Below are 115,343 nucleotides of genomic sequence, written 5' to 3'. Positions count from 1 at the left end.
GGAGATTGTCCATTTGTGGAAATCGCAATTTTAAGATGACCTTTATTCACAATCGAACCTAAATAAAAATCGCACAAATCGGGCTGATCAGCTGCATTAACCAAAATTCCTTTTGCATTTGCTTTTTGCTTCACTTCTCTCGAAGTTTCATTATTATCGGTTGCGACAATCACTAAATCTACATCTTCCAAATCACTCGATTCGAACGCATGAGTTTCATGTTGAATTGATGGATATTGCAAAAAAACATCTTTCAATTCTTGTTTAAATTCCTTTGCTACAACTTTCAAATTGACTGAAGGATTTTGTTTGATTAGCGTCGAAACCTTTTCTAATCCTACATTTCCTCCTCCAACAATCAGGAAGCGCAAATGTTCTGTTTTTAAAAATATCGGGAATAAATTATTTTTCATTGTTCTTAAAGCGATTTAACTAATTAACCGAAAAATATTTTCGATAGGTAAAATCTCCGAATGTTTCATTGTCTATTTTTTCTTTTGTATAACTTTCGAAAACTTGGTCTAACTCATTCAAAATCTCAGTCTCATTGACTTTTTCTTTGTAAATTTTGTTCAAACGAACACCATATCGATCGCCTCCCAACATCAAATTATAATGTCCAGCAGAAGTTCCGACAAAACCAATCTCCGAAACATACGAACGACCACAACCATTTGGACAGCCCGTCATACGAATCGAGATATCATCATTTTGAAGTTGATGTTTTTCTAGCAAAGGCTCTATTTTAGTCACTAATTCTGGTAAATAACGCTGTGCTTCCGCCAAAGCCAATGGACAAGTTGGTAAAGCTACGCATGCCATCGAATTTTTTCGAAGCTCACTAATATCTTTGTGGATAGAATATTTTTCTAAAAGCTGTTCAACTTTAGCTTTATTTTTAGTTGAAATTTCACCTAACAATAAATTTTGATTCGCTGTACAAATGAAATTATTGATATTTAATAAAGCCAATTCATGTAAAAATGCTTTCTGATTTGGCTGAACAACTCCATTCTCCACAAACAAAGTGTAATACCACATTCCGTTATTCACTTGTCGCCAATCATAAATATCAGAACGCTCCGTAAATTGATAGGACTGAGAAGGCTCTAATTTAAAACCAACACGTTTTTCTAATTCAGACTTGAAACCATCAACCGTTAATTTATCAACTGTATATTTTAATCGCGCTAATTTTCGATCTCCACGATTCCCAAAATCACGCTGAATTGTCAACACTTCATAAGCCAGTTTCAACACTTTTTCTTCAGAATCAACAAAACCAATTTCGGTTGCTAAACGCGAATATGTATTTGGATTTCCGTGAGTTGTAGACAAACCTCCACCAACAGCGATATTGAAACCTTTCAATTCATTATTTTCGATAATCGCAATCAGTCCCAAATCATTTGCAAAAACATCTACATCATTAGTTGGCGGAATAGCAATTGCAATTTTAAATTTTCGGGGTAAATAGCGGTCTTCGTACAAATCATCTTTCTCTGTTTCGCGTTCGTAAATCTTTTCATTATCCACAAAAATCTCATAATAAGCTTGTGTTTTAGGCAACAAATGTTTTGATAATTTATCTGCATATGCATGAATTTGAGCATGAATAGACGAAACCAACGGATGAGAACTCGCAATTACATTTCGGTTCACATCACCACAAGCCGCGATAGAATCTAACTTTGCTTGGTCAAACGATTGTAAAGTTGGACGCAATTGATGTTTCAAAATTCCGTGCAATTGAATGGTTTGACGCGTTGTAATTTTCAAAACGCCTGTTCCATATTGTTCAGAAGTTTCGTGAATTGCCAACCATTTATCAGCGTCAATAATTCCACCCGGAATACGTAAACGAATCATAAAAGAATACAATTTGTCTAACTTTTTTTCTGCGCGTTCTTCTCGTCTATCGCGATCATCTTGCACATACATTCCGTGAAATTTCACCAAAGCTTCGTCATCTGCACGCACATTTCCGGTGTGATTATCCAGCTCTATACTCTCTTTTAACGTACCGCGAAGTCCGTCACTTTTTATTTTAATTCCTTCAATAGGAGATTGTTTTTCTATACTCATTTTGTTAGTTATTGGTTGATTAGTAGACATCTTTTTGGTAACGACCTTCTTCTTGTAATTGTTCCAGAAAATTTTTCGCTGAAACCTCATCTTGATTTGATTCTTTTGCAATTAATTCGATCAAAGCACTTTCTACATCTGTACTCATTCCATCTTTTTGTCCACAGACATACAAATAAGCACCTTCATTTAACCAATTGTAAAGCTCTTTTCCTTGTTCTTTCACTCGATCTTGTACATAAATTTTATGTTTTTGATCTCTAGAAAAAGCTGTATCTAATTTGCTCAAAACTCCTGTCGAAAGCCATTCCTGAATTTCAGTTTGATAATAGAAATCCGAAACAAAATGTTGTTCACCAAAAAACAACCAGTTTTTACCTTCTGCGCCAATTGCATCACGATGTGTCAAAAAACTACGAAAAGGTGCAATTCCTGTTCCTGGACCAATCATAATTACCGATTGATTTTCATCTGGAAGTTTGAAGTTTTTATTTTTATGAATGTAAAATTCTATGGATTTACCTTGCTCAAAATCTGCTAAAAACTGAGAACATAATCCAGTTTTTTGTTGATCTGAAACTGAAAAAGTATTCAGACTAACCGTTAAATGAATTTCATTATCATGTGCTTCATTCGATGATGAAATCGAATATAAACGTGGTGCAATTGGATGCAAAAGATTTAAAATATCATCAAATTTTATTGTAGATTCTGACGAAAAATATTTTGTCAACAAATCAATTAAATCAATTTTAGTTTCGAGAATTTCTACATTCAAAATCGTTGCAAATTGATCGATTGATTTTTTAGAAAGTGCTCTAATATTTTTTTCTTCAAGTTCTTTCGCGCGATTTTCTTCATTAAAAAGCTTTGCTATTGCTAAAATTTCGGTTTGATTATTTTTTGGATAAACACCCAAAGCATCACCAGGTTCGTAATCGACTTGCTCATCAACTGCTATTTCGACATGATAGGTTTCTTTGTTTGAACCTCTGTCGTTCAAAACGATTTTATGCTTTACAATTCCTTCATACGATTTTTTCTGCGTTGAAGAACTTTGCAATTTTTGAGGTTGTACAACCGTTGAACTTCCTTCTGATTGAATAGTTTTTAAAATATCCGCAAACCAATTTTCGGCAATTTCTTGATAATCTAAATCTACTTTTACCAAATCGAAAACGCGTTGTGCGCCTAGTTTTCCAAATAATTCATCAATTTCTTCTCCTGATTTACAGAAAAACGGATAAGACGTATCGCCCAAACCAAAAACAGCAAACTTAGTTTGATTTAATTTTAGATCAGAGTTACTCAAATTATCATAGAATTTTTGAGCATTTTGAGGTAAATCTCCATCTCCCTGCGTACTAAAAATTAAAATTAAAAATTCTTCTTTTTCAATTTTTTCGAGTGGATATTGAAACGCATCAATCGCTTTAGCTTGAATTTTATTCTTCTTAAAAATTCCAAGCAATTGATTGGCTAATTTCTTCACATTTCCTGTTTCAGTTCCATAGATTATTGTAGGTTTGATTGAGGTTAAAACCCTTTGTTCTTTCGGCTCATCTTGTGTCTGATTTGCAACTAATCCAGCCAAATAACCATTTGTCCAAATAATTTCGTCACGTGATAATTCTTTGACTAAACTTTTTACTAAGTTCAATTTTTCGTTAGCTAGCATAAGAAATTGTTGTTTTATGGTTATCAAAATAAGAGTTGGAAGTTGGCTGTTCATCGAACCAAGCGAATGATTGATGCAAATTGACAACATGACCAACGATAATTAAAGTTGGTACAAAATCGAAGGTTGGTAAATGATTTTCTACAATATTTTCAAAAGTAAAAACTTGTGTTTTCTGATCTGGAGTTGTCGCTTGTTGAATAACTGCTAAACCTTTTTCGGTATCAATTCCATTCAAAATTAACTGATTGGCCAAAGTTTGTAAACGTTGTCCACTCATATAAAAAACCAATGTATCAGACGTTTTTGCCCAATCTTTCCATTGTTTATCTTCAATAGATTTCAAATCGCACAACGTCAACATGCGAACTCCTTTCGAATGATTGCGTGCTGTCAACGGAATTCCTGTGTAAGCAGCAGCACCAAAAGCAGCCGAAATTCCTGGAATTATTTCGTACGGAACATGATTTTTTTTCAAGGTTACTAATTCGTCCAAAATATTAGAAAAAAGTGAAGCGTCACCTCCTTTCAATCGAACCACTAATTTTCCTTGCATTGCAAACTCAATCATCAAATCGTTGATATCTTTTTGAGGCGTATGAATGCCTTTCGAACATTGTTTTCCGACATAAATAACTAACGCATCTTTCGACGCATATTCGTCTATTAACACTGGAGAAACCAAGCGATCTGTCAAAATAACATCTGCTTTTTTGATATAATTTAATGTTTTGAGCGTCACCAATTCTGGATCTCCAGGACCAGCGCCAGCCAAAATTACTTTTCCTATTGTTGTTTGCATGTTTGTAATAAATTAGTTGATTGATAAGATTTAATTGATGTTTTAATCAATAAACATCAAAGCTGCGACTGTATTTTTCGTTGTTTCGTCAATCAAAATGGCATTTCCTGTATGAATATTTTCTTTGAAAGAATCAAAAAATAAAGGTTGATTCGTTTTTAAAACCACTTGTCCAATATCATTTAACTTGATTTCTTCAGATGGAATAAATTCCCAATTATTAATATCCCAATGTTGATCGATTGTTTTGATTTTTGCACGAACCGAATGAAAACGGTGTTGTAAAACATACGTTTTTCCTTGTTGCAATGCATTATTGTCTAACCAACAAATCCAAGCCTTTGGTTCGTTTGTCGTTTGCGGTTCTTCGGAAGTTTTTACAATTGTGTCTCCTCTACTGATATCTATATTATTTTCGAGATGAATCACAACATTTTCTCCTGCTTCAGCATGTTGTACTTCTTCCAAATGACGTTCTATTTTAACAATTTTTGATTCGATATTTGATGGATAAACTTTAATAGAATCCCCAACTTTGTAAACTCCACTCAAAATTTGTCCCGCATAACCTCTATAATCGTGATGTTCTTCATCTTTTGGGCGAATTACCCATTGAACCTGAAAACGCGCTGCTAAATTTTTATCTGTTTCAATCGAAACTGTTTCCAACTGATGCAATAATGTTTCACCATTATACCAAGGCGTTTTCGCAGATTTTTCGACAATATTATCGCCAACCAAAGCAGAAACTGGAATAAAAGTTACTTCATCATAATTCAATTGATCTTGAATTTGTTGAAAATCATTTTTTATCGTTTCGAAAATATCTTGCGAATAATCAACCAAATCAATTTTGTTAATCGCAATAATTGCTTTTTTAATTCCCATCAACGAACCAATACTTGCATGACGTTTTGTTTGAGAAGTAATTCCTTTTCGTGCATCAACCAGAATAATAATCAACTCTGAATTTGAAGCACCTGTAATCATATTTCGAGTATATTGCTCATGTCCAGGCGCATCTGCAATAATAAATTTTCGTTTTGCAGTCGAAAAATATTTATATGCAACGTCTATTGTAATTCCTTGTTCGCGCTCGGCACGTAAACCATCTGTGATCAAAGACAAATCAATTTCGTCGTCTTCATTTGATTTACGTTTTTCTAAAACACCCAATTGATCGGTGTGAATACTATTCGAATCGTAAAGTAAACGCCCTATTAAAGTACTTTTACCATCGTCTACGTTTCCTGCTGTTATAAATTTTAATGTATTCATTTTACTTAATTCCTATAGATATTATAGAGTTTTGTTTAAAAAAATTTTGACTTAGAAATAACCTTGTTTTTTACGGTCTTCCATCGCAGATTCTGACAATTGATCATCCAAACGAGTTTGTCCTCTTTCGCTAATTCTTGTATTAATAATATCAGTAATGATATCGTCAATCGTAGAAGAATCCGAAGGTACAGCCGCTGTACACGTCATATCACCAACCGTTCTGTAACGTACTTTTTCTACGACAACCTCATCGTCTGCATTTGGCTGAATAAAATCTGAAGTCGCAATTAATTTATCATTGTAAACAATACATTCGCGCTCGTGGGCAAAGTATAAATTTGGTAATTCGATGTTATTTTGTTTTATGTAATTCCAAACATCTAATTCTGTCCAATTGCTAATCGGAAAAACACGTACATTATGTCCTTTTTCAATTCTTCCATTCAAAATATTCCACAATTCTGGACGCTGAAGTTTAGGATCCCATTGACCAAAATCATCACGAACCGAGAAAATACGTTCTTTTGCACGTGCTTTTTCTTCATCACGACGTGCTCCTCCAATACATGCATCAAATTCATTTTCTTCGATTACATCTAACAACGCATACGTTTGCAAGGCATTACGAGAAGGAAAACGGCCAGCAGTTTCTTTCAGATTATACTTTTTTATAGCATCTTCTACAGAAGCAACAATCAATTTTTCGCCAATTTTATTGACCAAATAATCTCTAAATTTTATCGCTTCAGGAAAATTGTGTCCTGTATCTACGTGTACCAAAGGAAAAGGAAATTTCCCTGGACGAAAGGCTTTCAAAGCTAAATGAATCAAAACAATAGAATCTTTTCCTCCTGAAAATAACAATGCTGGACGCTCAAATTGAGCAGCTGTTTCTCTCAAAATGTAGATTGCTTCGTCTTCTAGTTGATTTAAATAATTTTTTTCTTGACTTGACATTCTTTCTAACTTTCTAACTTATTTTTTGACAATAAAAAACTCCTCAAAATTTTGGAGGAGTTCATGAATTATTATTTTCGTAATTAATACGTCACAATATATTCCTCCTCTTTTAACGAGTGGCACATATACATTGACATATTAAATACTAAATTTTTCATTTTTTCTTGTTTTATTTCTGATTTCAAAATTATATTATTTTTCTAAACAAATATAATTAAGAGAATAATTTAAATAACAAACCTATTTTTTAAACTATTTTATGAAAATTATTCTAAATAAATTTATCAAACAAAATAATAACCTATAAAACCGATAGATTTTATATTGTAAAAATAAAAATATTATTTAAAATACAAAGATTGATTCCAAAAAAAGATAAAAAATTGAATATTTCGACGACTTCCTTACCTTTGCAAAATGTCAAGAAAAGCGAAACAAAAAATCATATTAAATAATATAGAAGTTTTACGTGCTGGTGCAAAAGGTGTATCAGTTGGTAAAACAGAGGAAGGAAAAACGGTTCTGATAAAAGGTGCGATTCCAGGAGACGTTGTAGATGTACACATTTTGAAGAAAAAAAGCAGCTATTTAGAGGGACAAGCAATCGAAATTCACACAAAATCTCCTTATCGTGTTCAGCCAGAATGTGAGCATTTTGGTGTTTGCGGTGGTTGTAAATGGCAAGATATGAGCTATGATGCTCAACTTAAATTTAAACACGACGAAGTGGTTAACAATTTGGTTCGTATCGGAGGTTTCAAAGATCTAGATGCTGAAATTGTTCCAATTTTAGGTTCTAAAGAACAATATTTTTACCGTAATAAATTAGAATTTACTTTTTCTAATGCACGTTGGTTAACGTTAGAAGAAATTCAGTCTGGGAAAGAATTTGACGACCGTGACGTAGTTGGATTCCATATTCCTGGTGCTTGGTCTAAAGTTTTGGATGTTACAAAATGTCACTTACAACGTGATCCTTCGAATGCGATTCGTGTTGAAGCAAAACGTTTTGCATTAGAACATAACTTAGATTTCTTCGATTTAAAAAATCAAGAAGGTTTATTAAGAACATTAATGATTCGTACTTCTCAGAATGGACAAGTAATGGTTTTGGTTCAATTTTTCCGTGAAGAAAAAGAAAATCGTGAGGCTTTCTTACAAAACTTGAAAGATAAATTCCCAGAAATCACTTCATTATTGTATGCAATCAATCCAAAACAAAACGATTCTGTTTATGATTTAGATATCGAAATTTTTGCTGGAGATGATCATATTATGGAAAAGATGGAAGATTTGAACTTTAAAATTGGTCCAAAATCTTTCTATCAAACCAATCCAGAACAAGCGTACGAATTATATAAATTAACACGTGATTTTGCAGGTTTAACTGGAAATGAATTAGTGTACGATTTATATACAGGAACTGGAACAATTGCGCAATTCGTTTCGAAAAAAGCGAAAAAAGTAGTTGGTGTAGAATCTGTTCAAGAAGCTATTGATGCGGCAAAAGCGGCAGCAAAATTCAATGGAATTGATAATTGTGATTTCTATTGTGGTGATATGAAAGATGTATTGAATCAAGATTTTATCAACGAACACGGAATTCCAGATGTAATTATTACTGATCCTCCACGTGATGGAATGCATAAAAAAGTAGTTGAAAATATTTTGTTCATGAATCCTAAACGTGTTGTTTACGTTTCGTGTAACTCTGCTACACAAGCGCGCGATTTAGAATTGATGAAAGATCACTATAAAATTGTTAAAGTTCAGCCAGTTGATATGTTTCCACAAACGCATCATGTCGAAAATATTGTACTTTTAGAGCGAATTTAAAATTCAATCAAAAAAAAATGAAAAATATTCAACGTTTTCTGGCTTATTCAATTTTCGCTTCTATAATTTCTTTAGCATTTTATAGTTGCGAAGACGATGATATTTGTACCGACGAAGGTGATGTTCCTCGCATGGTTGCTGATATGTATTATGATGGAACAAATGTTCCTTTAGAAGATTCGATTTATTATTGGGCGTATGTATATAATGATTCGATTACGAAAGGAATTAGAGAAGCTACAGGAACGAGTAAAGATACTGTCTTAATCGAAAAAAATTCTGCTTTAGGAAAAACGAGTTTCGGAATTGCTTTGCGTAATAATTCAAAAAAAGAAATTTATTATACTATAGCGCAAGGTCCAGATATAGATGTAAAAGATTCTATAACGGGTAAAGTCATCAGAACAATCCTTGCAAAACGTGATCGATTGATTTTAAAATACGATACACTTGGAAATGGCTATACTTCTAAAGCTTGTGGTTTTGGATTAACTTTTAAAGGAGTTGATGTAAAATTGGTGACGAAAACTGCAAATGGAGCTGGAAATTGGATAAAGAAAATAGAAACTGTAAATACTGAAATTAAAGATGGTTCGACAACTGTTATTAAGCTTTTTGCTAACGAGCGCAATTAGTTTTGCATTTGGTCAAGAAAATAAAACTGATTCGACAAAAGTTTCCGTTACAGATTCTATTCCAAAGAAAAAACACCATGATATTTTTATCGGTGTAGATGTTTTCAATCCGATTGTTTCTGCTTTCAACGATAAAAAAGGTGTTAGTGCTTATGCTTCTTATCAAATCAATAATAAGTGGCATGCTGTTGTAGAAGCTGGTTTCGAGAAAAATAAGTTCGATGAAATCAATTGGAATGTTGATGTTGACGGCGTTTTTGCAAAACTTGGTGCAAACTGGTTTATAACGCAAGATGTAGAAAATCAATCGAACGGAATTTACATTGGTGGACGAATTGCGTATTCTAAATATTCGCAAACCATTAATAGTTATCCGATTAGAGATTTACAATCTAATGAGATTACAGGAACAGGAAGTTTGCCAAAAGCGAATGTAAGCAGTTATTGGATAGAAGCTGTGGTTGGTGGACGTGTAGAGATTTTCAAGAATTTTTATGGTGAATTAGCCTTGCATCCTGCAGCTTATATTGGTGGTAAAAAAGATCAAGGAATTGATCCTTTAGTCATTCCTGGTTACGGAAAATACAGCGGTCCTTTTAATATGCCCGTTTTTTGGGGAATTTCTTATAAGATAAAGTAAGATTAAAACTTTGTTATGAATCAAATTAGAATAACAAAAGATAACATTTCTCTTTTTCCAAAATATGAAAAGTTACTTCATGATAACAAAATAAAATTCGATTCTTTAGGCCGATTAAGATATTTACATGGAGCACCTATTGGAGATTTGATTCAAATCAAAATAGATCAAAATAGAAAACCAATTTTTCAAGAAATAAGTGATAAATGGTTTGATCCTGAAAGTGAAAAGGCTAAAAAATTTGTTTGGTTATAGATTTATATACAAACTAAAAAAGGAACTCTAATTGAGTTCCTTTTTGGCTAATACAATCCAAACTTATCCCATTCTTCTTGAGATAAATTCGTTTTAATTATATTATTTTTCAGATCAATTAACATTCTCTCTCCTTTTTTTATAACAGCTATAGTAATTGGTTTATTCTCATAATTAAAATAAAAATCACTCCAATTAAATTTCAATTCATCATATTCAAATGGAATTAACTGATTATTCAACTTATCTACAGCTCCGAATTTCCCTCTTTGGCTCACAAAAAAGTAGCCGTTTGCATAACTAAAATCTTTGTAAATACAAGGTATTGAAATCTGACCTTCTCGCGTTATCAAACCAGATAAACCATTTTTAGTAACAATATGTTCTTTAGGTCCATATTCTACCCAATTAGAAATAGAAGAATATTCTATTGGAACAATTATTTTTTGATTAATATCTATAATTCCAAATTTCTTATTTTTTTTAACGATAAAATTATTTTGTCTATTATAGACAGCTTCTATTGCTCCATAAATTGGTGGAATTTTAGTAATTCCCAAAGTATCAACAACTCCAAATAATTTATTCTTTTTTAAAATAATAAATCCCTCATCAGTTGAATGATAGTAATTTGTAAACTCAGTATTTGAAAGTGTTTTTTGAATAATATTGAACAAATAAATCTTTTTATTCTTTTTTATTACAGCAATTTTATTTTCATTTACTAAAAAAACGTCTTCGTTTTCTATTTTCACCAATTCTCGTCCATCAGAAGTTAATATTCCTTTTTTCTTATTAAAGTCTTCGACTTCAAACAATAAAATATATTGATCATTTTCTACAACAGCTTCTCGAAAATTTATACTTTTCAACCATTTGTCACCAGAAATTGAAATTAAATCTTCGGAAAGTAATTTTAATTTACCATCCTTTTTGATAACAAAAGTTTCTAATTTATTTCCATAAAGTCCATCATTTGAAATTGAATCATAAATAATATCTAAAGCAATTTGTCCTTTAGAATTTATAATTCCATATTTAGATTTATCTTCAACTATTGCTAAACCTTTTTGATTGAAAATTAAAACATTATCATATTTTCCAAACTCTAATACTTCTTTTAAATTCTTATCTAAAAACCCAATTTTACCATTCTTCGATAATTTCATAGAACCATCTATAAAATATGTAGTTCCATTTCCAAAACTATTCTTAGGTTTCACAATAACCTCCTCTGCATGATTATCAAATATATAATCAGTTAATTGTTTTCCTTCATTATTAAAAATTGCCCATTCTTCCTTATTCTTTACAAATAAAATACTATCATTCATAGATTGATCAACAGAATTATAAATAGGAGAAACAACTTCTTTTCCTGTTTTGTCTACAAATCCATATTTTCCATTTTTAACAATTTTCGATAAACCTGATTTGTAAAAATAATTTAATCGATCATAAATAAATGGAATTAAAACCTCTCCTTTTCTATTTATTGCACCAAACTTATCTTTAATTTGAGCAATTGCTAAACCATTATCAGAAAAAACACTTAGATCATTGTAAATAAAAGGTATTAAAATATTATCATTAATATCAATATAACCTTCTTTATCATCTTTCTTAGCAAGAATCATATTTTCTTGATCTAGAGGATTCATAAATTTATATTTACCAAGTGGAATTTTTATTTCTTTTGTTCTGTTATCAACATAACCCCAATAATCATTTTCAGAAATTCTTGAATAAATCTCCGTTTTATTTTGTACTTGAGACAAACAAAGTTCAGATAAGAATATTAAGATAAATAATAAAGCTACACGCATATTCGAAGTATTAATTCTTTGATTAATATACAATAAAAAAAGGAACTCTAATTGAGTTCCTTTTTTTTGTTTTGAGAAGATTTCAGATTAATCCAAAACCTTTGCTCCTTTTACTTTTTGATTTGTTAAAGCGATTTCCAAAACTTCTTTCATTTCTTTTACAAAATGGAAAGTCATTCCTTTTACATATTCTGCTTTAATTTCTTCGATATCTTTTCGGTTATCTTCGCACAAAATAATCTCTTTGATATTTGCACGTTTTGCTGCCAAAATTTTCTCTTTAATTCCACCAACTGGCAATACTTTTCCACGAAGTGTGATTTCACCTGTCATCGCCAATTTTGCTTTCACTTTACGTTGTGTAAAAGACGAAACCAAGGATGTCAACATTGTAATTCCGGCAGATGGTCCATCTTTTGGTGTTGCACCTTCTGGCACGTGAATATGAACTTTATAATTCTCGAAAACTTCTGGTTTGATACCTAATTCGTCCGCATGCGCTTTGATATATTCTAACGCAATTGTCGCAGATTCTTTCATCACAGTTCCAAGGTTTCCTGTAATCGAAAGTCCACCATTTTTCGCTTTTGATAAAATAGATTCGATAAATAAAATATCTCCTCCAACACTTGTCCAAGCTAAACCAACCACAACACCCGGAACTTCGTTGTTCTCATATTGATCTGGTGTAATAGAAGGTCCTAAGATTTTCGAAATATCTTCGATTGAATATTTAGTATTAAATTCTTCTTCCAACGCAATATGTTTTGCAGCCGAACGAACTAATTTCGCAACTTTCTGATTCAATTTACGAACACCAGATTCGCGTGTATAACCCGTAATTAAATATTCTATTTCTTTTTTACCTAACACAACATCTTTCTCTTTCAAGCCATGTTCTGTTAATTGTTTTGGTAAAAGGTGACGTTTTACGATTTCAGATTTTTCCTCGATTGTATAACCTGCAATATTAATCATCTCCATACGATCGCGCAACGGACTTGGAATATCTCCTATATTATTGGCTGTCGCAATGAAAAATACTTTCGACAAATCATAACCAATTTCTAAGAAATTGTCATAAAAAGTTGAATTTTGCTCAGGATCTAAAACCTCTAACATTGCTGATGAAGGATCTCCATGCGCACTCGCTGTCATTTTATCAATCTCATCTAAAACAAAAACTGGATTCGAAGATTCTGATTTTTTGATTGATTGTAAAATACGTCCTGGCATCGCTCCTATATAGGTTTTACGGTGACCGCGAATTTCTGATTCATCATGTAAACCACCCAACGACATACGCACATATTTGCGTCCAATCGCTTCTGAAATAGATTTCCCTAACGATGTTTTACCAACACCCGGAGGTCCATATAAACAAAGAATTGGCGAACGCATATCTCCTTTCAATTTCAAGACTGCAAGATGCTCCAAAATACGTTCTTTCACATCTTCTAAACCATAATGATCATGATCTAAAATTTTCTTTGCATTCTTGATATCAAAGTTATCTTTCGTTAAGGTATTCCAAGGTAAATCCAACATAAATTCAAGGTAATTGCGCTGAATATTATGTTCTGGCATTTGCGGATTTAGACGAGAAAGACGGTTGATTTCTTTATCAAAATGATTCGCTACTTCTTCGCTCCAACTTTTCGTTAAAGCACGTTTGCGCATTTCATTGATTTCTTCTTCAGTCGAATTTCCTCCTAACTCTTCTTGAATCGATTTGATTTGTTGATTTAAGAAATATTCTTTTTGTTGTTGATCTAATTCTTTGCGAACTTTATTCTGAATCGTATTTTTCAACTCCAATTTCTGAAGTTCAACATTCATAAAACGCATCACTTCCATTGCGCGAAGTTTCATATCAGAAATCTCTAACAATAACTGTTTTTCATCTAAACTCAACGTCAAATTAGACGCGACAAAGTTGATTAAAAACGTATTACTTTCAATACTTTTTATAGCTCCTGCAGCTTCCGAAGGCAACATTGGATTTTCTTCTACAATCTGAAAAGCTAAATCACGAATTGATTCAATAATAATTGGATATTCTTTGTTGCGTGATGTCGGAACTTTTTCTGTCAAAATTTCTACTTCTGCCTTGAAATAAGGATCATTTGAAACAAATTCTTTGACTTTGAAGCGTTTCATACCTTGTAAAATCACCGTAATGTTTCCATCTGGCAACTTTATCATTCGCATGATTTTCGCAACTGTACCAACTGTATACAAATCGTCTTGTGTAGGATCTTCCACAGCAATTTCTTTTTGTGAAAGCACACCAATAATGCGATCTTCTTTGTAAGCTTGTGTTAAAAGTTGTATAGATTTATCTCTACCCGCGGTAATTGGCGCAACCACACCCGGAAATAAGACAGTATTTCTTAACGATAAAATAGGCAATACCGAAGAAATATCTTGCTTATTTAGCTTACTTTCTTCGTCTTTACTCATCAAAGGAATTAATTCGATTTCTTCTTCCATTACTTGTGCTAATGACAAATTGTCTATGTTCATAATTTTTTTGTACGTTCAAAGTGTCAGTAAAACTATTTTTAACTGACGAAAGCTTTTCATAATTTCAAAAAAAACTACGATATAGTTCTTGTTTGAAGCGTTTAGAAAAGCGAGTATTAATAAGACAAACGTTGTGCCAATAAAATATATTGTCAGTTTTTCAATAAAGGTTTATAATGAGGATAAATAATTATTTTGCTTCTAAATCTTTTATCAAGATAGTTTGATCTTTAATTATAAAACAATTTGCAAGAAATTCGTTCATTGATTTTGCATGAAAATTCATCATTCCAAAATCTTCAGAAATTAAAATTTCGGTCAATTCTTCAAGCGATAATTGGTTCAAATCTTTGTAATCTGTTTCTTCTTCAACTTTTTCTAGAAATGAATTTAACGTTTCATGCGTGATATATAAATCGTGATCGATGCAACCAATCCAACCTTTTTTATCGCCTTGTAAAACCTCAACAAATTCGTTTCCTCCAGGATCTGTTCCAATTTTGAAAAATATAGATTCGAAAATAGTATAGGCTTGCGCTTCTATCAAATCATAATAATCTGAATTAGAATTCAAGCCATATAAGCCTCCAAACATTTGCCAAGGTTCTTCGCCAGTATAATTCGCGGTAAAATTGTTATAATCGGCATCAAAAAAGAGTAAATCATTAAATCCATTTTGTTCTAATAAAAAAGTCGCATATTCATCAGAAAAATTATACTTCTTTTGCAATGATTGAATTTCTTCTTTTGTAGGTTTTGAAAATCCAAATGGATTAGGAAAAGTGACTTTTGACAACATAGATTGAGTTGGTTTAAAACTTAAAAATATAAAAAAAATCGGGATTTACCCGATTTTAGATTTTGCGATGACTTTGCGATAAAGTTCTTCGTATTGTGGAAGAATATTCGTTTTATCAAATCGTATCGCTTGTTCTTTTGCTTGATGACTAAACTCTGCCAAACGCTTATCGTCTTCTAAGATATAGATTGCCTTTTCTGCCATCATTTCGATATCTCCTACAGGACAAACAAAACCAGTAAGTCCATCAACATTTACTTCTGGAATTCCGCCTGCATTCGACGAAATAACCGGAACACTTGCTGCCATAGCTTCAAGCGCTGCCAAACCAAAACTTTCTTGTTCGGATGGTAAAAGAAATAAATCTGCGGCTTTCAAAACATCATTCAAATCACTTACCATTCCAAGACTTTTCACTTTATCTTGAATTCCAAATTCTTGAATCATTTGATCTGCCATATCCCACTCAGGTCCTTCTCCAGCAATAATCAATTTAGATGGTATTTGTTTCTGAATCAAATTAAACGTTCCAATTACATCTTCAATGCGTTTTACCTTTCTCAAGTTTGAAGTGTGTAAAATCACTTTCTCTTTTGGTTGCGCAAAATTATCACGACAACACACACATTTCTCTGGTAAATATTGATCGTTATCAATAAAGTTTGGGACAACTTCTATCTCATTTGTAATGTCAAATGCACATAAAGTATCTTGTTTCAAACTTTCGGAAACCGATGTTACGGCATCCGATTCGTTGATCGAAAATTCAACAGCCGTTTTATACACAGGATGTTTCCCTACCAACGTAATATCCGTTCCGTGCAATGTTGTTACAATTGGTAATTTATACCCTTTTCGCGCCAACATTTGCTTCGTAAAATACGCTGCATACGCATGCGGAATCGCATAATGTACATGCACCAAATCTAATTCGTAATGCAAAACTTTATCATACAAAATTGTGCTCAATGCCAAATCGTATGGCTGATATTGGAACAATGGATACGTTTCGACATGAATTCGATGAAAGTATATATTTGGTAATTTGATGTTTAATCTCGCAGGAACATTTGTGCTAAAAAAATGTACTTCATGACCTTTTTCTGCTAAATCCATTCCCAGTTCTGTTGCCACAATTCCACTTCCTCCGTAAGTTGGGTAGCATACAATTCCTATTTTCATTCGCGATTTTTATTTAGACAAATTTAAGGTAAAATTGCTTCATAAATTACTTGTCGAATATTTTCTCGCACTTTTTTAATGGAAAGATAATTTGGCTCGACTGTTTCATTCACACGATTCGAAAGAAAAATATACACTATATTATATTTAGGATCAGCCCAAACCATTGTTCCTGTAAAACCTGTATGACCAAAACTTTCGACTGATGGACCTATTTTAGACGTTGTTTGCATTTTATCAAAACCAGCTCCACGATGATTGCCTTTGAATTGTTGTTTGGTAAATTCCGCCACCGTTTCTGGCTTCAAATAAACCTCATCACCATATTCGCCTCCATTCAAATACATTTGCATCAATTTTGCTAAATCAATCGAATTGGAAAATAAACCAGCATGACCAGCAATTCCGCCCATCATCGCAGCGCCTTGATCGTGTACAAAACCATGTATCAATTGATTTCTATATGTTTTGTCGTATTCGGTTGGAATAATATCTTCTAAACTAAATTTTTCTTTTGGATTGAACGTTGTGCGATACATTCCCAATGATTGATAAAATTTCTCTTGTGTCAGTTGATTCAGATCTTTCCCAAAATCTTTTTCTAATTTCTTTTTGAAAATATAATAACCCAAATCTGAATATTCATATGATTTACGACTTAAAGAAGATTTATAAATATCTTCATAAATCGTATCTTTTATCGAATTGATGATGTAAATATTATCCGTTACTTTTATTTGATGTTCCTCATCTTGTTTACGTGAATAGAAATCCAAATAAAGACGCGCGTTTTTCACATTAACCGTTTCGTTGTAAAAGCCAATCCAAGGTTTAAGACCAGCTTGATGTGCTAAAATTTCACGAACTTTTAAAGAAGATTTGTTCGTATTCTTAGCATCGGTATCAATTTCACCAATTGTTTGATCGAGGTTTAACTTTCCTTCGCCGACCCCCAACATCAACAAAGGCAACGTTGCCGTCACCTTTGTTACAGAAGCAACATCATACAAATCTGTCCACTTCACTTTTTTTGAAGAATTTTTATCTTGTGTTCCAAAGCTTTTGTCGTACACGATTTTTCCATCTTTCGCAACTAAAATTTGCATTCCAGGCGTGTAACGATTTGCTATTGCTTCTTCGGCAAGTCTATCTATTTCTGAGAGTTTTTTTTTCCTAAACTTACATTTTCAGGCGCTGTAAACCCTAAACGATTGATATGTTTTGTTACAATTCCTTGACCTTCTTTCAAATTTTGATTGATATCTACAGGAAAAGTACCTTCAGCATCAATTGCTCCAAAAATAATTTGTGCTGCTGCTGCTTGCGCATCTTTCGTATTTTGATAATGAACCGTAACGGCATCTAAATTTGATAAATCAAGATCTTTCAATCCATAAGGACTTGTAAACAATGAAAAGATTTTCTTTTTGTCTTTTGGCAATGCATTCAATATAGCTTTCGAATTTGCAGACAATTTATAAGGTTTGTAAACTGTTTCGTTTGACAAAAATGCCCCAGCAATAACAACATCATAATCATTTAGTAAATTGATTTGATTTGGATTTGAAATTTTTACTAACTCAACATTTGTATATTTTTGTAAATGTGTCAAAAATTGATCATAATCAGTTTGTTCCAATGAGACAAACGCTATTTTTTGATTTATTTTTTTGATTGGTAAAACATTGTGTTGATTTTTAACCACAGTTGAAGCTTTCTCAAAAATTTTAGTTGTTAATGCTAAATTTTCGGCAGAATTTAAATCTTCTAACACATTTGTAGGATTTAACGTTTTAATTTCATTTAATCCTGTGATATATTTCGCCATCAAAATTTTCTTCACACTTTCTTCTAAACGTGCTTCAGAAATCTGACCTTTATTTATTGCATCAATAATTTTTTGTTTCCCAACGTGTACATTTTGAGAAAACAACAAAATATCATTTCCAGCCACAAACGCTCTGTAATCTACATCACCAGCAGGAAACATTTTTGCTACACCATCCATATTCAAGGCATCTGTAATCACAATTCCTTTGAATTGTAACTCGCCTTTCAAATAATCTGTAATGATATTTTTTGACAACGTCGAAGGCATTTTTGGATCTGGTTCTAAAGCTGGAACATTTAGATGCGCCACCATAATTGACTGCACACCTGCCTCAATCATTTTCTTAAAAGGTGCAATGTGATATTTCTCTAAATCTGCTTTGTTATCTGGAATCAAAGGCAAAACCTTGTGCGAATCTTGATCCGTATTTCCATGTCCAGGAAAATGTTTTGCAGACGATAACACATTTTGCTCACGCATTCCATCCATATAAGCAATTCCTTTTTCTGCAACGCGATTAGGATTTGAACCAAAAGAACGATTCCCAATGATTGGATTATTTGGATTAACATTGACATCAACCGAAGGCGAAAAATTAAATTGAACGCCCATTCTGTTCGCTTGTACACCAATTTGTTTCCCAACTTGATACACCAATTTATTATCACGCAAAGCACCAAGCGTCATATTCCAAGGAAAACGCTCCACTCCTTTCAATCTCATTGCCAACCCCCATTCTGCATCCATACCAATTAACAATGGAATTTTAGAAATCGATTGAAATTTATTTGACAACTCAATTTGATGAGCCGCTTGATCTTGCATAAAAATTAATCCTCCGATATGTTCTTCTTCAATTAATTTTTGAATATCATTCTCATGCACCGCATCTCTGTTTGTATAGGCTGCAACGATAAATAACTGACCTACTTTCTCTTCCAACGACATAGAATTGTACTTTTCATCCACCCATTTCATCTGAATAGAATCTTTGTACAATGGCGAAACGTGTTGCGCTTTCGAAGCTATAGGTAAAATAATTGTTAAGAATACGTATGCGATTACTCTTTTCATTCCGGAATAAATTAATTTTGCTTGTTTTTTCTTTTTTAGAAACATTTTTTAAAGGCCAATCGAGTTAGGATTGGTAAATTTATAGTAAATTGTCAAATTAAATAAATTTATATGAGTATTTTCAGTGTTGTACAGGATAGCATGTTGAATCATCCTGGACTAATAACTGTTTTTGGGGTTGCAGTAATTATTATGTTGCTGCTTGATTTGGGTGTTTTTAATAAAAATGCGCACGCAGTTTCGAACAAAGAAGCGCTTACTTGGACTGTCGTTTGGATTTCCTTGGCGATGATTTTTAGTGGTGTAATTTATTTCGTTTTTAAAGAAGCAGATGGACATGCATTTGCCATCAATAAATTTTCGCAATTTCAGGCAGCATATTGGATAGAAAAAGCCTTATCCGTGGATAATTTATTCGTCTTCATCCTCGTTTTTGGATTCTTTAAAATTCCAAAAGAATATCAACATAAAGTCCTTTTTTGGGGAATTTTAGGTGCTCTTCTTTTTAGAGCAATCTTTATTTTTGCAGGAGTTGAATTAATTAAAATGACTTATTTACCAGCTTTTTCAATTGGAGATTGGCACTTTAATCTTGGTGATGAAGCGACTCATGCAAATTTTGCAGCAAAACAATTCTTCCGTCCAAATGTCGTTTTAACACTGTTCGGATTCTTCTTAATCGTTGCTGGAATCAAATCTTGGAAATCAAGTGACGATGATGAAAATCAAGATTTATCGCAGAATTTTGGTGTTAAATTAGTACACAAATTCTTTAAGGTTACACCAAATTTTGATGGAGATAAATTCTTTTCTGTACAAAACGGAATTAAAATGGCAACACCTCTTTTTGTAGCTTTAATGGTAATTGAAGTAACTGATTTAGTTTTCGCTGTAGATAGTATTCCTGCTATTTTTGCCGTTGCTCCAGACGATCCATTTATTCTATATTCATCTAATATTTTTGCCATTTTAGGACTACGTTCATTGTATTTCTTGTTGGCAAATTCAATGGATAAATTCAATAAACTACATTACGGTTTAGCGATTATTTTAAGTTTTATCGGAATTAAAATGATTATTATGCCATTCTATCATTTCGAATCGACAGTTTCATTATCAATCATTGGTGGAGTTCTATTAACAACAATTATTTGGTCGCTAATTTCGAATAAATCGGAGGTTAAAGAGTAGATTATTACTTCGAAATAAATTTAAAAAAGCCATTCTTACGAATGGCTTTTTTAAATTTTATACATCTCACTTTTTATCTTCTATTGGTAAATTAATAACTTTTTCTAGATCTCCATTTTCATTGTAATTATAAATAAATCCATATTCAAAATTTTGATGAAGATATTTTTCAATTTTGACTAATCTATTATCTCTATAATATCCAATATAATAAGCATTTTTAACATTAGTTGAATCTTTCATTTCAAACTCATCATATAAATCTAATGGATGAGAATACTTTCCAAAACCACGATAATATTTTTTTACGATTAAGTCTTTAGAACCGGATTTTGTAACCGAGTTATTTTGAATATTTCTTTCTGTTTTATTACAACTAAATATCGATAAAGCAACAAGAATGCATAAAAATTTAATCATACCAATAATGTTAACAAGCTTAAATTTATAAAAAAAGCTCCAAAAATGGAGCTTATATTTCTATTCTTTATTTTTTCTCAACTTTCGCTGAACCAGATGCTGGAGCTAATTTTTCTTTTGCAACATCTTTCACGTTTTTCAACTCAACGTTTACAGGCTCAATCAATGATTTTGTAGGACTTTCGTTACCTCTGTGGCACATTACACATGTTACAACATTGATCATTTCTGGATTTTTTGAGTTTTCCCAGTTGAAATTTTTTGCGTTTATATCACGTGTCATCACAATCATATGACGTGCAAATTCCTTTTCTTTTTTTGCATCACTTGCAAAATCCATCTTTTTCGTATCTGGATTTTCGGCGTGGCAAAAATTACATTTCACACCTAAAGCAGCATTATATCCGCGCATCAAACCTTTCAAACTATCTTCTGAAATGTTTTGTGGTAACACTTTTAGGTTTTTCCATTCTGAACTTGAAATTGCTTTTCCTGTGTCAATTTGGCGAGAATTTGTAAACGAAAAGATACTAAACATCAACGCTAAAACTCCCAAAGAAGCCATTATTCTATTTGTTTTCATTTGTAATAATTTTGTTTATACAAGGTAAAACAAATCTTAAACCGAATAAACCCTTCAGAAAAATTTGGAATAATTTTAAATAAAACCTTTAATGAATTAAAAATAAATCAATTAAAATCTCCAAACTAATAAACGCGAAATTTTATTCCCTTGTTGCATATTTACAATTCGGTAATCTCTTACTTTTTCACGTTTTAAAATTCCTTCTAAAATTCGAACATTTTCTTTCTTAGAAACCAATGTTGTAAACCATTTTACTTGATGTTTATAGTCTGCACTTTCTTTTATCATTTTCGTGATAAACAGACGCTCTCCTCCTCTACACCATAGCTCAGAATTATTTCCTCCAAAGTTTTGAATTGGTTTTTGATCAGATTTTTGACCCAAGTTTTTCAGTTTGCGCATTGTTTGCTCCATCACTTCTTGATTTGATCTAAAAAATGGAGGATTGCAAATTGTAATATCAAATTTTTCGCCTTGTTTGATGATATTTTTGAAAATATTGTTTGGATTAAATTGCATTCTAATCTCAACTTTGTTACGTAATCGAGCATTTTTCTTGACAATTTCTTCCGCATTTTTGAAAGAAGCATAATCCAACTCTGCACCAACAAAGTTCCAATCGTATTCGTAATTTCCAATAATCGGATAAATACAATTCGCACCAACACCAACGTCCAAGACTTTTACATCTTTTCCACGCGGAATTACTCCATCAAAACTTTCGCCCAAAATATCGGCAACGTAATGAATATAATCGGCGCGACCAGGAATCGGCGGACACAAATTATCTTTTGGCAATTCCCAATAATCGATGTCATAATATGTTTTCAACAACGCTTTGTTCAACGCTTTTACAGCTTCTCTATCCGAGAAATTAATCGTTGGTTCGTTCTCTTTATTGGGTTTGATATATTTGGAAAGTGGCGAATAAATCGCACACAATTTTTCGAAATTATAAGGCGCTAAATGACGATTGCGCGAATGTAATTTTTTTAATTTACTCTTCTTTTCGGGAGTATCCATACAAAAATATTTATGCAAAAATAAGACAACCTTTGCAGTTTTCTGCAAAGGTTGTTTTTGAATTCGTTTATTTTAATTGTTTTTGTAGCGTTTCGATTTGTTTCAAAAGATGATGAATCACTTCTAAACCTTCTAAATTAACGCCCAAATTATAATGAAATTCAATAAATCGTTCGATTAATTTCAAATCATTTTCTTCGATAAAATATTCTTGGTTACGTTCATGCAAAACAACCAAATCATTTTTGTACAAATCAATCACAAATTGAGGTTCAATCTGATGATATTTACTAAACTGAATAACAGATATCGTTACATTTTTCATGGTTTTAAGCTTTTTTAAGTGAACGTAATTTCTCGAATAATTCTTTCTCTTCTGCTGATAAATGAGTTGGAGTTTTTACTGAAAATGTAACATACAAATCTCCAAATTGATCATCTTTCTTATAAATTGGTAAACCTTTTCCTTTCAATTTTACCTTTTTATTATTCTCTGTTCCTTCTTTTATCGGAACTTTTACTTTTCCAGAAAGTGTGTCAACCATTGCTTCTCCACCCAAAATTGCATCGTATAAATCAACCTCAACAATTGTAGATAAATCTGCTCCATTCAGCTCAAACGACGTATTATTTTCTATATGAAATGTGATATACAAATCTCCATTTGGCCCATTGTTATAACCTTTTCCACCGTGACCTTTTATCTTAATCGTTTGTCCATCTTCTACTCCTGCAGGAATTGTAATTCGAATATTTTTACCATTCACCGCAAAAGTTTGTTTATGCGAAGTCAATGTATCTGTCAAATTTAGTGTCAAACTGGCATTTACGTCTTGCCCTTTATAACCTGTTGATCTACTTCTACCTTCGCGTCCAAACATCGAACTAAAAAAATCTGAATAGCCATCAAAATCACCAAAACCTTCAGCTCCATCAAAATCGCTATTACTATATTGATATTGTTGCTGTTGTTGCTGACGAGCTTTCTCATATTCTTCACCATGTTGCCAATTTTCTCCGTATTTATCGTATTTTTTACGTTTTTCTGGATCGCTCAACACTTCGTTTGCTTCATTTAACTCTTTAAATTTCTGTGCAGCTTCATCGTTATTTGGATTAAGATCGGGATGATACTTACGCGCCAATTTCCGATAAGCTTTTTTTATCTCATCTTGTGATGCGGTCTTTTGCAGACCTAATGTTGTATAATAATCTATAAAAGCCATAGTAATTAATAAGTTTGTGCCTTAATTCAATCAAAATCAGTTCCAATTTAATCAAAACTGACAATACGACTTATACTTTTTTCTTTATTGTAGACTTTTTAATATTTTATCTGAAATGAATAAATTTATTATGATTAATTTATAAATTTTCAAAAATAATTTGGATATATTCAAAAAAAACAATTATTTTTCATTTATAAAAGAAGGTTATGAATAGAAGAAATTTTTCGAAAAATATATTAATTGGATCGGCAGTTGGTGACGCATTAGGAGTTCCTGTTGAGTTTAAAAGCAGGCAATATTTACAACAAAATCCCGTGACAGATATGATGGGTTATGGAACATACAATATGCCTCCAGGCACTTTTTCAGACGATAGTTCGATGATGTTTTGCCTTGCAGAATCGTTATGTAATGGTTATAATGTGAATGATATTGCAGAAAAATTTCAGATGTGGATGCATGAAGGTTATTGGACGGCTGACGGAGAAGTCTTTGATGTAGGAATTTCTACACGAAAAGCAATAAATCGTTTACGAGTTGTAAAAAATCCAACCGAAGCTGGTTCTACAGCCGAATCTGATAATGGAAATGGATCGTTAATGCGTATTCTTCCTTTAGCAATTTTCACGAAAGATTTATCAATTGATGAACGTTGTGAAATCGTCAAAGAAGTTTCTTCTATCACGCATGCGCACAATCGTTCTGTTTTGGCGTGTATTTATTATATTGAATTTGCGTTGAATGTTTTGGATTCCGAAAATTTAGAAGAAGCTTATCTGAATACAAATTTTTGGTTAAAATTATTCTTAGAAGAAAATGAAATTTATAAAAATGAATTTCAATATTTCGAGCGAATTTTACGCGGAAAACTAATTGATTTAAAAGAAGATGAAATTAAATCAACTGGTTATGTTATGGATAGTTTAGAAGCTTCTATTTGGTGTTTATTGCATACAGATTCGTATAAAAATTGTGTTTTGAAAGCTGTGAATTTAGGGCATGATACGGACACAATTGCATGTATTGCAGGCGGAATTGCAGGAATTTATTATGATGTAGAAACAATTCCGACCAATTGGATTGAACAATTGGCGCGAGTGGATGATATTTTGCATTTAGCAGAACAATTGGAAGAAAAATATGAATAAAAGAATTGAGCAATCAATTCTTTTTACCTTTACAATAAATCTTAATCATTGTAAAATGAAGCAAATTTATCTTTTGTTTATACTTTTAATCTCTTCATTGACTTTTGGGCAATATAATTCTATAAATCAAACAGCTGATGCTATTCCTTATTGGAGTAAAGGCGACATTTTTGAATACGAAGTGATCGAGTCAACTTTCGAATACAATAGATTTGACACTATTACTAAAAAGGAAAATAAATACGATTTAAAATTAACTATTATTGACTCAACTTCAAATTCTTATACCTTAAAATGGGAAACGAAATTTCCAATACCAGATGATAATCCTGAGATTAAAAAATATATTGAAAAAAACTTAAAAGAATTTAATAATTATACCATTCTTTATAAAACTGATGAGTTTGGGGCTGTTGAAAACATTATCAATTTAAAAGAAGTCAAAAAATTCTACAAAAAACTTTTTGATTTAGCTATTTCAAAAGATAATTTTCAAAAAACAGAAAAAAATATGATTTACCAATTTATTGATAATGATGAACTTTTTCAGAATTATTTGATGCAAGATTTAAATCAATATCATCATTTTTATGGCAGTCAATTTTCTAAAAACCCATTGGTTACCGAAGTAGAATTAACAAATCCTTTTACCAATACACCTTTGCAATACAAACAAATTTATACTTTGATTGATATTAACGAAGAAAATGAAACGTATACATTAAAGATGGATCAATTAGTCGATGAAGAGAAATTAATCAACGAAATCGAAAATAAATTTGGATCGAAAAAATCAGAAAATTTAGATATTTCTTTTCTATTCAATATGAAACAAATTACGCATAATTCTGGTGTTATTCTGTATTCAGTTTTTTCAAAAGTGGTAGAAAATAGTGGAAAATCTAAAAGTAACCTAAAAGAGTTTATTTTAAAATAGTAAGCCAACATTTTTCGTAAATTTGCAAAATGGAAAGTCAAAAAAATAATCCATTACACGGAAAACGTTTAGACGATATTATCGAAGAATTAGTAATTTATTACGGCGGTTGGGAAGGTTTGGGAAATCAAATTAACATCAGATGTTTTAATGATAATCCAAGTTTGAAATCATCGTTGAAATTTCTTCGAAAAACAGATTGGGCACGTGCAAAAGTGGAAGAATTGTACATCAAAAAAATTGCAAAATAATGAGTGCAACTATTCTTGAAGAAAAGATTTTTATTGATTCTGAGCTTTTAACCAATATCGAAGAAGAAAGTCAGGTTATTATACATTGTTGTATGACGGCAGATGAATATGCAAATGCTGCACGTATTTGGCCTTCTACTTTTATTATTGATAATCAATCAGGAAAACGTTGTCAATTGGTTTTTGCAGACGGAATTACGATGTATCCAAATTGGACGTATATCGAAGAAGGTTCGTCTCTTCATTTTACTTTAATTTTTAATGGTTTGCCAAAAAGTTGTCAATCATTTGATTTGGTCGAAATTATTCCGCAAGCTGGAGGATTTGAATACCGAAAAATAAATCGAAATAAAAGCGATGTTTATCACGTCGAATTTTCAGAATAAATAAAAAAAATGCGTTTCAAATGAAACGCATTTTTTAATAATATAAACTGTATTTTTTATTGAATTACTCCTATATCATTTCGATAATATTCGTAATCAAAATGTACTTTCTTGATGTTTTCGTAAGCGGTTTCACGCGCTTCTTCTAACGTATTTCCTAAACCAACCACGTTGATTACACGTCCACCAGAAGTAACAATTTGTTCACCTGATAATTTTGCACCAGCAATAAAATTAGGACAAGTTACCTTTTCTAAACCACGAATCTCAAAACCTTTGTCGTAATTTCCTGGATATCCTCCCGAAACCATCACCACACAACACGCATGTTGATTTTTGAAAGTCAAGTCAAAATCTTCTCCTTTGATTGCTTTATTTACAACCTCAGCCAAATCATTTTCTAACAAAGGTAAAGTTGTTTGCGTTTCTGGATCGCCCATTCTTAGGTTATATTCCAACAAATAAACTCCTTTTGTCGTTATCATCAATCCAAAGAAAATAACACCTGCAAACTCTAATCCTTCCTTAATTAAACCACATTTTGTTGGCTCCATGATCTCTTCTTCGAACATTTTGAAATGCTCGTCTGTAAACAATGGATTTGGAGCGATAACGCCCATTCCACCAGTATTCAAACCAGTTTCACCTTCACCAATTTTCTTGTGATCTTTTGCCGAAACAAATGGAACGATTTTTTTCCCGTTAAAAAAAGACAAAATAGAAGCTTCAAAACCTTCTAAATATTCTTCAATAACCACTTCGTTTCCTGCATCACCAAAGGTTTTATCTTCCATTATATCCAAAACAGCTTGTTTCGCTTCTTCGAAATCTTGACAGATAATTACTCCTTTTCCAGCCGCTAAACCAGAGGCTTTCACAACAATTGGATACTCTTGTGTTTTCAAATAATCAATCGCCAACATCGGTCCTTGAAAATTCTTATATTTTGCTGTTTTCACACCGTATTTATCCATAAAATCCTTCGCAAAAGCTTTAGAAGCTTCCAATTGTGCAGCAGCTTTATGAGGTCCGAAAACGTTTAAATTCTCTTTCTGAAAAATATCAACGATACCTTCTGATAACTCAGCTTCTGGTCCAACAAAAGTTAAATCGATTTGATTTTCTTTCGCGAAATTTTTCATTTCTTCAATCGAAGAAACCGAAACATTAGTTCCGATTTGCGCTGTTCCTGCATTTCCTGGAATAAAGAATAATTCTGCTTCTTGACCTTTTTGTTTAAAATCTTCAGCAAATTTCCATCCGATTGCGTGTTCACGACCACCTGAACCGATTACTAAAATGCGAGTTGCGCTATTATTTTGTTCCATTGTTTTTCTTTATTAAATAGTTTTGAAAAATTTTGATTCATTCTACAATAATGATCAATTAATTCTAAAGCTTCATTTGATTCTGCCTCTGTTATATAATTCAACTCAAAAGCTATTATTAATTGAGCTTCAACTTCAAAAGCAGAACCTTTTGAAATAGATAGAAAATTAATCATTTGCTGATTTGAATTTCTTCCAGAACTTTCTGCGATATTTGAAAGAATTGAAACAACGGCTCTTTTTATTTGAACAGTTAATCCATATTTTTCTGATTCTGGATATTTATTCGAAAAATCGTAAACCAATCTCAAAATCTCCAAACTTTTTTGCCATATGTCTAAATTTCTATAACTTCTCATTTACACTAAGTTAATCTTAAATTCCAACATCGCAAAACGAATATCGCACATCGAGTTTTAGTGCATAAAATGTCTCATTCCTGTGAAAACCATCGGAATTTTACGTTCGTTACAAGCATCAATAGATTCTTGATCTTTAATTGAACCACCTGGTTGAATAATTGCTTTAATTCCATTTTCAGCAGCAAAATCTGCTACATCACGGAAAGGGAAAAATGCATCAGAAGCTAAAACTAAATCTTCTTCCACTTTTTCTTTTGCACGTGCAATCGCTTGTTGAGCTGCCCAAATACGGTTTGTTTGACCACCTCCAATTCCGTAAGCTTGACCATTCGTTGCTACAACAATCGCATTAGATTTTACCCATTTTACAATTTTTTGAGCAAAAACTAAATCAGTCATTTGACGATCAGTTGGTTGAGCTTCTGTTACAACTTTAAGATCTGTTGAAAACTGATTATCTGTAGACTGAACAATTAATCCTCCATCAACTTTTACATAAGTAACTTTATCTGAAACAGGATTTTTCACTTTGATGATTCGTAAATTTTTCTTTTGTTTAAAAATTTCTAACGCTTCTTCTGTAAATGAAGGCGCGATGACAATTTCTAAGAAAATTTTATTTAATTCAACCGCAGTTTTTCCATCAACTTCTCTATTGAAAGCGATGATTCCACCAAAAATTGACATTGGATCACATTCGTATGCTTTTTCGTAAGCAATTAATGTAGAATCACCAATCGCAACTCCACAAGGCGTCGAATGTTTCACTGCGCAACAAGTTGTTTCTTCGAATTCTGAAACTACTTTATAAGCCAAATCCATATCACGAATATTATTGAAAGAAAGTTCTTTTCCTTGTAAATATTCGAAATCTTTCATCGCGCCATTTTTCGTTTTATCAACGTAATAAGCCGCTTTTTGATGTGGATTTTCTCCGTAACGTAAATCCATCACTTTCTCGTAAGAAGACTCTAAAAATTGAGGAAAATCTTCTCCTAAAATGTAAGTAGAAATCGCCGCATCGTAAGCAGAAGTTAAGTTGAACACTTTACCAGCACATAATTTACGCGTTTCGATAGAAGTTGAACCATTCTCACGAATTTCATTCATCACCACTTCATAATCATTCACATCCGTCACAACTGTTACATCATAAAAATTCTTTGCTGAAGAACGTAACATTGATGGACCTCCGATGTCAATAAACTCAATCATCTCCGCTTCAGAAAGACCTGTGTTCATCTTTTCGAAAAATGGATAAAGATTTACAATAACGATATCGATTGGGTTAATTCCATGTTCTGCAATAGTCGCCATATGGTTTTCATCTGAACGACGAGCCATAATACCACCATGAATTGCTGGGTGTAAAGATTTTACGCGACCATCTAAAATTTCTGGAAAACCAGTAACATCTTTTACTTCTGTTACTTCGATTCCATTATCTTGTAAGTGTTTGTAAGTTCCTCCAGTTGATAAGATTTTATAATCTTGCTCAATTAAGAATTTTGCAAATTCTAACAAATTTGATTTGTCCGAAACACTGATTAGCGCTTGTTTTTGCATTTTGTATTTAGTTTTTAAAGTTTTTGTTTGTTTACTATTTATCGGAAATGAAAAACCTCAATGTACAAAACATTGAGGCATTCTATATTTTATGCTTCACTAATTTGCTTTATTGCCTGAATAAAAATCTTACTTTCTACTTCGGCTACCTTTCGCTGCAAATCTGCTACTTCATCACCTTCTTCTATTTCAAAAGTTCCCTGACAAATAATTTGACCTTCATCTACACCTGCAGTTACGTAATGAACAGTTGCTCCTGATGTTTTTTCACCAGCTTCTAAAACCGCTTTGTGAACCTTTGCTCCATACATTCCTTTTCCACCAAATTTTGGTAATAATGCAGGATGAATATTAATCATTTTCGAGCCCCATTTCGAGGTAAATTCTGGAGATAATATGGTTAAAAAACCTGCCAAAACAATTAAGTCGATTTCTTCTCCTTCTAAATTATGTTCAGCATCTTCCGAAAAAGTTTTTCGGTCTAAGACATACGTTCGGATATCTTTATCCAACGATCGTTCTATTGCATAACAGTCGCGGTCTGCCATTACCATCGAAATCTCGACATTTGGTAACGTTCCGTCTTCAACTGCATCAATAATATTTTGAAGATTTGTTCCGCCACCGGAAACAAATACAGCTATTTTCATGTTTGTTTGTAAGTAATCTTGTTTGTTTTACAAAGATAAGATTTTAGTTGAAGCAAGCCGAAAAATATAACTTGGATTTAATCTATTTATTAATGATTTATTCACAATTAAAAACAAAAAAGCTATCTCTTATCGAAATAGCCTTTTGAAAATATTTTTTAGTGACCTTGAGTTCCGTCAACTCCATGTGCGTGTCCGTGAGATAATTCTTCCTCAGTTGCTGGACGAACATTTAAAATTTCAACTTCAAATTCTAATGTTTTACCTGCCATTGGAGGATTCAAATCTGCAATTACAGCCTCTTCTGTTACCTCTACAACTGAAGCACGGAATTGATTTCCTGCATCATCAGTTAAAGGTAAAATTGCTCCAACTGGTGGTAATCCAGATTCTTTGAACATATCTAAAGGTAATTGAGCAACAGCTTCTTCTACTCTTTCACCGTATCCTTCTGCTGGAGTAATTACGAATGATTTTTTATCACCAACTGCTAATTCTTTTAATTCTTCTTCAAATTTTGGAATCATCATTCCTGCTCCGAATAAAAAAGTTAATGGCTCTTCTGCATTTGATTGTTCTTCAAATACTTTTTCACCATTCGCTTCGATGGTATGTAATGTGTAGTTTACTGAAACTACATTGTTGTTTTCTATTGACATAAATTGTAAGTTATGGATGCTTTAAGAAAGCGTTCATTTTTAATACTTATCTTTTAACAACAATTATTCCTTTCGAATAATTTGACCAATTTTGTCAGTTATTTAGATTTTTGAACTGACAATTTTTATTTAATCAATAAAAAGTAATGCTTTTTTGATGTCTTCATAACCAATTTCACCATTGAAATAATCGTAAATTGGTTTTAAAACTTTATTCTCTTCAAATTCGATTTCACTATAAGCCAATCGAACTTTATCAATAATTTTATCAGAAGGTTTAAATTTTGAGTAATCCAAATCAGGCTCACTTTCTTTGATTTTACCAATATGATCTACAATTGCTGAAGTAGTTAAACCTCTTTTCTCTGAAATTTGGTCCAAAGTCAAGCCTTCTTTCACATATTCTAATGTGATTTCGTAAGTCGATTTCTTTTGACCTTTTTCTTTGGTTTTATTCTTTTCGATGTTTTTCGCAATCTGCTTTTTATCCAATGTTCCTCCAGAATATCGAATAAAAGCTGCCCAAGAATTTTGCAATTCTTTTTCATCTAAAAACTGATCCATTTCATTCGATAAAACCTGAAAACGTCTGTCAGCCTTCATTGCAAGCGAATCAATTTCTAAAGCCGTTTGATTAAGACCGTGTAACATCAACGAGTTTAGATCTCGCAAACGTGAAAGCGCAACATACCCTTGTCCTTTTTCGAACGCTTTTGACAAATCTATAAACGCAGAATCTAACGTCATTCCTTGCGATTTATGAATCGTAATCGCCCAAGCCAAACGTAACGGAACTTGCGTAAATGAAGCCAACGCTTTTCCGCTTTCGTCCTCTATTGCCCAAGTTTCTGGTTTTGCAACATAAAATTCTCCATCTAACGTTTTGATAATTGGCTCATCTTTTTCAGTATAACCTGAAACATTTCCAAGCGTTCCGTTTACAAAACCAACTTCGAAATTATTACGAACAAACATCACTTTTGCTCCAATCTTCAATTCTAAAACTTCTTCTGCTAAAACAGATTTTTTCAGAACCTCAACCAAAGCTGGATTTCCGGCAACTTTAGCTTCAAATGTTTTGGAAGAAGAATCAATATTAATCAATTGACCTTTATTAATTCGATCAACATCCATATTATGTGTATACAAACGCGTTTGTGAATCTATTTCATCTGGAAAATATTCAATTCGAGATTCTAATAAATCAACCGTTTTTTGCGAAATATTTCCCGAACGAATTTCATTCAAAATATCATTCAACGCATTATTTGTCTGACGATATTGTTCTGTCAAATAGCAAATATGCACTTTCGATTGCACCCAAGCATCCGACATAAAACAGAATTTATATTTTGACTCTTCCCACTCTTCACCAATCGGAGGTAACTGGAAAAAATCTCCCGAAAAAATCACTTGAACACCTCCAAAAGGTTCATCATTTTGCTTGAAAAATTTCAAAACATAATCCACAGCATCCAACTGATTTCGGTGCAACATCGAGATTTCATCAATAATCAAGACTTTTACTTTGTCCATCTTATCACGAAAATATTTTTTGTCACGAAGCGAAGCTAAATATCGATCTGAAACATAATCTTTTATCCCAATTCCAGCCCAAGAATGTATCGTTTGACCATTCATGTGCGTCGCAGCAATTCCTGTAGAAGCCGTTATAGCAACAGGAACGCCATGCTGTTTAAGATATTGAATGTATTGGTTTAACACATAAGTTTTTCCGGCACCCGCAGAACCTGTTAAAAATACATTTCGACCAGATTTTAGAATTGCCAAAGCCTTAGATTGTTGCATAACTTATGAGTGAATTTGGAGTTTTTGAATGAAATGCAAAGATACAAAGATTGAATGAAGTGAGGAAATGATAAATATTTTAAATAATCCTCACCCATATTTAGCTAAAATTAGTGAGTTTTTTTGAGTGACGATTTTACAACTTTGTAATACAACAACTCAAAAAAACTACTACCATGAATTTATCATCAAGCGGACCTTTTATTGATTGCATATTTTGATGATAAAATCAAAAATATTGAAAATGATTTTGAGCCTTATGCAGAAGCTTTTTTAACGGATGCTATAAATCAACAAGAGTTATATGACAGAGCTGAAAACAATAAAATGGCTTTGTATGATCGTATTAATGATCAGTTAGAAAAGTTTGTGCAAAAATATGAAGACAAAAATTCGGATATTGGAATTGAACAAATGTATCAACAACATGATGCAAAAGTGCTTGAAGATTCGAAAGACAATCCTTTGTTAGAGCCGATTCATGGAATTTCTTTGTACGATTATGCTGCAGGAGTTGTGAAAATTGGTTCTAATGTTCCGGAAGCTGATGTTTTAAAAGCTTTGGGAGTTGATAAACCGCAATGGGACGAAGCAAGTTTGATTTGGAATCAACGAATGGAACAAGATACAGAAATGACTGTAATGACATTATATAGCCAATATTTCACAAAAATTGATGAACATCCAACATTAGGAAATAACGGAAATCTTACTGCTGATACAGCTTCAAATCCAAACTTAGAACGCTTGAAAACGGACGAACATTTCTTCTATGATTTAGCTGCCGAAAGAGATGCTGCAATAGAAGTTGGAAAAGATGGCGCACAATATATTTTGGATAAATACGGAATTGGAATTATAGATTTTCAGGCGCAAGCTGTGGTTTGGACACGTTCTGGAAATTATTCTTCGATGATTACTTATCAAATGGAAAAGAAAGAAGACTATTTGAAACAATTTCAAAATGAAATGGGCGGAACTATCGCTGACGATATCGAGTTTTAGTGCTCAACCTAAATTAACACATAAAAAAACCGGATAAGAAATCTTATCCGGCTTTTTTAAACTATTTAATCTACTATTTCAATATAATTTTGTCAGCACCTTCTTGAATTTCTCCAATCAACGCACTTCCATCAATAATATTCAATACTTTTTCAGCATCAGTTTGGTCAACGATGACAACCATTCCGACACCCATATTAAATGTTCCAAACATTTCATTTTCTGCAATTCCTCCGCGTTTCGCTAATTCTTGCATTACTGTTGGTACATTTATTTTTGTTTTTTCTATTACAGCCGTCAAACCGTCATTTATAATACGAGGAACATTCTCGATTAATCCACCTCCTGTAATATGAGCAATTCCAGACATTTCGATTCCAGCATCTTTGATTTTGAAAATATCATTTTGATATAATTTTGTTGGAACTAATAATGTCTCGAACAATGGTTTACCTTCAAATTCTTCGTTAAAATCTGGGAAAACTTTACGAACCAAAGAGAATCCATTAGAATGGAAACCACTTGATGGTAACGCAATAATTACTTGTCCAGCTTTTATTTTAGAACCATCGATAATTTCGTCGCGCTCTACTACTCCAACACAAAATCCTGCAACATCATAATCACCAACTTGGTACATTCCTGGCATTTCTGCTGTTTCTCCACCAATTAATGCTGTTCCAGTTTCTTTACACGCTTGCGCAATTCCACCTACAATTTCTGCTGCGATATCAGAATCTAATTTTCCACAAGCTAAATAATCTAAGAAAAATAATGGTTTTGCACCATGACACAAAATATCATTTGCACACATTGCGAAACAATCAATCCCAACTGTATCGTAAACTTTAGAATCTAAAGCCACACGTAGTTTAGTTCCTACACCATCGGTTCCTGATACCAAAACAGGATTTTTGTAACCTCCTAATTGGTAAAATGCACCAAAACTTCCAATTCCATTCAACACGTTTGAATTGTGTGTTGCTGCAACTGCATCTTTAATTTTCGATACCGTTTGATAACCTTCTTCCTTATCTACTCCGGCTTGTTTATATGTATTGCTCATTTTTAATTATGATTTAGTTTTTCGAAATACGAGATTCGAAATTCGTATAACTTATTAATCTATATGCAAAGGTTTTACCTCTTTACATTCTTCATTAGAATAATTTACAGGATATTTTTCTGTAAAACATCCAAAACAATGTTCTTTACTTCCTAATAAATCAATCAGATTATCAACTGTTAAGAAATCTAACGAATCGACATTCAAATAATCTTCAACCTCTTTAATTGACTTGTTTCCTGAAATTAAATCTGCTTTAGAAGGCATATCAATTCCTAAATAACAAGGCGCAATAATTGGAGGCGAAGCAGAACGGAAATGAATTTCTTTTGCTCCTGCTTCTTTTAAGATTTTAATTAATAATTTCGAAGTTGTTCCACGTACAATCGAATCATCTAAAACAACCAAACGTTTTCCTTTGATTTTATTTTTGATGGGATTCAATTTTAAGTTTACCACACGCTCACGCATTTCTTGCGATGGCACGATAAACGAACGCGACATATAACGATTTTTAATCAAAATTGGTTCGTAAGGAATACCCGAAGCTTCTGAATAACCAATTGCAGACGGAATTCCAGAATCTGGAACACCAATTACAATATCGGCATCAACAGGAGATTGTTCGTATAATTTTCGACCAGATTCTACACGTAAATCGTAGATTTCATTTCCTTCTATACTCGAGTCAGGACGTGCAAAATAAATGTACTCAAATGCACATATATTACGTTGAGTTGGTTGATTTAACGAATAAGATTTCAAACCTTGTTCATTTACAATAATCAATTCACCTGGCTCTACATCACGAATAAACTCAGCTCCGACAGCGTCTAATGCACATGTTTCTGAACAGAAAACATACGCATCATCTAATTTACCTAAACATAAAGGACGAATACCATTTGGATCGCGAAAAGCTGCCATTTGATTATTCGCTAATAACAAAACCGAATAAGCGCCTTTTACCTTTTCTATACCTTTCTGAATAGCTTCTACAATATCTAAATGCGAATATTTTTGAATAGAACGTAATAAAACCTCCGTATCTGAAGTTGCTAAAAATGGTAAACCTTCTGCTTCTAATTCAGCTCTCAATGCTTCAACTTCAATCAAATTTCCGTTATGTGCAATAGAGAAATGAGGTTTTCCGTAAATATTATACGTGTAAAGTGGCTGAATGTTACGACGACTTCCTCCTCCAGCAGTTGTGTAGCGTGTATGTCCAATCGCAGCATTTCCTTGGTATTCTTCAATTTCGGCTTCCATTGTTTTGAAAACGTCTAATACCAAACCTGTTTTTTTCACCGTTTTGATGTTTCCATCTTTCAAGAAAGAAACACCACACGCTTCCTGTCCACGGTGTTGAAGCGCAAATAAACCAAACTGCGCAATAGAATAAGTGTTGATGTTATTTGGCGAATAAACCCCAAAAACACCACATTCTTCGTTTACACTATCCACAGTATCAGCTGCATATTTTTTCAATAAATTTCTTTCGTAGAAATTCGTTAAATATTCAGCTTTTAATTGGCTTTTATGTAATTTTTTATCAATCATTATAGAATGAAAAAAATGTTTATTTTAAAACTTCTGTCAAACGATTATATACTTCGTGATAAGCTTCTGAAACATCACCTAAATCACGACGGAAACGGTCTTTATCTAATTTTTTACCTGTTTCAACATCCCATAAACGACATGTATCTGGAGAAATTTCGTCAGCTAAAATGATATTACCATCAACATCTTTACCAAACTCAATTTTGAAATCAGCTAAAATTAATCCAGCTTTTAAGAACAATTCTTTCAACGCTTCGTTAATTACTTCTGTTTGTGTGTACATTTCATCCAACTCATCATATGTTGCAGCACCTAATAAAACTGCATGATGATCGTTGATTAATGGATCTCCTAATTCATCTTTTTTGTAACAGATATCAAAGATTGTAACTGGAGATTTCGCTCCTTCTTCTAATCCTAAACGTTGAGCCATAGACCCAGCAACATAATTGCGCACAACCATTTCAATTGGAATAATTGATACTTTTTTTACCAATTGCTCACGATCATTCAACTGCTCGATGAAGTGAGTTTTCACTCCTTTTTCAATCAAATAGTTGAAAATTAAAGTCGAAATTTTGTTGTTCATTTCTCCTTTATCCTCAACAGTTCCACGCTTTTGTGCATTAAATGCAGTCGCGTCATCTTTGTAATACACAATTACTTTGTCTGCTTCCTCTGTTGAGTAAACTTGTTTTGCTTTCCCTTCGTAAATGAAGTCTTTTTTTGTTAAGCTCATCGTTGTTTGTTTTTTCATTAGAAAATCGAGATTCGAAATACGAAATTAGTTTTATTTTTTTCTAATTTCGAAATTCTAAAAACGAACTTCTAAAGTTTGTTTTTTTGTTTTGTTTGAAATGAAAAAGTCCACTTCGTGTTTGTTGTTTGTTTTGAAAATTAACTTGTTCAAGGTTAACTTTCGAGATTAATTTCGATTGGTTCAGGATCGAAATTGGTATTAGTTTGTTGTTTGTTTTTTTTAGAAATTCGAAATGCGAGATTCGAAATTCGTTATTTGGTTTCTTTGAGTTTTGATTGAAATTTATAATTCATTTTTTGAATATCTTCAATCAATTCTAAACATTTTTTCAAATCAACATCAGAAATAAAATTTTGATTTTTAGCAATCAATAACTGAGTTTCTAATTCTAATAATGATCCATTTGAAATAGATGAAAATTGAATAAACTATTGATTTGAATTGCGACCAGCACCTTCTGCTATATTTGAAGGAACTGAAACCGCTGCTCTTTTTATTTGATTCGTTAATCCAAAAATTTCATCCTTAGGAAAGCTTTTAGTCACTTCATAAATAAAATTGACTAATTCCATTGCTTTTATCCAAATATGTAAATTCTTGTAATAACTCATAAATTACATTTTTACTAACTTCGAATTTCTAGCTTCGAAAAACTATTTACCCTCTAAAATACTCCACCGCATTTTTGAAGATATTCATATATCCATTTCCTGGAATGTTCTTGAATAATCCTTCTTCGTAACGCTCTGGATGTCCCATTCGTCCATAAACTTTTCCACAAGGCGATACAATTCCTTCTACCGCAAACGTAGATCCATTTGGATTATAAGGCATTTTCCCAGCTAATTTCCCATCCAAATCAACAAACTGAGTGGCAATTTGTCCTTTATCAATTAACTTTTCTAATTCAACCTCATTTGCTACGAAACGACCTTCTCCATGTGAAAATGGAATCCAAAATTCTTGTCCTTCCATTCCTTTTAACCAAGGTGAATGCGATTTATTCACTCTCACTTTCGCTAATTGTGTAATGTGACGACCAATTTCGTTGAACGTTAATGTTGGTGTATCTTCTTCTAAATCTTGAATACGTCCATAAGGCAATAATCCAGATTTAATCAAGGCTTGGAAACCATTACAGATTCCTAAAACTAGTCCATCACGCTCCAATAAATTGTGAATTGCATTTTTGATTTTCTCATTACGTAAAACCGTTGCAATAAATTTACCTGATCCATCTGGCTCATCAGCAGCTGAAAAACCGCCTGGTACAAAGAAAATATTGGCTTGATTGATTTCATTTACAAAAGCATCTACCGATTCTTCAACATCTTGTTGTGTTAAATTACGGAAAGGCAAAGTCGAAACGATTGCTCCTTCTCTACGGAACGCTTTTGCTGAATCATATTCTGAATTTGTTCCTGGAAAAATTGGAATGAAAACTTTCGGATTCTCCACTTTATGATCTGCGAATGCAAAACAAATTTGTTCAGCTTTCAAATCTTTTTCCTCTACAACTGTTTCAGAAGTTGATTTATATGGAAACAATGAATTGAATGTTTTTTTCCATTGTTGTTTCAATTCAATCAAATTGATTTCTTCTCCATTAAAGTTGAATGAAGTTGAATCATTCGTCTGACCTAAAACATGGTAATTTTGAGCAATTTCAGCAGGAATATTTAATTCTTCTGAATGTTCAATCACAATCGAAGCTGGATAATATTTTGCTAAATCTAAATCAGTGTTGATTTCAAATCCGATTTCATTACCAAAAGCCATATTTGCTACAGTTTCTGCAATTCCACCAAATTTAACCGTCATCATCGATTTTACATCAGAATTAATTGTTCCAATAAAATCAAAAATAGATTTTGCATTTGCTTCGTCAATTAAATAGTCTTCAGTCAATGGTGGAATAAAAACTGAAAGTTTAGAATTCTTTTCAACTAAAGTTCCTTGTACAATTTTTTCAGCCTTAGAAGGCGCAACTGCAAAAGAAATTAACGTTGGCGGAACATCAATATCTTGGTAAGAACCCGACATCGAATCTTTTCCTCCAATAGCAGGAATTCCAAATTGTTTTTGTGCTTCAATCGTTCCTAATAAAGCCGCAAATGGTTTTCCCCAACGCGTAGCTTCATCACGTAATTTTTCAAAATACTCTTGAAATGTTAAACGAATGTCAGCGTAATTTCCACCAGCAGCAACAATTTTTGTCATTGAATCAATTACCGCGAAATAAGCTCCGTGATAATTTGACCAACGAGAAATTGTAGGATTATAACCAAATGAAGCGATTGAAACCGCATTTGTAAATCCGTCTGTTGGGAATTTTTGTACTGAAACATCTTCTGGCGTATCCATTGTTTGTCCACCAAAAGCATTCAAAATAGTAGAACGTCCAACGTTGTTGTCAAACATTTCTACCATACCTTTTTGTGACGCATGATTTAACTCTTGCATCATTGTAATAAACGCTTCTTTATTGAAAGCTTTATTCTCAAAAGGGTTTGTATATTCTTCGTCCGTAACTTCGATTTTAGCTTGTTTACGAACGCCGTTTGTATCTAAAAATTTACGGTCTAATTCAACAATCTTTTTTCCTTTCCAAACCAAAGTCATTGTATCATCTCCCGTTACCTCAGCAACACAAGTCGCATCAAGATTTTCTTCTTTTGCTAATGCGATAAATGTATCCACATCTTTTGCCTCAACCGCAACAGCCATACGTTCCTGAGATTCAGAAATAGCTAATTCTGTTCCGTTTAATCCAGCATATTTCAATGGAACTAAATCTAAATCAACATTAATTCCGCGTGCAATTTCACCAATTGCAACAGAAACACCTCCCGCACCAAAGTCGTTACATTTTTTGATTAATGCTAAAACGTCTGGATTACGGAATAAACGTTGAATTTTACGTTCAACAATTGCATTTCCTTTTTGAACTTCTGCTGATAAATCGTCTAATTTTAAACCATCATGTGTTTTAGATGAACCTGATGCTCCACCTACTCCATCACGACCTGTTGCTCCACCTAATAAAATAATTCGGTCACCTGCAACGGGTTCTTCACGACGAACATATTCTTTTTTTACAGCTCCAGCCACAAAACCAACTTCCATACGTTTTGCTTTGTATCCTTCGTCATAAATTTCTTTCACAAAAGTTGTCGCTAAACCAATTTGATTTCCATAAGAACTGTATCCGTTTGCAGCTTCTTTCGAGATTTTACGTTGTGGTAATTTACCTGGTAACGTGTCTTCAATTTTTTCTAAAGGATTTGCAGCTCCTGTAATACGCATCGCTTGGAAAACGTAAGATCGTCCACTCAAAGGGTCGCGAATTGCTCCACCAACACATGTCGAAGCTCCACCAAATGGTTCCACTTCTGTTGGGTGATTATGTGTTTCGTTTTTGAATTGTAATAACCATTCTTCCTCAACTCCATCTACATCGATTGGAACGACAATAGAACATGCATTGATTTCTTCTGAAACATCAATATTTTTCACAATTCCTGTACGAGAAAGATATTTTCCCATCACAGTTGCTAAATCCATCAAACGAATTGGTTTTGTAATTCCTAATTCTTGACGAACTTGTTGGTAATAATTGAATGTTTTTTGAAGTGTTTCGTTAAATTTAGAATTAAATTGAACATCTGTAATCTCCGTCTCAAAAGTTGTATGACGACAGTGATCAGACCAATAAGTATCTAAAACTTTTAACTCAGTTTCGGTTGGATTACGATTGATTGATTTGAAATAGTCTTGAATAAAAACTAAATCATCCATTTCTAACGATAATCCAAATTGGTTGTAAATGTCTTGTAGTTTATTTTCGTCAGCAGAAATAAAACCTTCAATAATTGGAACTTCTGTAGCTTCTGGATTAGCTGGAATTTCCATTTTAGAAAGATCTTTCTCACGCGACTCAATTGGATTGATTAAGTAATCTTTTACTTTCTTTAAATCTTCCGCAGACAAATCATCATTGAAAACATATAATAAACCAGACTTTACTGTTACATTTTCAACATTCATCAACACTAAACATTGTTCCGAAGAATCATCGCGTTGATTATATTGACCAGGTAAAAATTCGGTTGCAAAATAGTTTTTAGAATAAGGAATACTTTCGTTAACTGCGTCTTCTACGTATTTGAAAACAATGTCTGTCACAGGATCGACAAACACCTTATTTTGAACCTCTTGTAATTGGCTTTCTTCTATATTAAATAGATCATAAATAACAAAAACCTTGCACACAATTGTAGGTACAAGGTTTTTGAGTTCTATTGTAGTCTTCTGACTGATAACGTCAAAATTCGATTTCTTCTGAATGAAAAGTCTGTGGTTCATTGTATTGTTTGCTGTACTATTTGGTTTAATGTGTTTAAACCATTTGTATCATCTACATCAACAAACAAACTATTTTCTAACAAGAGTGGTTCAAGACTCATTTTGTAGAAAAAAAATTCATTTGTAGTGGCAATTTTTTATGGTCTGCCGTAGAGACGCTCAACCTTATTATGAGCTATACAAATGTTGTAAACTTTAAAAACTAAATCACCTTTAAAAGTGAACTGCAAAATTAAACATTTTAATTAGTAAAATCAAATCTAAATCAACAATATTTTATTTAATTTTTTGGTTAAATATTTTTCTTAAAATTTAAGCATGATTATCAATCAAATGTCCCATTTTACAACAAAAAAAATCCTTATCAAAATTGATAAGGATTTTTCGTTTTCCGTAATTATCTTGTAATTGTCAAATCGTATTCGTTGTCTGATTCATCATATTTATATGATAATTTCATATTGAAATCTTGCATAAACTTTTTGCAAAACGTTTCTATATTTAATGAATCTGGAAAAGTAGCTTTGTTAACTGTCATAAACAAAGTTGTCCAACTTGTATTGTCTTTAAAAATTGTAGAGAATCTTTTCTCCCAATATGTTAAAAACTTTTCTTCTTTTTCATTGATTAATATCTCTTCCATTATACCTACTTTATAAACCAATTACAAATTTACAACTATTTCTAATCAAAACCATTTTTTCACGAATTATTAACGTTTTCAGCTTCTATTTTTCATTCAAGAATCGCAAACTTAAGATTCGCTTAAGATTCACTTTTCTATGTTAATAATCTATTAAATATCAAGACATTTGAACAATAATTCAAAAACAAAATGTTTACAAATAATTTAAAAGGACGTTACAGTATTTTACTATTTTTCAGTTCGTTATTTATTCTAATTTCATTTATTCTACGCCTAATTTTTGCGATTTGGGTAAAAAGTGATTTCGATTGGAATATTGGTTCATTATTACACACTATTTTTTATGGATTAGTGTACGACATTAGTGTTGTAAGCTGTTTCACGTTATTCTTATCATTTTATTTTATGATTTTACCAAACAAATTCGTCAATTCATTATTTGATCGAATTTTCGTGTATTTCGTTTATACATTGTATTTGGTAATCATTTATTTTACATTTTTTGCCGAAGTTACATTTTGGGACGAATTCAAAAGTCGATTCAATTTTATTGCAGTCGATTATTTAATTTATATATACGAAGTTGTCAAAAACATTCAAGAATCATATCCATTACCTGTTTTAATTGGCGGAATTGTGTTGATTACCGGCTTGACAATTTTCGCAACAAAAAAAGGTTATTTCTTTTACAATACATTTCATAACAAACCAAAAACAAGTCAAAAAGTTGGTGTTTTTGTGTTCAATTTATTACTTGCGGTTGGCTCATTATTCCTTTTAAACAACGATAGCAGTTCAACTTCTGAAAACCGATACAACAATGAAATTTCTAAAGCTGGAATCTTTTCATTCTTTTCAGCTTTCCGAAATAATCACTTAAAATACGACGAACATTATAAATCTATTCCGATTGAAGATGCTTTTGCAGTAATGAAATCTGAATTGCAAGATTCGAAAACTGTTTTCGATCAACAATTCAAAAATCCAATACGAAGAACAATTTTAGCAAGTAATCCGTCACAAGCAGAGCAAAAACCAAACGTGATTTTTGTGTTGATGGAAAGTATGAGCGCTTCATTTTTGCAAGAGCAATTCAACGGAAAATCAATCACTCCAAACCTTAATGATATAGCAAATAACAGCATCTATTTCTCGAATATGTATGCCAACGGAACCCGTACAGTACGCGGAATGGAAGCTGTTACATTATCAATTCCTCCTACTCCTGGAAACAGTATTGTGAAACGTGTTGATAATCAAAATTTATATACTATTTCGAATGTTTTCAAAGCAAAAGGTTATCACAATATGTTCTTTTATGGTGGCGATGGTTATTTTGATAATATGAATGCGTTTTATGGTGGAAATGGTTTTGACATTTACGATCGTGGTCGTGGTAGCGTTTTGAGTGATAAAATCAACACCAATCGTTTCAATATTAATGATGATGAAGTTACTTTTGAAAATGCTTGGGGAATTGCTGACGATGATATTTACAGAAAAGTAATCAAAGTTGCGGACGAAAAATACAAAACAAAACAACCATTTTTTGCTTTTGTGATGTCAACTTCTAACCACAAACCTTATACGTACGAAGATGGAAAAATTGATATTCCGTCTGGAACTGGTCGTCCTGGTGCTGTAAAATATGCCGATTATGCGATTGGAGATTTAATTGCAAAAGCGAAAACAAAACCTTGGTTCAGCAATACCGTTTTTGTGTTTATTGCCGATCACTGTGCAAGTAGTGCAGGTAAAGATGCGATTGACGTTAAGAATCATCACATTCCGGCATTTATTTATAATTTGAAATCGCATGCCAACGAAAATGTCACAAAAGAAGTTTCTCAAATTGATATTTTTCCAACATTATTTTCGTTGTTTAATTGGAAATATACGTCTCAATTTTATGGAAAAGACATTTTCGATCCGCAATACAAATCGCGTTCTTTTGTTGGTACGTATATTAAATTAGGAATGAAAAAAGGCGAAGATGTTTCGATTTTATCCGATCAAAAGAAAATCAATCAATACAAATGGATTGATAAAAATTTAATTGATACAAAGGTTGATCCTATTTTCGAACGTTCTATCATATCTAATTATCAAACAGCCGATTATTTATTTAGCAATCATTTATTAAATGAAAAATAAAATCATTTTTATCATCAATCCAATTGCTGGTAAGGGAAAAGGACGAATGATTGAAACTGAAATTCAAAGTTATTTTAATCAAAAAAATGTTGAATTCGAAACATTTTTGACTGAAAGTATTGGTCATGCAACTGAAATTACAAATCAAGTTCTCACAAAAAATCCTGATATAATAGTAGCTTGTGGCGGCGACGGAACAATAAACGAAGTCGCTCAAGCTTTGGTTGGTAGCAATGTTGCTTTGGGAATTATTCCGATTGGCTCTGGAAATGGATTAGCGGCGAATTTGCATATCCCTAAATCTACCGAAAAAGCTTTTGAAATGATTCTGAATGCAAAAATCAATAAAATTGACGCAGGAAAAATCAACGAAAAATACTTTTTTAGCAACATGGGATTAGGAATTGATGCAGATGTGATTAACAATTATGCGCAAACCAAAACCAGAAACTTTTTGGGATATGTATCTGCCAGTACAAAAGCAATTTTCAACTTTCAACCGAAAAAATTTAACATCGAATTAGACAATGAACATACATTAGATGATGATTTTTATTTTGTGTTCTGCTCCAACTCTAACGAAGCGGGTTACGGCATCTCATTTTCGCCCAATGCAAAATTAAATGATGGAAAATTAGACTTTCTTGCGGTAAAAAAGCTTAATTTTATCCAACAAATTCAGTTTTCGGCGAATGTTTTAGGAAAACGAATTGAAAAAATGAAGCAAGCAAAAGTATTGCAAGTTAATTCAGTAAAATTCAATTCCAAACAAACAAAAACCATTGCACAAGTTGATGGTGAAGCTGTTATTTTTAACCAAAATTCTATTGAAGTTTCGATTGTTCCGAATGCTTTAAATGTTATTGTTCCGAATTAGAAAATGAACAAACCAAAAGTTTTAATTGTTGAAGATGAATTGGGTATTGCCAATTTTATGCTTCAAGGTTTAGAAGAAGAAAATTTATCGCCAACGCACTGTTTAAGCGGCGAAGATGCCTTAGTGAAAATAAATAACGAGAAATTTGATGTTATTTTATTGGATTGGATGATGTTAAATATTTCTGGATTAGAAGTTTGTTTAACAACGCGATCTACCGAAAATCCAAATAAAAAAACACCCATTATTTTCATTACAGCAAAAGATACAGTTCAAGATACAATTGAAGGTTTGAATGCTGGTGCAAATGATTACATCAAAAAACCATTTGATTTCAATGAATTAGTAGCGCGAATTAACGTTTATCTTCGTCAAAATGAATCGAATAATCTTTTAAATTTCGGAAATATTTCATTAAATACAGAAACGCATCAAACTTTTTTAGACAATAATTTAGTTGAATTAACACTAAAAGAATTTCAACTTTTAGCTTACCTATTCAAAAATAAAAACCGAATTTGTACACGCAAAGAAATCATTGAAAACGTTTGGGATATTCATTTTGAATACGATACAAGTGTGATTGATGTTTTTATTAATGCGATTCGTAAAAAATTGAATCTAAAAAAAGACGATCCGCGCTTACATACCATTCGTGGCGTTGGTTACATTTCGAAAGATGCTTAAAAAATTCTCGGTAAAAAATAGAATTGCGCTTTTCTACAGCCTTACTTTTTCGGTTATTTTACTAATTATATTTTATTTAATTTATTTTTCTGTAAACCGAGGTATCAACAAAACGATGTACGAAACGTTGGAGGAAGAAATCAATAGTCACGTTGATTATGTTTTACACGAACCAACATTAGAGAACTTTGTTCAACCGCGCGAATGGGAAGAAGTTGAACATACAGACATTGCACTGAATCCTGTTTTTATCTCAATTTATGATAAAAATTTCAAGCTGATTGAGAGTTCTCCAAACATGGTGCAAAATCAATTGGATTGGAACAATGAAGAACCAGAAAATAAGCCATTTTACGCCGAATATAATTCAATTCAGTTATTAATTTCTCAAGCAAAATTGATTCATCACGGCGAAGTTGTGGGATATTTGGTCGTCGGCGTTTCGACAAAACACAATCAATTGGCGCTAGATTATTTGAAAACTGCCTTACTTATTATCTTTCCTATTTCGGTTTTATTGACGTTTCTTTTAGCTCGTTTTATTGCTGCTAAATCGATTAAACCTGTTTTCAATGTGATTCATACAGCACAGTCTATCACAGAAAATAATCTTTCAGAACGTATTCAATTACCTAAAAATAAAGATGAATTATTTCAACTTTCAGCGACAATAAATTCACTGTTAGATCGATTAGAATTTCAAATTGTAAAAGCTAAACAGTTTTCGGCTGATGCTTCACACGAACTTCGAACGCCTTTGGCGATTATAAAAGGAACATTGGAAATTTTGATTCGACGCGAACGCACGCCTGAACAATACAACGAAAAAATAGATTACACGTTGAAACAAGTGAATCGTTTGGATCGTTTGGTGGAACAATTTCTATTGCTTTCTCGTGTCGAAAATAATAGTTTAGAGCTAAAAACTTCTTTATTTGAACTAAAATCAGAAGTTTTAAAATCAATTGAACGTTTTGATGTTTTGTTACAGGAAAAACAAATTTCTGTTGATACGGAACAACTTCAAGCTTATGAAATTGATAATTACCAAGAATTTTTTGAGATTATTATAGATAATATTTTGTCAAATGCCATAAAATATTCGAACTTAAAAGGTCAAATAACAATTCTTTCTAACATCGAAAATGATTGCTATGAATTGATTTTTGAAGACAATGGAATTGGAATGAATCAAGAAGATTTAAAATTTGTTCAAGAACGATTTTTCCGCATTAAAAATGATTCAACACTCCATATTTCTGGTTCTGGATTAGGACTAAATATTGCAACACAATTAGCTAAAATGTCTGATATTAAAATGCGAATTGAGAGTAATCAAAATATTGGAACTAAGATTATTTTAACGTTGAATATTGAAAATTTTTAAGTAACTTCAATTCATCTAAAAATATCAAAATGAACCAACACGAATATACAAACGGAGAAATTACTATAATCTGGAAGCCTGAATTATGTCAACATGCAGGCATTTGCGTAAAACTACTTCCAAATGTATATAATCCGAAAGAAAAACCTTGGTTAAGACCAGAAAATGCAAGTAGTGATGAACTTATCAAACAAGTTCACCAATGTCCTTCAGGGGCGTTGAGTATAAAGAAGTAAAATAACAACCAACGAATTGAGAATTAATCATCTTTTGAAACGATTTGCATATGAACCAAATCTCAAAAAATATACAATAAAAGACTGGTTTTTAATTCAAGAAAGACTTTTTCGGATGCTTTTTTGGAACATACAGGTTGTCGTCCGTCTCAATATTTACGGAATATTCTTGAATAAAAAAAAGCAATCCAATTGGATTGCTTTTTTTACTATTATATGAAATTGATTAATTCACTTTACTTAATGTACGAACTCTAATTTCTTGTAAAACATCTTCTACAGACATTCCTACATATGCACCTTCTTCTACAATTGGATACAATTGATCATAAGACATAATACGTGTATTGTCGATACGTAAATTTACGTGAGAACGATTGAAATCTCTGTGAGATTTAACACCTGTTGCAGAAATTAATTCAGATAAAATATGCATTGTTTTCTTGTGGAAATTATACATACGAGTTGCTTTATCTTCTACATCCAAACCTTTCATCAATTCACGATCTTGCGTCGCAACACCAACTGGACATGTATTTGTATTACACTGTAAAGCTTGGATACATCCTACAGCCATCATCATAGCACGAGCCGAATAAACTAAATCTGCACCAATCGCCATTGCACGAGCAATGTGGAAAGAAGAAATAATTTTTCCAGAAGCAACAACACGAATATCTTTTTTAAGACCATAACCACGTAACGTATCAACTGCGAAAGCTAAACCATCTAACAAAGGCATACCCAAAGAGTTTGAGAACTCTACAGGAGCAGCTCCAGTTCCACCTTCACCACCGTCAATTGCGATATAATCTGGTTTGATACCAGTTTTAATCATTGCTTCACAAATCTCGATAAACTCGCGTTTAATCCCAATACATAATTTGAAACCAACTGGTTTTCCACCTGATAATTCTCTTAATTGTTTGATGAAATGTAACATTCCTTCGGCATCAGAGAAAGCTGAGTGAGATGGAGGAGAATCAACTGTTGTATATGGTTCTACAGCACGAATCTTAGCGATTTCTGGTGTATTTTTATTTGCTGGTAAAATTCCTCCGTGACCTGGTTTTGCACCTTGAGAAATTTTCAACTCAATCATTTTTACATTTGGTAAAGTAGCGCGTTCTACGTACTTATCTGGATCGAAACCACCATCAGTAGCACGACAACCAAAATATCCTGTACCGATTTGCCAAATCAAATCTCCACCTGGCTGTAAGTGATATGGAGAAATTCCCCCTTCACCTGTATTGTGTGCAAAGTTTCCTAATTTGGCTCCTTTGTTCATCGCTAATACAGCATTTTCACTTAACGAACCGAAAGACATTGCAGAAATATTTAATAAACTTGCTAAATAAGGTTGTTTACATTCACTTCCACCAACTTTTACACGTGGATCATCAGCATGTTTGATTTTTCCAGCATACATCGAGTGATTTAACCACTCATATCCTGGTTCATAAACATCTAATTGTGTCCCAAAAGGAACTGTGTCAATTACATTTTTTGCACGACGATACACCATACTACGCATCAAACGGTCAATAGGTTTTCCTTCAGTATCCGTTTCAACAAAGTATTGCATGATTTCTGGACGAATACTTTCTAATAAATAACGACCATGTCCTACAATAGGAAAGTTTCTTCTGATAGCGTGCTTTGTTTGCGAGATATCAGCAATTCCTAAGGCAATCAAAGGAAGAATAATTATTAAAGACCATAAGATACCTGGCCAAAAATAAGAGATTACTCCAATTGCAACAAGAGTAATGATAGATCCTACTACGAAAAGTTGTCTTACTTTCATAAGTAAAAATTTAAATGATTTTGATTAAAAATTTGGTGTCAAATATATCTAAAAAAACTCGGTTTAACGCCTTTAATTCTGAAATTATTTCTTTTAAAATATTGATTTCAAACGTTAGAGAAAACTGATTATTTCAAATAAGTTAACAATTATCTAATGTCGTGAAATAAAATGAAATATTATTTAGATTTTTTTAAAAGATGTTCAAACTTTTTGAGAAATGTCAAAAGAATTATTCTTTGTAAACTCTCGTTAAATCCAATAATTTGATTGGTCCCATCGAAAAATTCTTAACTTTTTTATTCAAAAATAACGTTGTTTGATCATAGAACAAAGGCAAAATTGGAGCGTTTTGCATCATTAATGCATCCATTTTTTGATAAATTTTGGCGCGTTCGTCAGGATTATTAGTTAAAAATGCTTGTTCATACATTTTATCAAACTCACCATTTTTGTAATGTGAATAATTTGGACCTTCTGGCGCAAAGTTTTTTGAATAATATAAGGACAAAAAGTTTTCTGCATCTGGATAATCTGCTCCCCAATTTGCACGGAACAACGTAAATTTCCCTGTTGCTTTTCCATCACGCATCGTTGGTCCAGGTACAACATTCACTTTTATTGGTAAGCCTAATTTTGCCATTTCTGCCGCAATATATTCGCAAACATCTACATACTCTTGCACAGTTGTCAGCTCGATTGGTACAATTTTTTCGTTCGTTTTTTTATAGCTATTGATTAGTTCACGTGCTTTTTCGGGAGAATATTTGTAACCACTTTCTGGCGAATAACCTGGCAAACCTTTCGGAATGAAACCTCCATCCGCTTCAAAAGCTTGTCCTTTCATCATATATTTGATGATTTTGTTTTTATCAACTCCATAATTTAATGCTTGACGCAATTTCAAATCAACTGCATTTGGTGCATCAAGGTAAAAACATAAATAAACGGTACTTAAATAAGGAACTTTTTGAATCGTTAAAATATTTGAATATTTTGGATTCAAATCTCCGATTGGATTTAAAATTTCATCTTTATAAGAAGGATCCAAATCTGCCATCATATCCAAATTACCTTTGATTAATTCTAAAAATTCTGAATTTTTCTCAGGTAAAAATGATAAATTAACCGCTTCTAAATATGGTAAACGTTGTCCTTTTTCATCAAACTCGAAATAGTTTGGATTTTTTCTGAAAACCATTTTCACATTATCTTCCCAAATCTTAAATTGAAAAGGACCTGTACCAATTGGATGTTTCAAGAATTCATCGTTTCCATTTTTGAATAATTCTTTCGGAACAACAGAAGCATATTTCATCGAAATTAATCCCAAAAATGCAGGATAAGCTTCTTTCAATTTAATTTCAAAAACTGTATCATTTATCGCTTTATACGAATCGATATTATTCATAATCCAACCTCCAGAACCTCCAGCTTTCGGATCTTTTAAACGATTAAAACTATATTCAAAATCAGAAGCAGTTACAATTCGAGTCGAATCTTTTCCAAAAGCTTCATGTTTATGAAAAAAAACATCATTTCTTAAAGTAAAAGAATACGTTTTTCCATCTTCTGAAATTGTCCAAGATTTCGCAATATCGGGCTGAATTTCTAATTGATTGTCAATCTTCACTAAACTATTGTACATCAAATTACACGCCCACGTATTGGCTTGTGTTCGCGCATTAATTGGATCTAAAGAAGAAATATTATCGTAACGATTTAGTTTAAATACTTTGTTTTCATCGATTTCAATTTTCTTAGAACATGAAAATATTGAAACGAATAACATAATGTAGATAAAGTATTTAGTCATTTTGAATAGCTGATTTATTTATGTTTCAAAACTATGGATAATTTCTTAAATTTGCAGCTATGAATAATCAAACTAAAACAGTTGCATTTCATACATTGGGATGTAAACTTAATTTTTCTGAAACTTCGACGATCGCAAGAAACTTGAAAGATAATGGATATCAGAAGGTTGAGTTTACGGATTCTGCGAATGTGTACGTAATCAATACATGTTCGGTAACCGCAAATGCAGACAAAGAGTGCAGAACGATTGTGAAAAATGCAATGAAAGCAAATCCAGAAGGTTTTGTTGTCGTTGTAGGTTGTTATGCGCAGTTGAAACCGCAAGAAATTGCGGAAATGGAAGGTGTTGATTTGGTTTTAGGAGCTGCAGAAAAATTCAATATTGCTGAATATTTAGACGATATCAATAAAAAAGAAGAAACAATTGTACATTCTTGTGAGATTGAAGAAGCCGATTTTTACGTTGGTTCTTATTCAATTGGTGATCGTACGCGTGCTTTTTTGAAAGTGCAAGATGGTTGCGATTACAAATGTACGTATTGTACAATTCCTTTGGCTCGTGGAATTTCGCGTTCGGATACAGTTGAAAATGTCATCAAAAATGCGAATGAAATTGCGCACAAAGGAATCAAAGAAATTGTATTAACGGGTGTAAATATTGGCGATTACGGGAAAGGTGAATTCGGGAATAAAAAACACGAACATACTTTCTTGGAATTGGTGCAAGAATTAGATCAAGTTGATGCGATAGAACGAATCAGAATTTCTTCGATTGAGCCAAATTTATTGAAAAATGAAACGATCGATTTTGTTTCAAAAAGTAATCGATTTGTTCCGCATTTCCATATTCCATTACAATCTGGTAGCGATGAGATTTTGAAAAAAATGAAACGTCGTTATTTATCTAATCTTTATTTAGATCGTGTAACAAAAATTCGAGAAGTGATGCCAAATGCATGTATTGGTGTAGATGTAATTGTTGGTTTCCCTGGAGAAACAGAAGAATTGTTTATGGAAACATATAATTTCTTAAACGAATTACCAATTAGCTATTTACATGTATTTACTTATTCGGAAAGAGATAATACAGAAGCCATCGAATTTGAAGGAGTTGTTGATCAAGGAGAGCGTAAACGTCGTAATAAAATGTTACGTATTTTATCGGAGAAAAAACGTCAAGCTTTTTATCAATCGCAATTAAATTCGACTCAAAAAGTATTGTGGGAACATGATAATAAAGATGGAAAAATGTTTGGTTTTACAGAAAATTATGTAAAAGTTCAGACAGATTTTAATCCAGAATTAGTCAACGAAACACAAATTGTAGATTTGGTTAGAATCAATCACAATGGAATTGTTGAAGTGAAAATTCAAGAGTTAGAATTAGCAAAATAAAATTGTAAATATTAGTTAAAAAGAAGTTCAAGTATTTTGAGCTTCTTTTTTTTGATTTACCTTTACATTTAGGAATAATAATTGTAGTTTTAAATAAAAAATCAAGGTCATGAAAATTATACATTTTACTTTTATAATTTTGTTGTCATTATTTGTAACAAGCTGTGGAACAGTTCAAGTAAGTACAGATTACGACAGATCAGCAAATTTTGCTTCATATAAAACTTATACTTTTCACCAAAAAGGATTAGATAAGTTAAAGGTTAACGATTTGGATAAGAATCGATTAATTAAAGCAATTGATGCGCAAATGGCTACAAAAGGATTTACAAAAGTAAGTTCTGATGCAGATTTAGTCATTAACTTATTGACAAGTTCTAAAGAACAAGTTTCTGTAAATAATAACAATTGGGGTTATGGACCTTATGGTTATTATGGCGGATATTACGGAGGAAATAGCGTTTCGTCTTATCAAGCAGGGACAATTGTAGTAGATATTATTGATGACAAACGTAATATATTGGTTTGGCAAGGTGTTGGTTCTGATCTTAATTTGAGTAATATTAGCGCAAAAGCAGAAAGAATTCCGCAAGCAGTACAGGAAATATTAGCTAAATTTCCACCTCAACCAAAGAAATAAATTTTCGAAAATAATATAATAAGCTCTTCATTTGGAGAGCTTTTTTTGTGAAATGAAAATTGTATTAAAAAAAGCTTTAATTTTGTTAAAATTATACAATAACTTATGAAAAATTTAAAAACCAATCTATTAAGTTTATTTCTTTTAAGTTTATCTACTTTTTCTTTTGCTCAAATCGAATTTGGAGTTAAAGGTGGTGTTGGACTTAGTAACACAACTATTGTTCATGGAGTTTCTAAAGAGAGAGTTGGATTTTTAGCTGGGGGAGTTGCAAAATATCAATTAACTACTCGAAACGAAAACCATTATTTACAAGCCGAAGTTTTATATACTACTCAAGGTGAATATTCGTTATATAAAGAAGGCGGAGAGAAATACAAAGCGTTCTTAAATTACATCAATATTCCAATTATGTATAAATACTATTTTGATGATCAAGGAAAAGATTTCTTTGTAGAAGGTGGTCCTCAATTGGGTTTCAAAGTGTCAGAAAAATTTGATGAAGATGAGCCAGAAAGAACTAATAATGTTCCAAAATCATTTGATTTAGCATTTAATATTGGTGGTGGATATTCTATTGATAGAAAATACGAAATTAATTTAAGATATCAATATGGATTAATAGATACTTACGACTATAATCGTTGGGATAACGGAACAAATCGTTCATCATTTTTAACTTTAGGAATTACATATTTCTTCAAATAAATTCAAAACCGCTTTATAGCGGTTTTTTTATTATCTTGTTTTAAAATTTAGTCAATGAATTTTAAACAAATTATTATTTTAGGTTTTCTATTAATTAGTAGTAATCTATTCGCACAGAATATGATAAAAGGAAAAGTGGTTGATGAAAAATCGCTTCCAATTATTAATGCAGAAATCTATGTCGATAATTCTACGATTAAATCAAAAACAAATGAAAAAGGAGAATTTGAACTAAATCTTCCTAATGGACAATATAACTTAATTGTTCGTGCAAGTTTGTTTGAAAATTATATTCTGAATGTCAATACAAATCAAACCAATTTTTATAAAGTTATATTAGAGCCTGAAGTGGTAGCGTTGCAAGAAACAGTTGTTCAGGCAATATCTAAAGAAGATTGGTTGTATTATTATCAAACTTTTTTAAAATTATTTTTAGGAAGTAATGAAGCTGCTAAAAAATGTAAAATCGAAAATCCTAAAGATTTGAGGTTTAAATATGATAAAAATACACAACAATTATCTGCTACTTCTAGAAATCCTTTAATCATTACAAACAATTACTTAGGTTATAAAATAGAATATGATTTGGTTGATTTTAATATTAATTTCAAGTCAAATTATGTCTTAACTCTTGGAACAGCACTTTTTACTGAGCTAAAATCATCAGCTTCTAAAGAAAAAAAATGGCAAGAAAATCGTCGTAAATCTTATTTAGGAAGTGTGACTCATTTTATGAAAGCAGTTTATGATAATAAAATTGAGGAAGAAGGATATGATATAAAACGATTGATTCGCAAGGATAATCCAGAATATATAAAGTTTAAAGAAGAAACTTTGTTAGGAGGTAGAATCGTAGGTAAAGTTCCTCCAAAAATTATTACTTATTTAGTTAATCAAAAAGTTCCATCTGATAGTTTGAAAATCGTTGATAATAATGATCAGTATCTTAATTTTAAAGGATTGTATTCAGTTGAATATAAAAATGAAAAAGAGGATTTGGACTATGCAAAACAAAATGGCGCAAAATATATTTCGAACCAACTTTCTATTTTCGCTATAAAAAGCGATTTACTAAAAATTGAAGAAAATGGAACTTATTATCATCCTGCTAATTTGGTTGTTGAAGGATATTGGAGTTGGGAAAAAATAGCAAACATGATTCCTATGGATTATAAAATTGAATAAAAAAGTCACTCAATGAGTGACTTTTTTTATAATTATCTGAATTAGTTTTTAATAAACTTAATTGATTCATTTGTTGAATCAGTTTTTATTTTTATGATATAAACTCCTTTATTTAAGAAACTTAAATCAATTTTATTATTCATAATATTGTCTGAGTTCCAAACTTTTTGACCTGCTAAATTATACACTTCAGCAGAATTTATGATAGCTTTTGTATGAATTGTCATTTCATTCATAACAGGATTTGGAGAAATTGTTGTAATAATTTTATCCAAAACATTTTCATTTGTAGACAAAGCTTCTTTCAATTCTATTACAAAACCTTTAAGATCCATTTCATCCCAATTGATTCCTATACCTCCTATATATTTTCCATTCGGAGAAATACCTGTAGGCAGCACAAAAGTAAAACTTTTGCTATCATACCCAACCTCTTTTACATAATCATCAATTTTAACAACTCCTTTATCTTTAAACCAAATAAAACCTTCTCCTTCTGTATTTGTAGCATACCAAGGCTTCCAATAACCCACCGCTGTATTTCCATCATCAGAAACAGCTACAATTGACGTGTTATAATCTGGATCTGAATGAACTATTTCTGTATAAGTATTAGTTGTTGCATTGTAAATATATGCTTCAGGTTCGTTGAAACCAACAATAATATTTCCATCAGCAGAAACTGCTAACGCCTCTCCTACAAGATTACCTTGTTTATCTTTAATAAATGTTTGTACACCGTTTTTCCAATAAACTCCTTTACGGAAACCATTTTCAGAATCTTGCCATCCAACAACAACAGTTCCATCTCCATTTACAGAATTTGGTCTTGAACTTTTACCTGCAACTGTAGAGCCCAAATCTTTCATTCCATTTGCTCTATTCCAAATAACTCCTATAGCTTGAGAAGCAGATTTCCATCCTAATCCAACGATCGTTTTACCATCGCTTGACATTCCCCATGAAGAAGTATCACTACCATTTGCACTTGCTCCTAAGTACTCCCATGTTTGCGTAGTTGTATCATATAAAGCCATTTCGTCGATTCCTGTAGCTGGATTTGTCATTGTTCCTGATACTAATTTTCCATCAGCAGAAATCGTTGTATTACCTGCTATATAATCATTATTTCCTCCAATTTCTCCAATTACTACAGGACCTTCTTCTTTTGTCCATTTAAAATGCAATACTCCTGCAGCATTTCCTACAGCTACACCGTCATTAGAGATATCTGTAACTTGAGCCCATGTACCCACATCATACACCTGAGCATTTGATTGTGAAAGTATCAACAATGTTAATACACTAAAGTAAATTTTCTTCATAATTTTTATTGTGTTAATTCATTACTTTAAAATTATATTATATTTCAATATATATTAATCAGCAATAATTTAAAGAATTAATTTCCTTAAAAACAAAAACATAAAACACTTGTAGTCAATATATTAACATTTAAAAATTACATTATTTAAAAAACTGAATTTCTTTAAATCAATTACAAAAACATAAAAATTAATATTATAAATCAAATCATTACATAAACCAAAAAAGCCATTCTTTCGAATGGCTTTCAATTTATGGATTGTTAGAATGTTTTTATGTATTACAATTCTAAAGCTCTTTTAGCGTCACCGCCCATTAATACATTTAATGGATCTTCCACCGCTTCTTTAACTGCAACTAAGAATCCTACAGATTCGCGTCCGTCGATGATACGGTGGTCATAAGATAAAGCAACATACATCATTGGAGCGATAACGATTTGTCCGTTTTTAACAACTGGACGCTCAACAATATTGTGCATTCCTAAGATACCTGATTGAGGTGGGTTGATGATTGGTGTAGACATCATAGATCCAAATACACCACCGTTAGTGATTGTAAATGTACCTCCTGTCATTTCATCAACAGAAATTTTTCCGTCACGTACTTTGATTGCTAAATCTTTGATAGATTGCTCAACACCACGGAAAGTTAAGTTTTCTGCATTACGTACTACTGGTACCATCAAACCTTTTGGTCCTGATACTGCAACAGAAACGTCAGCAAAGTCAAATTTTACTTGGTAGTCACCGTCAATCATAGAGTTTACGTCTGGGTATAACTCTAATGCGCGTGTAACTGCTTTTGTAAAGAAAGACATGAATCCTAAACCAACACCGTGTTTAGCTTTGAATTCGTCTTTATATTGGTTACGTAAAGCAAAAATTGCAGACATATCAACTTCGTTGAATGTAGTTAACATTGCAGTTTCATTTTTAACAGAAACTAAACGTTGTGCAATTTTACGACGTAATGATGATAATTTTTTCTCTGATTGAGCACGAGTTCCTTGAGTAGAAGTTCCCATTGCTGGTGTAAAACGAGCTGCATCATCTTGAGTGATACGTCCGTCACGTCCTGAACCTTTTACTTGAGAAGCATCGATACCTTTTTCGTCTAAAACTTTTTTAGCCGCTGGAGATGGAGTTCCCGTAGCGTAAGTTGCAGCTGGAGCAGCAGGTGCTGGTGTAGCAACTGGAGCTGGAGCAGCTTTTACTTCTTCTTTAACCTCAGCTTTTGGTGCTTCTGCAGCTGGAGCACTTCCTCCTTCTGGTTTAGCAGCTGATGTATCAATAAGACAAACAACTTGTCCTACTTCTACAACATCACCTTCTTCCGCTTTCAAAGTGATAATTCCACTTTCTTCTGCTGGTAATTCTAATGTTGCTTTATCTGAGTCAACCTCAGCAATTGCTTGGTCTTTTTCTACGTAATCACCGTCTTTTACTAACCACGTAGCGATCTCTACTTCTGTGATTGATTCCCCTGGTGATGGGACTTTCATTTCTAACATATCTATTAGCTTTATTTTTTAATTGAATACTTTATTAATTACCTCTTCGTAAATTGCAGCCCAACGTTTGCTTGAACCTGGCGCTGTTGCAGCACTTTCTGCTGGAGAAACTACGTCGAATGGATATTTTCTTAATTTACGTAAGATGTACATCCAAGCTCCCATATTTTCTGGTTCTTCTTGTGCCCAAACCAATTTAGCATTACCAAATTTAGAAATGATAGCATCTACTTTTTCTTCATTTAAAGGATATAATTGCTCTAAACGAATAATTGCAGTTTCTTTATCTCCTAATTCTTGGCGTTTTTTGTCTAAATCGTAGTAGATTTTTCCTGAACAGAAAACTACTTTTTTCACTTTTTTCACATCTACTGTTACATCTTCGATAATTTCTTGGAAACCTCCGTTTGAGAAATCTGCTAATGATGATACTGCTGATGGATGACGTAATAATGATTTTGGTGACATTACAATCAATGGTTTGCGGTAATCTGTTACAACCTGTCTTCTTAACGCATGGAAGAAGTTAGCTGGAGTTGTGATATTAGCAACAAACATATTGTTACCAGCACACATTTGTAAGAAACGCTCTAAACGTGCTGAAGAGTGCTCTGCTCCTTGCCCTTCGTATCCATGAGGCAATAACATTACTAAACCGTTTTGTAATTTCCATTTATCTTCTGCTGCAGAAATATATTGGTCGATTACGATTTGCGCTCCATTCACGAAATCTCCAAATTGAGCCTCCCAAATAGTTAACGCTTTAGGATTTGCCATAGCATATCCATAATCGAAACCTAAAACTGCATATTCAGATAATAATGAGTTGTAGATTCTTAATTGACCTTGCTCATCATTAATATGGTTTAATAAGATAATTTCTTCTTCTGTGTCTTCAGTTTTTACAACTGCATGACGGTGAGAGAACGTTCCGCGTTCTACATCTTCCCCAGAAACACGCACGTTACGTCCGTCTGTTAAGATAGAACCGAAAGCTAAAGCTTCTCCTAATCCCCAATCGATTTTATCTTCCTCAATCATTTTTCCACGTCCTTCAATTAAACGAGAAACTTTTTTGATTATTTTTTTACCTTCTGGAACGGTAGAAACAGCTTTTGCAATTTCTTTTAATTTCGCCTCGTCGTAAGCAGTATTTGCTTGTTCAAAAACTTTTGCATCATCAGCAATTTCAAATCCTTCCCACTCTTCTGGCATGAAAGGGAAAATGTGATTACGCTCAATTTCTTTAGAAGCTTCGAAATTCGTTTCTAATAAAGCTTTAAATTCCGCTTCTTTTTGTTTAACGATTTCTTCACCAATTACACCTTCTTTTAATAATTTATCCTTGTAAATTTCACGAGGATTTGGGTGTTTAGCGATTAAGTTATATAATTTAGGTTGAGTGAATTTTGGTTCATCACCTTCGTTATGTCCATATTTACGGTATCCTAATAAATCGATGAATACATCAGAACCGAACTCTGCACGATAATCTGCTGCAAAACGGAAAGCGTGAACTACTGCTTCTACATCATCAGAATTTACATGCATTACAGGAGACAATGTTACTTTTGCAACATCTGTACAATATGTAGATGTACGCGCATCTAAATAGTTTGTTGTAAACCCAATTTGGTTATTTACCACAACGTGTACTGTTCCACCTGTTTTGTATCCGTCTAATCCTGCCATTTGAACAACCTCGTAAACGATTCCTTGTCCAGCTACAGCAGCATCACCATGAATTAAGATTGGAATAATTTTAGAATAATCATCTTTATAATCTTCCTCAACTTTTGCACGTGTAATACCTTCTACAACTGCATCTACAGTCTCTAAGTGAGATGGGTTTGGTGCTAAATTGATTCGGATATCTTTTCCATTCAATGCTTTGATTTGATTAGATGATCCCATGTGATATTTAACATCACCAGCCATTAAATCTGTATCAAAAGCTTTTCCTTCGAATTCTGAAAAGATTTGAGAATATGATTTTCCAAAAATGTTAGCCAAAACATTCAAACGTCCACGGTGAGCCATCCCTACGATAACCTCTTGTACGCCGTGATCTGCAGAACGATTAATCAATGTATCCAAAGCAGGAATCAAAGATTCATTTCCTTCTACCGAGAAACGTTTTTGTCCAACATATTTCGTGTGCATAAAGTTTTCAAAAGCAGTTGCTTCATTCAACTTTTCTAAAACACGTTCTTTCTCCTCCTTAGATAATTTTGGTTGATTCAAGTTTTGGTTTAACCAATTCTGAATCCAATTAATTCTTTGAGGTTCTCTTACATACATATACTCGATTCCGATAGATTCGCAGTACATGTTTTCTAAGTGTCCAATGATTTCACGTAAAGTGATTGGTCCACCGATACCTAAAATTTCACCAGCGTTGAACGTTAAATCTAAATCAGCATCAGATAAACCAAAGTTTTTGATGTCTAAAGAAGGTTCAAAAGTTCTACGCGCTCTAACCGGGTTAGTCTTTGTAAATAAGTGTCCACGCGTACGGTAAGCATCAATCAAATTGATGACTTTAAATTCTTTCTGTACGTTGTCTGGAACTTGAGATACTACTGCAGGATTAACTACTGCTTGCGTTGTTTGACTAGCTCTGTTAGGAGCTGTTTGTGTTGCTGGTGCAAATAATGGCTCTCCATCATATGTTGCATTCGCAAAGTCATACCCTTGGAAAAAAGCTTTCCAACTTGGTTCAATACTATCCGGATATTGGACGTATTGATCATATAAGTCGCCTATAAACTCTAAATGAGCGGCATTTAAAAACGAAAAACGATCCATAAATTTTACTCTCTATGAGATTTAGCTACAAAAATAAACTATTTAAGGCTTTAAAAAAAATTACTTTCATCATATTTATCTTATCTCGCCATAAAAATATATTATAATCAAATAATCATTACATTTGATATAAATTTAAGAAAGATTTTACATTTAGATGAGAAATTTTCTAACAAAAAAAATAAACAAACGTTGGATTGGATTTTTTATAATATTTGTGATTTTCGCTATTACAATATGGTCGAGTAACAAAATTGTACAAGAACTAAAACGTGAAGAACACAAACGTGTAGAGAATTATGCGCGATCGTTAGAGTTGATAAGCTCATCCGAATTTTTAGATCCAAAAACACAAGATTTTCTATTCAAATTAATTGAAGACAACAAATCAATTCCTGTTGCACTTGTAGACGAAAAAGGCATTATTGTAGACACCAAAAATATTGATGAATCGATCGTAAAAGATTCGGTTCAATTAAAAAAATATGTCAACAAAATGAAATCGTCCGAACAAACAATCGATGTTGAATTAATCGGAACTAAAAATTATGTTTATTTCAAAAATTCAAAACTTCTCAATCAATTACAATATTATCCACTCATCATTATTTTACTGATTTTACTGTTTTTTGGATTTTCGTATTGGTATTTCAAAACAATTCGTGACACCGAAAAAAGTTATTTATGGGCCGGAATGGCAAAAGAAACGGCACATCAAATTGGAACGCCACTTTCTTCTTTAATGGGTTGGGTCGAATTATTGAAATTGGAAGAAATCGATCAAACTTCGGTCATAGAAATTGAAAAAGATGTAGATCGATTGAAACATATTGCCGAACGTTTCTCAAAAATTGGTTCAACTTCTGAACTCAAACAAACTGATATTATTTCAACTTCCAAACAAACAGTGGATTATATTTCCCAACGCATTTCCAAAGGAATTGAAGTAAATTTTGTTACAGATGTAGAAGAATTTAATATTAATCTTAATGCTTCTTTATACAGTTGGGTTATCGAAAATTTGATGAAAAATGCAGCTGACGCCATGCAAAATAAGGGCGTTTTGGATATCGATATAAAAACGAAGGGTAAATTTGTCGAAATTTCTATTGCTGATACAGGTTCTGGAATTCCGACCAAATTACAGAAAAAAATTTTTCAACCTGGCTTTACAACCAAAAAACGCGGTTGGGGATTGGGATTATCATTAGCCAAACGAATTATCGAAGATTATCACAAAGGAAAAATATTTGTTGCCAAATCATCCAAAGAAATCGGAACTGAGTTTAAGATTTTATTGAAGAAGTAATAGAATAATTTTTATTAATAAATATTATTGATAGACAAGTTACAAGACTATAACTTATCGGAAATACTATATTTGAAAATAAAAAATTTATACCAAGAAAATAAAAACTAGTAAAAACACTAAAAATGGAGAATATACATAAATATAGATTTAATTGAACTAAGGTTACTTTTCTTTTAGTCAAATAACGATATAGGTATCCAAATATAATTATTGAAGGAATTGAAAATAAAAAACCAATGGCTGCATAAAGTAAATAATATTTAAATGCTCCAAAAATTGCATCTATATCTTTTTTTAATAAAATCCATGAGAATAAAAAAATTAAAAAAGGAGAAAATAAAATTGTTGATAACCAAACTTTAATAATATAAAATTCTTTTTTGAACATGTTTATAAAATTTCTCTTTCTAAAATAACTAAAAAGCCACAATTCACAAAGTTTTTAACTTAATAATATATAAGGTATACTTTTTGTAACTTTGTTAGAACGACAACTGTTTTGTAAAATTAATAATTATGAATGCAACGACTATTGAACAAGTGAATTCTAAATTGAAACAACTTCCTGAATCACTTTTGGAAGAAGTTGAGCGTTATATTGATTTTTTAACTTATAAACATAATCAAGAAACTGAATTTGAGTTAACGGAAGAACAAAAGGAAATTTTGGATAATCGACTTAACGAGCCAAAAGAAAATTTTTTGAATGCAAAAGATGTATTGAAAGAATTGCACGGAAAATATGATTTATAAGATTAGAATTTCTTCCGAAGCTGCCCAAGATATTGAACAAGCTATTTCTTATTATTCAAACTTTTCTACATCTGCTGCAAAATCATATTTAGCTGAATTGACAAAAGTTTTGGAAGCTTTGGAAATAAATCCTTTTTATCAAGTAAAATATAGAAATTTGCGTGCAAAACCTTTTAAATCTTTTCCTTATTTGGTTTTATTTGAAACTAATGAAGAAGAAAAAACTGTATTTATTTATGCAGTTTTTAATACACATAGAAATCCTACAAAATATCCAAAATAAAAAATGAGCTGAAAGTAAAACTTCAACTCATTTTTTAAATATCATTTTCTAATATCTAAATTCTAGTATCTCAGTACTAATTACTATTCTTTCACACCAATATAAATCTCAATTTCGGCATCAGCAGGATTTTGAGCTTTTTCGGTATACAATTCGTAATCATATTTATATGCGCGATTTAGATTTGCATCATCATTCCAAATTTCTGTCCATGTTTTACCAACTGCTTCATGTAATTCTCCTTTGGCAATATACTTTTTGAATGTTTGTGGCTCAAATTCTCGCCCAACCATCCCTTCTGGAATTTCATCTAAAGAAGAAACTCCTAAACCAATAATCGTCGTATATTTTCCTGTAAAATCACTTTCGTAATCTGTGTAAACAGAATAAATATTAGAACTAATTGCATTTGGAATTTTAGTCATTATATTCTCACCAAAAAATTGATGCCACAATTTTCCTAAATCTTCAATCGCTTGACTATCGTTATTAGACGTTTGAGTTGCTATTCCTATAATTTTTAACTTATTCATTTATAAAGTTTTTAAAATCCTAAAATCATTTTCGCAATTGAAAAATAAATCAACAAACCAAAAATATCATTACTTGTTGTGATAAATGGACCTGTCGCAATCGCAGGATCAACACCATATTTATGCAACATAATTGGAATAAATGTCCCAATCAAACTTGCTAAAATCATCACAATAACTAAAGCTAATACAATAGTTGACGAAATTTCGTAGCTTGTGCTCATTAAGAAATGCGTCGCCAATAAAAGTACAAAAGCTAATAATGTACTATTTAATAAAGCCAATAACATTTCTTTTCCTAATCTTTTCCAAATAGAACCCGAAATATTGCTATTCGCCAAACCTTGTACAATAATCGCAGAAGATTGCACACCTACATTTCCCGCCATGGCAGCAACAAGCGGCGTAAAAAAGAATAATTGCGGATACAAATTCATCGCATCGCTAAAACTTTGCGACACATTAACTGCGACAAAACTACCTACCAAAGCCAATAAAAGCCAAGGCAAACGTGCTTTTGTTAATTTCCAAATATTATCATCAGAGTCGACATTTTGCGTAATCCCGGCTGCTAATTGATAATTTTCTTCAGCTTCTTCACGAATCACATCAATCACATCATCCACCGTAATTACACCAACCAAGCGCATTAACTCGTCCACTACAGGCACTTCGTACAAATCATATTTTTCGATTACTTTTGCAACCTCCATATCTTTTGTATAGGTCTTTACATATTGGATCTTTTCATTGTAAACATCCGCCACTTTTGTATTCGCAGAAGTAGTCAACAAACGTTTCAAACTCAATGTTCCAAGTAATTTTTCATCTTCATCAACTACATAAATTGAGAAAACTTCTTCAAAATCCTCGGCTTGTTTTCGCATTTGTTTTACCGCAGTAATTACCGACCAATCTTTGTTGACTTTTATCAACTCTTTTCCCATCAAACCACCAGCCGTATCTTCGTCATAACGCAAAAGATCTACAATTTCACGGGCATGTTCTTGGTCTTCTAATTGCGCAATTACCTCATCTTTCTTTTCATCCGAAAGCTCATTAATGACGTCAACCGCATCATCGGTATCCATCTCATTAATGACATCTTCAGCAATTTCTTTTGCAGTAAGCGTTTTCAGGAATTTACGTCGATCATCTTCTTCTAATTCAAGAAGGATATCTGCAGAAATTTCATTATCGAGTAAATCAATTACAAAAGATTGTTCTTTGGTCGAAAGCTCATCAAACAATTCAGCAATATCGGCGGGGTGCAAATCTTGCAACATCTCCTTAACTGCTTTTGCATTTTGCTGATTAATACTTTCGTTTAAATGTTCAATAAAATCTTTTGTAATTTTTACCTCCATAATCTATTTCATTCTTTTCGTTAACTCAATAAAATCTTCGACAGATAATTGTTCTGCGCGCATGTTCAAAAACTCGTGATCATTTAGATCCTCAGGAATACCCAAAGCTTTCAACGAATTACGAAGCGTTTTTCTTCTTTGTCCAAAACCAGCTTTTACCACTTGAAAAAATCGTTTTTGTTCAACTCCTTCAATTTCTGTTCGGTAGCGTTTCATAATAATAACGCCCGATTTTACTTTTGGTGGTGGTGTAAAAACGTGTTCTGGAACGGTGAACAAATACTCGCAATGATAATAAGCTTGCGCTAATACAGAAAGTATACCATAATCTTTTGTACCTTTTTTTGATGCAATACGTTCGGCTACTTCTTTCTGAAACATTCCACAAACTTCGGGAACAGTGTAACGCTCTTCTAAAGCTTTAAAAATAATTTGCGAAGATATATTATACGGAAAATTTCCTAAAATAGCAATTTGTTCATCAAACTTTGATGAAAAGTCCATTTTTAAAAAATCTTCAGAATGAATTTTAAATCCTGGATAAAATGGTTGATAATATTCTTTTAAATATTCGACTGATTCTGTATCAATCTCCACAACCTCTATATTTTTCTTTGCTTGTAAAATATATTTTGTCAACACGCCCATTCCTGGACCAATTTCTAAGACACGATCATAGCCTTCCCAAGTTAACCCTTCGGCGATATCTCGTGCAATATTTTCGTCATTCAAAAAATGCTGACCTAAATGTTTTTTAGCTTTTACTTTCAAAAATTCTAAATTTTAAGTTTTCTTTAACCAACTTACCGTAGAATATATACGGAATATCTTTCTTGCGAAATAAGTTTTTTTTATCTTAGCCCCAAAATTAACCCAAATGTCAAAAACGAACGATAAATTTGAGAAAAAAAGACTGCGATCTTCAAACATCACTGTTGTGATTAGTATTTCGCTTGTTTTATTTCTATTAGGTATTTTCGGCTTAATTGTCATTAATGCACAAAGTTACGCAGAACATCTAAAAAGAGAGTTAAAAATCGAGGCATATTTTAAAGATGTCGAAGATCCAAAATTAAAAGATAAGGAGCTTGATTTACAGAAATCTTATATCGATTCGTTGAAAGTGAAGTATCCTTTTGTTGAAGCTACACAGTATATCAGCAAAGAGGATGCAGCTAAAATTGCGAAAAAAGATTTGGGTACGGATGGTAGTGATTTCTTCGAAGAAAGTATTTTCCCTGCATCAGTTCAAATCACATTGAACCCTGCATTAATACAATCAGTTGAACAAATTGATTCTATTAATAAGGTATTGGCAAAAAATCCGATTGTAGACGAAGTAAAAAGTGACAAAGAAGCGATGGTAACAATTTACCACAGCATCAACAAAATTACATTCTGGATTATGATTTTTGCTGTTATCTTCTTGGTAATCGTTGTTGTATTAATCAACAACTCTATTCGTCTAAAAATTTATGCAAAACGTTTCAGCATCAAAACGATGCAATTAGTTGGTGCACGTAGACGTTTTATTGTAAAACCTTTCTTGATAGAAGCCGCAGTTTTAGGTTTCTTAGCAGCATTTATTGCAGCTGTAGGATTAGGTTTCTTATGGTACATTTTAGCAACAAAAGTTGGTTTAGTACTTTGGAATCCAAGCTTCACTCCACTTATTATTATCTTAATTGGAATTGGAGTTGTTATTGCCGTTTTCAGTACATTGTTTGCTGCATGGCGTTATTTAAGATTAAAAACTGATCAACTTTATTAATGAAATCAAATTCTATCGATACAACAAAAAAATCAGCATCTACAAATGATGCTGGTTTTACTTTTTTATTCGGAAAAAGAAATTACATTTTCATGGCAATTGGTGTAGCGCTAATTGGTCTTGGGTTTTTATTGATGACGGGACACGACGCAAACACAAGACCAGATGGAACGTGGGATGCAAATTATTGGAACGATGAAATCTATTCTTTTCGTAGAATTAGATTAGCGCCATTTTTAGTTGTTGTTGGTTTCATCGTCGAGATTTATGCCATTTTAATCAATCCGAATAGAGAAAAATAATGAATACTTTACAAGCAATAATTATTGCTATTATAGAAGGTCTTACCGAATATTTACCAATTTCTTCTACAGCACACATGGGATTCACAGCAGCTTTGATGGGAATGCCAGAAAGTGAATTCTTAAAAATGTTTCAAGTTTCGATACAATTTGGAGCAATTTTATCAATCGTAGTTTTATATTGGAAAAAATTCTTTGACTTCAAAAATTTCAATTTCAATTTTTACATCAAATTAGCTTGTGCGGTTATTCCTGCCCTTATTTTAGGAAAATTATTTGATGATAAAATCGAAGCTGTTTTAGGAAATCAAGTTGCTATTTCTGGAATGTTAGTTTTCGGAGGAATCATTTTATTATTTGTAGACAAATGGTTCAAAAATCCTAAAATTAATGATGAAAAAGATATTACATTAAAACAAGCAATTATTATCGGTTTTTGGCAATGTTTAGCGATGATGCCTGGAACTTCTCGTTCTGCCGCTTCTATTATTGGTGGTATGACACAAGGTTTATCGCGTAAAGCAGCTGCAGAATTTTCATTCTTTTTAGCGGTTCCGACAATGTTAGCGGTTACAGTTTATTCTATTTTTGTGAAAACTTGGGGAGAAGATACAGCAACACCAATGAAAGGTTATGAAATGATTTTGCAAGATCAAAACCATATTATATTATTCATAATTGGAAATGTTGTCGCATTTATTGTGGCATTAATCGCAGTAAAAACATTTATCGCAGTTTTAACAAAATACGGTTTCAAATTTTGGGGTTGGTACAGAATTATCATCGGTATTATTTTACTGATTTATTTCTCATACAATTCTCCAACACAAGCAGAAAAAGACAATGCCGCTTCAGTAGAAACTACAATGATTCAGCACAAATAAGATGAACGTAGAAAAAATACAAGAAGGTCACGTTTTTTTGATTGATAAACCACTTGATTGGACATCGTTTGATGTTGTGAACAAGATTCGTTGGAACATTAGAAAAGCATATAATTTAAAGAAAATAAAAGTTGGACATGCTGGAACTTTAGATCCAAAAGCTACTGGACTTTTATTGGTTTGTACAGGAAAGTGGACAAAACGCATTGATGAATTTCAGGCGCAAGAAAAGACCTATACTGGTACAATCAAATTAGGTGTTACAACACCAACGTATGATTTGGAATCGGAAGAAGATCAAACTTTTCCTACGGAACATATCACAGAAGAAATCATTCACGAAGCAACGAAGCAATTTATTGGAGAAATTGAACAATTTCCACCAATGCATTCAGCTGTAAAAGTGGATGGAAAACGTTTGTATGAATTGGCTCGCGAAGGTCAAGAAATAGAACGTAAAGCACGTAAAATAACGATTCACGATTTTAAAATCACAACTATCAATTTACCTTTTGTTGATTTTGAAGTAAATTGTAGCAAAGGAACCTACATTCGTTCTTTAGCTTTTGATTTTGGAAAAGCAGTCAATTCTGGAGGATATTTAATAGCACTTCGTCGTACAAAAATTGGCGAATTTGATGTTATCAATGCTGAAAATTTTGCTTTAGAAAAAAGTTATTTCGAAGAAGAAAGCACAACAGAAGAAGTATAAAATTGGAAAAGCTTGGACAAATGTTCAAGCTTTTCTATCTACTTATTATTTGTTTTTGATGATGTTTTAAATGGTTAATGTAATCTTCCATTAATAAATTAAGTGAAATATCATTACATATTTTATCCAATTTATTCTCTCGAATAATTTTCAAAAATAAAAATAAAAGCTGTTCGTTAATAGATTCCCATAAATTCAAAAGTTGTTTTTTTTCCGAATTCTGATAATCTGCTACATTACAATAATCATTTTGTTCATAATAAATTTGTGGATTATTTTGAAATTGAGCTATTATGAATCTTAAATAATTTATAACACCAGAATCTATTAAATGACCTAAAATTTCTTTTTTACTCCACTTTTGAATAGATGGTTTAAAATTGAATTCATGTTCATTAATTTCTTCTACCTGTTTAGGAAAATCATTTATTATTTTTTCGAATTCTATTAGCAATTCATCCATAAAATAATTATTTATAAAGTGATTAATACTTTATTTATTTCGTCACTCACTAATTTTGGTTTTTGCATCACCATAATATGTGTTCCACCTTCTATTTGTATCGCATCTTTGATATATTCAATCGGAAAAACAATATCTTTTGTACCATGAATATGTGTAATATTTTCTTCGTGATAAGCTGTAGAATGTTCCCAATTTACAATCTTATGAATCGACCAACTTAAATATTCTTTGTTTCGAAACTCAAAAATATCGTCAATGTTATCTTTATCACGATCCGTATAATACAATTTTCGCATCATCATGTACGAAAATGTTCGATCCGAAGTTAAGAAACTCATCGGAATTATTTTATGCGCATTAATAGAAGCCGAAAATCGAAATAACTTCGGAAGCTCTGCCCTATTCTTCACTGTCGAAATCAGAAATGTATGTTTTGGATTGATAAAACGATTCATTTCCTGCACAATTATTCCTCCAAAAGATAATCCCATCAAAAGAAAATCTTCTGTGGGATTTATTTTATCTAATAATCTTTCGGCATAATGAGCCAAAGTTTCATCCTTCTCTGGATCTAACCAAGGAATATAAACTTGCTCAAAATCTTGTTCCAAGCGTAGATTTCGAAAAGCATTTGCATTTGCACCTAATCCACTTACTTGATAAATTTTCATACCTTAATTTATAATATATCTTTTTTCTTTGAGTAATCTGTTGGACGAACCCCAATTACTTTTTGGAATGTATTACTAAACGTTGGCAAACTATTATAACCAACCATTGTCGAAATTTCACTGATTGAATACGTATTATCAATTAACAATTGTAAAGCGCGTAACATTCTCAAAATTGTAAAATATTGGACGAATGTCATATTCAAATCTTTTTGAAATAATCGTGATAATGATCGTTCAGAAAAACCGAATTCGGCTGTAATTTTCTTCATTGTAATAGAAGAATCCATATTATCATCTAAGAATTGAACGATTTTTTTCAGACGCTCGTCGTGAGGAAGTGGTAAAGCCAATCGTAAACTACTTTTGCTTACTTTAGGTAATATTTCTTTGAAAGCTTGTGCGATTACATATTCGCTTCTATTTTCTGGAACAATATCTCCTTTCCATTGGTTAGAAAATAATAAAAGTTCTAACAATAATCCATCAGCAGGATAGATTCCTACTTTTTTATAAAACGAATTATCACTTTCATTAATAGGGAAATATAAATTTCTCATAATCACCTCTGGTGTATTTGGGTGTATACTATGTTCCACGTGAGGCGGTATCCACATATAGTGTCTTGCAGGTAAATAAAAGGTATCTTTTCCTATTTTTACATAGACTATCCCACCTTCACAATAAAGAAATTGCGCTTTGTTATGTTTATGTTCTACCACGTACGCTTCCGAAATTTCCTTATGGTAACAGAAAATTGAGGTTGGTAATTTGTCAATTTCGGTTAGGTAATATCGTGTTTCGAACTTATTATCCAAATGTATATTCATAGTTTCTTTAATCTGCGAACTAATATAATAATTTATTTGATATAATGTATAATGTACACAAATAAAAGTGTCCGAAATGAATAATTATTTGACTATTTTTGATATTAACTTTTTATTAATTAATCCAATATTTGTAATTCCCTCCGTTCAGAAGGGAACAATTATTGAATAGTATTAGAAAGAAAAAGTTGCATTATGTTGGAAAGAATAAAATTAACTGACTTACAGTCAAAAGTAATGACAGCAGAGGATTCTGCCAAATTTTTTGAAGATGGAATGACTGTTGGTTCTAGTGGTTTTACAAGAGGAGGCGATACAAAAGTTGTATTAAAAGCTGTTGCGGAGCGTGCCAAATCTGAAAATTTAAAAATCACTTTAGTAACAGGAGCTTCATTAGGACATGGTACAGACGCGGCTTTAGTAGAAAGTGGAGCATTAAAAAAACGTTTACCATTCCAAGTAGACACTGTAATGCGTAAAAATATAAATGCAGGTAATGTTTTATTTATCGATCAGCATTTAGGAGAAACTGCCGAACATATTTTAGATGGACAATTTAAAATTAATTTAGGTGTTTTAGAAGTTGCTGAAATTTTAGAAGATGGTTCTTTAGTACCTACAACTTCTATCGGTAATAATGCAGAAATTGCTGCAAATGCAGACAAATTAATCATCGAGATTAACACGTCTATTCCTACAAATATCAAAGGTATTCACGATATTTATAGTGTAGAAGAATATGGAAAACGTACTCCAATTAACATCACTGCTTGTGATACAAAAATTGGAACAGAAACAATAAAAGTAGATCCTTCTAAAATTGTTGGAATTGTTTTTCACGACATTCAAGATGCTCCTGGAGACATTCAACCAGCTGATGAAGCTACTGCTGCAATTGCTCAAAACATTGTAAAATTCTTCGAAAATGAAGTTGAAGAAGGTCGTCTTACAAAATCATTAATGCCATTACAATGTGGAATTGGTAAAGTTGCAAACGCTGTTTTAGGTGGTTTAGAGCATTCAGATTTTGAAGATTTAGTGATGTATTCAGAAGTTTTACAAGATTCTACATTTGATTTAATCGATTCTGGAAAAATGAAATTTGCTTCGGCATCTTCTATGACAGTTTCACAAGAATGTTACGATCGTGTAATTGGAAACATCGACAATTATAAAGATAAAATTGTTTTACGTCCACAATCTATTTCTAACTCTGCCGAAGTTATTCGTCGTTTAGGAATTATCGGAATCAATACATCTTTAGAGTGTGATATTTATGGTAACGTAAACTCAACTCACGTTTCTGGTACTCACATGATGAACGGTATTGGGGGATCTGGAGATTTTGCTCGTAATGCATTTATCTCAATCTTCGTTACAGCTTCTATCGCAAAAGGTGGTAATATTTCGTCTATCGTTCCTATGGTTTCTCACACAGACCACACAGAACATGATGTAGATATTATTGTAACAGAGCAAGGTTTAGCTGATTTGAGAGGTTTAGCGCCACGCGAAAGAGCCATCGAAATCATCAACAACTGTGTTCACCCAGATTATAAAGCAGAATTATTATCTTACTTTGAAAGAGCTTGTGCAGAAAGAGGTGGTCAAACGCCACATATCTTAGAAGAAGCGTTCTCTTGGCACACAAGATTGAAACAAACAGGTTCTATGAAAAAAGAAGAATTATTAGTTTTAAATCATTAGAATAATAAATAATAAGACTATACTTTTTCAAAAAGCATAATTCAGAATTTCTGGATTGTGCTTTTTTTGTGAAATAATGTAACTTTGTTAGAAGTCTAAGAAACATGAAAAAAATACTTTTAATAACACTACCATTGACAACTTTTTTTGCGTGTCAATCTAATCAAAACGAAAATCAGAATTTAGAACAAATTGATAAAAAATCTGCTCGTGAAGTTGTTTTAACAACCGAAACAAAAGGCGATTCTGTTTTACATATTACCAAACAAAAAATTTGGTCAAACGATTTGATGATTGCAGAAAAAGTAGATACATTGATTACGCACAAACAATATACTCCTACCGATTCTACCAAAATTCCTATTTACGTAACCATTCAATAATCTATCATGAATAAAAGAGAAAAAAGAGCAAGTAAAGTTGTGACTTTAGTGTTAATTTCTTCGGTTCTTAGTTCATGTATGAATCGTGAAGAAACACCCGTTACGAACAATGCGCAAAAGGTATATATGCGTGCAGATTCTACTGCGCCTTACACAGATGTCACGTCAAATTATTCGTCGCATTCTGGTGGTTCACATCACGGCGGAATGGGGAGTTCGTTGCTTTGGTTTATGGCTTTTCGGAGCTTAACTGGTGGTGGAATGGGCTATGCAAGTCAAGGTTTACATCAACAATCTAATGTCGGAACAAACGCGGCAAAAGCACAAGCGTACAAAAGTCAAACTGTTCGTGGTGGATTCGGAAAATCTGCTTCTTCTCGTTCAGTTTCATCTTAAACAAATTTTATGCAATTAAAAAGAATAAAAGCGGACGAAAACTGGCAAGAAAGGTTAGAAAATATCGGCTTTGGTTATCATACAGACGAAAATAAACAAACCTATTGGGTAGAAGATTATTACTATTCGATTTCAGAAAAAGAAGCGGATAAAATCTTTGAAGCGACAAACGAATTGTGGGAAATGTGCTTGAATGCTGTGGAACATGTGATTCAAAATAATCGTTTGGACGAATTTAAAATTCCAAAATTTATTCAACCTTATTTGATTGATACATGGGAAAATGATGCGCCAAGTATTTATGGACGTTTTGATTTTGCTTATGATAACAATCAATTGAAACTGTTAGAATTCAATGCTGATACGCCAACTTCGTTGTTCGAATGTGGTGTTGTACAATGGCTTTGGATGGAGAATTATTTTGGAGAAACGAAAGATCAATTCAACTCTGTTCATGATAAATTAATTGAAACGTGGAAAATGTTAAAACCTTATTTGAAAGGTGAAACCTTGCATTTTTCTTGTGTGAGAGAATCGTTAGAAGATTTGACAAATATCGAATATATCAGAGATTGTGCAATACAAGCTGGAATTAATACCAAATTAATTTACGTTGACGAAATCGGTTGGAATAATGTCAATTTTGTTGATTTAGAAGAAGAACCAATTACAGATATTTTCAAACTTTATCCGTGGGAATGGATGATGAACGAGTTGTTTGCGTACAACATAAAAAATGATGAAATCAACGCAAATTGGATAGAACCAGCTTGGAAAATGATTCTTTCAAACAAAGCTATTTTACCTATTTTATGGGAATTATATCCAAATCATCCGTTGTTGTTAGAAGCTTATGCAGATTCACCAAAAGAGCTAAAAAATTATGTCAAAAAACCATTGTTATCGCGTGAAGGTGCAAATATAGAAGTTGTAAAAAACGGAACTATTTCGGAGCAAACTTTGGGCGAATATGGAGAAGAAGGTTTTATTTATCAAGCTTTGGCTAATTTACATCACGAAGAAACAGGTTATACCATTATCGGAAGTTGGATGATTGGACAAGAATCTTGTGGAATTACGTTCCGCGAAAGTGACCAATTTATTACAACCGATAAAAGTAGATTTGTTCCACATATTATTGAATAAATATTTAAAATAACAAATATCAAAAAGTCTAATTCCACCCCGAATTAGACTTTTTACTTTAAACAAAATCAAATAATTAGCTCAAAAATTGCAAATAGTTTAAAAATTCGTAGGTTTCATCGTATTTATTTCATAAATTATAAAAAGATTCTGTTAAAATGTTTTATCAATTAAAGGTTTAAGAAATAAAACGTTAGATAATTTTTTACGAATCAAAACCAACTAAATACAAACCAAAAAGTAGAAATATGGATTTTTTAGATGATTTGTTTAACTCTTCAACCCTTCCTACAGAGCGCGTTTCGCGTATGCTCGAAGAAGATTTGTTTTGGCAAATTATAGAAAATTCTTTGCTCAATGCCAATAATTTGCAAGATCAAGAAAAGGCTTTGGAGCAAGAATTAGAAGATCTAACTGCCGAGGACATTATTGGGTTTCAACTTCGATTAGAGTTCTATTCGTATTCATTACATTCGCCTGAAATATGGTGTGCAGCTTGTATTATGAATGACGATACAGATCCTACGCATTTCTATTATTTCAAAAATTGGATTATTTCACAAGGACAAGAATTGTTTGAAAAAGCAATTTTGAATCCTGATAATTTAGCCGATTATTTTAATGAAGGCTTTAACGAAGATGATTTATATGAATTTGAAGATTTTCATTTAATCGCTGATGATGTTTTCTACGAAAAATTCGAACACAAGATTATTGACTTTGTAGACAAAGAATGTTTTAAATTTTATACCGAAAAATCTCCAAAACCTGAGTTTGATTGGGATGACGAAAATTTAACCAATTTGCAAATCATTTGCCCAAGATTATTCAAAGTTTTTATCGAAGATTATTCTCCAGACGATGACGAAATGGAAGATGATTTTGACGATGAGGATGAGTTTTTGTAGTTTTTTTTCTAAATTTAACTTAATAAAGTTATTATTCTAAACCTGTCGAAGAATCTCAGATTGCTCTAAACTACTCAGTCATCTTGAACTCGTTTCAAGAACATACTTCAAAAATATTTTAAAATAAAAAAAGGAACTCAAATTTGAGTTCCTTTACTATTTTGATTAAGAATATTCTTATCCTAAAACTTTTGCTACTGTAGCTCCGATATCAGCAGGAGATGCAACAACGTGGATTCCACATTCTTCCATAATTGCCATTTTAGCTTGTGCTGTATCATCAGCTCCACCTACGATAGCTCCAGCGTGTCCCATTGTACGACCTTTTGGTGCAGTTTGTCCTGCGATAAATCCTACAACTGGTTTAGTTCCATTTGCTTTAATCCAACGAGCAGCCTCAGCTTCTAATTGTCCACCAATTTCACCAATCATTACGATACACTCAGTTTCTGGGTCATTCATAAATAATTCAACAGCTTCTTTTGTTGTTGTTCCAATAATTGGATCTCCACCAATTCCGATCGCTGTAGAAATTCCGTAACCAGCCTTTACAACTTGATCAGCAGCTTCGTAAGTTAAAGTTCCTGATTTAGAAACGATACCAACTTTACCTTTTTTGAAAATGAAACCTGGCATAATACCAACTTTAGCTTCCTCAGAAGTAATAACACCAGGACAGTTAGGTCCGATTAATGTTACATCTCTTTGGTCAACATAAGCTTGTACTTTTACCATATCTTCTACTGGAATACCTTCTGTAATACAAATAATTACTTTGATACCTGCTTCTGCAGCTTCCATTACAGCGTCAGCAGCGAATGCTGGTGGAACGAAAATAATAGAAACGTCTGCTCCTGCTTGATCAACAGCATCTTTTACTGTGTTAAAAATTGGTAACCCTAAGTGAGTTTGTCCACCTTTTCCTGGAGTTACACCACCTACTACTTGTGTTCCATATTCAATCATTTGCTCAGCATGAAAAGTTCCTTCTTTCCCTGTGAAACCTTGAACGATTATTTTTGAATCTTTGTTTACTAATACAGACATTGTGATTTTTAATTTACACAAATATAAAAGGAGTTTTGCATTTTAAAAAATATTCAATGTAAAAAATACACTAAGTCTTTATTAGAACAGGACAAAAAAGTATAAGATATTTATCATAAAAAAAAGCCGACCAAACGGTCGGCTGCAAATATATTCTATAAAGTATTTTATTTTCTCTTGTAATCGCGAACCATTATCTCTGTGACAGCCATTTTTTTATACAAGCCACGAGCCTCTTCTGCTGGATAACCAAAATATGTTTTTCCACCTTCCAAAGATTTACTAACTCCAGCTTGTGCTAATAACACCGCTTTTGTACCGATTGTTACACCACTTGTAATCCCAACTTGTCCCCAAATAGAAACTTCGTCTTCTACATTTACACAACCAGCAATTCCGACTTGCGAAGCAATCAAACATTTTTTACCGATAATTGTATCATGACCAATCTGAATTAAGTTATCCATAATTGTTCCTTCTCCAATAATTGTAGACGCAGAAACTCCTCTATCTATCGTACAATTCGCACCAATTTCTACATTATTTTCGATGATAACATTTCCGACAGATTTTAAACGATCAAAACCTGTTTCACGGTTTTTGTAGTAAAATGCATCAGCTCCTAAAACTGTTCCCGAACGAATAATTACATTATCTCCGATAATTGCATAATCATTGATTGAAACATTAGAATGAATCACACAATTTTTTCCAATTTTAACATGATTTCCAATAAATGCACCTGGCTGAATAATTGTTCCTTCACCTATTTCTGCAGAATCAGAAATTTGTTTTGTAGCAGCTTCAAACGCCATAAAATGTTGTCCAATTTTGACAAAATCACGAAAAGGATCATCAGAAATCAACAAAGCTTTTCCTTCTGGACAATCAACTTCTTTGTTAATCAAAACAATTGTTGCATTCGATTGTAACGCTTTATCATAATATTTTGGATGATCAACAAAAACTATATCTCCCGCTTCTACACGGTGAATTTCATTGATTCCTTCTACTGGAAAATTTTCGTCTCCAATAAATTTCGCATCGATAATTGATGCTATATCTTTTAATTGATGTGTTTGTGGAAATTTCATCTTTTTCTCCTTTTAAAAAGTCTACAAATATAAAAATAAAAAAGCTGTCAAAAAATGACAGCTTTAATGATTTATGAATTGAATTCTATTATTTTTTCTTGAAAACCATTGTTTTAACATCATTTGCAAACAAAACTAATTTTCCGTCTACAATTTCGTATTTATTTACATTATTAAAACGCTCTCCAAAAGCATCAGAATCTACACCTTGACAAGCCATACGCGTTGTTGCGATGTTTTTTACTGTCAATGAATTGCCTACTGCTACATAAGCTCCTGTCAAATTATTACATCCATCATTACCAGAAACCTTGTTATTTTGGAATGTTAATGTAGGTTTTTGATTTGGGAAACGATCGTCTAATGATTTTGCACTTCTATCTTTACCAATAAATTCTTCTAATTCCCAAGAACCTGCTAAAGTACCAGGACGAACAAAAGTCATGATGACAATATCTCCTTGAATTAATAATAATTTATTATCTGAAATAGAGTATTTTAATTTTCCGTTTAATTTTGAACTGAAATTAGAATCTTCTACATTTTGACAAGCTTTCATCGTAGACATCATATTACCAAATGTAATTTCATTTCCAGAAATTGTAACTCCTCCATTCAAAGTGTTACAACCATCCGAAGCATTTAACATACTATTCGAAATAAAATTAAGGTAAGGAGTTCCCATTGGATAAGCTTCTGCAATAGAACCTGCCTTCATAAAATTGATTTGGCTCAACTCCCATTTTCCTAAAATAGAGTTGTTATTTGTGTTTTCAGTATTACCTATCACATTATTTACAGTAGAACAAGATGTTAAAAATCCTGTTGCTAAAATTGCTGCAAAAGATATTTTTAAAATTGTTGATTTCATAAAATTTAATTTCAAGTTTCAGTCTAATATACGAATATCATACCAAAATCTCAAAAATGTTAAAATTCGTTTCTACAAAGGTTTTGAAAAGATGGAGCCAAGTAAAGAATTTGTTTTAATTTTGAGAAATAATTTGTTTATTCAATTCGCTAAAAATAATTCAATTTGATTTCTCAAAGAACGATAGATATAATTTTCGAAACAGCTCGTGTAGAAGAAGTTGTTGGTGATTTTGTAACCTTAAAACGTGCAGGTTCTAGCTTAAAAGGACTCTCGCCTTTTGGGAACGAAAAAACGCCTTCTTTTGTTGTTTCACCTGCCAAACAAATCTGGAAAGATTTTTCTTCTGGAAGAGGTGGAAATGTTGTGACTTTTTTGATGGAAGTTGAACAATTTACTTATCCAGAAGCGTTGCGATGGTTGGCAAAACGCTATAACATCGAGATTGAAGAAGATGGTGAATATACTTTTGAACAACAACAAGAGGAAAAAGACCGCGAAAGTTTATATATCTTGACTGATTTTGCGAAGAAATTCTTCACTAATCAATTGCATAATTCGGAAGAAGGAAATTTGATTGGATTAAGTTATTTCCGCGAACGTGGCTTTACCAAAGAAACCATCGATAAATTTGAACTTGGTTATTCACCAAAACAATGGGATGCTTTTGCTGAATATGCCTTAAAAAATGGTTATTCGAAAGAATTGATTGAAGAAGCTGGTTTAGCAACTTTCAAAGAAGATAATAAGAAATATGACAAGTTTCGCGAGCGTGTTATGTTTCCTATTTATAGTTTTTCGGGACGTACATTAGGTTTTGGTGGACGAATTTTGCGAAATGATGCCAAAGCTGCTAAATATTTAAACTCTCCCGAAAATAAAATTTACCATAAAAGTAAAACGCTTTACGGATTATTTCAGGCAAAACAATACATTACAAAAGCCGATCAATGTTTTTTGGTCGAAGGTTATACAGATGTTTTGTCGTTGCATCAAGCAGGAATTCAAAATGTAGTGGCGAGTTCTGGAACAGCGCTTACAAATGAACAAATTCGTTTGATAAAACGTTTGACAGAGAACATCATTGTGATGTACGATGGTGATAATGCTGGGATCAAAGCATCTTTCCGTGGAATTGATATGATTTTGGAACAAGAAATGAATGTCAAAATTCTTTTGTTACCAGAAGGCGAAGATCCAGATTCGTTTGCAAAAAAACATTCAACAACAGAAATCGAAGCATATATAAAAGAAAATGCCTCCGATTTTATTCGTTTCAAGGCAAATGTTTTGTTGGAAGATGCGAAGAATGATCCAATCAAAAAAGCTGAATTAATCAGAGAAATTGTAAAATCAATTTCACTTATTCCGAATATTATCAAGCAAGAAGTTTACATTGCAGAAACTTCTAAAATTATGGAAATTCGAGAAGAAGTTTTGTTCAAAGAGTTAGCTCAATTGCAAAATTCTGGAGATAAATCGACATCTTCGTCTTCTCATATTACTGATAATGCGCGAACGAAAAAACCTGCTATTTCGGTTGTTCCGTCTACAAAAGAAGTCATCAATGTTCAGCAAACTGTAGAAAATGAAATCATTAAGTTGATTATGCAATTTGGTGATTTAGAAGTTGATTTGAAAAACGAGAACAACGAGCTATATAAAACAACAGTTAACCAGGAAATCATTTCTCAATTTGATGAAAACGAGCTAAGTTTAAGTAATCCTCTTTATCAATCTATTTTAGAAGAAGTGAAAGTTGGTTTGGAAAATGATGAATTGCGAACAGGAACTTATTTTTCTCGATTAACCAATCCAGAAATTGTACAGCTTGCTTCGGAAATGATGTTAGAAAAACATAGTTTAAGCGAAAACTGGACAGTAAAGCAAGGCATCAACATTAAGAAAAAAGAAGAATTTGTGCACAAAGATTTATTTGATGTTTTACTTCGCTTCAAAATTATTTACATAGATAATATGATTAAAGAATTGATGCATCAAACCAAAAATCCTGAATTATCAATCGAAGAAACAAGTCAAATTCTTCAACAAATTATGCATTTTACTGGATTAAAAAATATCTTAAATCAACATCTTAATCGCATCATTTAATTTAACATTTACTTGTTAAAAGATTAAAATGTTGATTAATAAATATTTACGCAATAATTGTAAATAATTCTTAAAAATTTTAATAAGTAACTATATTTTTAACTTATAGTTAACAATTCTTTCTAAAGCTACTAAACATAGACATTTAGGTATCTTTTCTTTTCTAAAAAACATTAGAAAAAACTATGCATGTACAAACAAAATCTATTATGCTTATTTTAGATAAAGATTCAGAAAGAACTAAAGAATGACAAAGAATATTTTAACATTATTAGTAATGCTGATGATTATCCCAATGGCTCAAGCTAAAGGAAAATCAAACTTTTCAATAGAAAATCCGTTACCAGTTGCTATAACTAAAAATTTGAAACTTAATTTAATCAATAAATTTTCAGATTTTAACAAAACAGATAATACTGCGATTTCGGAAATTGTTGAAAAAGCTGGAAAAAAAGTAAGTGGAATTGTATCCTGGTATGCTGATAAATTTCACGGTAAAAAAACTTCTAGTGGCGAGTTATATAACAAAAACAATTTAACTGCAGCACACAAAACTTTACCATTCGGTACAAAAGTCAAAGTAACCAATACAAGTAATGGAAAATCTGTTGTTGTAAAAATAAACGATAGAGGACCACATACAAAATCTCGTTTATTGGATTTGAGTAAAGCAGCGTTTACTTCTATAGGTTCTACTAATGCGGGAACATTGAACGTAGAAATGGAAGTTGTAGAGTAAAACAATTTTTAGATATTAAAAAGAAAAGGATTGAACAATGTTCAATCCTTTTTTATTTTAGTCATCATGATGTTTATGATGTCCTTTCTTTTTATAATAATTTCCATTATTTTTCTTTTGTTGACCTGGTGCATATCGTTTTGCAGATTTATCACCATGTACCTTTTTGTGTTGACCTGGTGGTAAGCTACGATGGTCGTCATATCTCACTTCGTATTTCGGATATTTCTTATACTTCTTTTTGTGTTTATGCTGATGCTCTAACCCATATATAGTTGTAGAACCATCACACGATACCAAAAATAAAGCAGCGAAAGCAAAAAAGGCAATCAAGTTGATTTTTTTTAATACTGTTAGTTTCATAATCATATTCATTATATTCATTTTGAGATAAGACAATAACCTTACCAAAAAAGACTTTACAATATTTTAATGAATATACTGATTGGAATAGTATTTGAAAATCAATAATTAAACTATTAAAATTATGAAAGAAAAAATCCAATACCGCTACAAAACAACGAACGAAGCTTTAGACGAACTAAAAGAAAATGGTTTTACTATTGACTATAATATCGAAAAAAATCAATTAAAACAAGCCCCTGAAATCTTTGATATCGTATGCATTTATCGTTACGAAGGAATGTCTGATCCTGATGATGAGTCTTCGGTTTATGGTATAATTAATAATCAAAACGGAGACAAAGGTGTTTACGTGGTTGGAAATCTATCAACAGATGACGATGTCGATCATTTCTTGGTTGATTTGGAAATAAAACGTAGAACAATTCAAGAATAAAATAACAATTATTAATCAAATAAAAAAAGCTCGATGCAAATGCATCGAGCTTTTTAGGTTTTATAACATCTTTCTGATTAGAAAGGATATTCATAAATTTTTGATTCGTGGAAGTAAGGGTGACCTTTTGCTTCTAAGTTTAATTTAGAAACTGCATTCATAACTACGAATGTAAATAATCCTCCGATTCCAACTAATGCTCCAATTTCCATTAAACCAAAGTTGTGGAATGGTCCAACTGCTGCAGGCATAATTTGGTTGTAGAAATCCCAGTAGTGTCCAAAGATGATAACGAATCCCATCGCGAAAACGATTTGGTAACGACGTTTCATGCTTGATGAAATTAAAATCAAGAATGGGGCTACTAAGTTAATGATCAACATCCAGAAATATAATGGGTATTGCGCCATACGTTGTTGGAAGTATTGAGCTTCCTCAGGAATGTTTGCGTACCATTGTAACATGAATTGACAGAACCATAAGTAAGACCATAATAATGAGAAACCGAACATGTATTTTGTTAAATCATGTAAGTGGTTATCATTAAATAATGGTAAAGCGTTCTTTCTTTTTAAGTAGATAGAAATAATTGCCATAATAGAAACCGCAGAAACTAAGTATGAAACCATTCCGTACCACATAAATAATGAAGAGAACCAGTGTGGATCTAAAGACATCACGAAATCCCAAGCAAATGCTGCAGAACAAATTGCGAAAATCACTAAGTAAATTACTGATTTTTTGTACAATTGAGCGTACACTTTTAAGTCTCCGTTTGTCTCATCTAATTTACGTGTTGCGTTTTTAATTACTGGTAACATTAAAGATAATACTACTAAGTAAATAACACAACGTACTAACCAGAAGTTAGGGCTTAACCAAAGTTGAGCTTTGTTCGCCATGAAGATATCATACTTCTCGCTATCAGGATTTATTAAATCAGCATCCATCCAGTGGAATAAGTGATTCATGTGAAAATAAGATCCTAAAACGATGATAGCTACAAGTACAGAACCTACTGGTAAAAATGATGCGATAGCCTCCATAACACGAGATACTACCATAGACCAACCAGCGTTAGCTACGAATTGAATACATAAGAAAAACAACGCAGACGCCGCAATACCAAACGATAAATAAGCTGGTACATAGAAAGCAGCCCAAGGTCTGTTTTTCAATAAATTTGTCAAATGCTCCATGTGTCCAGCATGATCTGTGTTCATAGATGCATAAGAATCTGAAATGTAGTCACCAAAAAATTGAGTTGGGTGAGCTTCAATCAAACCGTTAATATATTCAGTTGAATTAGCAACATCTTGTTGATGTAAGAAAAATCCTATCCCGTAAAGTACAACACCTATAACAGCTAAGATAAGTGATGCATTTTTTAATCTTGGGGAAAATGTATATTGCATAATAATTAACTTATTTTATTATTTATTAGTTGCTGTTTCAGTTTCTGTTGCAGGTTTTGCTTCAGTAGTTGCGTCTCCCGCAGGAGCAGCGGCAGCTGTAGTAGCACCTTTCAAACTCATTACATATTCAGCAACTCTCCAACGGTCTGCAGGAGTCAATTGAGATGCGTAAGAACCCATCGCATTTTTTCCGTACATAATTACATGATAAACAGAACCTACTGTAACATCTCTTTCGCTATAATTAGGAACACCTGAATAAGCTTTAGATTTTACGATTGATCCTTGTCCATCACCAGCGTCACCGTGACAAACTGCACAGTTTTGTCCAAACAATAACTTACCTCTTTCTAAGTCTGCAGCTTTGTTAGCGGCATTCAAAGGAGAAACAGTTACTGCTTTTGCTTGTGCATAACCAGCGTTATTGTTTTTGAAAGTCCATGGTAAAATATCACCATCTGTTCTTGCAACAGCACCTTCTACAGATTCTAATGCAGACATATTATGATTTTTATTTAATACAGGAACTTCAGAGTTTTCTTCGTCATGAGGGTAACCAAAAGTTGCCTTTTCGTAAGGATCATATGCCGTAGGATAATACATATCTGGCATATATACGATACTTGCGTGACGTTTTTTATCAGAACAAGAAGTGATAATAATACTTCCTAATCCTATAAGTAATGCTATCTTTTTCATTATGCTTCTTGTACTAAATTGTTAACACTTGGTTCTACGACTACATCACCTTTTACAGTTACTTCTTCAGCACCAGTTTCTACAAATACATTTTTGATTTTCTCAACATCAGCAGTTCTGATTTCGATTAAGAATTTATCATCTGTTGTACGTGGATCTGGGTTTTTAGCTTTAGCTCCTGGGTACATTTTGTTACGCACTAAGTATGTTAATGACATAAAGTGCGCTGCACAGAATACTGTCAACTCGAACATAATAGGAACGAAAGCTGGCATATTCTCACCCCAAGAAAAAGATGGTTTCCCTCCAATATCTTGAGCCCAGTCATGGTTCATAATAAACCATGTCATCAAAGATGCTAACGTTGTACCAAATGCACCGTAGAAGAAAGCAAGATCAGAAATACGAGTTTTCTTTAATCCTAAGGCTTTATCTAAACCGTGTACAGGGAAAGGTGTATATACTTCATCTATCGTAATACCTTGTTTACGAATAGATTTTACTGCTTTTAATAAATCATCATCGTCTCCGTAAAGACCATAAACGATTTTAGTGTTCGTGATGCTCATCTTCAGTATGATGTTTTTTATAGCTTTCGCCTGATGATTTCAAAATAGTTTTTAATTCAGATTGTGAAATAACTGGGAATGTACGTGCGTACAATAAGTATAACACAGAAAAGAATCCCATAGTACCTAAGAAGATACCTACGTCTACCCATGAAGGCATAAACATTGTCCAGCTCGATGGTAAATAGTCACGAGATAAGTTGATAACGATAATATCAAAACGCTCGAACCACATACCGATGTTAACTACGATAGAGATAACGAATGTCCAGAAGAAGTTTCTTCTGATTGGACGAATCCATAATAATCCTGGTACTAAAACGTTACAGATAATTAACGCCCAGAATGCCCACCAATAAGGTCCTGTTGCTGCTCCTGGAGAGAAGTATGTAAAGTCTTCATAACGAGATCCTGAATACCAAGCGATCCATAACTCTGTTAAGTATGCTACTGCAACCATACCACCTGTTACAACGATTACAATGTTCATGTACTCGATGTGTTTACGTGTGATATAATCTTCGTAGTGTAAAACTTTACGCATTACACTTAATAATGTTTGTACCATCGCGAAACCAGAGAAAATAGCTCCGGCAACGAAATATGGAGGATATACTGTTGAGTGCCATCCTTTGATTACCGACGTTGCGAAGTCAAAAGATACAATCGTGTGTACCGAGAATACTAATGGTGTACATAAACCAGCTAATACCAAAGATAACTCTTCGAAACGTTGCCAGTGTTTTGCTCCACCACCCCATCCGAATGATAAGATTCCGTAGATTTTCTTAGCGAATGGTTTTGTTGCACGGTCACGTACCATAGCGAAGTCAGGAATTAATCCCATCAACCAGAAAACTGTTGATACAGAGAAATACGTAGAAATCGCGAATACGTCCCATAATAATGGTGAGTTAAAGTTAGGCCATAAAGATCCAAATTGGTTAGGAATTGGGAATACCCAGTACATTAACCATGGACGACCCATGTGAATTACAGGGAATAACGCTGCCTGTACAACGGCGAAGATCGTCATGGCTTCCGCAGAACGGTTAACCGACATTCTCCATTTTTGACGGAATAATAATAAAACGGCTGAGATTAACGTACCAGCGTGACCGATACCTACCCACCATACGAAGTTGGTGATATCCCAACCCCAGTTAATCGTTCTATTCAATCCCCATACACCAATACCAGTTCCTACTGTATAAGCAATTGCTCCAACACCAAAGATGAATGCAACCATTGCTATACTGAAACATGTCCACCACAATTTACTTGCTGGCGTCTCAATTGGACGAGCAATGTCTACTGTGATATCGTGGTAGGTTTTATGTCCTAAAATAAGGGGTTCTCTTACCTGTGATTCGTAATGTGACATATTTGTTTACCTTATTAATTCTTTACTAATTTAATTAAGCTTGTTCTTTTCTGTTTCTAACTTTTACTTGATAGATAACGTTTGGTTTTGTACCAATTTCTTCTAATAAAACATAAGAACGTTTATCTTTCGATGCTGCTCTTACTTCAGATTTATCATCATTGATATCACCAAATTTCATCGCACCTGTTCCACAAGCAGCAGCACAAGCAGCAGCAGCCATAAACTCTTCGTCTTTAACTACTCTGTTCTCTTTCTTAGCTTTTAAGATTGCAGCTTGAGTTTGTTGGATACAGAATGAACATTTCTCAATTACTCCTCGTGTACGTACAACAACGTCTGGGTTAAGTACCATACGACCTAAATCATTGTTCATGTGGAAGTCGTATTTGTCATTATTTGCCCAGTTAAACCAGTTGAAACGACGTACTTTGTAAGGACAGTTATTTGCACAGTAACGAGTACCAACACAACGGTTATAAGCCATCATGTTTTGACCTTGACGACCATGAGATGTTGCACCTACTGGACACACAGTCTCACAAGGAGCGTGGTTACAGTGTTGACACATTAATGGTTGGAAAATCACATCTGGATTTTCAGCCTCTGGCTTAATTAAGCGTGTATATTGTTGTGGTTCGTTATCTGGATCAGATTCTAACGCAACTTTTTGAGTTAATTTTCCGTCTTTATCTTGGTAAGTAACATCAGAGTAGTAACGGTCAATTCTTAACCAATACATATCTCTCGACATACGCATTTGCTCTTTACCAACAGTTGGTACGTTGTTTTCTGCTTGACAAGCAATTACACACGCTCCACATCCTGTACAAGAATTCATATCAATTGTTAAATTGAAGTGAGGTCCTGTAGAACGATCAAAACTAGCCCATAAGTCAACTTCACCTACTGGAGAATCTCCTCTCCATGTTGGCATCTTCGCAACTGGATTCCATTCTTGACGATCTGTGTTGATGAAATCAGCTAAAGAAACTTCTCTTGCGATTTCGTAACGTCCCATCAATGTTGGTTGCTGTTGCATGTTAGCAAATTCGTGTTTATCTGAACGAGAAGATTTTTCAATCTTAACATTAGATACACCTATGTTACCAGTATATAATGCGAAAGCATTAACCCCTACATTGTTTGCAACTTTACCAGCTTTTGTACGACCGTAACCGAAAGCTAAACCTACAGTTCCAATTGCTTGACCTGGTTGGATGAATACTGGAACGTTTTCTAAAACTACTCCATTAACAGTTAAGTTTACATACTCACCGTCAAATTGCATTCTTCCGTTTGTAACGTTGTAGTTATCTTGAATTTTGATTCCTAATTTTTCCGCATCATTTGGATTAACTGTTAAATAGTTATCCCAAGAGTTACGTGTAATTGGATCTGGTAATTCTTGTAACCAAGGATTGTTTGCTTGTGTACCATCTCCTAAACCAGCTTTAGAATAGAATTGAATTTCCCATTCTGTTGCTTTAGCTCCAACTAATTTTGTAGCAGCCGCTGCAGCAACACCAGTGTTAGCAGTAAATGCAGATGTTTCAGTCGCTTCATTATAACCATTGTATAATGCTTTGTTGAAATCTACACCTAATTTTGGTAAAATAGCTGATTCCCAGTTTTGTTTTACATATAAGTAATATGGAGAAACTTTTTGTCTTGTTGCAGAAACCGCCATCACCATAATTGGATCATTTGGATCTTCTACTTCTGTTACTTTAGTTACTCCTGTCATCCATGAGATTAATGAATCTTGGAATTGACGAGAATCAAATACACGTGGAATTGTTGGTTGTTGTAATGAATATACACCTGTTAATGGGTTGAAATCATTCCAAGACTCTAAACCGTGAGTAACTGGAGCAATAACGTCCATTACTGATGCAGTTTCGTCTAATTTTTCAACTAAACCAACTTTAAGTCCAATGTTTTTGAAAGCGGCTTCAATTTCTTTTGCATTTTTAGCATTGTAAATTGGATTTGTTTGGAAGTTTAATAAAACTCCAACTTGTCCAGCTTTAGCTTCTGCAACAAATTGATTAAATACAGCATCGTTAGACTCTTTTAATAAAACAGCTTTATCAGAAACTGCAGCTGATCCTAACAATTGGTTAATTGCGTATGCAATTGCGTATGCTTCTTTCGAACCATCTGCCATAACAACCGCTTTAGAACCTTTTGCTGTTAATTCAGCAGCAATAGCTAATGCTTCTTTAGAAGAAGCTGAACCACCTGCTAATTTAGTATAAACTTCAGCCAATACTTTTTCAGTATCAGTTGGTTTTAATGGATAACGTGTATCAGCATTTGCACCTGTTAAAGATAAAACAGATTCTACTTGGATGTGACGCATCATGTTTGCTCCTGGTTTACGAGCAACACCATAATCACCTTCCATTCCACCACCATTGTAATCACCTAAGAAATCTGCGTTGAAAGAAACAACTAATTCAGCATTCTTAAGATCGTAGAATGGCAATTCTCTTTTTCCGTAAACTTCTTGCGCTGCGTCTAATGCATTCGTAGAAGAAATTGCATCATAAACAACGTGTTGAGTTGTTGGATATTTTGTTGCAAACTCAGCAATCAACTTTTTAGTTGTTGGCGAAGGTAAAGATGAAGTTAAAATAACTACTTTTTTCCCTCCTACTGATGCTAATGCTTTAGTTACACGTGCATCAAGCTCTTTCCAAGATGTTGCTTTGAAGTTTTCACCTGCGTTTGTTAAAGGTGATTTTATTTTATCAGAATCGTATAATGATAATACAGATGCCTGAACACGTGCATTTGTAGAACCATAATATTTTGCGCCTTTGTTTGCATCAATTCTAATTGGACGACCTTCTCTTGTACGTACTAATACGTTCGCGTAATCGTATCCATCAAAAATTGTAGATGCATAATAAGTAGGTACACCAGGCATAATATTTTCTGGTTTCACTACATAAGGAACAGATTTTACGATTGGAGCTTCACAGGCTGCTAAAGTAACAGCAGCTGTACTGAACCCTAAAATCTTCAAAAAGTCACGTCGTGAAGTTTGACTATTCTCCATGGCGTTATCATTCCCTAAGAAATTATCTACAGGAATTTCTTCTGCAAATTCGTTGGTAGTTAACTTTTCATTTAATGTATTGTCAGTTAACTCCTCAAAACTTTTCCAGTAATTTTTCTTCGAAGCCATTTATACTCCTCTCTTTTTTATATTAATAATGACATTTACCACACTCTAAACCTCCGATAGCATCAACTGTAATCTTAGTTGCGTCACCGTACTGTTTTTTCAATTTTTCGTGTAGTTCTGCGTAATATTCTTTGTTATACTCGTTGTCCATATCTACCTCAGTAGTTCTGTGACACTCGATACACCATCCCATTGTGAAATCATTCGCCATTTTTACTTCGTTCATTTCATCAACACGTCCGTGACATGCGAAACAAACTTGGTCTCCTGATCCAATGTTCAATTCTTTAGCATTTGGAATAGTTCCATCTTTAATCGCTTTCTTAATCGCTTTCTCTCCTGCTACAACGTGTTGCGCGTGGCTAAAGAACACGAAATCTGGCATATTGTGGATACGTACCCATTCGATTGGTTTTTGTGGACCATCGTATTTGTTCGTTTCTGGATTCCATCCTATCGCTTTATACATTTTTTGGATTTCTCCTGTATAGAAGTTTTTAACAGCGTCTTCATCAGCGAATTTACCAGAAGTGATTAGTTCTTCTTCGAAGTAATCTCCTTTGTATTCTTTGATTGTTTTGTGACAGTTCATACACACGTTTGGTGAAGGAATTCCAGACACTTTACCGTATTTCGCTGAACTATGACAATATTGACAGTCTATACCTTGTACGCCTGCGTGAACTTTATGAGAGAAGTAGATAGGTTGTTCTGGTTCGTAACCTTTATCAACACCTATACCCATTAATCCCCAATACACATTGTACAATGCTAAGAATGCTAATACAGCAATTAATACACTACCAACTTTTTGGTATTTTTGGAAGAAGTCAGCAAAAGAAAAAGCAGCTTGCTCATCTTCAGAATTTAAATCTTCTGTAGCTGTTGCTTTAACTAATGCATTAACGCGAACTAAAATCCACAATAACAATGCAGCTAAAACTACAAAACCTACAGCGATAATCCCTGTACTTGCTCCCCCACCTTGTGCAGCTTCAGCAGCTTTTTTATCTGCAGCTTCCTTCTTTTTCAAAGCTTTAGCTTCCTCAAAAGCTTTCACTCCTGCATCAGGATCTGCTGTATATGCCAAAATATTATCAATATCACCTTCTGATAAGTTAGGAAAAGCTAACATCTCAGTGTTATTGTAATCAGCATAAATTTTGTTTGCATACGCATCTCCAGATTCGCGCAAAGCTTTGTTGTCCTTAATCCAAGCGTGTAACCACTCTTTTCCAAGTCCAGCTTGCTCTTGTACGCGTTTCTCAACATCACGTAATTCCGGCCCAATTAACTCACCATCAATCTGGTGACATGCTGTACAGTTGGCCTCGAATAACTCGTAACCTTTACCTGCATCTTGGGCATTTGCTAGGGAGAACGTCGATAGTATTATCGCGCAGCTCCATAAACGTATTCTTTTTAGAAATCTTGCCTTCATTTACTTAAATAATCTCAGTTCGTTGTTTCTTTTAACTCGTTTTTATTTGAACACTTAACTAACAGCAAAAATAGCTTCAATACTTAATAAAATCATAAAGTTTACATACTGAACTTTGTCATTGAGCTTAATTTAAAACGTTTCTAAATTAATTGTTAAAAAATATCGCTGTATAAATATTATCTATTTGATTTGATAGAAAAGATTTAGAACAAGAAAATTTGCTATTTAACATAATTTAAAAAATAATCAAAGTTCTTTTTATTAAAAACTGTCAATCAATTTTATAGTTTTATCATCATTAATTAGTATTCACAAAAAAAATTGGAACAATATTCGTTGTAAGAAAATAAAAGTCTATAAAATTTAATAACTTAATTCTAAAAAGTATATTTGCACAAATTAATTTCATCCTATGAAAAAATTTATCTTTTTATTCCTTATCACTTTTTCTTCGAGCATTTTTGCCCAAGAAAAAATAGACACTGTTCAAATCATTAATAATGGTACATTGAATATGGAAATTGATAGCCGAATAAATACTGTATTAAAAACCAAAGAAGATGCGGTTTGTACGTATACTGCTCCTGTAAAAAAGGTTACGGAAAAAAAACCTGTTGTACAATCTAATGATCCCTGTGCTGGAACGCCACAAGTAAGTGGTTTCAAAATTCAGATTTATTATTCGAAAGATAGAAAAGATGCGGAAAAAGTAAGAAATGAATTTTCAAGTTCTTATCCGGATTTATCGGCTCAGACGGCTTATTTCTCGCCAGATTATCGCGTTTTAGTTGGAGATTATTTTACAAGAGCATCTGCTTCGAGAGATATTCGTCGTTTGAAATCAAAATATAATAGTGCTTTTTCTATTCCATTCAAAGTTTTGTGTAGAAAAGCGAAGTAATAGTTTATAAAAAGGAAAATGTATCCTTATCACAACAAAATAAAACAGCGAATAAAGAATGGTGAATTAGTTTCGTTTGAATTTGTAGAAAAATATAAAAATATTTCTCCATGTTTAGTTTTATATTTCAAAACAGAACCTTTTATAAGACCTATTCGCGAGCATCGTTTTTCTGAATATAGACAATTACTAAAAATAGAAAACGATTAACTTCTTTTACAGATTTAAAATTTATTCGAAAACATAAAAAAAGCGTTATCAATAATCTTGGTAACGCTTTTTTATATTTTAATGGTAATATTTAGTAGTCGATTCATAAGTTAAAATTTAGTTTTTGAGAATAACTCCTCTTCCTTCTATTTCTAACTGAATTAAAATCGATGCTAAATTAGTTTGTACAAATCCTAAATTACCTGCAACTAAAACACCTTTTTCTCCAGTTGAAATTTTCTCGATTCCATAAACACTCGATTCATCTTCGGGACTCGAATTTCCTTCGTAACGATAGATGTAAATAATCTTAAAATCGTGCGGATGATCAATCAAATCACTTTCTAATAAATTAAAATCTTCTTGATATCCTTTTTCTGCAAGCTCGCGTAGTGCTACACTTGACGTTTCATAATTAAATTGCCTTCTTTCGAACATAAAATTTATTTTTATTTAGTTAATAATATAAATCTAATTAATTAATAGACAGAAAGTTGTTAAACATACGTTAACTATTTAACGACATAAAAAAATTAACATACTTAATGATTTATTGTATTCGAAATAAGTTCTTATTTTTGACAAAAAGATAAAATGATTTTAGAAAAATTAAACCAAAACGAAGCAAATTTTGCTGATGTTATCGCACATATCGAAGAAAATTATAGTTATACAGCGTCTGCATTTGTAAATGGAAATCAGGAAAATGCTATCGATCAAAATCAAGGAAGTGCAAAAGTTTTTGCGTTCGCAAAATTGAATAATTTTTCTGAAGATGATACCTTAAAATTATTTGCAGAACATTATCAAGCGGTTTTAGAAACGCCAGAAGGAACAGATCACAACAACATTCGTCAGTTTATGCAAAATGGTTGGGATGGAGTAAAATTTGAAAACGAAGTGTTGACAAAGAAATAATCTCGAAATTATAGTCGCAAAAAAACGTCTTACATGTTGTAAGACGTTTTTCTATTCAACTAAAAAGGAGCCATAAAACTAATCGTATAATGATCGATGGTTTTTCCTTTCAAATCTTTCAACTCCAAAATAACAGGAACTTTATACGATTTCAGTTCACTTTTCGGAATTTTAATATCAATTAAACCTTGCTTCAATTCGCCTTCGTCTATCTTTATATATTTATCAGGCTCGACCAACAACACGGTTTTGCCACCTTTGAAACCGTTCACATTTACAACTAATTTGTACGTTTCATTTGTCTTGTTCATCAAACTATATTGCATCGTATTGATAATATAATCGCCTTCTACAACATAATCTTTTCCTGGAACTTGTAAAAATTTTACCTCAACATCACTTCTATTCAACATAAAAATCGTCATTGCAGAAATCATCGCAACCAAAACTAACGTAAACGCGACTAATCTTGCAGTTATTTTGAATGATTTTCCTTGTTCGATATTTTCTTCGGAAGCATATTTTATTAATCCTGTTGGCAAATTAATCTTCGTCATAATATCATCACAAGCATCCATACAAGCTGTACAATTGATACATTCTAACTGAGAACCATTTCTGATATCGATTCCCGTAGGACAAACCGCCACACATTGACCACAATCGATACAATCTCCTTTTCCTGCAGCAACACGATCTTCGCCTTTTCTGAATTTTGAACGTCCATTTGTGCTTTCACCACGTTTAAAATCATACGAAACTTGAATCGTTTTTTTGTCAATCAAAACACCTTGAAATCTCCCGTAAGGACAAACCAACGTACAAACTTGCTCACGAAACCAAGCGAAAACAAAATAAAATAAAACACTAAAAATAAATATTCCGAATAATAAACCACCATGCTCTGATGGACCTTCGGTAATCACTTTGATTAATTCATCCATTCCGATGATATACGCCAATAAGATATTCGAAAAGAAAAATGACAACATATAAAATACAATCCACTTTCCTCCTCTTTTCAGAATTTTCTCTTCGTTCCATTCTTGTTTATCTAAACGAATTTGTTTGCTTCGATCGCCTTCTATCCAATATTCAATTTTTCTAAAAACACTTTCCATAAAAATGGTTTGAGGACATAACCATCCGCAAAATAATCGTCCATAAACTGTTGTAAATAAAATAATAAAAACAACACTCACAATCATTCCGAATGCCAATAAGAAAAAATCTGTGGTAAAAAACGGATAACCGAATAAAATGAAATTTGTATTGAACACATCAAACTTAAAAATAGGATTTCCATTCGGTAATGTTATAAAAGGTAAACCAACCAATAAAATCAATAAAACCGAAGAAACAATTGTACGATAATTCGTGTATCTACCAGAAGGTTTCTTAGCATACACCCATTTTCGTGTCCCTTTTTTATCCATTGTAGCGACTTCGGATCTAAACTGCTCGTTCTCTTTTTCGAACCCAAGTTGCGTTGTATCATGCTTTACATCACTCATACCATTTACTTAATATCTATGCAAATTTACCGCTACATCAACACTAAACTTTGGCACTATTTATGGTATTTATGGTAATATTTACGGATTGATATAAATCATTAATTCATAAAAAAATAGACCTAAAACCCCTAAACTACCTAGTATGAGAATTTTAATTTATTTTATCACATTATGCTTTGCAAATAGTTTATATGCGCAAGAAATACATAACACAAAAAATGTCTCTCAATTCGCTATTCATCCGAGCTGCGAAGATTCTACAGACAATTATTCGGAGTGTTTTGAAAACAAACTAACAGAAGATGTTTCGCAGCGATTAACGAATATAAAATTGGATAAAATCTTAAAAGGTTCAGGAGATTATTTCGCAAAATTATTTTTTGTGATTGATGAAAACGGAAACTTCACCAATGTAACTTCCCAAGGAAATGAAACTTTAGCAAGAATTTCGACACAGATATTATACAAAATAAATCGTGAACAAGAAGAAAGTGCAACCAAAATAAAACCTGCTTTAGTAGACGGAAATCCAGTAAAAGTGAGTTTTAATATTCCGGTAAAATACAATTTAAAGTAACTACGAGTAATATTGTTTTCTGAATTGTTCTGGCGTAAACTCTGTGTATTTTTTGAAGAATTTCACAAAATAAGAAGCGTCTTGAAAATTGAGTAAATAAGCAATTTCAGTGACCGAAATTTCTTTATTTACCAACAAACGTTTTGCTTCTAAAACAATGCGACTTCTTATTAATTCACCTGCCGAAGTAGTTAACACATCTTTGCAAAGTGCATTCAAATGATTGGGTGTGATGTACAACAATTCGGCATACTCTTTTGGTAATTTTTTAGTCTTGAAATTTTGCTCAATAAGTGACTGAAAATTATGCAACAACACCGATTGATAATCATTTGTTTTGACATTTACAGCTTCCAAACTACGTTCAATATCAATGAATAAATTCATCAAATGAAAACCAATTTTTAAATTCGAGAATTGATTATTTTCTTGATTTTCATTTATCATTTCTTCAAAATAACTTGAAATTTTTTCTTGTACATCTGGCGAAATTTCAACCACATGATCTTTCACCAAAATAGATTGTAAAAATCTAAATTTCTGTAAAATGGAAGAATTAATTCCAATCCAATCGAAAAAATTATCAGAAAAATTCACGACAAACCCATCATATTTTTCCTTAAAATACCATTGGTGTACTTGTCCAGGTTTCATAAAATACATTGTTCCAGATTTTGCCTCAAACTTCTCAAAATCGATCAAGTGTTCGCCACTACCTTCAGTAAAATAAACCAAATGATAATAATTATGGTTGTGCACTTCCTGCAAATGCGGATTACTATCAACATAACCTCTAAACCGATCAACAGAAAATAATTCGTTACTATTTTTTTCGGTATTCAGATTACAGATATCGTATGTTGGGAAAAGTTTTTTGGTCATTTTGAAACAAATTATCAAGTGTAAAAATAAATACTATTGAGAATATTTAAAATGAAAAGTTTAACTTTAAGCAATAGAACATCAAAAATGGAATTTAAAGAGAAAAAAATTGTCTTACTTTCTTTGGATGGCGGAGGAATTAGAGGAATTATATCATGTGTCATTTTAAAATACATCGAAGATAAGTTAAAGGAAATTCATGACGAAAATGCTAAAATAGGCGATTATGTCGATTTTATTGCAGGTACAAGTACTGGTGCTTTAATTGCTTCTTTGTTATTATCTCCTTCTACCGAAAATCCAAAAAGAGCAAAACACTCGATTACAGATGCGTTGAATATTTATTTAGGCGAAGGGAAAAATATTTTTTCAAAAACATTCTGGACAATTCTCAATAATCCGTTGAGTGTGCTGAAAGATAATTTACCAACGCTTGTATTGGAAGAGCAATTGAAAATCGTTTTTGGAGAGACAGAGTTAAAAGATTTGATTCGTCCTTGCGCCATAGTTTCTTACGATACCGAGCACCAAAAACCAAAAATTTTCAATTCGATTGATGGAATTTCTCCTTTCCGAAATTTTTATGTCAAAGATATTTGTCGTGCTTCATCAGCTGCGCCAACTTATTTTGAACCTGCAAAAATAAAATCATTCGCTGATCAAGAATTTAGTTGTATTGATGGTGGTGTTTTTGCAAACAATCCGACTTTTGTTGGTTTTATCGAAACGCAAAAAATAAATTTCAATAAATACTTCAAAGATGAATTAAAGTATAATGGAACAGCACCTTTACAAGAGTTTATTATCATTTCTCTCGGAAATGGTTCGCGTGCAAAATCTTATAAACACGAACATTTAACAGGAATTTCAAAATCGAAATGGGTAGATCCTTTGGTAGACATTTTTATTTCGACCGGAGTTGATATGGTCGATCAAGAAATGAGAAGCATGTTCTCTTTATTGAAACCAAAATACCAACAAAATTATTATCGATTTAATCCTGAAATTCCAGAATCTGCATTGGATTTAGGAAATGTTTCCAACAGCAATATTAAAACGTTATTGGATGTTGCCAATGATTATGTAGCAAAACACAAAGAACATTTGGACGAAGTGGTTCAAAAATTAATTTTCAATCAAGTTGAAATCTCATAAAAAAAGGCTTTGAGTAAAATTTCAAAGCCTTTTCTAATTTCTATTTATTTCGAACATAAACAAATATTTCCTGTTCTCGATTCAATCCTCTATTATCCACAATACTTTCTAAACACGCGTGACAATCTGTTACAATTCCCTCTCCATTGTAATTTGTATAACTTCCATTCTCTAGCGCAACAACATGCGGTTTCAACAAATCTGCATTCAGTTTTTTGCGTTCACCAATCAACGTGTACACATATTCGCGTCCAGTTTCGTCCGTAAAATTATCCACTTTATAAATTTGATCCAATTCTCTTTCGTGATCAATTATAACAAATAAGTAGTCTTTGTGGCTATCTTTTTCAAAAAAAATTCTTCTCATAGCTTCAATTGTTTGACTCAAATTTAATAAAAGAATATTGGTTTAACCAATGAAAATTAAAAAGTTTTAAGAGAATTTTAAAATATTATCAATTTCAAAACAGATAATATTTTACTTTTACATCAACCAAAACACAAAAATGAAAACTCTTCTAAAAATCTTGACTTTAGGATTAATTTATCTTATTTGTCAACCAATTTTCGCGCAAAAAAACGCACAATTAAAACTCGACTTCGAAAAAATTATCCTTTCAAAACATTCATTTCCTTTTAATGGAGTTGTGATCGTTTCCAAAAATGGTAAAACGATTTATGAAAAAGTACACGGATTTAAGAATTTTGAAGAGAAAATTGCACTAAATAAGTCAAATCAATTTGAAATTATGTCGAATTCGAAATTATTTACATCTGTATTAATTTTGAAAGAAGTCGAAAAAGGTAAAATTGATTTACAACAATCGATTAAAACATATTTACCAGAAATCACTCAATCGTGGGCAGATTCTGTTACTGTACATCAATTACTTAATCATACACATGGAATCCAAGATATCACAAAACCTTTATTGTTCAAACCTGGAACAGATTTCAAATATGGAAATTATTCATGTGTTCTTTTAGGTAAAATTTTGACTAAAGTAACGCATAAAACTTTCAGAGAATTGGCGACAAATCTGATAAAAGAGATTGGTTTGAAAGAAACTTTTGTGTATTCTGAAAGCGAAAAACATCAATTGGCTCAAGCATATTTTTATCGAAATGATTCGCTTATTCCAAATTATCAAACCTTGATTAATGAAGAAAATTTACCTGCAGATGGAATTATTTCTACTGCGAATGATTTAGTAAAATGGAATAATTTATTACACAATGGTAAAATTCTACAACCCGAAACGTATCAACTTTTGATCACGCCTTCTACTCTTTCGCAACATGATGTTTTTGGAAAAACGCCACAAGGTTATGCCTATAACATCAGAAATGTGACTGAAAATAACATCAATTACATTGGACATACGGGATTAGGAGATGGTTTTTCTGCGATAAATATCTATTTCCCAAAATCAAAAGTTAGTTTGGTTGTCTTGCAAAATATAATGCCAGATAATTCGGAAGATTATTATTTCTACGAAAAACAATTCAAAAATTTGCTTTTAGAAAACGATTTGACACAATAATTCCATTAAGTTACTATAAAACAACATTTTTGGTATTATCCTTGTAGGAAATTTGTATCTTAATTCCAACTAAAACGAATAAAATCTAACCAATTGAAATTCAATATAAAAAAAATACTAAAATATTTTTCTATCACACTTGTGTCGATAATTCTATTGTTGACCATTGCAATTTTTAGTTTACAATTCCCTGCTGTACAAAATTTTGTAAAAAATAAATTAGTCGATTATCTCGAAAATAAAATACATACAAAGGTTCAATTAGATCGTGTTTATATCGATTTTCCAAACAGTTTGGTCATGGAAAATCTTTTTTTGCAAGGACAAGATGTGGACACGCTTTTATCGGTCAAAAAGTTTGACGTTGGTTTAGATATTTGGCAATTGACAAAGAGTAAAGCAGATATAAAATCTATTGATTTGAGCGGTGTTCATGCCAATGTTATCCGTAAACCAGATGGAAAATTCAATTTCGATTATATTATCAATGCTTTTGTAACAGACGAAAAAGACGAAAGTCCTTCAAAGCCATTTATCATTTCGTTAGATAAAATAAAACTGAATGATATTAATGTTTCGTTCAATGATCAGCAAGCGGCAAATAACATCAAAGTTCATCTAAATTCGTTTGATACGCGTGTCAAAAAATTCGATTTAGAGCAAAATTCCTATGGAATTGGCGATATCAATTTGGATGGTTTAAAGCTAAAATTGAAACAAGATATTGTAAAAGAAGTTGCGAAAAAAGTAGAAGAAAAAGTAGATTCTTTGAATGATCAAAAGCCGATGAAAATTGAGTTGAATGGAATTAATTTAACCAATTTTGACATCGATTATGGCGATGATATTTCTGGAATGTTTGCAAAAGTAAAATTCAAAGATTTCAAAACGCGTGTTAAAAAGCTTGATTTACAACAAAATTCGTATGCGGTTGATGATATTTTGGTGAATGGTTTGTTGGTTGATTTTAATCAAAAAATGGTTGAAAAAATCCAAGAAAATAATGTGGATAAAATTGATCCAACTGCAAAACAAACTCCATTGCAAATTGGGTTGAGTAAGATTAATTTGAATGATATCAAAGTCAATTATGGTGACGAAAATTCGAAGACTTTTGCCAAAATTAACCTAAACGAATTCGAAACGAAAGTCAATAAACTTGACCTTGAAAATTCTATTTTCGACATCGAAAATATTTTGTTGAAAGACGCTGATATCGAAGCGAATTTATTCCTTTCTTCGAACAATTCTACTTCGAATTCATCCACTTCTTCAACCCCAATGAATTTGGTTTTGAACGAAACGAAATTAGAAAATGTAAAAGTAAAATACAACAATACAGCCGAACGTCGAACAGCACAAGGAATGGATTTTAATCATTTGGATTTTTCTAAATTAAATCTTGATTTGCGCGATTTCGAAATGAAAAATAACACATTTGCTGGACAAGTAAAAAGTGCTGAAATAAAGGAATCAAGAGGATTGAATATTCAGAAATTGACAACAAATTTCTTGTACGCTAACACACAAGCGTATCTGAAAAACCTTTATTTACAAACACCAAAAACCGTTCTTCGTGACGAAGTTATTTTGCGTTACAATACAATTAATGAGTTAACTTCTCATCCAGAAAATGTTTTGGTGAATGCAAATATCAAAAACTCAAAAATTGGTTTTGCAGATATTCTAAATCTTGCTCCAACGCTTAGAAATACGACGCCTTTCGATAAATATCCAAACGCCATTCTGAGTGTTAACACCAATGTAAAAGGAAAAGTAAACGATTTATTGATTAATAATTTACAAGTTTCTGGTTTAGATGATTTGCAACTTTCGGCTTCTGGAAGAGTGAAAAATGCGATGAATCCGAAGAATTTATTTTATGATATGAACATCAAAAACTTCTCAACTTCTTCTAAAACGATATACAATTTAGTTCCGAAAAATACCATTCCAAATAACATTAGAATTCCTTCAAAGCTTTCTGTCAAAGGGAAAGCGAAAGGAACAACCGAAATCATCAATACGCAATTGGCTATAAATTCTACGTTGGGAAATGCGAAAATTGATGCAATTGTGGACATGCAAAAAAAGGATGCAGAAAAATATAATGTCAAAGCAGATCTACAAAATTTGGATGTTGGAACGCTTATTAGCAACAAGGATTTAGGTAAAATAACAGGAAAAATTAATGCTATTGGAACAAGTTTTAACCCTGAAAAAATGGTTACAAAACTTTCGGGAACCGTTTCATCAGCTTATTACAACAACTATACTTATCAAAATATTGCACTCGATGCAAAAGTGAATCATGGTGTGTTTGATGCGCATGTTTTCTCAAAAGATCCGAATGCGAATCTTAATTTGACAGCTTCTGGTGTGTACAAAAAAGATTTATCTGATGTAAAATTGAACGGAAATATTGTCAAATTAGATGTTCAAAAACTTGGTTTTTACAACGAACCGATGATTGTTGCAGGAGAAATTGATGCCAATTTTGCTGATTTAAATCCAGATAATTTAAATGGTTCTTTGTACCTGAAAAACTTTGCGTTATCCAATACAAAAGATATTTTTCCAATGCAAGAAGTGAGCTTGATTGCGACTTCAACTGCTGATTCGAATCAAATTAATTTGACTTCGCAATTGGCCGATTTGGATATGAAAGGAAAATTTAAATTGACGCAAATTTTTGGTTCGCTAACTTCAACGATTAACCAATATTATGAATTTCAGAAACCGAATAAAGACGAAAAAATAGAACCTCATCAATTCTTTACTTTGAATGCTAAAATTAAAGATGATGAGTTGATTCGAAGATTTGTTCCAGATTTGAAAAGTTTCGAAACCATAACACTTGACGCAACTTATGATGCCGATTCAAAACAACTTAATGTGGATGGAAAAATCCCCAATCTAACATACGGAACAAATACAATTAACAACGGAGTTTTAAAACTATCCAACCAAAATGAAGCCTTGTTGTATTCGTTGAATGTGGATGCATTAAAAAGCGAAAGTTTTCAATTGCAAAAAATTGATTTGAATGGTGATATTACAAATAATGTCATCAATTATAACGTTTCGACAAAGGATGCGAAAGATGCAACGCAATTTTTGGTAGCTGGAAATCTAAAAACACTAAATGATATAACGGAAATTAGTTTAAATCCGAATGGATTGGTCTTAAACTACGATCAATGGCAAGTTGGGGAAGGAAATTTAATTCAGTTGAGAAAAGACGGAATTGTCGCGCATAATTTCAGTTTGATGAACAATGGAAGTCAAATTTCGTTACAGTCTGAATCGGAAAAAGGAACAAGTCCTCTGAATATTACTATCAAAGATTTCAAAATTGAAACCATTGCCGAAATCATCAAAAAAGATGATTTACCTGCCGAAGGAACAATCAATGGAACAGCTCAAATTAGAGATTTAAACAAAGAAATGACCTTCAATGCTGATTTGACCGTTTCAGATTTAAAAGCGTTCGGAAATCCTATTGGAAATATTATCGCAAAAGTAAAAAACACTTCTCCAACCACGATTAACGCTGACATTACCTTAGATGGAAACAGCAACAACATGAAGATTTTTGGAGATTATAATACCAAAGAAAGTGCGTTTGATTTAGCTTTAGATATCAATCGATTAGAAATGAAATCGGTGCAAGGATTTACAATGAATCAAATCAAAGACACAGAAGGTTATATTTCTGGAAATCTAAAAATCGCTGGAACAATGGATAAACCGAGCATTTTAGGTCAAGTGAAATTTAATCAAGTTGGTTTAACGATTGCTGAAACGGGAAGTAATTTCAGAAAAATTGATGATGCAATTGATTTCACGAACAAAGGAATTGAGTTCAATAAATTCAAGATTAATGATAACGAAGGTAATTCTTTAACGATAAGAGGAGAAATATTAACCGAAACGTACCGTGATTTTGCCTTCAATTTAACAGCAAATGCACGAGATTTCAATGTCGTAAATTCAGAAAAATCGAACGACGCCATCATGTACGGAAAGTTAGCGGTTAATGCAAACTTGACGATAAAAGGAGATTTAGATTTACCAAAAGTAAACGGAAGTTTAACAGTAACTGATGATACGAATTTCACATTTGTTTTACCGCAATCTTCACCTTCTTTACAAGAGCGCGAAGGAATTGTCGAATTCATCGATCAAGATCAAGTGGCGCTGCAAGAAACGATTAAAACGGATGAATTAAAAGCCGAATCTAAAATAAAAGGGTTGGATGTCAGTGTCAATATTGAAATCAGCAAAGAAGCCAAAACGTCAATTATTATCGATAAAGCAAACGGAGATTTCGTTGAAATACAAGGTGAAGCTGAGTTGACGGGCGGAATGGATCCTTCTGGAAAAATGACTTTGGTTGGCGTTTATCAAGTAGAAAAAGGTGCGTACGAACTTTCGGTGAGCTTGTTAAAACGTCGTTTTGATATTCAGAAAGGAAGTACCATTACATGGACTGGCGAGCCAACTACAGCCAATTTAGACATTACGGCGATTTACAAAACAAAAGCCGCTCCTATTGATTTAATCGAACAACAAATTTCGGGCTATTCATCTTCTGAAATGAACATGTACAAACAACGAATTCCGTTCAATACCGAGTTAATTTTAAAAGGTGAATTATTAAAACCTGATATTAAATTCAATATTTCAATGGATAAAGACAATCCTTCCATTGCAACTGCGGTGATCGAAAATACACAATCGAAATTGGATCAGTTGAAAAATGATGAAGCCGAAATGAACAAGCAAGTATTTGCATTGTTGTTGCTGAATCGTTTTATTGGCGAAAATCCGTTCGAAAGTAAAACAAGTGTTTCAGCAGAAACGATGGCGTTACAAAGTGTGAGTAATATTTTGTCGCAACAGTTAAATAATTTGGCAGATGATTTAATCCAAGGAATTGATATCGATTTGGGATTAGATACACAAGACGATTATTCTTCGGGATCTAAAAATACACGAACAGACCTGAATGTTGCCGTGAGCAAACGATTACTAAACGACCGATTGAAAGTTTCGGTTGGAAGTAATTTTGGTTTAGATGGTGATGCACGAGAAAATGAAAACATGACCAATATTGCGGGTGATATTACGATCGATTATAGTTTATCGCGTGATGGTCGATACATGTTGAGAGCTTATCGAAAAGATGAATACCAAGTGGCATTACAAGGACAAATTGTAGAAACAGGCGTTGGATTTATCATCACATTAGATTACGACAAATTCAAAGAGATTTTCGAGAAAAGAAGAAAAAATAGAACGAACAGAGCAAATAGAAATACACAAAATCAAGAAGTGAAACCATGAAAAAATCAGTTTTAACCTATATCAAATTTATAACTTGTTCAATTTCTATTTTAGGTATTTCTTCTTGTAGCAATACACGTTTTCTGAAAGAAGGTGAAATGCTTTACACGGGCTCTAAATTAACAATAGAAGGCGATTCGTTAAGCAAAACCGACAAAGCTGAATTAAAAGATAATCTCGAAAAAAATATCATTCCAAAACCTAATTCAAGTTTTTTTGGACTTCGTCCTCGTTTGTACATTTACAACATCACGAGCGAACCTAAAAAGCAAAAAGGATTGAAATATTGGTTGAAATATAAAGTGGGTGAAAAACCTGTTTTATTGGGTGATGTCGACATCGAATTCAATAAAGATATTTTAGTTAATTATTCTGAAAACAAAGGTTATTTCAATGCCAAAGCACAGGGTGATACAATAAGTACAAACAAAAAAGCGGAAGTGCATTATGTCTTACAACCGCGCAAACGTTATTACATCAACCAAGTTAATTTCCCAAAAGATACCACTTTAGCGATCAACAAAGAAATTAAAAAAACGCAAGCAAATACGTTACTGAAAGATAAGCAACCTTTCGATTTGGATGTGATCAAGGCAGAACGAGAACGAATAGATGCGCGTCTGAAAGAAAATGGTTATTATTATTTTCATCCTGATAACATCATTGTGCAAGCGGATAGTACAGTTACGAATAAGCAAGATGTCGAACTATTTGTCAAGTTAAAAGATAAGACACCAGAGCAAGCCAAAAAACAATATAGCATTGACAAGGTTATTGTTTTCCCAGATTATAACATTCGAGACGCACGAAAAGGCATCTATAAAATGCCGATGAACAACGATTCCTTAGCAAAATACGAGCAAAATGGTTTTTACATGGTTGATCTAAAAAATAGTTTCAAACCAAAAGTTTTTGACCGTGTGTTATATTTTAAAACGGGAGAGATTTACAACCGAGCAGATCATAATTTAACCCTGAATCGATTAATTAATTTGGGTGTTTTCAAATTTGTGAAAAATGATTTCGTGATTTCTGATTCGGTTAACCATAAATTTGATGTGTATTATACCTTAACACCACGCGAATTTCAGTCGTTGAGATTAGAAGTTTTAGGACGAACAAACTCGGCGAATTATGGTGGTGGTGAGTTAAATCTCAATTGGACACATCGCAATATTTTCAAAGGGGCAGAACAGCTTAAAATGGCTTTATATGGAGCATTTGACATGCAATTGGGCGGACAAAAAGATGCGAATAATATTTTTAGAGCTGGTTTTAATACGCAACTTTCGATTCCAAGAATTGTCGCGCCTTTCAAATTTCATTCGTCAAGTGCGTTTGTACCGAGAACCAATATTGAGATTGGTTACGAATATCAAAACAGATCGAGATTATATACACTTCATAATTTCAATACTTCTTTTGGTTACGTTTGGAAAGAGAATGCGCAAAAAGAATATAATTTAAAGATTTTTAGTGCGACTTTAGTCTTTCCAGAAAAAGTGACAGATGAATACAACAGCAAAATCTACGATTCAATTGGAAATATCATCAACCCAAGTTTGAAACGCGTTGTCGACAAACAATTAATTTTTGGTCCACAATATTCGTATACGTATACCACAACAATGTTACCTCGAAAAAGCACATTCTATTACCGAGGTTTAGTTGATTTGGCTGGAAATTTAACAGGATTAATAACAGGTGCGAATGCGAAAAAAGACAAGGAAAAAGAAATTTTCAAAATACCATTTAGTCAATATGCAAAAATGGAACATGACTTCCGTTTTTATCACAAATTTTCAGAAAAATCATCAATAGCCACACGATTCATTGGAGGAATAGCCTATCCATATGGAAACTCTGAATTTGTTCCTTATTCAAAACTATTTTTTGTAGGAGGAAGTAACAGTATTCGTGCATTTAGAGCGCGAACATTAGGACCAGGAAGTTATGATCCTCGTAACCAAAATTCGAATTTCTTTTTTGATCAATCAGGTGATATTAAATTGGAACTAAATGCAGAATTTAGACAAAAATTATTCAGTTTTCTTAACCTTGCGTTATTTGTTGATGCAGGAAACATTTGGTTAATCAACGAAGATAAAACACGTCCAGGTGCGAAATTCACAAAAGATTTTATGAGCGAAATAGCAGTTGGAGCTGGTTTAGGATTACGTCTTGATTTTAATATCTTAATTTTAAGATTAGATTTAGCAACTCCACTTCGAGTGCCTTATTACGAAAAGAATGACCGTTGGACTTTTGATAAAATAGATTTTGGAGACAAAGCATGGCGAAAAGACAACTTGATCTTGAACATCGCGATTGGCTATCCGTTCTAAGCAAAGCGTTAAGCGTTAAGCGTTAAGCGTTAAGCGTTAAGCGTTAAGCGTTAAGCGTTAAGCGTTAAGCGTTAAGCGTTAAGCGTTAAGCGTTAAGCAAAAATAAAAAAACCGGATTCTAAATTAGAATCCGGTTTTTATTTAATGATATATTTATTTCAAATCAAAACGATCTGCATTCATCACTTTGTTCCAAGCTGCCACGAAATCATTCACAAATTTATCTTGCGCATCTGCTTGTGCATAAACTTCTGCTATGGCACGTAATTCAGAATTTGAACCGAATACTAAATCCGCACGAGTTCCTGTCCATTTTGGTGCTCCAGTTTTACGATCAGATCCCATATAGATTTCTTTCGTTTCATCTGTCGCTTTCCAAACAGTACCCATGTCCAATAAATTCACAAAGAAATCATTTGTCAACTGACCTGGACGATCTGTGAAAATACCATGTTTCGAACCATCATAATTCGCATTCATCGCACGCATTCCACCAACTAAAACAGTTAATTCTGGTGCAGTCAACGTTAACAATTGTGCTTTATCAATCACCAATTCTTCTGTCGAAACAGATCTTCTTGTGTTTTTGCGGTAGTTTTTAACCCCATCTGCAATTGTTTCTAAGTACGCTATAGATTCAACTTCTGTATCCTCTTGCGTTGCATCTCCACGACCTGCTGCAAACGGAACAGTAATTGTTTTTCCGGCATCTTTTGCTGCTTTTTCAATCGCTGCATTTCCTCCTAAGACAATTAAATCCGCAATCGAAACTTGTTTTGAAGAATTCGCTGAATTAAATTCTTGTTGAATATTTTCTAAAACTGTTAAGACTTTATTCAATTGAATTGGATTATTCCCTTCCCAATTTTTCATTGGTTCCAAACGAATACGCGCACCATTTGCTCCTCCACGTTTATCCGATCCACGGAAAGACGAAGCCGAAGCCCAAGCTGTAGAAACTAATTCTGAAACAGATAATCCTGAAGCTAAAATTTTAGATTTCAAATCAGCGATATCAACCTCATCAATTAATTCATGTGTAACAGCTGGAATTGGATCTTGCCAAGTGAACACTTCTTTCGGAACATCTGCACCTAAATAACGAGAAAGTGGTCCCATATCACGGTGTGTCAACTTGAACCATGCCTTACGGAAAGCATCTTCAAATTCTTCTGGATGTTGCAAGAAACGACGTCCAATTTTTTCGTAAGCTGGATCCATACGTAACGCAATATCCGAAGTCAACATCGTTGGTCTTAATTTTTTTGAAGCATCATGCGCATGTGGAATAATTTCGCCTACATCTTTTGCTACCCATTGATGAGCACCTGCAGGAGATTTTGTTAATTCCCATTCGAAACCAAATAAATAACTTAAAAATAAATTTGACCATTCTGTTGGTTTACTTGTCCAAGTTACTTCAATACCTGATGTAATTGTGTCACCTGCATTTCCTGTTCCGTACGAGTTTTTCCAACCCAAACCTTGCATTTCCAAATCAGAAGCTTCAGGATCTGGGCCAACATGATCAGCCGAAGCCGCACCATGCGTTTTTCCGAAAGTGTGACCACCAGCAATCAACGCCAATGTTTCTTCATCATTCATTGCCATACGCGCAAACGTATCACGAATATCGCGTGACGAAGCCAAAGGATCTGGATTACCATCTGGACCTTCTGGATTCACATAAATCAATCCCATTTGTACCGCAGCCAACGGATTCTCTAAATCACGATCACCAGAATAACGGCTATTTGGACCACCACTCTCTTCTAACCAAATTTTTTCAGAACCCCAATATACATCCATATTTGGTTCCCAAACATCAGCACGACCACCAGCAAAACCTAACGTTTTGAATCCCATCGACTCTAAGGCTACATTTCCTGTTAAGATAATTAAATCTGCCCATGAAATTTTATTACCATATTTTTGTTTGATAGGCCAAATTAAACGACGCGCTTTGTCCAACGAAACGTTGTCTGGCCATGAGTTAAGCGGCGCAAAACGTTGTTGTCCTTCACCTGCTCCACCACGACCATCTTGCACACGGTATGTACCTGCACTATGCCATGCCATACGAATGAAAAATGGGCCATAATGCCCAAAATCTGCTGGCCACCAATCTTGAGAATCAGTCATCAAAGCTTTTAAATCAGCTTTAACCGCTTCTAAATCTAATTTTTTAAATTCTTCGGCGTAATTAAAATCTTCCCCCATTGGGTTCGATTTATTTGAATGTTGACGTAAAATATCAACTTTTAATTGATTTGGCCACCAATCTTGATTTTGTGTTCCTTCTCCTGCCACTGGTTTTGACATTGTACCATTGTGGAAAGGGCATTTTGAAATATCACCTCCTTGATTCTCCATGAATACTATTTTTTTATGTTTAATAATTTTTGTTTTGTAAATATCATAAATATAGTAATTTGTCTTATCAATTAAAAATCAAATTGTTTTATCAATCAATCAATTTATTTTATATAGAATGTAAATTAAATAGTTATTAATTATATTATAAAAATTGATTCGTTTATTTTTAATGAGTAAAGAGATTTCGAGAATCCTCTAGCTTTTAAGTTTATATCTGTATCAAGATAAAACTACATTTCACATAATATCAATGCATAGAAATTTTCAATCTTAACTTCAATATATCTTAACATCGTAAAATTATTATAGTCAAAAAAATGTTTATACATTTGTAACAATGAAATTTATAATTCTCATAATTGCATTATATGTTAATGTTCTATCATTTGTGCCATGTCAAGACACAAATACTAATAGAACGCAAGTTTCTATGGTGCATAGTGAGAAAGATAATTCAGATCATAAAGATCAATGTAGTCCTTTGTGCGTTTGTAATTGTTGTCAAATTACAATTTCATCAATGAAATTTACACGATTACTAAAAACTCCTAAAGTTTTTGAACCAAATACTTCCAAGAAAATACAATTCAAAAAGAATACAATTCAAAACCAATTGTATGCCGATATCTGGCAACCTCCTAAAATAAATATTGCTTAACGAGACGATTTCTTTTTTCGTCTACACATTGATTTCAATTGATATAAAATTGAAGTCAACACTTTTCTGTGCTCATTTATTTTGATAATAAGTGGGTAATGTTAATACAATTAATCAAATTATCTGTGTTAGATAAAATCATAAAATTTAGTATCCAAAACAAAATTGTTATTGGAATTATGACTGTATTGTGGATTATCTGGGGCGTATGGAGCGCAACAAAATTGCCAATAGATGCGGTACCCGATATTACCAACAATCAAGTCCAAATTATTACGGTCAGCCCTACTCTAGCTGGTCAAGAAGTAGAACAATTGGTCACTTTTCCAATTGAGCAAAGTATTGCGAATATTCCTGATATCGAAGAAACAAGAAGTATTTCTCGTTTTGGTTTATCTGTGATTACGGTAGTGTTTAAAGAAGATGTAGATATTTATTTTGCGCGTCAATTAGTCAACGAAAAATTAAAAGAAGCACAAGAAGACATTCCGCAAGGTGTTGGCATTCCCGAATTATCACCTGTGAGTACTGGTCTTGGAGAAGTCTATCAATATATTTTACATCCTAAAAAGGGAAGTGAGAAAAAATACAATTCAAAACAATTGCGCGAAATGCAAGATTGGATTGTTCGTAGACAATTAAACGGAACGCCTGGTGTTGCTGAGATCAATAGTTTCGGTGGAGAATTGAAGGAATACGAAGTTGCTTTAGATCCGAATAGATTGCGCGCAATGGGAATTAGTGTATCGGATATTTTTGATGCCTTAGAAAAAAATAATCAAAATACTGGAGGAGCTTACATCGATAAGAAGCCAAATGCTTACTTTATTCGAGGAATTGGAATGGTAACTTCTTTAGATGATGTAAAATTAATTCCTATAAAAAATGCGACGGGAACTGTTCCTATTTTTATAAAAGATGTAGCTGATGTAAGACTAGGACATGCCATACGATACGGAGCAATGACTTACAATGGTGAAGTAGATGCTGTTGGTGGTGTTGTGATGATGTTAAAAGGTGCGAATTCTAATGAAGTAGTTAATCTAATTAAAGAAAAAATACCAACAATTCAAAAATCGTTACCAGATGATATCGTCATCGAGCCTTTCCTTGATCGAACGAATTTAGTAAATCGTGCAATTAAAACAGTAGAAAAAAATCTGATCGAAGGTGCATTAATTGTCATTTTTGTATTGGTTATTTTTCTTGGTAATCTAAGAGCTGGTTTAATCGTTGCATCTGCCATTCCTCTATCCTTATTATTTGCATTAGGAATGATGAATGTTTTTGGTGTGAGTGCGAATTTAATGAGTTTAGGAGCTATTGATTTTGGATTGATAGTCGATGGAGCAGTTATTATTGTAGAAGCGACTTTACATCATCTAGGGCTTAGAAAATCAACGCATCGATTAACCCAAAAAGAAATGGATGAAGAGGTTTTTCTTTCAGCTTCAAAAATTAGAAATTCAGCCGCATTCGGGGAAATCATCATACTTATTGTCTACATTCCTATTCTTACTTTGGTTGGTGTAGAAGGAAAAATGTTTACACCAATGGCTAAAACAGTTGGCTTTGCAATTCTAGGCGCATTGATTCTTTCGTTAACGTACATCCCAATGATGAGTGCTTTATTTTTATCAAAAAAGCCTACTCTCAAAGCTTCTTTTTCAGATAAAATGATGGTGAAAATCCATAAAGTTTATGAACCATTATTAGAAAAAGCAATCCGAATCAAATATTGGTTAGTTGGTATTACTGTTGCAATTTTTGCAGTATCAATTATTCAATTCAGAAATATGGGTGGCGAATTTATTCCACAATTACAAGAAGGTGATTTTGCTTTTCACTGTATTTTACCACAAGGAAGTTCCTTAACCCAAAGTTTAGAAACATCCATGCAAGCTTCTCGAATTTTAAAAGAATTTGATGAAGTAAAAATGGTCGTTGGTAAAACAGGTTCCGCTGAGGTTCCTACAGATCCTATGCCTCCTGAAGCAACAGATATGATTGTGGTTCTAAAACCAAAGGACGAATGGAAACGTAACATTTCTTATGAAGAATTAGGTGATGAAATGATGGAAAAACTAGAGGTTATTCCTGGTGTTTTCTTTGAAAAAAATCAACCAATCCAAATGCGTTTTAATGAATTGATGACAGGAATTCGACAAGATGTAGCTGTCAAAATTTTTGGCGAAAATTTAGATTCTCTCTCTTATTATGCAGATAAAACCTCAAAAGCAATTCAATCTGTTGAAGGTGTTACAGCGCCACAAGTGGAACGCGTAAGTGGTTTGCCTCAGATTAATGTTGAATATGACCGAATCCGAATGGCAAATTATGGATTAAATATCAAAGATGTAAATGATATGTTGAGTACAGCATTTGCAGGAAAAACAGCTGGACAAGTTTTCGAGAATGAACGACGCTTTGATTTGGTTGTTCGATTGGATAGTGCGCATCGAAAAAGCATTGATGACATTAACAATTTAATGATTCCTACAAGTTCTGGCAATCAAATTCCAATCTCTCAGGTGGCAAAAGTGAGTTATAAATTAGGTGCTTCACAAATTAGTCGCGAAGAAGGAAAACGAAGAATTGTAATTGGTTTCAATGTAAAAGATCGTGATGTACAATCAGTTGTAAAAGATATTCAGACAAAATTAGACAATGAAATCAAATTGCCTTCTGGTTATTATTTCACCTATGGAGGACAGTTCGAAAATCTACAAGCAGCTAGTCAACGTTTAATGATTGCAGTACCAATCTCCTTATTATTAATTTTTATGTTGTTGTATTTTACATTTCATTCATTCAAACAAGCAGCCTTAATTTTTACAGCAATTCCAATGAGTGCTATCGGAGGTGTTTTTGCATTAATTATTCGTGATATGCCATTTAGTATTAGTGCCGGAATTGGTTTTATTGCATTATTTGGTGTCGCTGTTTTAAACGGAATTGTTTTAATTGGAACATTCAACCAATTAGAAAAAGAAGGGGAGAAAAACATTCTAAAACGAATAATGGAAGGAACCAATATCCGATTACGACCAGTATTAATGACAGCGACAGTTGCATCGTTAGGATTTTTACCAATGGCAATTTCCACAGGCGCAGGTGCCGAGGTTCAAAAACCTTTAGCAACAGTTGTCATTGGAGGATTAATCACAGCTACTTTTTTAACCTTATTTGTATTACCAATGTTATATTTAATATTCAATTCAAAACTTTCGAAAATAAAATTGAATTCAAAAAATACACTTCCATTTCTTGTAATCGGAATGTTTTTAATGGGACAATCTATTCAAGCGCAAACTCGTTCAATTAATATTCAAGAAGCACAACAAATTGCAATTGAAAATAATCCATTAATCAAAGCAAATGAACGAAGTATTTCATCAAGTGAAGCTTTAAAAGGAACCGCAAATGAATTACCAAAATTAAATGTGGAAGCACAACTTGGGCAATATGCGAGTCCAAAATTTGATTATGGTTTATCCATTTCTCAAAGTATTCCATTTCCAACGATTTTTAAACATCGAAAGGCAGTTTTAGAATCAGAAGTAAATAGCAAGAAGATACAAAAAGAAGTAACAACAAACGAATTGTTGAAACAAGTGAGAACCTATTTCTATCAGATCGAATATTTAGAATATAACCATAATCAACTCGAACAATTAAATAAACTTTATGTAGAATTTATTCGAATTGCTTCGGTTCGATTTAGTGCAGGTGATATTAAGAAAATCGAAATTAATACGGCAGAAACACAGCAAGGAGAAATCAATTTGTTGCTGAAACAAAACAAAGTGTATTTAGCAAATGCGTACAAAAATCTAAACGTATTATTGAATACCGAAGAGAGTTTTACAATTACCAAAGAGACGAATTATATTCCATTAAAATTGACTGGGATTTTAGACGGTTCTACAATTGAACATAATCCGACGATTAAAGCTTTTTACCAACAGATAGAAATTACGGAACGAAACAAAGAAGTCGTAAAAGCCGAAGGTTTACCAGAATTCTCAGTTGGTGTAAACAGTTTATCGATGATTGGAATGCACGAAAAAAATGGCGTGGAAAGATATTACAATGGCCTTGATCGTTTTACTTCAGTAAACCTTGGTGTAGCAATTCCATTAACGTTTGGTGCTACAAAAGCAAAAATCAAAGCATTGGAATATGATAAACAAGCCATTCAAGAAACAGCCAATTTTCAAAAACAACAATTAAAGATTCAATTGGATAATTCTGTAAATCAATATCAGCAAGATTGGGAACAATATGAATATTATGTAAACCAAGCCATTCCAAATGCAGAGAAAATTGTAAAAGCAGCTCAATTGGGTTACAAAACTGGTGAAATTTCCTATGTCGAATATCTTTTTGCATTGCAAACCGCAACGGATATTCAATTAAAATATCTTGAATCGATACAACAAGTCAATCAAACTATTGTCAATATTAATTCTATCATCAATCAATAAAATGAAAAAAATAAAGATCATTATCTATAGCGTGTTAGCCATATTATTTCTAAATAGTTGTACCAAAGAAACAAAAACGGCACAACCTACAGAAGAAAAAGAAGCCGAACACGAAGAAACGCCACAAACAATTGTTACGCTAACAGAAGAACAGATGAAGGCTGTTGGTATAAAACTGGGAACTATTGAAGTAAAAGAGCTAACGGCTATGATTAAAGCAAACGGACTTTTGAATGTTCCAAACAGTAATATGGCCAGTGTATCATCCATGTTTGGTGGAGTAATACAAACATTACCTATTCAGGAAGGTTCGTATGTCAAAAAAGGACAAGTAATTGCGACAATTTCAAACCCAGAATTTATTCTAACACAAGAGCAATATTTAACTGTTTTGAGTCGAATTACCTATGCAGAGCAAGAATTTAGACGACAAAAAGAATTGTTTGATAACGATGCTGGTGCAAAAAAGAATCTTCAGAACTCTTCTGCTGAATTGAAAACATTACGTTCTCAAAAAGCATCTTTGTCTCGTCAACTGCAAATGATGGGAATTAATCCTTCTAAAGTAAGCAATGCAAATTTGAAAAATGGAATGGTAATTACAGCACCAATTAGTGGAACAGTAAGTAAAATTATTGCGCAAATAGGGAGTTATGTAGATGTCTCGTCTCCTGTCGCTGAAATCATTGATAACAGTTCTATTCACTTAGATTTACAAGTTTTCGAGAAAGATTTACCTAAAATGAAAGTTGGTCAAGTTATTCAATTTGAATTAACAAATAATCCAGGAAACAGTTACGAAGCAGTCGTTTACAGCATTGGTTCTTCTTTCGAAAATGAAAGTAAAACCATTGCAGTACATAGCAAAGTACGAGGAAATAAATCTGGATTGATAAATGGAATGAATATTACAGGAGCCGTAAGCTTAAGTAATTCCTCTACACCTGCTGTTCCCAATGATGCAATTGTAGAAGCGGATGGTAAATTTTACATCTTTGTCAAAACAAACAAAAAAGTAGAAGAGCATACAGATGAAGAAAGTAAAGATCCGAACGAAAAGAACAAAGAACATAAAAATGAAACATCGATAAACTTTGAAAAAATCGAAGTTGTAAAAGGTTCTTCAGATATGGGTTACACAGCTATTACAACCGTAAATGAAGTTGATCCAAACGCGCAAATTGTTGTAAAAGGAGCCTTTTTCGTTAATGCTAAATTAAGTAATTCTGGCGATCACGGACATTAAAAACAATTCAAATAAATTGAGTTGTTCCCCTAACTAACTTCCAATAAAAAGTCCGATAAACAATATGTTTATTGGACTTTTTTATAATTGTAATAAGCAACCTTTTTTATATTCAGTTTTTCTTATAGAATTTACCTTCTCTATTGTAATGTGTATTATTTTTTCAATTATAATAGATACTTTTTTAGATAAGTAAAAATACCTTGACTTCAATCGTTTTAATTCAACCTCTACTTTTTATAATTCTCATATCTAACGTCTAAAATCTAACTAACAAGTAATATAATCCTAATAAATTTGGAAAATATCAATTTTAACGTTTCGCATTCGAATGTTTTAAGGTGTAAAAAAACAACTATTCTAGATCACCTGAACTACAAAAATCTTTTACATACATTCTACTGCCACTATGTTGCCTTTATCCTGCCTTTATGTAGGAAGTAAGCGGTAAGCGGTAAGCGATAAGCGATAAGCAATAAGC

At 32.6% G+C, this 115,343-nt stretch carries 98 protein-coding genes, 1 pseudogene and 1 riboswitch (1 of these 100 running past the window's edge); of the genes and pseudogenes, 44 read left to right on the top strand and 55 right to left on the bottom strand.

The window, feature by feature from the left end:
• The 6 genes in view from N5D90_RS03885 to cysD are tightly spaced (at most 51 nt apart) and all read right to left on the bottom strand, a layout consistent with a single transcriptional unit that may run on beyond the window.
• Positions 1-413 carry the 5' portion of a TSUP family transporter gene (locus tag N5D90_RS03885; RefSeq protein WP_280035569.1) on the bottom strand. It extends 1,030 nt beyond the left edge of the window, so only the first 413 of its 1,443 coding nucleotides appear in the window; the start codon lies at positions 411-413; its stop codon lies beyond the left edge, outside the window.
• Positions 414-432: 19 nt separating this feature from the next.
• The gene (locus N5D90_RS03880; protein ID WP_280061626.1) at positions 433-2,085 is read right to left on the bottom strand and encodes an NADPH-dependent assimilatory sulfite reductase hemoprotein subunit; all 1,653 of its coding nucleotides are present in this window, start codon (positions 2,083-2,085) and stop codon (positions 433-435) included.
• A gap of 19 nt (positions 2,086-2,104) precedes the next feature.
• Positions 2,105-3,763: a sulfite reductase flavoprotein subunit alpha gene (locus N5D90_RS03875; RefSeq protein ID WP_280061625.1), complete on the bottom strand. Its 1,659-nt coding sequence runs from the start codon at positions 3,761-3,763 to the stop codon at positions 2,105-2,107.
• The gene (gene cobA / locus N5D90_RS03870; protein ID WP_280061624.1) at positions 3,753-4,565 is read right to left on the bottom strand and encodes a uroporphyrinogen-III C-methyltransferase; all 813 of its coding nucleotides are present in this window, start codon (positions 4,563-4,565) and stop codon (positions 3,753-3,755) included. Before cobA ends, N5D90_RS03875 begins: the two co-directional genes overlap by 11 nt.
• Positions 4,566-4,607: 42 nt before the next feature.
• Positions 4,608-5,843, bottom strand: a complete 1,236-nt coding sequence (locus tag N5D90_RS03865; RefSeq protein ID WP_280061623.1) for a sulfate adenylyltransferase subunit 1 — start codon at positions 5,841-5,843, stop codon at positions 4,608-4,610.
• Between the two features lie 51 nt (positions 5,844-5,894).
• Entirely contained in the window at positions 5,895-6,803 is a 909-nt protein-coding gene (gene cysD / locus N5D90_RS03860; protein ID WP_114999573.1) for a sulfate adenylyltransferase subunit CysD, read from the bottom strand.
• A gap of 420 nt (positions 6,804-7,223) precedes the next feature.
• Here cysD and rlmD point away from each other — a divergent pair, with 420 nt between their 5' ends.
• From rlmD to N5D90_RS03840, 4 genes are read left to right on the top strand one after another with little or no spacing between them, the layout of a single operon-like run.
• Entirely contained in the window at positions 7,224-8,642 is a 1,419-nt protein-coding gene (gene rlmD / locus N5D90_RS03855) for a 23S rRNA (uracil(1939)-C(5))-methyltransferase RlmD (protein WP_114999571.1), read from the top strand.
• A gap of 17 nt (positions 8,643-8,659) precedes the next feature.
• Positions 8,660-9,277 (top strand): DUF6452 family protein, encoded by a 618-nt coding sequence (locus tag N5D90_RS03850; protein WP_114999568.1) that lies wholly within the window; start codon positions 8,660-8,662, stop codon positions 9,275-9,277.
• Positions 9,231-9,917, top strand: coding sequence for a DUF6048 family protein (locus N5D90_RS03845; RefSeq protein WP_152606094.1), 687 nt, complete (start codon positions 9,231-9,233; stop codon positions 9,915-9,917). Before N5D90_RS03850 ends, N5D90_RS03845 begins: the two co-directional genes overlap by 47 nt.
• Positions 9,918-9,932: 15 nt before the next feature.
• Entirely contained in the window at positions 9,933-10,172 is a 240-nt protein-coding gene (locus tag N5D90_RS03840) for a hypothetical protein (protein ID WP_114999566.1), read from the top strand.
• A gap of 47 nt (positions 10,173-10,219) precedes the next feature.
• On the opposite strand, the gene N5D90_RS03835 is transcribed toward N5D90_RS03840, so the two are convergent.
• The 6 genes from N5D90_RS03835 to N5D90_RS03810 all read right to left on the bottom strand — a co-directional run bounded on the left by N5D90_RS03835 (position 10,220) and on the right by N5D90_RS03810 (position 19,410).
• Positions 10,220-11,998, bottom strand: coding sequence for a WG repeat-containing protein (locus N5D90_RS03835; RefSeq protein ID WP_280061622.1), 1,779 nt, complete (start codon positions 11,996-11,998; stop codon positions 10,220-10,222).
• An 87-nt stretch (positions 11,999-12,085) separates the two neighbouring features.
• On the bottom strand, positions 12,086-14,524 hold the full coding sequence (lon, locus tag N5D90_RS03830; protein WP_280061621.1) for an endopeptidase La: 2,439 nt from the start codon (positions 14,522-14,524) through the stop codon (positions 12,086-12,088).
• Positions 14,525-14,714: 190 nt separating this feature from the next.
• Entirely contained in the window at positions 14,715-15,323 is a 609-nt protein-coding gene (locus N5D90_RS03825) for a hypothetical protein (RefSeq protein ID WP_280061620.1), read from the bottom strand.
• A 45-nt stretch (positions 15,324-15,368) separates the two neighbouring features.
• Entirely contained in the window at positions 15,369-16,505 is a 1,137-nt protein-coding gene (gene bshA, locus N5D90_RS03820) for an N-acetyl-alpha-D-glucosaminyl L-malate synthase BshA (RefSeq protein WP_038332343.1), read from the bottom strand.
• Positions 16,506-16,528: 23 nt separating this feature from the next.
• The gene (locus tag N5D90_RS03815) at positions 16,529-17,611 is read right to left on the bottom strand and encodes a serine hydrolase (protein ID WP_280061619.1); all 1,083 of its coding nucleotides are present in this window, start codon (positions 17,609-17,611) and stop codon (positions 16,529-16,531) included.
• Between the two features lie 44 nt (positions 17,612-17,655).
• The gene (locus N5D90_RS03810) at positions 17,656-19,410 is read right to left on the bottom strand and encodes a glycoside hydrolase family 3 protein (RefSeq protein ID WP_280061618.1); all 1,755 of its coding nucleotides are present in this window, start codon (positions 19,408-19,410) and stop codon (positions 17,656-17,658) included.
• Between the two features lie 111 nt (positions 19,411-19,521).
• Between N5D90_RS03810 and N5D90_RS03805 the strand changes: the two genes are divergently transcribed.
• On the top strand, positions 19,522-20,601 hold the full coding sequence (locus tag N5D90_RS03805; RefSeq protein ID WP_180904861.1) for a TerC family protein: 1,080 nt from the start codon (positions 19,522-19,524) through the stop codon (positions 20,599-20,601).
• A gap of 66 nt (positions 20,602-20,667) precedes the next feature.
• Here the strand turns inward: N5D90_RS03805 and N5D90_RS03800 are convergent, their stop codons facing one another.
• From N5D90_RS03800 to N5D90_RS03780, 5 genes are all read right to left on the bottom strand, one after another.
• Positions 20,668-21,021 (bottom strand): hypothetical protein, encoded by a 354-nt coding sequence (locus N5D90_RS03800; protein ID WP_280061617.1) that lies wholly within the window; start codon positions 21,019-21,021, stop codon positions 20,668-20,670.
• 67 nt (positions 21,022-21,088) lie between these two features.
• On the bottom strand, positions 21,089-21,604 hold the full coding sequence (locus N5D90_RS03795) for a c-type cytochrome (protein ID WP_280061616.1): 516 nt from the start codon (positions 21,602-21,604) through the stop codon (positions 21,089-21,091).
• A 111-nt stretch (positions 21,605-21,715) separates the two neighbouring features.
• The gene (rlmF, locus tag N5D90_RS03790; protein WP_114999549.1) at positions 21,716-22,630 is read right to left on the bottom strand and encodes a 23S rRNA (adenine(1618)-N(6))-methyltransferase RlmF; all 915 of its coding nucleotides are present in this window, start codon (positions 22,628-22,630) and stop codon (positions 21,716-21,718) included.
• A 67-nt stretch (positions 22,631-22,697) separates the two neighbouring features.
• Positions 22,698-22,955 (bottom strand): chaperone modulator CbpM, encoded by a 258-nt coding sequence (locus N5D90_RS03785; RefSeq protein ID WP_125349027.1) that lies wholly within the window; start codon positions 22,953-22,955, stop codon positions 22,698-22,700.
• Between the two features lie 4 nt (positions 22,956-22,959).
• Positions 22,960-23,856 (bottom strand): J domain-containing protein, encoded by an 897-nt coding sequence (locus tag N5D90_RS03780; protein WP_280061615.1) that lies wholly within the window; start codon positions 23,854-23,856, stop codon positions 22,960-22,962.
• A 209-nt stretch (positions 23,857-24,065) separates the two neighbouring features.
• On the opposite strand from N5D90_RS03780, the gene N5D90_RS03775 reads away from it, so the two are divergent.
• From N5D90_RS03775 to N5D90_RS03760, 4 genes are read left to right on the top strand one after another with little or no spacing between them, the layout of a single operon-like run.
• Positions 24,066-25,007 (top strand): ADP-ribosylglycohydrolase family protein, encoded by a 942-nt coding sequence (locus N5D90_RS03775; protein WP_280061614.1) that lies wholly within the window; start codon positions 24,066-24,068, stop codon positions 25,005-25,007.
• A gap of 55 nt (positions 25,008-25,062) precedes the next feature.
• Positions 25,063-25,944 carry a hypothetical protein gene (locus N5D90_RS03770; RefSeq protein WP_280061613.1) on the top strand — a complete coding sequence of 294 codons (882 nt, stop codon included), beginning with the start codon at positions 25,063-25,065 and terminating at the stop codon, positions 25,942-25,944.
• A gap of 29 nt (positions 25,945-25,973) precedes the next feature.
• Entirely contained in the window at positions 25,974-26,195 is a 222-nt protein-coding gene (locus N5D90_RS03765) for a VF530 family DNA-binding protein (protein ID WP_038332359.1), read from the top strand.
• On the top strand, positions 26,195-26,581 hold the full coding sequence (locus N5D90_RS03760; RefSeq protein ID WP_180904866.1) for a hypothetical protein: 387 nt from the start codon (positions 26,195-26,197) through the stop codon (positions 26,579-26,581). Before N5D90_RS03765 ends, N5D90_RS03760 begins: the two co-directional genes overlap by 1 nt.
• Positions 26,582-26,637: 56 nt before the next feature.
• Here the strand turns inward: N5D90_RS03760 and purD are convergent, their stop codons facing one another.
• The 6 genes from purD to N5D90_RS03730 form a co-directional block, all read right to left on the bottom strand.
• Positions 26,638-27,909: a phosphoribosylamine--glycine ligase gene (purD, locus tag N5D90_RS03755; protein ID WP_280061612.1), complete on the bottom strand. Its 1,272-nt coding sequence runs from the start codon at positions 27,907-27,909 to the stop codon at positions 26,638-26,640.
• The gene (locus N5D90_RS03750) at positions 27,876-28,268 is read right to left on the bottom strand and encodes a four helix bundle protein (RefSeq protein ID WP_280061611.1); all 393 of its coding nucleotides are present in this window, start codon (positions 28,266-28,268) and stop codon (positions 27,876-27,878) included. The genes purD and N5D90_RS03750 overlap by 34 nt, the downstream gene beginning before the upstream one ends.
• Before the next feature lie 57 nt (positions 28,269-28,325).
• A complete protein-coding gene (gene purH, locus N5D90_RS03745; RefSeq protein WP_280061610.1) occupies positions 28,326-29,837 on the bottom strand; it encodes a bifunctional phosphoribosylaminoimidazolecarboxamide formyltransferase/IMP cyclohydrolase in 1,512 nt (503 codons plus the stop codon).
• A gap of 89 nt (positions 29,838-29,926) precedes the next feature.
• Positions 29,927-30,487: a phosphoribosylglycinamide formyltransferase gene (gene purN / locus N5D90_RS03740; RefSeq protein ID WP_280061609.1), complete on the bottom strand. Its 561-nt coding sequence runs from the start codon at positions 30,485-30,487 to the stop codon at positions 29,927-29,929.
• A gap of 158 nt (positions 30,488-30,645) precedes the next feature.
• Positions 30,646-31,146 (bottom strand): peptidylprolyl isomerase, encoded by a 501-nt coding sequence (locus N5D90_RS03735; RefSeq protein WP_280061608.1) that lies wholly within the window; start codon positions 31,144-31,146, stop codon positions 30,646-30,648.
• A 129-nt stretch (positions 31,147-31,275) separates the two neighbouring features.
• Complete coding sequence (locus N5D90_RS03730) at positions 31,276-32,955, bottom strand: AAA family ATPase (protein ID WP_280061607.1); 1,680 nt, start codon at positions 32,953-32,955, stop codon at positions 31,276-31,278.
• Positions 32,956-33,159: 204 nt separating this feature from the next.
• Between N5D90_RS03730 and N5D90_RS03725 the strand changes: the two genes are divergently transcribed.
• Complete coding sequence (locus N5D90_RS03725) at positions 33,160-33,960, top strand: DUF6620 family protein (RefSeq protein ID WP_280061606.1); 801 nt, start codon at positions 33,160-33,162, stop codon at positions 33,958-33,960.
• Positions 33,961-34,033: 73 nt separating this feature from the next.
• Here N5D90_RS03725 and purM read toward each other — a convergent pair whose 3' ends face one another.
• The 6 genes and pseudogenes from purM to N5D90_RS03695 all read right to left on the bottom strand — a co-directional run bounded on the left by purM (position 34,034) and on the right by N5D90_RS03695 (position 42,357).
• Positions 34,034-35,026: a phosphoribosylformylglycinamidine cyclo-ligase gene (purM, locus tag N5D90_RS03720; RefSeq protein ID WP_038332376.1), complete on the bottom strand. Its 993-nt coding sequence runs from the start codon at positions 35,024-35,026 to the stop codon at positions 34,034-34,036.
• 54 nt (positions 35,027-35,080) lie between these two features.
• Entirely contained in the window at positions 35,081-36,586 is a 1,506-nt protein-coding gene (gene purF / locus N5D90_RS03715; RefSeq protein WP_280061605.1) for an amidophosphoribosyltransferase, read from the bottom strand.
• Between the two features lie 19 nt (positions 36,587-36,605).
• On the bottom strand, positions 36,606-37,328 hold the full coding sequence (purC, locus tag N5D90_RS03710; protein WP_038332381.1) for a phosphoribosylaminoimidazolesuccinocarboxamide synthase: 723 nt from the start codon (positions 37,326-37,328) through the stop codon (positions 36,606-36,608).
• Between the two features lie 272 nt (positions 37,329-37,600).
• Positions 37,601-37,960: pseudogene (locus N5D90_RS03705) on the bottom strand (four helix bundle protein).
• 46 nt (positions 37,961-38,006) lie between these two features.
• Positions 38,007-41,714, bottom strand: a complete 3,708-nt coding sequence (locus tag N5D90_RS03700) for a phosphoribosylformylglycinamidine synthase (protein ID WP_280061604.1) — start codon at positions 41,712-41,714, stop codon at positions 38,007-38,009.
• 104 nt (positions 41,715-41,818) lie between these two features.
• A riboswitch (purine riboswitch) is annotated at positions 41,819-41,917 on the bottom strand.
• A 194-nt stretch (positions 41,918-42,111) separates the two neighbouring features.
• A complete protein-coding gene (locus N5D90_RS03695) occupies positions 42,112-42,357 on the bottom strand; it encodes a hypothetical protein (protein WP_038332385.1) in 246 nt (81 codons plus the stop codon).
• A gap of 192 nt (positions 42,358-42,549) precedes the next feature.
• Here N5D90_RS03695 and N5D90_RS03690 point away from each other — a divergent pair, with 192 nt between their 5' ends.
• The 5 genes from N5D90_RS03690 to N5D90_RS03670 are packed head-to-tail and all read left to right on the top strand — an operon-like array spanning position 42,550 to position 47,701.
• Positions 42,550-44,514 (top strand): LTA synthase family protein, encoded by a 1,965-nt coding sequence (locus N5D90_RS03690; RefSeq protein ID WP_280061603.1) that lies wholly within the window; start codon positions 42,550-42,552, stop codon positions 44,512-44,514.
• Positions 44,504-45,391, top strand: a complete 888-nt coding sequence (locus N5D90_RS03685) for a diacylglycerol kinase family lipid kinase (protein ID WP_280061602.1) — start codon at positions 44,504-44,506, stop codon at positions 45,389-45,391. The genes N5D90_RS03690 and N5D90_RS03685 overlap by 11 nt, the downstream gene beginning before the upstream one ends.
• Before the next feature lie 3 nt (positions 45,392-45,394).
• Positions 45,395-46,078: a response regulator transcription factor gene (locus N5D90_RS03680; protein WP_280061601.1), complete on the top strand. Its 684-nt coding sequence runs from the start codon at positions 45,395-45,397 to the stop codon at positions 46,076-46,078.
• Positions 46,071-47,465: a HAMP domain-containing sensor histidine kinase gene (locus N5D90_RS03675; protein ID WP_280061600.1), complete on the top strand. Its 1,395-nt coding sequence runs from the start codon at positions 46,071-46,073 to the stop codon at positions 47,463-47,465. Before N5D90_RS03680 ends, N5D90_RS03675 begins: the two co-directional genes overlap by 8 nt.
• A gap of 29 nt (positions 47,466-47,494) precedes the next feature.
• On the top strand, positions 47,495-47,701 hold the full coding sequence (locus N5D90_RS03670) for a (4Fe-4S)-binding protein (RefSeq protein ID WP_280061599.1): 207 nt from the start codon (positions 47,495-47,497) through the stop codon (positions 47,699-47,701).
• A 226-nt stretch (positions 47,702-47,927) separates the two neighbouring features.
• Here the strand turns inward: N5D90_RS03670 and N5D90_RS03665 are convergent, their stop codons facing one another.
• On the bottom strand, positions 47,928-49,511 hold the full coding sequence (locus N5D90_RS03665) for an FMN-binding glutamate synthase family protein (RefSeq protein ID WP_114999527.1): 1,584 nt from the start codon (positions 49,509-49,511) through the stop codon (positions 47,928-47,930).
• A gap of 232 nt (positions 49,512-49,743) precedes the next feature.
• A complete protein-coding gene (locus N5D90_RS03660; RefSeq protein WP_280061598.1) occupies positions 49,744-51,327 on the bottom strand; it encodes an ABC transporter substrate-binding protein in 1,584 nt (527 codons plus the stop codon).
• Positions 51,328-51,386: 59 nt separating this feature from the next.
• On the opposite strand from N5D90_RS03660, the gene mtaB reads away from it, so the two are divergent.
• From mtaB to N5D90_RS03640, 4 genes are all read left to right on the top strand, one after another.
• Positions 51,387-52,724 carry a tRNA (N(6)-L-threonylcarbamoyladenosine(37)-C(2))-methylthiotransferase MtaB gene (mtaB, locus tag N5D90_RS03655; RefSeq protein ID WP_280061597.1) on the top strand — a complete coding sequence of 446 codons (1,338 nt, stop codon included), beginning with the start codon at positions 51,387-51,389 and terminating at the stop codon, positions 52,722-52,724.
• A gap of 109 nt (positions 52,725-52,833) precedes the next feature.
• The gene (locus N5D90_RS03650) at positions 52,834-53,364 is read left to right on the top strand and encodes a DUF4136 domain-containing protein (RefSeq protein WP_280061596.1); all 531 of its coding nucleotides are present in this window, start codon (positions 52,834-52,836) and stop codon (positions 53,362-53,364) included.
• Positions 53,365-53,469: 105 nt separating this feature from the next.
• Entirely contained in the window at positions 53,470-54,072 is a 603-nt protein-coding gene (locus N5D90_RS03645; RefSeq protein ID WP_280061595.1) for a porin family protein, read from the top strand.
• 54 nt (positions 54,073-54,126) lie between these two features.
• Positions 54,127-55,257 (top strand): carboxypeptidase-like regulatory domain-containing protein, encoded by a 1,131-nt coding sequence (locus N5D90_RS03640; protein ID WP_280061594.1) that lies wholly within the window; start codon positions 54,127-54,129, stop codon positions 55,255-55,257.
• 41 nt (positions 55,258-55,298) lie between these two features.
• On the opposite strand, the gene N5D90_RS03635 is transcribed toward N5D90_RS03640, so the two are convergent.
• The 3 genes from N5D90_RS03635 to N5D90_RS03625 form a co-directional block, all read right to left on the bottom strand.
• On the bottom strand, positions 55,299-56,582 hold the full coding sequence (locus N5D90_RS03635) for a T9SS type A sorting domain-containing protein (RefSeq protein ID WP_038332414.1): 1,284 nt from the start codon (positions 56,580-56,582) through the stop codon (positions 55,299-55,301).
• A 281-nt stretch (positions 56,583-56,863) separates the two neighbouring features.
• Positions 56,864-58,096: a 2-oxoglutarate dehydrogenase complex dihydrolipoyllysine-residue succinyltransferase gene (odhB, locus tag N5D90_RS03630; RefSeq protein ID WP_185096030.1), complete on the bottom strand. Its 1,233-nt coding sequence runs from the start codon at positions 58,094-58,096 to the stop codon at positions 56,864-56,866.
• 18 nt (positions 58,097-58,114) lie between these two features.
• Positions 58,115-60,904, bottom strand: coding sequence for a 2-oxoglutarate dehydrogenase E1 component (locus N5D90_RS03625; protein ID WP_280061593.1), 2,790 nt, complete (start codon positions 60,902-60,904; stop codon positions 58,115-58,117).
• Positions 60,905-61,061: 157 nt separating this feature from the next.
• Between N5D90_RS03625 and N5D90_RS03620 the strand changes: the two genes are divergently transcribed.
• The 3 genes from N5D90_RS03620 (at position 61,062) to N5D90_RS03610 (ending at position 63,252) form a co-directional block, all read left to right on the top strand.
• Positions 61,062-62,213, top strand: a complete 1,152-nt coding sequence (locus N5D90_RS03620; RefSeq protein ID WP_280061592.1) for a HAMP domain-containing sensor histidine kinase — start codon at positions 61,062-61,064, stop codon at positions 62,211-62,213.
• Positions 62,214-62,732: 519 nt separating this feature from the next.
• Positions 62,733-62,969, top strand: coding sequence for a DUF2281 domain-containing protein (locus N5D90_RS03615; RefSeq protein WP_114999511.1), 237 nt, complete (start codon positions 62,733-62,735; stop codon positions 62,967-62,969).
• On the top strand, positions 62,959-63,252 hold the full coding sequence (locus N5D90_RS03610) for a type II toxin-antitoxin system RelE/ParE family toxin (RefSeq protein ID WP_114999509.1): 294 nt from the start codon (positions 62,959-62,961) through the stop codon (positions 63,250-63,252). The genes N5D90_RS03615 and N5D90_RS03610 overlap by 11 nt, the downstream gene beginning before the upstream one ends.
• 83 nt (positions 63,253-63,335) lie before the next feature.
• Here the strand turns inward: N5D90_RS03610 and N5D90_RS03605 are convergent, their stop codons facing one another.
• Genes N5D90_RS03605 through rsmA form a run of 3 tightly spaced genes read right to left on the bottom strand, consistent with a single transcriptional unit; the run spans position 63,336 to position 65,923 of the window.
• On the bottom strand, positions 63,336-63,785 hold the full coding sequence (locus N5D90_RS03605; RefSeq protein ID WP_280061591.1) for a GyrI-like domain-containing protein: 450 nt from the start codon (positions 63,783-63,785) through the stop codon (positions 63,336-63,338).
• Positions 63,786-63,796: 11 nt separating this feature from the next.
• A complete protein-coding gene (mgtE, locus tag N5D90_RS03600) occupies positions 63,797-65,152 on the bottom strand; it encodes a magnesium transporter (protein WP_280061590.1) in 1,356 nt (451 codons plus the stop codon).
• Between the two features lie 3 nt (positions 65,153-65,155).
• A complete protein-coding gene (gene rsmA / locus N5D90_RS03595) occupies positions 65,156-65,923 on the bottom strand; it encodes a 16S rRNA (adenine(1518)-N(6)/adenine(1519)-N(6))-dimethyltransferase RsmA (RefSeq protein ID WP_038332430.1) in 768 nt (255 codons plus the stop codon).
• Between the two features lie 106 nt (positions 65,924-66,029).
• On the opposite strand from rsmA, the gene N5D90_RS03590 reads away from it, so the two are divergent.
• From N5D90_RS03590 to truB, 4 genes are read left to right on the top strand one after another with little or no spacing between them, the layout of a single operon-like run.
• Positions 66,030-66,923 carry an ABC transporter permease gene (locus N5D90_RS03590; RefSeq protein ID WP_221855311.1) on the top strand — a complete coding sequence of 298 codons (894 nt, stop codon included), beginning with the start codon at positions 66,030-66,032 and terminating at the stop codon, positions 66,921-66,923.
• A complete protein-coding gene (locus tag N5D90_RS03585; RefSeq protein WP_280061588.1) occupies positions 66,923-67,225 on the top strand; it encodes a DUF3098 domain-containing protein in 303 nt (100 codons plus the stop codon). Before N5D90_RS03590 ends, N5D90_RS03585 begins: the two co-directional genes overlap by 1 nt.
• Entirely contained in the window at positions 67,225-68,109 is an 885-nt protein-coding gene (locus N5D90_RS03580; protein ID WP_280061587.1) for an undecaprenyl-diphosphate phosphatase, read from the top strand. Before N5D90_RS03585 ends, N5D90_RS03580 begins: the two co-directional genes overlap by 1 nt.
• A 1-nt stretch (position 68,110) precedes the next feature.
• Positions 68,111-68,821 (top strand): tRNA pseudouridine(55) synthase TruB, encoded by a 711-nt coding sequence (gene truB, locus N5D90_RS03575; RefSeq protein ID WP_280061586.1) that lies wholly within the window; start codon positions 68,111-68,113, stop codon positions 68,819-68,821.
• A gap of 34 nt (positions 68,822-68,855) precedes the next feature.
• Here the strand turns inward: truB and N5D90_RS03570 are convergent, their stop codons facing one another.
• From N5D90_RS03570 to N5D90_RS03560, 3 genes are read right to left on the bottom strand one after another with little or no spacing between them, the layout of a single operon-like run.
• A complete protein-coding gene (locus N5D90_RS03570) occupies positions 68,856-69,284 on the bottom strand; it encodes a DinB family protein (RefSeq protein WP_280061585.1) in 429 nt (142 codons plus the stop codon).
• Between the two features lie 11 nt (positions 69,285-69,295).
• A complete protein-coding gene (locus N5D90_RS03565; protein ID WP_280061584.1) occupies positions 69,296-69,958 on the bottom strand; it encodes an alpha/beta fold hydrolase in 663 nt (220 codons plus the stop codon).
• Positions 69,959-69,966: 8 nt separating this feature from the next.
• Positions 69,967-70,788: an AraC family transcriptional regulator gene (locus N5D90_RS03560; RefSeq protein ID WP_180906175.1), complete on the bottom strand. Its 822-nt coding sequence runs from the start codon at positions 70,786-70,788 to the stop codon at positions 69,967-69,969.
• Positions 70,789-70,983: 195 nt separating this feature from the next.
• On the opposite strand from N5D90_RS03560, the gene N5D90_RS03555 reads away from it, so the two are divergent.
• The 5 genes from N5D90_RS03555 (at position 70,984) to N5D90_RS03535 (ending at position 75,328) form a co-directional block, all read left to right on the top strand.
• Entirely contained in the window at positions 70,984-72,495 is a 1,512-nt protein-coding gene (locus N5D90_RS03555) for a succinate CoA transferase (protein WP_280061583.1), read from the top strand.
• A 104-nt stretch (positions 72,496-72,599) separates the two neighbouring features.
• Positions 72,600-72,878 (top strand): hypothetical protein, encoded by a 279-nt coding sequence (locus N5D90_RS03550; RefSeq protein WP_038337307.1) that lies wholly within the window; start codon positions 72,600-72,602, stop codon positions 72,876-72,878.
• Positions 72,879-72,884: 6 nt separating this feature from the next.
• On the top strand, positions 72,885-73,274 hold the full coding sequence (locus tag N5D90_RS03545) for a hypothetical protein (RefSeq protein ID WP_280061582.1): 390 nt from the start codon (positions 72,885-72,887) through the stop codon (positions 73,272-73,274).
• Between the two features lie 9 nt (positions 73,275-73,283).
• Complete coding sequence (locus N5D90_RS03540) at positions 73,284-74,420, top strand: glutathionylspermidine synthase family protein (protein ID WP_280061581.1); 1,137 nt, start codon at positions 73,284-73,286, stop codon at positions 74,418-74,420.
• 248 nt (positions 74,421-74,668) lie between these two features.
• Positions 74,669-75,328 carry a DUF4240 domain-containing protein gene (locus tag N5D90_RS03535; protein WP_280061580.1) on the top strand — a complete coding sequence of 220 codons (660 nt, stop codon included), beginning with the start codon at positions 74,669-74,671 and terminating at the stop codon, positions 75,326-75,328.
• Between the two features lie 177 nt (positions 75,329-75,505).
• Here N5D90_RS03535 and sucD read toward each other — a convergent pair whose 3' ends face one another.
• The 3 genes from sucD to N5D90_RS03520 form a co-directional block, all read right to left on the bottom strand.
• Positions 75,506-76,375 carry a succinate--CoA ligase subunit alpha gene (sucD, locus tag N5D90_RS03530; protein ID WP_038337297.1) on the bottom strand — a complete coding sequence of 290 codons (870 nt, stop codon included), beginning with the start codon at positions 76,373-76,375 and terminating at the stop codon, positions 75,506-75,508.
• 167 nt (positions 76,376-76,542) lie between these two features.
• A complete protein-coding gene (locus N5D90_RS03525; RefSeq protein WP_114999484.1) occupies positions 76,543-77,469 on the bottom strand; it encodes a UDP-3-O-(3-hydroxymyristoyl)glucosamine N-acyltransferase in 927 nt (308 codons plus the stop codon).
• A gap of 88 nt (positions 77,470-77,557) precedes the next feature.
• Entirely contained in the window at positions 77,558-78,340 is a 783-nt protein-coding gene (locus N5D90_RS03520; protein ID WP_280061579.1) for an META domain-containing protein, read from the bottom strand.
• 165 nt (positions 78,341-78,505) lie between these two features.
• On the opposite strand from N5D90_RS03520, the gene dnaG reads away from it, so the two are divergent.
• Positions 78,506-80,452 (top strand): DNA primase, encoded by a 1,947-nt coding sequence (dnaG, locus tag N5D90_RS03515; protein ID WP_280061578.1) that lies wholly within the window; start codon positions 78,506-78,508, stop codon positions 80,450-80,452.
• Positions 80,453-80,699: 247 nt separating this feature from the next.
• Entirely contained in the window at positions 80,700-81,191 is a 492-nt protein-coding gene (locus N5D90_RS03510) for a septal ring lytic transglycosylase RlpA family protein (protein ID WP_221408230.1), read from the top strand.
• Between the two features lie 57 nt (positions 81,192-81,248).
• Here N5D90_RS03510 and N5D90_RS03505 read toward each other — a convergent pair whose 3' ends face one another.
• Positions 81,249-81,554, bottom strand: coding sequence for a hypothetical protein (locus tag N5D90_RS03505; RefSeq protein ID WP_280061577.1), 306 nt, complete (start codon positions 81,552-81,554; stop codon positions 81,249-81,251).
• A 124-nt stretch (positions 81,555-81,678) separates the two neighbouring features.
• Between N5D90_RS03505 and N5D90_RS03500 the strand changes: the two genes are divergently transcribed.
• Positions 81,679-81,990 (top strand): hypothetical protein, encoded by a 312-nt coding sequence (locus tag N5D90_RS03500; RefSeq protein WP_114999479.1) that lies wholly within the window; start codon positions 81,679-81,681, stop codon positions 81,988-81,990.
• A gap of 77 nt (positions 81,991-82,067) precedes the next feature.
• Here N5D90_RS03500 and N5D90_RS03495 read toward each other — a convergent pair whose 3' ends face one another.
• Genes N5D90_RS03495 through N5D90_RS03470 form a run of 6 tightly spaced genes read right to left on the bottom strand, consistent with a single transcriptional unit; the run spans position 82,068 to position 90,694 of the window.
• Positions 82,068-83,405: a hypothetical protein gene (locus tag N5D90_RS03495; RefSeq protein ID WP_114999477.1), complete on the bottom strand. Its 1,338-nt coding sequence runs from the start codon at positions 83,403-83,405 to the stop codon at positions 82,068-82,070.
• 18 nt (positions 83,406-83,423) lie between these two features.
• Positions 83,424-84,104 carry a cytochrome c gene (locus tag N5D90_RS03490; protein WP_280061576.1) on the bottom strand — a complete coding sequence of 227 codons (681 nt, stop codon included), beginning with the start codon at positions 84,102-84,104 and terminating at the stop codon, positions 83,424-83,426.
• A complete protein-coding gene (locus N5D90_RS03485; RefSeq protein ID WP_221627898.1) occupies positions 84,104-84,673 on the bottom strand; it encodes a DUF3341 domain-containing protein in 570 nt (189 codons plus the stop codon). Before N5D90_RS03485 ends, N5D90_RS03490 begins: the two co-directional genes overlap by 1 nt.
• Complete coding sequence (gene nrfD / locus N5D90_RS03480) at positions 84,654-86,057, bottom strand: NrfD/PsrC family molybdoenzyme membrane anchor subunit (RefSeq protein WP_038336919.1); 1,404 nt, start codon at positions 86,055-86,057, stop codon at positions 84,654-84,656. The genes N5D90_RS03485 and nrfD overlap by 20 nt, the downstream gene beginning before the upstream one ends.
• Positions 86,058-86,091: 34 nt before the next feature.
• Positions 86,092-89,253: a TAT-variant-translocated molybdopterin oxidoreductase gene (locus tag N5D90_RS03475; protein ID WP_280061575.1), complete on the bottom strand. Its 3,162-nt coding sequence runs from the start codon at positions 89,251-89,253 to the stop codon at positions 86,092-86,094.
• 22 nt (positions 89,254-89,275) lie between these two features.
• The gene (locus N5D90_RS03470; RefSeq protein WP_280061574.1) at positions 89,276-90,694 is read right to left on the bottom strand and encodes a c-type cytochrome; all 1,419 of its coding nucleotides are present in this window, start codon (positions 90,692-90,694) and stop codon (positions 89,276-89,278) included.
• 415 nt (positions 90,695-91,109) lie between these two features.
• Between N5D90_RS03470 and N5D90_RS03465 the strand changes: the two genes are divergently transcribed.
• Positions 91,110-91,598: an SPOR domain-containing protein gene (locus N5D90_RS03465; protein WP_280061573.1), complete on the top strand. Its 489-nt coding sequence runs from the start codon at positions 91,110-91,112 to the stop codon at positions 91,596-91,598.
• Between the two features lie 327 nt (positions 91,599-91,925).
• Here N5D90_RS03465 and N5D90_RS03460 read toward each other — a convergent pair whose 3' ends face one another.
• Complete coding sequence (locus N5D90_RS03460; RefSeq protein WP_280061572.1) at positions 91,926-92,246, bottom strand: hypothetical protein; 321 nt, start codon at positions 92,244-92,246, stop codon at positions 91,926-91,928.
• Positions 92,247-92,402: 156 nt separating this feature from the next.
• Here N5D90_RS03460 and N5D90_RS03455 point away from each other — a divergent pair, with 156 nt between their 5' ends.
• Positions 92,403-92,726 (top strand): HopJ type III effector protein, encoded by a 324-nt coding sequence (locus tag N5D90_RS03455; RefSeq protein WP_280061571.1) that lies wholly within the window; start codon positions 92,403-92,405, stop codon positions 92,724-92,726.
• A gap of 59 nt (positions 92,727-92,785) precedes the next feature.
• On the opposite strand, the gene ccoG is transcribed toward N5D90_RS03455, so the two are convergent.
• Positions 92,786-94,240 (bottom strand): cytochrome c oxidase accessory protein CcoG, encoded by a 1,455-nt coding sequence (ccoG, locus tag N5D90_RS03450; RefSeq protein ID WP_280061570.1) that lies wholly within the window; start codon positions 94,238-94,240, stop codon positions 92,786-92,788.
• A 145-nt stretch (positions 94,241-94,385) separates the two neighbouring features.
• Between ccoG and N5D90_RS03445 the strand changes: the two genes are divergently transcribed.
• On the top strand, positions 94,386-94,820 hold the full coding sequence (locus tag N5D90_RS03445; RefSeq protein ID WP_280061569.1) for a hypothetical protein: 435 nt from the start codon (positions 94,386-94,388) through the stop codon (positions 94,818-94,820).
• Here N5D90_RS03445 and N5D90_RS03440 read toward each other — a convergent pair whose 3' ends face one another.
• Positions 94,821-95,702 (bottom strand): helix-turn-helix transcriptional regulator, encoded by an 882-nt coding sequence (locus N5D90_RS03440; RefSeq protein ID WP_280061568.1) that lies wholly within the window; start codon positions 95,700-95,702, stop codon positions 94,821-94,823.
• A 51-nt stretch (positions 95,703-95,753) separates the two neighbouring features.
• Between N5D90_RS03440 and N5D90_RS03435 the strand changes: the two genes are divergently transcribed.
• A complete protein-coding gene (locus tag N5D90_RS03435; protein WP_280061567.1) occupies positions 95,754-96,857 on the top strand; it encodes a patatin-like phospholipase family protein in 1,104 nt (367 codons plus the stop codon).
• Positions 96,858-96,897: 40 nt separating this feature from the next.
• On the opposite strand, the gene N5D90_RS03430 is transcribed toward N5D90_RS03435, so the two are convergent.
• Entirely contained in the window at positions 96,898-97,224 is a 327-nt protein-coding gene (locus tag N5D90_RS03430) for a hypothetical protein (protein ID WP_125349744.1), read from the bottom strand.
• Between the two features lie 139 nt (positions 97,225-97,363).
• Here N5D90_RS03430 and N5D90_RS03425 point away from each other — a divergent pair, with 139 nt between their 5' ends.
• The 3 genes from N5D90_RS03425 (at position 97,364) to N5D90_RS03415 (ending at position 106,095) form a co-directional block, all read left to right on the top strand.
• Positions 97,364-98,401, top strand: coding sequence for a serine hydrolase (locus tag N5D90_RS03425; RefSeq protein WP_280061566.1), 1,038 nt, complete (start codon positions 97,364-97,366; stop codon positions 98,399-98,401).
• 141 nt (positions 98,402-98,542) lie between these two features.
• Positions 98,543-103,750 (top strand): translocation/assembly module TamB, encoded by a 5,208-nt coding sequence (locus N5D90_RS03420; RefSeq protein ID WP_280061565.1) that lies wholly within the window; start codon positions 98,543-98,545, stop codon positions 103,748-103,750.
• Entirely contained in the window at positions 103,747-106,095 is a 2,349-nt protein-coding gene (locus tag N5D90_RS03415; RefSeq protein WP_280061564.1) for a BamA/TamA family outer membrane protein, read from the top strand. Before N5D90_RS03420 ends, N5D90_RS03415 begins: the two co-directional genes overlap by 4 nt.
• A 153-nt stretch (positions 106,096-106,248) precedes the next feature.
• Here the strand turns inward: N5D90_RS03415 and katG are convergent, their stop codons facing one another.
• Positions 106,249-108,468, bottom strand: coding sequence for a catalase/peroxidase HPI (katG, locus tag N5D90_RS03410; RefSeq protein ID WP_280061563.1), 2,220 nt, complete (start codon positions 108,466-108,468; stop codon positions 106,249-106,251).
• A 340-nt stretch (positions 108,469-108,808) separates the two neighbouring features.
• Here katG and N5D90_RS03405 point away from each other — a divergent pair, with 340 nt between their 5' ends.
• The 3 genes from N5D90_RS03405 to N5D90_RS03395 all read left to right on the top strand — a co-directional run bounded on the left by N5D90_RS03405 (position 108,809) and on the right by N5D90_RS03395 (position 114,862).
• Complete coding sequence (locus N5D90_RS03405; protein WP_280061562.1) at positions 108,809-109,129, top strand: DUF6660 family protein; 321 nt, start codon at positions 108,809-108,811, stop codon at positions 109,127-109,129.
• 125 nt (positions 109,130-109,254) lie between these two features.
• Positions 109,255-113,616 (top strand): CusA/CzcA family heavy metal efflux RND transporter, encoded by a 4,362-nt coding sequence (locus N5D90_RS03400; RefSeq protein ID WP_280061718.1) that lies wholly within the window; start codon positions 109,255-109,257, stop codon positions 113,614-113,616.
• A 1-nt stretch (position 113,617) separates the two neighbouring features.
• Positions 113,618-114,862, top strand: a complete 1,245-nt coding sequence (locus N5D90_RS03395; RefSeq protein ID WP_280061561.1) for an efflux RND transporter periplasmic adaptor subunit — start codon at positions 113,618-113,620, stop codon at positions 114,860-114,862.
• The last annotated feature ends 481 nt before the right edge of the window (positions 114,863-115,343 follow it).

Origin of the sequence: Empedobacter sp. GD03797 (assembly GCF_029842105.1) — a bacterium.
Taxonomy (GTDB): domain Bacteria; phylum Bacteroidota; class Bacteroidia; order Flavobacteriales; family Weeksellaceae; genus Empedobacter; species Empedobacter falsenii_C.
The sequence above is the reverse complement of the archived record's forward strand: the minus strand, read 5'-3'. Positions and strand labels throughout refer to the sequence as shown.

What these genes read in the sequence shown, in the direction of transcription:
- N5D90_RS03880 (WP_280061626.1), bottom strand. Translation starts at nt 2,085, where the DNA reads ATGAGTATAGAAAAACAATCTCCTATTGAAGGAATTAAAATAAAAAGT.
- N5D90_RS03875 (WP_280061625.1), bottom strand. Translation starts at nt 3,763, where the DNA reads ATGCTAGCTAACGAAAAATTGAACTTAGTAAAAAGTTTAGTCAAAGAA.
- cobA (WP_280061624.1), bottom strand. Translation starts at nt 4,565, where the DNA reads ATGCAAACAACAATAGGAAAAGTAATTTTGGCTGGCGCTGGTCCTGGA.
- N5D90_RS03865 (WP_280061623.1), bottom strand. Translation starts at nt 5,843, where the DNA reads ATGAATACATTAAAATTTATAACAGCAGGAAACGTAGACGATGGTAAA.
- cysD (WP_114999573.1), bottom strand. Translation starts at nt 6,803, where the DNA reads ATGTCAAGTCAAGAAAAAAATTATTTAAATCAACTAGAAGACGAAGCA.
- rlmD (WP_114999571.1), top strand. Translation starts at nt 7,224, where the DNA reads ATGTCAAGAAAAGCGAAACAAAAAATCATATTAAATAATATAGAAGTT.
- N5D90_RS03850 (WP_114999568.1), top strand. Translation starts at nt 8,660, where the DNA reads ATGAAAAATATTCAACGTTTTCTGGCTTATTCAATTTTCGCTTCTATA.
- N5D90_RS03845 (WP_152606094.1), top strand. Translation starts at nt 9,231, where the DNA reads ATGGTTCGACAACTGTTATTAAGCTTTTTGCTAACGAGCGCAATTAGT.
- N5D90_RS03840 (WP_114999566.1), top strand. Translation starts at nt 9,933, where the DNA reads ATGAATCAAATTAGAATAACAAAAGATAACATTTCTCTTTTTCCAAAA.
- N5D90_RS03835 (WP_280061622.1), bottom strand. Translation starts at nt 11,998, where the DNA reads ATGCGTGTAGCTTTATTATTTATCTTAATATTCTTATCTGAACTTTGT.
- lon (WP_280061621.1), bottom strand. Translation starts at nt 14,524, where the DNA reads ATGAACATAGACAATTTGTCATTAGCACAAGTAATGGAAGAAGAAATC.
- N5D90_RS03825 (WP_280061620.1), bottom strand. Translation starts at nt 15,323, where the DNA reads ATGTTGTCAAAAGTCACTTTTCCTAATCCATTTGGATTTTCAAAACCT.
- bshA (WP_038332343.1), bottom strand. Translation starts at nt 16,505, where the DNA reads ATGAAAATAGGAATTGTATGCTACCCAACTTACGGAGGAAGTGGAATT.
- N5D90_RS03815 (WP_280061619.1), bottom strand. Translation starts at nt 17,611, where the DNA reads ATGCAAATTTTAGTTGCGAAAGATGGAAAAATCGTGTACGACAAAAGC.
- N5D90_RS03810 (WP_280061618.1), bottom strand. Translation starts at nt 19,410, where the DNA reads ATGAAAAGAGTAATCGCATACGTATTCTTAACAATTATTTTACCTATA.
- N5D90_RS03805 (WP_180904861.1), top strand. Translation starts at nt 19,522, where the DNA reads ATGAGTATTTTCAGTGTTGTACAGGATAGCATGTTGAATCATCCTGGA.
- N5D90_RS03800 (WP_280061617.1), bottom strand. Translation starts at nt 21,021, where the DNA reads ATGATTAAATTTTTATGCATTCTTGTTGCTTTATCGATATTTAGTTGT.
- N5D90_RS03795 (WP_280061616.1), bottom strand. Translation starts at nt 21,604, where the DNA reads ATGAAAACAAATAGAATAATGGCTTCTTTGGGAGTTTTAGCGTTGATG.
- rlmF (WP_114999549.1), bottom strand. Translation starts at nt 22,630, where the DNA reads ATGGATACTCCCGAAAAGAAGAGTAAATTAAAAAAATTACATTCGCGC.
- N5D90_RS03785 (WP_125349027.1), bottom strand. Translation starts at nt 22,955, where the DNA reads ATGAAAAATGTAACGATATCTGTTATTCAGTTTAGTAAATATCATCAG.
- N5D90_RS03780 (WP_280061615.1), bottom strand. Translation starts at nt 23,856, where the DNA reads ATGGCTTTTATAGATTATTATACAACATTAGGTCTGCAAAAGACCGCA.
- N5D90_RS03775 (WP_280061614.1), top strand. Translation starts at nt 24,066, where the DNA reads ATGAATAGAAGAAATTTTTCGAAAAATATATTAATTGGATCGGCAGTT.
- N5D90_RS03770 (WP_280061613.1), top strand. Translation starts at nt 25,063, where the DNA reads ATGAAGCAAATTTATCTTTTGTTTATACTTTTAATCTCTTCATTGACT.
- N5D90_RS03765 (WP_038332359.1), top strand. Translation starts at nt 25,974, where the DNA reads ATGGAAAGTCAAAAAAATAATCCATTACACGGAAAACGTTTAGACGAT.
- N5D90_RS03760 (WP_180904866.1), top strand. Translation starts at nt 26,195, where the DNA reads ATGAGTGCAACTATTCTTGAAGAAAAGATTTTTATTGATTCTGAGCTT.
- purD (WP_280061612.1), bottom strand. Translation starts at nt 27,909, where the DNA reads ATGGAACAAAATAATAGCGCAACTCGCATTTTAGTAATCGGTTCAGGT.
- N5D90_RS03750 (WP_280061611.1), bottom strand. Translation starts at nt 28,268, where the DNA reads ATGAGAAGTTATAGAAATTTAGACATATGGCAAAAAAGTTTGGAGATT.
- purH (WP_280061610.1), bottom strand. Translation starts at nt 29,837, where the DNA reads ATGCAAAAACAAGCGCTAATCAGTGTTTCGGACAAATCAAATTTGTTA.
- purN (WP_280061609.1), bottom strand. Translation starts at nt 30,487, where the DNA reads ATGAAAATAGCTGTATTTGTTTCCGGTGGCGGAACAAATCTTCAAAAT.
- N5D90_RS03735 (WP_280061608.1), bottom strand. Translation starts at nt 31,146, where the DNA reads ATGTCAATAGAAAACAACAATGTAGTTTCAGTAAACTACACATTACAT.
- N5D90_RS03730 (WP_280061607.1), bottom strand. Translation starts at nt 32,955, where the DNA reads ATGCAACAATCTAAGGCTTTGGCAATTCTAAAATCTGGTCGAAATGTA.
- purM (WP_038332376.1), bottom strand. Translation starts at nt 35,026, where the DNA reads ATGAGCAATACATATAAACAAGCCGGAGTAGATAAGGAAGAAGGTTAT.
- purF (WP_280061605.1), bottom strand. Translation starts at nt 36,586, where the DNA reads ATGATTGATAAAAAATTACATAAAAGCCAATTAAAAGCTGAATATTTA.
- purC (WP_038332381.1), bottom strand. Translation starts at nt 37,328, where the DNA reads ATGAGCTTAACAAAAAAAGACTTCATTTACGAAGGGAAAGCAAAACAA.
- N5D90_RS03700 (WP_280061604.1), bottom strand. Translation starts at nt 41,714, where the DNA reads ATGAACCACAGACTTTTCATTCAGAAGAAATCGAATTTTGACGTTATC.
- N5D90_RS03695 (WP_038332385.1), bottom strand. Translation starts at nt 42,357, where the DNA reads ATGGAAGAGATATTAATCAATGAAAAAGAAGAAAAGTTTTTAACATAT.
- N5D90_RS03690 (WP_280061603.1), top strand. Translation starts at nt 42,550, where the DNA reads ATGTTTACAAATAATTTAAAAGGACGTTACAGTATTTTACTATTTTTC.
- N5D90_RS03685 (WP_280061602.1), top strand. Translation starts at nt 44,504, where the DNA reads ATGAAAAATAAAATCATTTTTATCATCAATCCAATTGCTGGTAAGGGA.
- N5D90_RS03680 (WP_280061601.1), top strand. Translation starts at nt 45,395, where the DNA reads ATGAACAAACCAAAAGTTTTAATTGTTGAAGATGAATTGGGTATTGCC.
- N5D90_RS03675 (WP_280061600.1), top strand. Translation starts at nt 46,071, where the DNA reads ATGCTTAAAAAATTCTCGGTAAAAAATAGAATTGCGCTTTTCTACAGC.
- N5D90_RS03670 (WP_280061599.1), top strand. Translation starts at nt 47,495, where the DNA reads ATGAACCAACACGAATATACAAACGGAGAAATTACTATAATCTGGAAG.
- N5D90_RS03665 (WP_114999527.1), bottom strand. Translation starts at nt 49,511, where the DNA reads ATGAAAGTAAGACAACTTTTCGTAGTAGGATCTATCATTACTCTTGTT.
- N5D90_RS03660 (WP_280061598.1), bottom strand. Translation starts at nt 51,327, where the DNA reads ATGACTAAATACTTTATCTACATTATGTTATTCGTTTCAATATTTTCA.
- mtaB (WP_280061597.1), top strand. Translation starts at nt 51,387, where the DNA reads ATGAATAATCAAACTAAAACAGTTGCATTTCATACATTGGGATGTAAA.
- N5D90_RS03650 (WP_280061596.1), top strand. Translation starts at nt 52,834, where the DNA reads ATGAAAATTATACATTTTACTTTTATAATTTTGTTGTCATTATTTGTA.
- N5D90_RS03645 (WP_280061595.1), top strand. Translation starts at nt 53,470, where the DNA reads ATGAAAAATTTAAAAACCAATCTATTAAGTTTATTTCTTTTAAGTTTA.
- N5D90_RS03640 (WP_280061594.1), top strand. Translation starts at nt 54,127, where the DNA reads ATGAATTTTAAACAAATTATTATTTTAGGTTTTCTATTAATTAGTAGT.
- N5D90_RS03635 (WP_038332414.1), bottom strand. Translation starts at nt 56,582, where the DNA reads ATGAAGAAAATTTACTTTAGTGTATTAACATTGTTGATACTTTCACAA.
- odhB (WP_185096030.1), bottom strand. Translation starts at nt 58,096, where the DNA reads ATGTTAGAAATGAAAGTCCCATCACCAGGGGAATCAATCACAGAAGTA.
- N5D90_RS03625 (WP_280061593.1), bottom strand. Translation starts at nt 60,904, where the DNA reads ATGGATCGTTTTTCGTTTTTAAATGCCGCTCATTTAGAGTTTATAGGC.
- N5D90_RS03620 (WP_280061592.1), top strand. Translation starts at nt 61,062, where the DNA reads ATGAGAAATTTTCTAACAAAAAAAATAAACAAACGTTGGATTGGATTT.
- N5D90_RS03615 (WP_114999511.1), top strand. Translation starts at nt 62,733, where the DNA reads ATGAATGCAACGACTATTGAACAAGTGAATTCTAAATTGAAACAACTT.
- N5D90_RS03610 (WP_114999509.1), top strand. Translation starts at nt 62,959, where the DNA reads ATGATTTATAAGATTAGAATTTCTTCCGAAGCTGCCCAAGATATTGAA.
- N5D90_RS03605 (WP_280061591.1), bottom strand. Translation starts at nt 63,785, where the DNA reads ATGAATAAGTTAAAAATTATAGGAATAGCAACTCAAACGTCTAATAAC.
- mgtE (WP_280061590.1), bottom strand. Translation starts at nt 65,152, where the DNA reads ATGGAGGTAAAAATTACAAAAGATTTTATTGAACATTTAAACGAAAGT.
- N5D90_RS03590 (WP_221855311.1), top strand. Translation starts at nt 66,030, where the DNA reads ATGTCAAAAACGAACGATAAATTTGAGAAAAAAAGACTGCGATCTTCA.
- N5D90_RS03585 (WP_280061588.1), top strand. Translation starts at nt 66,923, where the DNA reads ATGAAATCAAATTCTATCGATACAACAAAAAAATCAGCATCTACAAAT.
- N5D90_RS03580 (WP_280061587.1), top strand. Translation starts at nt 67,225, where the DNA reads ATGAATACTTTACAAGCAATAATTATTGCTATTATAGAAGGTCTTACC.
- truB (WP_280061586.1), top strand. Translation starts at nt 68,111, where the DNA reads ATGAACGTAGAAAAAATACAAGAAGGTCACGTTTTTTTGATTGATAAA.
- N5D90_RS03570 (WP_280061585.1), bottom strand. Translation starts at nt 69,284, where the DNA reads ATGGATGAATTGCTAATAGAATTCGAAAAAATAATAAATGATTTTCCT.
- N5D90_RS03565 (WP_280061584.1), bottom strand. Translation starts at nt 69,958, where the DNA reads ATGAAAATTTATCAAGTAAGTGGATTAGGTGCAAATGCAAATGCTTTT.
- N5D90_RS03560 (WP_180906175.1), bottom strand. Translation starts at nt 70,788, where the DNA reads ATGAATATACATTTGGATAATAAGTTCGAAACACGATATTACCTAACC.
- N5D90_RS03555 (WP_280061583.1), top strand. Translation starts at nt 70,984, where the DNA reads ATGTTGGAAAGAATAAAATTAACTGACTTACAGTCAAAAGTAATGACA.
- N5D90_RS03550 (WP_038337307.1), top strand. Translation starts at nt 72,600, where the DNA reads ATGAAAAAAATACTTTTAATAACACTACCATTGACAACTTTTTTTGCG.
- N5D90_RS03545 (WP_280061582.1), top strand. Translation starts at nt 72,885, where the DNA reads ATGAATAAAAGAGAAAAAAGAGCAAGTAAAGTTGTGACTTTAGTGTTA.
- N5D90_RS03540 (WP_280061581.1), top strand. Translation starts at nt 73,284, where the DNA reads ATGCAATTAAAAAGAATAAAAGCGGACGAAAACTGGCAAGAAAGGTTA.
- N5D90_RS03535 (WP_280061580.1), top strand. Translation starts at nt 74,669, where the DNA reads ATGGATTTTTTAGATGATTTGTTTAACTCTTCAACCCTTCCTACAGAG.
- sucD (WP_038337297.1), bottom strand. Translation starts at nt 76,375, where the DNA reads ATGTCTGTATTAGTAAACAAAGATTCAAAAATAATCGTTCAAGGTTTC.
- N5D90_RS03525 (WP_114999484.1), bottom strand. Translation starts at nt 77,469, where the DNA reads ATGAAATTTCCACAAACACATCAATTAAAAGATATAGCATCAATTATC.
- N5D90_RS03520 (WP_280061579.1), bottom strand. Translation starts at nt 78,340, where the DNA reads ATGAAATCAACAATTTTAAAAATATCTTTTGCAGCAATTTTAGCAACA.
- N5D90_RS03510 (WP_221408230.1), top strand. Translation starts at nt 80,700, where the DNA reads ATGACAAAGAATATTTTAACATTATTAGTAATGCTGATGATTATCCCA.
- N5D90_RS03505 (WP_280061577.1), bottom strand. Translation starts at nt 81,554, where the DNA reads ATGAAACTAACAGTATTAAAAAAAATCAACTTGATTGCCTTTTTTGCT.
- N5D90_RS03500 (WP_114999479.1), top strand. Translation starts at nt 81,679, where the DNA reads ATGAAAGAAAAAATCCAATACCGCTACAAAACAACGAACGAAGCTTTA.
- N5D90_RS03495 (WP_114999477.1), bottom strand. Translation starts at nt 83,405, where the DNA reads ATGCAATATACATTTTCCCCAAGATTAAAAAATGCATCACTTATCTTA.
- N5D90_RS03490 (WP_280061576.1), bottom strand. Translation starts at nt 84,104, where the DNA reads ATGAAAAAGATAGCATTACTTATAGGATTAGGAAGTATTATTATCACT.
- N5D90_RS03485 (WP_221627898.1), bottom strand. Translation starts at nt 84,673, where the DNA reads ATGAGCATCACGAACACTAAAATCGTTTATGGTCTTTACGGAGACGAT.
- nrfD (WP_038336919.1), bottom strand. Translation starts at nt 86,057, where the DNA reads ATGTCACATTACGAATCACAGGTAAGAGAACCCCTTATTTTAGGACAT.
- N5D90_RS03475 (WP_280061575.1), bottom strand. Translation starts at nt 89,253, where the DNA reads ATGGCTTCGAAGAAAAATTACTGGAAAAGTTTTGAGGAGTTAACTGAC.
- N5D90_RS03470 (WP_280061574.1), bottom strand. Translation starts at nt 90,694, where the DNA reads ATGAAGGCAAGATTTCTAAAAAGAATACGTTTATGGAGCTGCGCGATA.
- N5D90_RS03465 (WP_280061573.1), top strand. Translation starts at nt 91,110, where the DNA reads ATGAAAAAATTTATCTTTTTATTCCTTATCACTTTTTCTTCGAGCATT.
- N5D90_RS03460 (WP_280061572.1), bottom strand. Translation starts at nt 92,246, where the DNA reads ATGTTCGAAAGAAGGCAATTTAATTATGAAACGTCAAGTGTAGCACTA.
- N5D90_RS03455 (WP_280061571.1), top strand. Translation starts at nt 92,403, where the DNA reads ATGATTTTAGAAAAATTAAACCAAAACGAAGCAAATTTTGCTGATGTT.
- ccoG (WP_280061570.1), bottom strand. Translation starts at nt 94,240, where the DNA reads ATGAGTGATGTAAAGCATGATACAACGCAACTTGGGTTCGAAAAAGAG.
- N5D90_RS03445 (WP_280061569.1), top strand. Translation starts at nt 94,386, where the DNA reads ATGAGAATTTTAATTTATTTTATCACATTATGCTTTGCAAATAGTTTA.
- N5D90_RS03440 (WP_280061568.1), bottom strand. Translation starts at nt 95,702, where the DNA reads ATGACCAAAAAACTTTTCCCAACATACGATATCTGTAATCTGAATACC.
- N5D90_RS03435 (WP_280061567.1), top strand. Translation starts at nt 95,754, where the DNA reads ATGAAAAGTTTAACTTTAAGCAATAGAACATCAAAAATGGAATTTAAA.
- N5D90_RS03430 (WP_125349744.1), bottom strand. Translation starts at nt 97,224, where the DNA reads ATGAGAAGAATTTTTTTTGAAAAAGATAGCCACAAAGACTACTTATTT.
- N5D90_RS03425 (WP_280061566.1), top strand. Translation starts at nt 97,364, where the DNA reads ATGAAAACTCTTCTAAAAATCTTGACTTTAGGATTAATTTATCTTATT.
- N5D90_RS03415 (WP_280061564.1), top strand. Translation starts at nt 103,747, where the DNA reads ATGAAAAAATCAGTTTTAACCTATATCAAATTTATAACTTGTTCAATT.
- katG (WP_280061563.1), bottom strand. Translation starts at nt 108,468, where the DNA reads ATGGAGAATCAAGGAGGTGATATTTCAAAATGCCCTTTCCACAATGGT.
- N5D90_RS03405 (WP_280061562.1), top strand. Translation starts at nt 108,809, where the DNA reads ATGAAATTTATAATTCTCATAATTGCATTATATGTTAATGTTCTATCA.
- N5D90_RS03395 (WP_280061561.1), top strand. Translation starts at nt 113,618, where the DNA reads ATGAAAAAAATAAAGATCATTATCTATAGCGTGTTAGCCATATTATTT.